This window comes from Spirosoma aerolatum, assembly GCF_002056795.1.
GTDB lineage: Bacteria > Bacteroidota > Bacteroidia > Cytophagales > Spirosomataceae > Spirosoma > Spirosoma aerolatum.
The window spans coordinates 4917780-5033122 of the sequence record NZ_CP020104.1 but is presented as its reverse complement, the minus strand read 5'-3'; the positions used below and the strand labels follow the sequence as shown (position 1 = coordinate 5033122).

Below are 115343 nucleotides of genomic sequence, written 5' to 3'. Positions count from 1 at the left end.
TCTCTAATGGTTTAACCGACTGAATGTGGAGTTCGATCTACCCCGACTCAACCTGAACCATATTCAGAATGTCGCCGGTCAGACGAAGCAAGCGGTCGGCGTTTTCTTCAACAGCGATTCGGCTTGCACTTTACTTCGTACTTCCGCGATGGCTTCGGCAACATCAGCGGAGAGAACCGTCACGAAAAGGAACTTGCCCAATGATATTGCCAGCAACACGGTGATACCGTAGGTAACAATAACCCCCATCCATTCGGTAGTCATTGTGTAGTTTGAGTTAGAATTTTTCGGGTTTAATCAGGACGTAGAGTATGTAGGCAAAAACCAGAAGTGCTACAATAAAGACGAGCGTAATCATGATAGTCCGGTGAACCGGTGTTTAGGTTAAATGTGTTCGAACCAGTCGATGGCTTTGTAGAAAAAGATAAAGCAAAGGATGGCAGTCACAATCAGCAGCAGGAGCGTTCCCATAAAAGACCTGTTTGGTTTCGGTATCAGATGGTCCAAACCTATGCCAAAGTTCCTGGTGTTAACAGGTGTTATTTAGTAAGTTGTTGATTTTTAGTCTATTGTGTTTCGGGCCGTTGGTTTTTGGGAAAAAGCAGGTATTAAAAAGCTTTCCATTTTGAAAGGCAACTTTTCTATTTTGGAAGAGTAAGTCAGACTGCATGTACCTGACGTTGGGCGACAGACCTTTGCCTAATTTGAGCAGTATATATGAATATAAATAAATCCGTATTGTATATATTTGACTAAGCCAAAACCATCTTGTCGGGCTATTGGCTGTAAGGGCTTAAACAGAGTTCGCTATGCTTAAGAAATTTTTACCGCTCGTTATTAGTGTACATGTATACGTTCCTGCTGCGTTAGGAGGGGCAATACCGTTTCAACCAGACATGCATACGTCTGTCGTACTGAGTTTTCACGAAACGGCTGAGTCCGGGCCTTTCTTGTTGATTGAGGGGCAGATTCGGCACGAAGAGCTACTGGATGCGAAAATGACGGCAGAAGAATACCTGAAAACAACGACACGCGATCCGTCGAGTCTGGAAATTATTCGGGAAGACGCTGATTTTGGCCGGGTCGATCCCAGACGCGCCTATATCATTGTCCGGGTGAAGTACAGAGCTAAAAATAATCTGGGTAGCTTAAGTATAAACGAAAAGGTGTTTGTGTTTGATAACAAACTGAATCTGAAGAGTGTACAGGCTATTTAAACACCCCATCCATAAACTGAACGAGCTATTTTCTCTCGGCTCAAAAAGTTGATTGGTCAAATGCCTCATCTTCCAGCCGCTGTCGATAGTCAATGGCCATCATCATGAACTGCAGTTCTGATTTAGTGCGAATGGCCGGGGCAAAATCATAAAAGAAAAAGGTACTGTCTTCCGCCAGCAATCGGCCTGCTACACCTTTATAGGTGTATCCCGATTTCCGATTCGGCAGTTTTACAAATCCCAGCGATAGGAGTAAATCGTGATTGATTTCCATTACTCATCCTGGCGTGACCAGGAATGTTATTGGTGAATTGGGCGAAAAGAGTAAGGGAAAATAGGCCGCTGCGAGCTTGGAAAGGGCAATCCCGATAAAGATTAACGTTTTAATGGGTTAAAATCCCGATTAAGATTACCTGATTTGGCTCTTTTGGGGGGCATTTTGTTTTTTGTCGGGTTGGATTTTGACCACTAAATGCCGACGTTTACCGCCGTTTCTTTTCCAAGTTTATTCTGCTCATGAACGATTCAAAACTGGCGGGGCTATTCCCGACCGACGATCAAATTCCAGCCGAGTATCGAATTGAACCCATCCATCAGCGTGAGTACCTGATCAACGGTGAAATGCGACAGTGGGACGGCCCAGTGTCGGAGGTATATTCGCCCATTTGCATTCCCGGAGCCGACGGCACCTTAGAACGAAAACTGGTCGGCAGCTTCCCCGTGACGGGTGAAAAAGAAGCCCTTGCGGCTCTGGATGCTGCCGTGGCCGCTTATGACAATGGCCGGGGCGAATGGCCACAAATGGGCGTAGCCGACCGGATTGCCTGCATGGAAACGTTTGTGGGCAAAATGCTGGAGCAGCGCAAGCTGGTTGTCAATCTGATTATGTGGGAAATTGGCAAAAATCTGGCCGACGCGACCAAAGAGTTCGATCGAACAGTAAAGTACATTTACGATACCATCGATACGCTCAAAAATATGGATCGCAACTCGTCGCGGTTTCGGATTGAGGAGGGTATTATTGGGCAGGTCCGTCGGTCGCCCCTGGGCGTTGTCCTGGCCATGGGACCGTTCAACTATCCCTTAAATGAGACGTATACAACGCTGATCCCGGCTATTTTGATGGGGAATACTATTCTGTTCAAAACGCCCAAGCATGGTTCACTACTGCATTATCCACTGCTTGAAGCGTTCCGTACCAGCTTCCCTAAAGGCGTGGTAAATTCATTGTATGGGCGTGGAGCCAATGTGGTGCCACCCGTAATGCAGTCCGGTAAAGTGAATGTGCTGACCCTGATCGGCTCCAGCCGCGTAGCCGACGAACTGCAACGGCAGCACCCTAAACTGAATCGGCTCCGGTCCATCATGAGTCTGGATGCCAAAAATGCAGCGATCATTCTACCGGATGCCGATCTGGATGTTGCGGTGAGTGAGTGTTTACTCGGAACGCTATCCTTCAACGGTCAACGGTGTACAGCTATCAAGATTATCTGGGCGCACGAGTCAATTGTCGACGAATTTCTGAAACGATTTAGCCCTGCCGTCAGTAAACTGAAACCAGGTATGCCCTGGACAGCCGGTACTCAGATAACACCATTACCCGAACCCAATAAGACCCAGTATCTGGCCGACATCATTGCCGATGCCCAGGCTGGTGGGGCTTCTATCGTTAATGAAGGTGGGGGCGAAACCGAAGCGTCGCTATTCCGACCTGCTGTGGTGTATCCTGTTCGCGAGGGGATGCGGCTATATCGGGAAGAACAGTTTGGCCCTGTCATTCCCGTTGTGGCTTACAGGGACGAAGAAGAATTTATCCAGTACCTCATCACCGACGATCACGGTATGCAGGCCAGTATTTTCGGAACCGATACCGACGCCATTGCCAAACTAATCGACCCGTTGGTGAATCTGGTAAGCCGGGTAAATATCAATGCCCAATGTCAGCGCGGGCCCGATACGTTCCCCTTTACAGGCCGAAAAGATTCGGCCGAGGGTACGCTCTCCGTTGAAGATGCGCTACGGTCGTTTTCCATTCGGTCGGCAGTGGCTACAAAAGATACTGGAACCAATAAGACTATTCTGAACGATATTGTGCGTGGACACAAATCCGAATTCTTAAGTACAAACTTTATTTTTTGATGTCCTATAGCCTGAGCGGCCACGTTCGGGGATGTCAAATCAGTTTTAACCCGGACGTGGCCGTCCGGGCTATATACAATTGCTCACTGCCACTAAACTTACGAAAACATACGCGGAGGTCGCTGCCGTCCGTCAGGTTTCGCTGACGCTGGAACCCGGTCGAATTATGGCACTGGTTGGTGCCAGTGGTTCAGGCAAAAGTACCCTGCTTAACCTATTAGCTGGCCTGTCGGACGCCGATGCGGGTGAAGTCTGGTTGAATGGACAACGAGTCGTGGGACCGTCGGAGAAGTTGGTAGCTGGGCACGACGATATCCGGCTGGTGCATCAGGAGTACCAGCTTATGCCGAATGTATCGGTTCGGGAAAATATTGCCTACGCCCTGCGCTTTTTCGAAAAAGCCTACCGCGATTTTCGCGTAGATCAGTTGCTAAAGCTTTGTCGCCTGATCGAGGTGCAGGACCGGATACCGCGTCAGGTGTCGGGTGGCGAAAAGCAACGTACAGCCATTGCCCGCGCTATTGCCGATAAACCCGCCGTTCTGCTGCTGGATGAGCCCTTTAGCCATCTCGATTTACCCAATCGGCTCATTGTTCGGGAACTGCTTTTCGATCTGGTTCGTCATGAACAGACGTCCTGTCTGTTTGTAACCCACGATGCGTCCGACGCGCTTTCTCTAGCCGATACGCTCGGTATTTTGCGCGATGGAAAGCTTGTTCAGTTAGGGACACCTAAAGTCGTATATCATCAACCCGCTACAGCCTATGCGGCACGTATGACGGGGTTAGCAAACATCTTCAAAGCAAAATATTTACCGGCATTTGGCCTGCCAGAGCCGCGACAGACAGAAGAGCTGATTTGCTTGCGCCCTGAGGAGGTTCGACTCGATGAACTGGGAACCCCTGGAACGATACGAGCCGTCTTTTTCAAGGGAAGTCATTACGAGCTGGATGTGCAGGTGGCGCGCTATCTGTCGCTTCGCCTGCTAACGAGCCGCGATGATCTACAGGTCAATCAGCAAATTAGGATCTCCTTTGATCCCAAGGCGATCTGGTGGCTCAAAAGCTAATTTTCAATAACTATTCTGATTAAGTGCGGTTATTAAACCAGGCCAGTAGCGGTGCCGGAGGTATTAATTAACTCGTATGTAGTATGAATCGTCAGGATAATTTGCAGGACCTTGATCAGGATATAAAAACCGGAACGAAAACCGTTCTGGTTGGCGAGAAGACTGAAGGCGTCGAACCGACAGGTGTCGACGATCAATCGACGGGTATGGGCGATGGAGACAGTGACTATTTAGGAAAAACGAACAAAAAGAACGAGGAAAACGACTAAGATAAAAAAGGGAAAAGGAAGACGTGCACGTCTTCCTTTTCCCTTTTTTATTCTCTACTGGTTATAACAGCCTTTTGATCAATTGCTCGACCGAGATGCCTTCGGCTTCAGCCTTGAAGTTCCGAACCACCCTGTGACGAAGAATTGGTAGGGCTACGGCTTTTACATCTTCAATATCGGGCGAGTATTTGCCATTGAGCAGGGCATTGCATTTAGAGGCCAGAATCAATGCCTGCGATGCCCGTGGGCCTGCGCCCCATTCAAGGTATTGGTTCGCATCGGAAGAGGCCATTTCGGTGTTCGGGCGCGTCTTGTGCACAAGCTTAACCGCATATTCAACCACATTATCGACAACGGGCACCCGACGTACAAGGTGCTGGAACTCCCGAATTTCTTCGCCGGTAATGACTCGTTTTACCTCATTCTGCCGATCAGAGGTCGTGTTTTTTACGATGTCCAGCTCCGATTGATAGGATGGGTAATCCAGGTAAATATTGAACATAAACCGGTCCAACTGCGCTTCAGGAAGCGGATAGGTTCCTTCCTGTTCAATTGGGTTCTGGGTAGCCAGTACGAAGAAGGGGCGACCCAGGTTATATTTTTGTCCGGCAATGGTAACCGCGTATTCCTGCATGGCTTCGAGCAGAGCCGACTGGGTTTTAGGCGGAGTCCGGTTGATCTCATCGGCCAGAATAATATTGGCAAAAACGGGGCCTTTGATGAATTTGAAGTTACGTTCCTGATCAAGCGTTTCCGAGCCCAGAATATCCGATGGCATGAGGTCAGGTGTAAACTGAATACGGTTAAAGTCAAGGTCGAGGGCGCTGGCGATGGTTTGGATCAACAGTGTTTTAGCCAGCCCCGGAACACCAACCAGCAAACAGTGTCCCTGACAAAAGATGGCCGTTAACAGCAGACGGACGGTTTCATCTTGCCCGATAACGACTTTGGAGATTTCACTTTTGAGCTTTTGATACGAGTTGGTAAGGGCTTCGGCAGCCGCAACGTCCGATGAGTAAGGCACAGGTATAAAAGTTAGTTTTGAATGATAGAATGATTGAATTGTTGCAGTAAGGTCATTAGTTAACAATTCAATCATTCAAAATTAATTTCCACCAGTACTGGCTGCACTATTTTGGGTTGTGCCGAAGATTCGACAGCCATGAAATTCCGGGTCGATCGTAATATACACGTCAGCAATCGATTTGCGGAACCAGTCGTCGATAGCCCGGTTTTTCTTATTTTGAAGCACAATGGTTTGTAGCTTTTCAAAATCTTTCGTGTAGTCGGCCGTATGGGGGGCAATCTTACTTTTATAATACAACAACCGTACCGCACTTTTGCCATCTTCGGTCCGATAAGGTAGCGGCTTCGAGATAGCTCCTACCTGCATGGTGTCGAGCATCTGGAATAGGGCATATTCCATAGTGCCGTCCATCGCCAAACGGCTGGCCCCTGATTGCGGATCGCGAAGCAGTCCACCTGCATCGGCTGTGGATTTATCTTCCGAAAAATCTTTAGCGGCCTTGTCGAATTTCAGTGAGTCGATCTGAATCAGGTTCCGCAGACTATCGAGGTAGTGGGTTGGGCCTGTCAGGTCAAGGCGGTTGTAATCGGGGCGGAGCAGGATGTGCCGAGCGTGGTATTCGGCACCACGAGTTTCGATTAATTGAATCAGGTGAAGACCAAATTCCGATTCAACCACATCCGACATTTCGTTGGGTTTCAGTTTGAGCGCAGCTCCTTCGAAAGGAGCCACCATCATCCCCCGCTTGGCAAACCCTAAATCCCCATTGCGTTCGGCTGAGCTTACGTCTTCGGAGTTTTCTTTGGCCAGTTTGCCAAAATCTTCCCCATTTTCAACTCGTTTTTTCAGATCAAGCAGCCGTTGGCGTAAGGCTTCTTTTTGCTCTTTTGTCGGTTTGGCAAATCGGACAATCTGGCCAACTTCCACTTCGGCAGGCATGTAAGGAAGGCTGTCTTTGGGAATGCTATCGAAAAATTTACGAACCTCGCGGGGAGTGATCTTTACATCGTTCGTAATTTTCTGCTGCATTTTCTGGACGACCTTCTGATCTTTCACCTGCTGGCGTAGCTCGCTTTTCAGCATTTCCAGGCTTTTACCGTAGGCTTCAACGATATTTTTCTCGGACCCGAACTGCTGCACCATGTATTGCATACGGGTATCGAGTTCGTTGTCCACAATTTTGTCATCTACCACAACCGAGTCGATCTCTGCTTTGGCCAGCATCATTTTATTGATCACCAGACTTTCGAGCAACTGGCATTTCTGCGGAGGGGTCTGATTTTGTCCGACATACGACTGGTAAGCCTCTTCGAGGTCGGAGCGCAGCACATAGTAATTATCGACTTTGGCGATTATTTTATTAAGGCTTAAGCCCTGTCCCTGCCCAAAGGATGGAGCTGTCAGGAAAAAGCCTGTCAAAATAAGAAGCACACTGTTGATTACTTTTTTCATAATCTCAAATATACGCACAGAACCGCTATAGGCCTGTGTTTTAAGAAAAATTAAGGGTGGCGAGCGTGGAGCCAGGAGCTTGGTGATTGAGGTAACTCCTTACTCCACGCTCCCGGCTCCACACTTATTTTACCAACCGCTGGATTTCCTGTTCGTTTACTTTAACGGGGTATGTTTGTTTGAGTTGTACAAGCCACTGTTTTTCAAGTTGAGCCTGGTACTCGTTGATTACCGTTCCGCGAGCTTCGGCAAACGTTTTGGCGCGGGCGGGTTCTATTCGGCTGATGATGACGGCAACAGCTTTATTGTCGCGATGTAAGGTGCTAGTCCCCACTTTCCACTGATTGATGGCGTCGAGGTAGGGATTCGACCCTTCGGCAAAAACACCGTCTATAAGCGTGATGGCTGGCTGGTTTCCTGTAGCTGTCGATCGGCTGTTGAACACACGCACGACATCCTCTTTCGAATTGCTGAAATACTGGAACGTTACGTTCCGCTGCGCATCACGAGCTACCCCTGGGCGGGCACCCTGATAATCTTTCTCCATAATCCGACTCAGGGCCACACCGTTCTTCTGAAGGTAATTGACTACATTCCGAATGCGACCGGCCGAGACGGTATCGGTTTCAGTAGGGTCGTGCGAACCGCTCACTTCAACGACATAATCGGGGTTGCGACTCATAACCACCAGTACATCGAACAGGGTTTCGCGTAGTTGCGGAGTTAGCGTTGTCTGATTTTTAGTGAACGATAAAGGTGCGGCCGACCGCTTAAGCTGATAGGGTGGGCGGTTGCCAAAAAGTGCTGTTGCCTGGGTTAACAGGCTGTCGTTCTGAGCGATTACGATGGTGGCAACAGCCCGTTCCGGAAAGCGATATTTCGCTTTATTCTGCTCGAAATAGAGCCGTTGACCTGTAGAGTCACTCATCGAACGATCCCACACATTCTGTTCCATCATTTGCGAAAGCAGGACCCCATCGCGGATTTCGTTCATCAACGACCGGAATTCAGGTGATTTTTTGTCCAGATTAGCTTCCTCGGTAGCGATCAACTGGTCACCTACAAAACGGTCGTACAGCCGACGCATCGCAACAATCGGAGAACCTGTAGCTGGTCGGTCGGCCTGGGTAGCCGGATTGGAAGCTAGGGCTGGATTTCGCTGGGGTTGCTGTCGCTGACGCACATAGGCAAAAAACTGGTTTACGGTATAAGGCTGCCGGGCTATGGTAATGAGCGTCTTTCCCTGAAGGATTGGGTCGAGTGGCTCGGTGTAGCGCCATTGACCGCGTAGTAAACTGCTGTCGGCTTTGGTAAGTGCAACATCGAGTAGCGACTTAACGTCTTCAACAGCATACTCTTTACGTAACCGTTGGACTGTAGCTTGCCGGAGCAATTCGGCCCGACTATCGGTCGTAACCCGCTGCCGCAGCGAAGGAGCCAGTGTGGTATAGGGGTCAATGGCCCGACGCTCGATGAGTTTGATGATGTGCCAGCCGTAATTGGTACGAACGGGTTTCGAATAGTCGCCCGGTTTGATGAGCGAGAAAGCGGCATCTTCAAACGCAGGAACCCAACGACCGGGTTCGAATATGGGCAAAATCCCGCCGTTGTTTTTGGAGGTAGCATCGTCGGAAACTTCGCGGCAAACCAGTTCGAACGAGTCGCCTTTTTGCAAACGGGCATAAGCGGCATCGATACGCTCCTGAGCGGCTTTCTGACCAGCCTCGTCGGCACTGGGACTAATGCGGACCAGAATATGCGCTACCCGCGCCCGGCCCCGACTGGGTCGACGGCTATTGACCTTGATCAAATGGTAGCCAAATCGGGTTCGAACGGGCTGCGAAATGCTCCCAACAGGTGTCGTGTAAATGGCTGTTTCGAGCGGATAGACCACGTCGAAGACAGGAACAAATCCCAAATTTCCACCCGTTTTAGCCGTTGCCACATCCTGCGAATGATCGCGGGCAAGCTGAGCAAAATCCGTTCCGGCCAGTGCTTGCTGACGTAGGGATACGATTTTCTGGTAAGCGGCCAGTGTATCGGCGGGGAGCGCATCCTCCGATACTGAAATCAGAATGTGCTGGGCATTCACATCCTGTTGCATACGCTGGTAGGCTTCAGCCGCCAGAGATTCGACCTGTAACTTATCGGTTAAATACGATTGAGCCAGTTGCTTCCGGTAGGTGGCCATCTCTTCCCGAAAGGCTTCGGTTGTGTCGTGCCCTTCGGCTTCGGCAGCCAGTACCTTTAGTTTCAAATTTGTGTATAAATCAAAATACTCTTTGATGTCGGTACGTTGGGCCGAATCTGCTGACAGTTGATTTTTAGTGAACGACTGAAAAAAGTCATCGGTCGTGAATGTCTTGTTGCCCAGGGTCAGAATGACTGGTTTTGGGGGTGTTTGCTGAACAACAGGTGTGGTTGTTTTGCAGGCTGAAACAAGTAAAGCCAGCAATAAACCTCCAGTTATATGGCGCATAGCGTCGATTTAAGTGATTGGGAACGTAGGGGTAAAACAGTTCTGATAACAAAAACATTCGTTCCCGTTAAAGGAACGATTGGGCAGGGAGGTTATTGGCGAACAGGCTGAATTTTAACGGTTTTAAGCAGCACGTCGTAGTCCAGTTGGTAGTCGAATGCATCCTGCATATGCTGACCTGTAAACTGAGCCGGTACACGCACCAGACGTTGGCCCGATTTTCGGAGATCGGCTTCACGAAGCTCTACACTACTTTGCCCCAGCAAATCATCTTCATCGAGTTTATCGATCAATTGTAAGCCGACTCCTGATGCCACCAGACCCGCCGATACATACTTGAGTGGGGTCAGCACTTCGGTTGCCGTAATGAGTAAGCCAACCGGAATAGCCACTACGTTATGGATTTTCTGGATTTTAGCCATTGTTTCCCGGGCGCGGGTGTAATCGTCCACTTCAATCAGCACCAGTGAGGCCACGATCCGCCCGTTACGCGGTAAGGTCAGGCTGATAGGCTTGGCCGGGCTGATCGATTCCGACCCACTCTTTTGCAGGTCAATCTGTTGATCTTTCTGAACCGGCACCACGCCCCAGCCGCCATTGACAACCCCAACCGCCTTATTCTGGGCATCGTAGCTCGTCAGCGAATAGGCCATCATCAGTTCATCGCGCCGGGTAAGGGTTTCTTCCAGATTGATTGCCTTCAACGAACGAGGAACCAACTGAGCCGTAAGAGCCGGTTGACGCACGCAGCCAAATATCTGAACCAGGATTAGCAGGAATAGGATAATTCGCATGATCTATGAATTTTGACTGAGTGAATGATAGAATAATTGAATAGGGGTTTGGTTAGTTAGTCAATCATTCAAAATTCACTCATTGTCAAATACTTGGTTCTTGCTGACTCAGGCAGTGAAAACTACCCAGGCCCCAGACGATGTCGGTTGAGTCGATTCCGACGATCTTTCGGTCGGGGAAACAGGTGCCGATGATGTCGAGGGCCTGCTGATCGTTGGTACACCGGAACGTAGGAACAATGACGGCGCCATTGGTAATCAGGAAATTGGCATACGAAGCGGGGAGCCGCAAGCCGTCGCTAACAACCGGATCGGGCATGGGCAGCTCAACAATGTTTAGTTGCTTGCCGTTCAGAAGCCGCATTTGCCTGAGTTCGTGATGGATTTCCTGCAAAAACGGATAGTTATCGTCCTGCTGGTTCGACTCATAGGCCGCTATAACCGTGTCTTCGTTGACGAAGCGGACCGTATCGTCGATATGGCCATCGGTATCATCGCCAACGATGCCTTCTTCAACCCAGAGAACCTGCTGAACACCGTAATAATCACATAGATATTGTTCAATCTGCGCCTGGGTCAGGTGGCTATTTCGGTTTTGGTTCAGCAAACATGCCCGGCTGGTCAGCACCGTACCTGCACCGTTAAATTCGACCGACCCACCTTCCATAATGATGCCCGGTGTTACATAGTCTAATCCCCGATAATGGGCGATTTCAACCGGAATCAGGTCGTCCCGATCATACGGAGGATATTTACCGCCCCAGGCATTATACCCCCAGTTGACAATCATTCGTTCTTTTTTGGCCGGGTTGATCAAAAATGCCGGGCCATGATCGCGGCACCAGGAATCGTTGGTCGGGTGGGGCAGGAGCGTAATCCGGCTCATATCGGCTCCGGCAGCCAGCAAGCGAAGTTTTGCCGCCTGGATAACGAGGTCATTATGGGCGTTGATACATACCTGTTCACTTTCGGCAATCGCTTTAATGAAGTCGATATAAGCCGGAAACATCAGTTCCTGACGATCTTTTGTCCAGGAAGCTTCGGTATGCGGCCAGCTAAGCCAGGTGGCTACGTGCGGATGCCATTCGGCAGGAAAGAAAAAGCCCTCACGGGCAGGAAGAAACGACATTTACGAACGATATAGGATGAATAATGAATACCATGCACGATAAGGTAGTGGCTAGCCTTATTCATTTCAGCGTATTCATCATACATTAATAATGTGGTTGATTCAATCAATGGCTGTATCTTCATGCAACCATTACAGCACACCGGCAAAAATACATAAAATATGCAGTTCAACAGGCAACTTTGTTGGCTTAAGGCGATTGCGCTACTCCTGATCTGGGCAACAAAAGGTATTGCTCAGCCTACGTTGAAGCCGGTATCGGTGCTTGATCGATTACCCTTCTGGCATCCTGTGTATAAGCCAGTCAATACGTATATGGCGTCTAGCTATTATCCCAAGCCAGATGCTTATAGCTTTGACAATCTCGATCAATTGCTTCAGCGGGCAAAAGCTGGTGAAAAAATAGAAGCCTTAAGCATCGATCAGTCTGTATGTCGGCAGGGAAATCTAGCTGTGTTGAGCCAGTTGACATCGGTGCGCGTTTTAAGCCTGAGCGGGTTGACAGTCGGGCAAACAGACTCGCTTTTTCAGGCTGTTCGGAACTGGCCATCGTTGGAGCGTCTGGTTATTTTGGGATATGCTCTCATCGAAAATAAACCAGAAACCACTCGTCTGTTTAAAACGGCACCCACTACGATTCCGCAGTTGCCAAAGCTGACGGATATTCGACTCAATGGCGATTACCGATTATGGAAGCCGATCATAGAAACGTTGCCTAACCTGAAAATTCTCCATCTCGATCAGAACAGCGTTCCGTCTACCGATCCTATAGTACTCGATTTGAGTAAGTTAGGGCAGCTTGAGCAGTTGAAAATTAGTGGCCAGAACTGGGTAATAAAACCGGAGCTATTCCGTAACTTAATACAATTGCGGGAGCTGTCATTGGCAATTGTCAAGGTCGATTCTACGACGTTTCAGCAAACAATCGATGGGCTTACCAATCTGAACATACTGACGCTGGATAACATCCGTTCATTGCGGGAGCTACGAGTAAATAAACTAACAAGTCTGAAAGAATTTTATGTAAACAACAACTCGGAGTTAGTGATCAATACCCGTGATTTTATTCACCTGACTGCTCTGGAACGGCTCAACATCCAGAGCGCGCACCCGTTTGATCTGTCAGGCATATGTTCGTTGACTCGCTTACAGTCGCTGAGACTTACCGGGCGAGGGACGTCGATGAAAATTCCTGATTGTCTGGGCCAACTGAATCAACTAACGGAATTATACATTGAGAATCTGAAACTGGATCGGCTACCCGTGTCCATCAGTTCGTTGCGTCAGTTGAAAAAATTGGGTGTAAGTTATTGCGGTCTGGATTCTCTCCCAGCTGACATTGGCCAGTTAACCACACTTGAAGACCTGAATCTGGCTGGAAATAAGCTGGCCCAACTACCCGATCTTAGCCGGATACGGTCGCTACGCCGACTGATGGCCAGTGGGAATCAACTGGTGACGTTACCGGATGCCCTGGGTCAGTTGACACAGTTGGCTACGCTTGACCTGTCTCGCAACAAACTGACGCAATTGCCTGGCTCCTTTGGGCGTTTATCTGTCTTGCGGACGTTGAATGTAGATAATAATCAGTTGGAACGATTGCCCGACGACCTGGGTAAACTGCGAAAGCTTCAGGGTCTTTCTCTGCAAAATAACCGGTTGAAGGAGTTGCCAGTCAGTATCGGTCAACTGGATTCGTTACAACAGTTAACGATTGGTAATAATCGGCTTAAAAGCCTGCCCGATAAGCTTGGTCAACTTCGCAATCTGATCGATTTGACTATTGGAGCCAATGAGTTGACTACCTTACCCGCCACGATAGGTGGCCTGACAAAGCTGACCCGGCTGGCCATTTATCCAAACCCGATCGCGGAGTTGCCCGCGTCCATTTGTGAACTGCGAAATCTGGAATCGCTTACGATTATGGGGACGCAGCTACGGCTCCTGCCCGATAATATCGGTGCTTTAACTAAACTTCAGCAATTGATGCTGAGTAATAACGAGTTAATTGCCTTGCCAACTAGCCTCGGGAACTGTCAGGAACTTACCAATCTGTCGCTGGAACGGAATAAGCTGGAAGGTTTACCTAACTCCATTGGCCGCTTATCCAAACTTCGCAATCTGAGAGTTACGGGTAAAGAAAAAGTTTTGGAAGGAGCTACGGGCGGCTTGCAGCAAGTACCCGATAGTTTGATCTATTGTACCAATTTGTGGGATGTAGCCATTGAACGCCAACCCCAGTTGGACATTGATGACGTGCTGCCAAAATTGGCCCGGTTGAAAAGCCTGTTTAACCTGAGTCTTACGGAATGTAATATCAGCCATCTCCCCGCCATTGCCTGGAAAGAGGTCAATTGGAGTATGCTCAATCTGTATCAGAATCGATTGACGGAAATACCTGTCGAACTTCTCGACGCTCCCAAACTAAACGTTGTTTCGTTGTGGGATAATCGGCTTCCTGATGCGCTTAACCAAGGCTTTCAGGATAAAGAGGCTTTGCGGGTAGGTTTTGTAGAGGCTGGATTAGTACCACTGGAAAGCTTGCGTAAACCGAATCGAAGAGTAACTGCCGCTTACCAGCATATGGCTAATCAGAAAGCCCGAACACGCGACTGGTCAGGCGCCATGACTGATCTTCAGAAAGCTATCGATTATGCGCCCGATACGATTCTATCCTTGCCGTATGCCCATCGAGCCAGTATGCACTTTTTTCGGAGAGAGTATACCAACGCCCTGGCCGATTATGATAAAGCCATTGAGTATGCTCCGCTAATCCGTAAGGATAGATTTACGGACCCAGCATCGGCCAATCGAAATCTGGCTACGTACTGGCAACAGAAAGCGGCTGTTTTGGGCGTGATAGGCCAGCCGGATGAAGCGTTTAAAGCCATAATACAGGCCGAACGGTTTTTGCCGACGAATGATCAAACGCCCTTGAGTGGGCATATTTATACAGAAAGTGGTCGGTATCTGGCTCAGAAAAATAAACTGGTCGAAGCCGATTCCAGTTTTTGCCGAGCCATTCGAGCCTATGAAAAACTGACATATCCCGACCCCGGTACCCGCCTGACGATTGTGGAACTGAGTTTACTAACTGGCCAGTACGACCGGGCGCAGCGAACGTTAAACAATTTGCCACCGGAACAGATACGGGATGGATATGAAATTCTGAAAGAATACCTGGCTAACTGCCTGAGCGTTCTGAAAAATGAACAGACTGGAACGCAGGCCCTGGAACGGTTAACGAAGTATTTTAGCCTGCATCCGGCCAACGTGTACGGGTGGAGCTTCGACTTATTTGATGGCTGGTTGAGTCGAACCAAACTGGCTTCGGAGAAATTGACTGCCCTTCGCCAGTTGACCGATATAACTAAAGAACGCTTGGTAAAGCCGCAATGAATAAGGCTGTAGTTTCTTGCAGATGAACAATCCCCCACGTTCTGTGGGGATATAGAATGTAGGGAATCAACCAATCAAGGTTTGTACCTGCTCCAGAGTCAGTTGGGAAAAATCGTCTATAATCAGGCTTGCTCCTTTATCGGCTAATTCGGAGCGGGTGTGCGTAGTTGCCAGGGCAATGACGCTCATACCGGCCCGAAGGCCAGCCTCGATACCCGCAAATGCATCTTCGAATACCACACAGCGACTGGGCTCTACGCCTACGCGCTGGGCGGCTGTGAGGTAAATCTCGGGGTCAGGCTTTCCCTTGTGAATCATGCTGGCATCCACAATGGCATCGAAGTAGGGGCGCAGCTGTGTTCCGTCGAGGGTAAAGCCCACATTGCTTTCAGGCGCCGAAGTGCCAACGGCCATAGGGACCCCCGCTCTTTTTAGCGTATCCAGAAACGTAATCAAACCCGGTGTAGGCCGAAGATGAGGACGGTACAACTCTCGATAAATCGCTTCTTTTTCTTCGGTCAGTATGATTACCTCAGCAGGTGTAACCGGACGTTGCAGAACATAGGCCAGTGAATCGGCAGAAATATGCCCGTTGATGTGGTCCATGTACTGATCGCGGGTGAGCGAAAGACCGTGATTTTGGGCAAACTGAAGCCATGCGTTCAGGTGAAAATCGGCATTGTCGATCAAAACACCGTCCATGTCAAACAGGGCGGCAAACGGAGCAGTGGGCATAATGGAATGAATTTCGGCAGCAAACAGCAGGAAAACGTACAGACTGATGATTGCTGCTTAACGTTGCTTAAACTGGGTTCTCTGGTGAGGTGCTTGGTAAAATATCTCCGGCCAGCACAGCGGCTTCGTGCAGTAACTCCGTAGCGACCAGCTCATCCGTAACCGTTTCGATATGGTCATCGAATGCCTGAACACGCTCCTCGTCCGTCGACGCAGCATTGTGCATTCCCAGCAGAAACCGCCCTACATAAAGCAGGCTTAAGGAAAAACGGAGTTCGGGTAATGTATGGCTGAAGCGAGTCTGCGGTTCGGTAGGTATCATAGTTGTCCAACAACAATATCCCCTGTCCCAGTTCGCTTTATATAACGAAGAGGATAGGTCTGTATAGCAGCCTCTACAACTTAGCTTTCGGCTACACGGATGGGCCGTCCAAGCTACAGGGCCTTGATTTTCAGGTTTCGGAAATAGATGGGAGCACCAGCATGTTTGCCCTGTAAGCCAATATAGCCATGCAGCGGCAGGTCGGCAGCGGGCTTGTTAAGCCATTCGGGTACGGGTGAGCCGTCAGGATTGGTTTTGGTCGACGTAAATTTGTTGAGATCGATGGTGTTCACCAGTTCGTTGTTCAGCACCACATAGATCATTTTGCCCTGGCAGGTGATGGTGTAGCGGTTCCACTCACCTGGTTGCTTCACCACTTTTTGCTTCGTAGCGGCCTGATGACCAAAGAAAGCCCCGCATTGCCAGGTTTTGGGCGAATCGGCCCATTGTTTGGCGTAATCGTCGGCAATCTGAATCTCTACTGAATTGGGAATCCAGTTGGTAGTATCGCTGGCATGAACCACTACACCACTGTTTGTGCCATCGGCGGTTTTGAAAAACAGGTCCAGAATAAAATCATCGTAAGGAATGGCGGTCCAGATGGTTTTATCGGCCGTAGCGGTCAAGGCACCTTCATCGTCCCGATACCAAACACCTTTCGGGAAAACGGCCTCCGACAGATCGGGGCCGAAGAGGTGCTTCCAGCCTGCACCACTTGGGTTAGGATGCCCTTTAGGGGGAACCGGAATGGATTGAGACTGGGCTGCCAATGAAAATAATATGCTAAAAATCAGTGAAGCCGTAAAGGTGAGTTTAGACATGACTTGATGGTTTTGCAGCACGAATATAAACATCCTGCTTCAAGGTAAAAATAAGTCTGGTTTAAACACAGAGACACGAAGAACCCAGAGGTAACTAATAAACTCTGCATTCTCCGTGACTCTGTGTTTAAACCAGATTTAAAGGGCATCCGACTGGCGGAAGCTTTTCATAATCCATCCACCGCCAACCACGTCGTCGCCTTCGTAAAAAACAGCGGCCTGACCAGGAGCAATGGCCGAAACTCCTTCGTGGAAAAGCACTTCGATTTTATCGCCCGACTGGGAAATGGTAGCGGGCGTGCCGGGGTCTTTATAACGTACTTTCGTGACGGTTTCGAGCGGCCCGGCAATATGATCGTACTTTTGCAGGTTCAATTTGCTGACACTCATGCCATCGCGCAGTAAGTCTTTATCAACACCCAGCACAACCTCGTTGGTGTCTTTCCGGATTTCGGTCACGAACATCGGTTGTCCAAATGCCATGCCCAACCCTTTTCGCTGCCCAATGGTATAAAACGGATAACCCTGGTGTTTACCCAGAACTTTGCCCGTTCCTTCCATCACAAAATTACCACCAGCTACTTCGGCTTCCAGACCTGGCATCCGTCGTTTCAGAAAACCCCGGTAATCATTGTCGGGAACGAAGCAGATTTCGTAGGATTCCGATTTGGTGACGAGTTCAATAAAACCCCGTTCTTTAGCCATCTCCCGAATTTCGGATTTGCGCAGATGCCCCAGCGGTAGCTTGGTGCGGCTCAGGCTTTCCTGGGATACGCCCCACAGCACATACGACTGATCTTTGAGGGTATCGACCCCTTTTGAAATCACGTATCGTTCATTTTCGTATCGGATATTCGCGTAGTGCCCGGTTGCAATAAACTCACAATCGAGTCGGTCGGCCCGGCGGAGCAGAGCGTCCCATTTGATGTGCGTGTTGCAAAGAACACAGGGGTTTGGGGTGCGACCTTCCAGGTATTCGCCCGTGAAATGGTCGATGACATAATCCCCAAATTCGTCGCGGATGTCGAGAATATAGTGAGGGAACCCCAGGCTGACGGCGATGTTGCGGGCGTCGTTAATACTGTCGAGGCTGCAGCATCCGGTTTCTTTTTTTGTTCCGCCCGACGAGGCATAATCCCAGGTTTTCATGGTCATGCCGATGACTTCATAGCCTTCTTCGTGCAGCAGAACCGATGCCAGTGAAGAATCAATGCCGCCACTCATGGCGACCAGAATACGTCCGTGTTTGCTCATTTGTGTATCTGCGAGGGGTCAAAGTCCTCCGATTTAACTTGCTGGAAAATTATCCAATAAGGGTTCAACACCGGATTCGTTGAAATTGGTTTCCAACGGGCTTTTTCTGACAGGATTTACGGATACAAAAGATATTTCTTCCGCATCTGTTTGTAAGCTGACAAACCGGGTTCCCAGCTTTTGCGGATTTCTTTTTCCGATACCCCGGCAATGATTTGTTTTTTCAGGTCTTCGTTGCCACTACGGAAGTTGAAATTGCCAATCTGGTTGCTATATTTTGTATCGAAGAACTGCTCTTTGTTAGGATACGCTTTGTATAACTCCATCAGCCATTGCAGGTTAAGCTGCCGGGTTTTTCGAAACGTATTTGTGTCGTAGTTCCGCAGGTCAATGCCATAACATTCGGTGTCCTGATGCAGAGGAGTTTCACTCATACCTTTGATACTGACGGGCTTAAACGAGAATGAGTAGATCCCTTTGAGCGCCGGAGCCCCCAATATCGTGAAAGGCATATACGTACCTCGCCCCTGGCTAATGATTGTGCCTTCGAACCAACAGGTGCTTGGGTAAAGCATAATCGACTGTTGCGTATTCAGGTTTGGCGACGGCATTACCGGCAACGTATAGGGCGTATCGTGCGTGTAGTTGGCAACCTTGATGATCTTGAGCTTACATAGATTTTTTCCGGGCAATCCACCCCAACCTTCGCCATTGATCATTTGCGCAAACTCACCGATGGTACAGCCGTGTGTAATCGGAATAGGGTGCATACCAATACCCGAGTACAGGTGCTTTTCCAGAATCGGCCCATCAATAATGAAGCCGTTCGGATTGGGGCGGTCCAGAATCATCAGCTCCTTCTTATGCTCGGCGCAGGCTTCCATCACATGGTTAAGCGTATTGATGTAGGTGTAAAACCGGCAACCCACATCCTGAATATCGAAAACCATCAGGTCAATGTCGGCTAGTTGCTCCTGCGAGGGTTTCTTGTTTTTGCCGTATAACGAGATAATGGGAATACCCGTTTTCGAATCGACCGCGTCATCTACTTTGGCACCGTTGCTGGCATTTCCGCGAAATCCGTGTTCTGGCCCAAAAATTCGGACAATGGTAACGCCCAGGCTCAGCAGACTATCGACACTCGGTTTGTTGCCGATGATCGACGTCTGGTTTACGACCATACCAATGCGTTTTCCTTTCAGATAAGGCAGATAGGCCGAAACCTGATCGGCACCTGTTATGAGTTTGGCGGCTTTAGGCGGAGTTGCTGTTAAGAAGTTGCTAGTTACTTCGGCAGGTTTATTTGGGAACAGAAACCCCAGGAGCAGTGGGGCCAAAAAGAGGGTGATTGTTTTCATGAACATCAGCAAATCGACAATAAAAAGGCAAGTTGCTGATAAAAACGGGGAGTACAAATAAGCAGCGTGTTTTGTTGAGCTTATGCTCTATTGAAGCGATGCGTTGCCGTCGGCGTATTTAAGGTTGTATGTCAACTGATTGATGCGCCAGCCATTCGGAGTGCGTTCGGCCTTGATGTCATAACTTCCGACAAACGTCCGGGTTTTACCGTGAATGGCAGCCGTGCGGTAATGGGTAGCCACCGCGTAACCGTACACATCGGCCTGATCGCCGTGTAGCGTGATGAGGTAATGCCCGCCCTGATGGTGAACGGCATCGATACCCTGGAAGCCTGTCTGCCAGCCGTCTGTTATCGACTGGGCCGTTACTATGCCCGGCGGTGCCCCACCGTTCGATTCCATATCGAGATAAACAGTTTCAGTGAAAATCTCATTGCGTAAACCCTGCCAGTTTCGGTCGTCGGTATACATAAACAGGCGATTGACCAGTTCAGTGATGGCAAGCTTGTCCTGTAGTTCGGCCAGACTCGTTTCGTTGCTATTCATGGTTCGTCAAGGAATGGTAGTTAAACAGCACCATAACCAATAAGGTCCGTCAATTGTTACCTTATTTCGGGGGTGATTCGGCGTGGCTTTGCCCCCTTAAAATTGCCAGACTATACTTGTCGTACACGCGTCGACAGTGCGGGTACACATTTACCGTCTATTTGAGAATTTGACTTGTTCAGTATCTTCGATGCACCTAGTTGATCATGATCGAATGCGTCGAGCCCTGCTTGGCTTTTTAGAATCTACGCTTCAGTTCATTCTGTTTAGCAATGGCTACATTGCGTTCTGCGCTGTTGTTATGTGCCAGACGACCGCATTGCTGTTTGATCTCAGGCTACCCCGTTCGCTTTTACTCTTCGTGTTTACGGGCACCTTGGGCAGTTATTCCCTACACTGGTATCTGACCGAAGTGCCGACCGATTTATCGACGGCAGGCGCTATTCGGCTTCGCTGGAATCAGCGAAACAAACCGTTGCTACTCGTGCTGTTTCTACTGGCGACCATTATTGGTTTACGCGAACTGTATACGCTCAAAACCTATCTGTACGACCTTTTTCCGGTTGTTGTGCTGGCGTTTTTGTATACGGCTCCCAAGCTCAATTTCTGGCCGTTTTTGGCACTGCGCCGGGTTGCCATTCTCAAAACGGCCTACCTGTCGATGGTCTGGACATACGTTATGGTTGGGCTTCCGCTGCTAATCAACGACACACCCCGGCATTTCAGCAGTATGCTCATAATTGCCTGGGCCTTAAACTGGTTTGTGTTCATCTACAGCATTGCCTTTTGGTTCGACTACCGCGACCGGAGCGACGATGGTAAATCAAAATGGTTAACCATTGTATCGATGCTCACAAACCAGCAGGCACTCCTGTTTTTTCGGGGGTTAGTGGTGGCTTATCTGGTTACGCTTACGGCCTTGTTTTTTGAGGGTGTCCCACCGAAAACTCTCCTATGTCTGGGCTTGCCGATGGTAATCCTGGTTTTGAGTGCTCGTCGGCTTCAGTCACCCCTGTCCGACTATGTATATTATGTGTGCTTGGATGGTCTTTTGATGATTCCCGGGCTTCTTCTAGCAATTAGTCAGTAAAGCCGGAAATCATCGGGATTAAGAACCTGTTGGTATTTTTTGTCATTGCGACGCAGGAACAATGACAAAAAATACTCTATTGGTACATCAATTTCGGTACCCAATTATTCCGAACGCAGTGATTTTACCGGATTCATCAGCGCGGCTTTGATGCTCTGGAAACTGACCGTTACCAGCGCGATTACGGCCATCAATATACCTGTCAGGGCAAATACCCACCAACTGATCTGAATTTTGAACTCGAAATTTTGCAGCCACTGACTCATGGCATACCAGGCAATGGGCGAGGCTATAAGCATGGCGATGGCCACCAGTTTCAGGAAATCTTTAGTCATGAGCGCAATGATGCTGGCGACCGATGCGCCCAGTACTTTCCGAACCCCGATTTCTTTCGTACGCTGTTCGGCCGAGAAGGTTGCCAGACCAAACAGGCCCAGGCAGGCGATCAATATGGCGATCAGGGTGGAGGTTTCGATCAGCTGTGAGGTTCGGGTTTCATTCTTGTAGGCCTGAGCCAGTGTTTTGTCCAGAAAATCGTACTCAAAAACCTGATTCGGAAACGTCGCTTTCCAGGCTTTTTCGATGGTGCCAAGGGCAACCTGTATGGATTCGGTTGTTGGCGTTTCGCTTTGTAGTTTGATACCTGCCTGATAAAAATTATTGGGCACCACCTGAATCACGGTCGGGTCGATTTTCTGGTGCAGCGAGTTGACGTGGAAGTTTTTGGTAACGCCAACGATCGTCGCAAACTCTTCTCCATCACCGTAATAGATGCGTTGGCCAATGGCTTCGGCTGGCTGACGGATACCCATTCGGTCGAGGAAGATCTCGTTGGCAATGATTTTAAACGCGGCTTTTGATGTATCGGTATCCTTAAGTTTTTCGCCTGCCAGCAGTTGAATACCGTAGGTATCCAGATAATGCGAATCGCCCATTTTCATCTGCGTCTTAATCTCAATCGGCGTCGCCCCTTTGCGGTACTGCATTCCCTGCATCCAGTTGCTTTCGGCGGAGGCACTGTTGAACGAGAAACTGACATCTTTGATCTGTGGCGATTCCATCAATTGTGCCCGGAGTGTCTGTAACTTTTCTGGCTTATTGTCGGGTAGGCCAACGGTAATTATGGCTGCTTTATTGAAGCCCAGATCGGCATTCTGGAAATAGGATAACTGCTTGTTGATCAGCAAGGCGCTGCTAATCAGAATCATGGAAACCGTAAACTGGACAACGACCAGTCCCTGGCGGAAGGTAGCACTTCGCTCGCCCTGCGGTAGCTTGTTGCTTTTTAATGCCCAGATGGGTGGCATTCCCGATAAACGATAAGCGGGGTATGTTCCGGCCAGAATGGTTGTTAGCCCGGCTAGTCCAGCCAGAAATACGACAATTTTCCAGGTAAACAGGTCCGAAGCCGTCAGTGGAAGTCCCATCATGGTGGCTATGTTCGGTAGCACCAGCCAGGCCAGTAGGATACTCAACAGCGTAGACAGGAAGGTGATCAGCCCCGCTTCGGTCAGAAATTGAAACATCAGCGATAACCGATTGCTGCCCACGGCTTTACGAATACCAATTTCTTTTGCCCGTTTGAGGGCTTGTGCGGTTGTCAGATTAATGAAATTGATACAGGCAATCAACAGCACAAAGGCCCCGATGAGGGAGAGCATATTAAGCAGTTTGCTACTGGCCTGCCGTCCGCTAAAGTTGAATGAATAATGAATTTTGGAAAGTGGGTTGAGTACGAAATGTTGATTTTCAATGGATTTTGGGTCTTTCTGATACTTTACCTGAATGTCATGAAACCGCTTCGTTAGTTGCTCTGGACGGAAGCCTGGTTTTAATAAGGTATAGATCTGAAAATTATCGCCAAAACCATTCCAGCCATGCGAGTCGATGTCAGGGTTTACGCGTTTGAGGGTCGGAAACGAAACCAGTACATCGAATGGAAAGTTGGTAGTTGCGGGATGATCCTTCAAAACGCCGGTTACACGGAGGTCTTCTTTGGTGTCGTAGCGAATGGTTTTGCCAATAATGTCGGTACTGCCAAAGAATTTCTTGGCATACGACTCCGTCAGCACCACCTGATCTGGTTGTGAAAGGGCTGTACGTGCATCGCCCGTTACCCATTGGTAATCAAGAAGCTGAAAGATGCCGGAGTTGGTAAATGCGACCCGCTCTTTAAAGAAATCGCCTGAAGCAGGATTGGCTAACCCCTTGCCCCATTCATGGTAAATGGGTACAATGACCTCAAATTCAGGAGCTTCTTTGGGCAGGACAATCGCCATTTCGGTGTAGGTTCCCGGATGTGGGTTTGGGTCGCTGTTGTTGGCCGTTTCGATCCGGTAGATGCGGTCCCCGTTTTTATGCTGCTTATCATAGCTGGTTTCATGAACGATAACCAGAAAGACCAGCAGGGCACAGGTCATTCCCAGGGTTAGCCCGAATCCGTTGATGCTGGAAAAGACTTTGGCGTGCGTCAGATTACGCCAGGCGATTTTTACATAATTACTTATCATAGCAGGACTTACTAAAATTGGTTGAGGGTATTCTTTAGCTGTTTTTGACTGGGCCAGTGGCCGTAAAAGTTTAAGAGCACTCAGGCTATATCGCCAGTTGGCTTTTCTCTTCCCCACCGTTTGTATCCAATGGTCATACAGTTCCAGCAGATCGCCCTGCACTTCTTCCGAGGTATCAGGATGGCCGAATGTGGTTAATAACCAGGTAGCAAAGCGGGGGGGGTAGTGCGCATGCTCTGTGCTATTCGGATCGAAGTGATTTTATGGGATTGATCAACGCGGCTTTGAGGCTCTGAAAACTCACTGTCAATAAGGCAATGCCAATGGCCAGAAAAGCAGCCAGAACAAATACCCACCACGAAATATCGATGCGGTAGGCAAAGTTGTCGAGCCATCGGCTCATGACGTACCAGGCAATGGGCGACGCGATCAGAATGGCGATGGTGACCCAGGCAATAAATTGTCGCGACAACAGAAACAGGATTTCGGCAATACTAGCCCCTAACACTTTCCGAATGCCAATTTCTTTGGTGCGTTGCTCGGTTATGAAAACGGCCAGACCAAACAAACCCAGGCAGGCAATAAAGATGGCCAGGGCCGAAAAGATTGTAGCGATGATACTCGTTTTTTGTTCCGATTCGTAAAGCCGGGCCAGCCGCTCATCTAAAAACGAATAGTGACATTGGTCCGTCTTTTCGAACCGTTGCCAGGTTTCTTCGATATAATCAATCGCATTTTTTGTGGCATTGGGCTGAATTCGGACGGTTAAAATACTGGTGGCTTGCCGGACGGGACTAAGGTGAAACACCAGCGGACGAACCTGGTGGTGAAGCGATTCATAATTGAAATCTTTAAGAACACCAATTATTTTATAGGTTTTGGATTCGTTTGCGACGATTTCGGTGACTTCCTGGTCTAACGGGTTGTTCGTATTAAACGCTCGCACTGCCGCTTCGTTGATGACCACGGCAGTGCTGTCGGCCAGCCGATCATTGGCAAAGAAGCGTCCGGCTTTAACTGGCACTGCAAACGTTTTTACGAAATCTGCATCGACGTCAAGGTACTGGCATAAAACGGGGTCGCTACCCGACCGTTTTCCGGCCAAATAAGCACTTCCTGGAATGCCGTTTGCAAATAATAGGGATGAATTGCTGACCGATAGTATGGCTGGATTTTTCAATAATTCGGCTTTAAAGGGTTTGAGTTTATCGCCCAGTGCTGCCCCATTGTTGATCGAGAGTAAGTGCTCTTTGTTGAATCCAAGGTCTTTATGCTGAAGATACCCTAATTGGTTTCGGATGATGATCATACCCAGAATGAGCGTAATGGATATCGAAAACTGGGTAATCACCAATAGGCTACGTAAGGAGGATTTTCGTTTTTGTACGACCGATTTTAAGACCTCAACCGGCCGAAAAGATGATAAAAAAAAGGCTGGGTAACTTCCCGCCAGCAGGCCCACAATTAGCGTAAAAACAACCAGTGTCGGAATAGTATACGCATTGGTAAAAAGTGGTAGTGCCAACTGTCGGCTTGTGATCTGGTTGAAGCCGGGAAGCATGAGTTGTACCAAAAACAAAGCCACAAGGACCGAAATAGCAGTCAGCAATAGCGATTCAGTCGTAAACTGCCCCATTAGTTTTAAGCGACTTGAGCCAATGGCTTTTCGGATGCCTACTTCTTTGGCGCGCTTCTCGGAACGGGCTGTCGATAGGTTGACGAAATTGATGACGGCAATCAGCAGAATAAATAAGGCCACTACCGAGAAAATAGACACATACACACTGTCGCCAATTCGGGCATTACCCCACTCGGTATTGGGGTCGATATTGTATTGCCGTTTTGCCTGCAGATAAATGGATAATAACGGTTGCATGCGATACTCAAATACATTGCCGTTGGCCAGAAATTGCTGCATAGAAATGCCCAATGCTTTTTCAATCTCAGGTCCTAAACGGTCGAGAATGACTTGCTGCATTTTGCGCTCGACCCGTGCCGGATCTACACCCTCTTTGAGAACAATGTAGGTCGAATAATTCCCTTGCAGCCAGTTTTGTTGATTGACTTCGGGATAGGTCGACATCGACAACAGGAAATCGCAACGGAAATGCGACTTATCGGGAAAGTCTTTCATGACACCCGTAATCTCATACGAGTTTGTTCCATCGACCAGAAACGATTTTCCCGTCGGGTTTTCCTGCCCGAAGTATTTGCGGGCCATGGTTTCGGTCAGGACTATGCTGTTCGGATTTTTGAGCGCAATTGCTGGATTGCCGTGAACGAAAGGCAGGGTAAATACATCGAAATAGGTGGAGTCGGCTGTGTAGATACTATTTTCTCTGAAAATCTTGTCTTTATACCGCAAATCGTGTACGCCAAAGTAGCCGATACGGGTTTGAGTGAGCACTTCAGGGAGCATCTGCACCAGGGTTGGGCCAGCCGGAGGTGCCGTCTTGGCATTGCTGGCTTCTTCGTTGTTAATCGAACTATGAACGTAAAGCCGGTACGTCTGTCTGGCTTTTTTATTGAAGGCGTCGAAGTTTAGCTCATCGAGAATGAATAGGCACAATACGATGGAACAGGCAATCCCCAACGCAAGTCCAGTGATGTTGATGGCCGAAAATCCTTTGTTGTTGAGTAAGTTGCGATAAGCTATTTTAAAATAATTCAGTAGCATAGCGGGACTCAGTAAAAAAGATGAAGTATACTGTTCTTTTTTCGCTCGTTTAGCCAAAGGCCGAAGTAACGTCAAGGCACTCAGCGTATAACGCCAGTCGGCTTTTCTCTTCCCCACCGTTTGCATCCAATGGTCGTACAGTTCCAGCAAGTCGCCCTGCACCTCTTCCGACGTGTCGGGATGACCAAAGTGTTCCAGAAGCCAGGTAACGAAGCGAGGAGGTTTCATAGGGTAGGATTTGTAGAGACGCAATCCCTTGCGTCTCCTATGCGTCAGCCATAAACCATCCGGTCATGAGACGCGAAGGCCGGGCCGCCGTTGCGGTCGCGTCTCTACATGTTTATTCCGACCGCAACGATTTTATCGGATTGGCCAGGGCCGCTTTGATGCTTTGGAAACTCACGGTAATCAGGGCAATGCCAATGGCCAGCAAACCCGCTAGTGCAAAAACCCACCAATCGATAGCAACCTTATATTCGTAGGCCTGCAAAAACTGACTCATCAGGTAGTAGGCAATGGGCGATGCAATGACTATGGCAATCAAGACCAACCTGAGGAAATCGCTGGATAGTAGGGTGAAAATGCTGGTGACAGTAGCACCCAGTACCTTGCGAACACCAATTTCCCTGGTCCGTTGCGTTACCACAAACGACACTAGCCCGAACAGCCCCAGACAGCCTATGAAGATGCCAAGAACCGCAAAAAGCGTCAGGAAGTTGGATAGTTTGCGCTCATCTTCATAAAAAGACCGTAAATCCTGCTCAAGGAAGCTTGGCGTAAAATAATAGTTGGGGAACAGCGCCTTCCAGTAACCCCCAATCAGCGCAATTGCCCTGGTCGACCGATCGGGATCAATACGAATGCTGGCCGTTTGAAAGTTCCAGTCGGCATACAGAAACACGTGCGGCACGATAGCGGACCGGAGGCTCTGCGAATGGTAGTCCTTTACAACGCCCATGATGGTAAACGGTGTATTGTTATTTAGGTTGATACGTTCGCCTACAGCACGCTCCGGCGACTGGAACCCCAGGCTACGGGCCGCTTTTTCGTTAATGATCGCCACGGCATTCGTATCGGCGTGCGTCCATGACCGCCCGGCAATCAGAGGAATTTTAAAGAAGTTGAAGTAATTGGTATCGACGTACTGAAAGCGGAAGGTGTATTCTCCATTGGGCAGGTTGGGATGACGTACCGGGTTCCACCACCACTGACGATTGCTGGAAGGCGTTGTAAGTCCGAATGCAACGTCCTTGATTTCTGGATGTTGCAACAGTTGCTGCCGGAAGCGTTCGCGCACGACAGCATTACCCCGGTCGGGCATATTTACCGTCACGATGGCCTTCTTGTCAAATCCCAGATCCTGCTGGTAGAAATAACGAATCTGTTTGACGCCAATGATTGTGCAGATGACCAATATCTGGGCAATGACAAATTGACCTACTACCAACGATTGCCGCAGCGATAGACCTACGCCACCAAGGCCGCGAAACGGCAGAAACCACGGCCCTCTTAAGGCTCGAACTGGCTGGAAACCAGACACGATTAGCGCCGGATAAACACCCGCCAGCAGTGTAGTTACGACACCCAGCACGAGTAGAAAGACGACACTGCTACCATCCCAAACCGCCGACTGAGCCACTTGTGTGTTTAGTAATTGGTCGGCATATCGAATCAATTGATTAGCCAGCAAACCACCTAAGCCGATACCCAAAAAAACGACCAGGGCTGTTTCGCCGAAAAACTGGCTGATGAGCTGCGCCCGACTGCTACCCAGCGCTTTGCGGATTCCAATCTCCCGGCTGCGTTGCGTAGCCTGCACCGTAGCCAGATTAATAAAGTTAATGCAGGCAATCAGGATCAGAAAAAGACCAATGCCGACCAGCGTGTAGAGTATCCACTGAGGTAATACATAGTGATAGGAATCGGCATCACTCTGTGTATCACGATGTACATCCACGAGGGGGAGTAACGTAAAGCTCGTGTAATGATAGTGATGTTGCGCCGAATGTTGAGCCAGCATTTTCGCTAGCGTAGCTTCAATAGCTGACGGCGCTGTACCAGGCTTGAGAAGCACATAACCGTGGTGCATCGAATCGCCCCCGCTCCAGTAGTTTTCATTTTGGTATTCGGGCATGATTCGTTTCAGGGTTTCGCGAGAGGCCAGCATCTGGAATTGAAACTCTGAGTTGACGGGCACTTTTCGGATGATACCGGATACCGTTAAGACCACATCGTTGCGAATACGGAGCGTTTTTCCCAGGGCATTACTGCTGCCAAAAAAGCGCTGGGCGGTGGGTTCGTCGAGGACAACCTGATAGGGCTTGCTGAGCGACTGTTTGGGCGAGCCGCTCAGCCAGTCTACATCGATCATGTCCAGAAACTGAGGTGGACTGAAAAAAATATATTTTACGTTGAACAGCGTTTGTCCAACCTTCACCCCATCCGATTCAATGGCGTATACATTGGCGGCAGCCTCTATGCCTGAGATCTGATTGGCTAAGGCTTTTATGACACCCTGGGGTACGTGCGAACCTTTTTCGCCGTACTGAGTCTGGTTGATAATCCGGTAAAGCCGGTCGGCATGATGATGGTAACGATCAAAGCTATATTCGAACCGAACAATCCAGAACAATACAATGCCTATGCCTAGCGCTAACGTTAGACCGACCATATTAATCAATGTGTAGCTCCGGTTTCGGATCATGCTGCGCCAGGCAATTTTTCCATAACTGCGTATCATAGTAGGACTTAAGGGAAATGGTGATGTATACTGTTCGTTTCTTTTTCGCTTAGCCAGTGGCCGTAGCAGTTTTAAGGTATTCAGACTATATCGCCAATTGGCTTTTCTCCTCCCCACCGTTTGCGTCCAATGGGCATACAGTTCCAGCAGATCACCCTGCACTTCTTCCGAGACATCAGGATGGCCGAACGTTTTTAATAGCCAGGTGGCGAAGCGAGGTGGAGTCATGGAATTAGGATTATGTAGGAATCGGTCCGCCGGTGGGGCAATACCTTTCGTCTCTGCAGAACGGGTTATTCGCTACGTAACGATTTTATGGGGTTGGCTAAGGCGGCTTTGATGCTCTGAAAACTGACCGTCAGTAGCGCAATGCCAACTGACAGCAAACCCGCCAGCACGAAGACCCACCAGGGGATAGTGATGCGATACGCGAAATCCTGTAACCATCGATTCATTGCGTACCAAGCTACCGGCGATGCAATCAGAATACCAAGCAGAACTGGTTTCATAAAGTCTTTAGACAGCAGTGCAACAACGCTGGTGACCGATGCGCCCAGTACTTTCCGAACGCCAATTTCTTTGGTGCGTTGCTGGGCTGTAAACATGGCCAGTCCGAACAGGCCCAGGCAGGAGATGATCACCGTAAGCCCCGCGAAAATGCTGAACAACTCTCCGACACGTTGCTCCGACTGATAAATCCGGTTAAAACGCTCGTTTAGGAACGAATAAGCAAAGGGCGTATCGCTTTGGGCTTTCCAGGTTTTCTCTACTGTTTTCAGCAAGCCAGGAATATCGTCGGTATGGATACGCAGGGCCATCTGGTAATTATCCTTGCCGTAAAACATCACCAATGGAGCAATGTGCTGGTGCATCGACTCGAAGTGAAAATCCTTTACGACCCCAACAACCGTGTACAACCGATGGCTTTCGGGGCTGCCGTTGCCTACCGTCCAGAGCCGCTGGCCGACAGGATTTTTCCAGCCAAATCGTTTCACTGCGGCCTCATTGACCAGAATAGCGACGCTATCGGAGGGGAACGCTTTCGAGAAATTGCGGCCCTGAGCTAGTTTAATACCCAGCGTTGAGAGGTAATTTTCGTCGATGTAATAGCTCTTTTCCCGGTAGGGTGTCGATTGGGGGTCGCCATTGTCGGGCTGAAATCCATCGGTTCCTCCGTTGGATACGCCTGCTGGTAAATAGCCCGCCAACGTAACGTTCTGTACCTGTGCTAGTTTCCGTAATTCAGCTTTGAAGGCATCAGCTTTATTTCCCAGTGTATACGTATCGTGCAGAATCAGTACCTGATCTTTATCAAAGCCAACTTTTTTATGCTGAATGAAGTGGAGTTGTTGATAAACGACCATGGTGCCGATAATCATCCCAATCGATACCATAAACTGAATGGTTACGAGTGTATTTCGGAGCCAGCCACTTTTTGCACCACCCTGTAACCGCCCTTTCAGGACACTCACCGGTTTGAATGCCGACAGAAAAAAGGCAGGGTAGCTACCCGCCAGTAACCCGATCAGTAAACAGCCGATAGCAATGCCAGGTAACATCCAGCCATTTGTCAGCGCGCTAAGGTCAAATTGCTTACCGGACAACAGGTTGAAACTGGGTAATACAGCGACGACAATGCCCAGTGAAACGATCAACGCCATGAACGTGACCAGCACCGCTTCGCTTAAAAACTGACCAATCAGTTGACGTTGTATCGAGCCTAGTACTTTCCGAATACCCACTTCTTTGGCCCTCCCTGCTGATCCTGCCGTACTAAGATTCATGAAGTTAATGCAGGCCACCAGTAGAATAAATACGGCAATGACTGAGAAGATATAGATGTACTTAACGTCGCTATTGGGTTCGATTTCCGCTTCAAGGTTTGAGTGAAGATGAATATCCGTAATCGGCTGAAGCTGAAAACCAAAGGCATTCCCCTTCTGGATGAACTCCGTCATATTCATCCCCAGAAGTTGTTGGATTTCGGCACCTGCGTACTTCTTTACCATCTCTGGAATTTTTGCCTGAATGGCATCGGCGGAGTAACCTGGTTGAAGCACAACATACGTTACGAGCCCACTCGTAAACCAGGTTTCGCGCAGTTGAATGGAGCGCATCGAGCCAAAAATGTCGTAGTGAAAGTGAGTATTTGAGGGGACATCCGCACATACGCCTGTCACACGAAAAAGCCCTCGCGACCCCAGGGTCAGCGTTTGGCCGATAGGGTCCTGGGTGCCGAAATACTTCCGGGCGATGGTTTCAGTAACAACAACTGTATTGGGGTCAGTCAGAACCGTTTTGCTATTGCCTTTCAGCAGCGGTATGGAAAAGATGTCGAAAAAATTGGAGTCGGCAAAAGCGACATGTTCTTCCTTGAAACTTTCATGGTCGTGTTTGACGATGAACGTACCTTCCTGATTCAGTCGCGTAACAGCTTCCACACCGGCATAGTCGTGTGCCAAAGCGGGGCCTGCTGGCACACTCGACATGGCCGTAGAGATTTCCTTGCCACCAATCTTCCCGTGAATAATCATCCGGTAGATGCGGTCGGCTTTGGCGTTATAGCGGTCATAACTTAACTCGTGTTTCACATACAGCACAATCAACAGGCAGGTGGCCAGCCCAACGGCCAACCCAACCACGTTGATGACCGCGAAGGCTTTATGGAGCATGAGATTTCGCCAGGCGATTTTCAGATAATTGCGTAGCATAACAGGACTTAGTGAAAAGGGTGGTCTATACTGTTCGTTATAACGGGATTGAGCCAGCGGACGCATTAGTTTCAGCGTACTCACTATGTATCGCCAGTTGGCCTTACGTGCGCCTATCGTTTGCACCCAATGATCATAGAGTTCCAGCAAGTCGCCCTGCACCTCTTCCGAGGTGTCAGGATGACCGAAGGTTTTCAGTAACCGGGTAGCGAAGCGGGGTGGTTTCGTCGCGGTTTTCATCCTCCCATCAGTTGAAGCGTTTGCGGAGGTAACGCATTCCAGAGTTCCTCACGAACCTGTTTGACTTCGGCCAGTGCTTTCCGACCAGCCGCCGTGACCGTAAAAAAACGCTTCCGGCGACCTCCACGCTCGGCCGTAGCGCCACCCATACGCGAGGACAGATAACCCTTTTCTTCGAGTCGCTGTAAGGTCGTATGAACGGTACTGAATCCGACCGCACGTCCGGTTTTCTGTTCAATTTCCTGCGTTACCGTTACGCCGTAGGCTTCTTCGTCAAGAATCGCTACGGTCAGTAAAACCACTTCTTCAAACTCTCCCAGAAAGGCCCTTTTCATGGTTTGTTATTTTATACGATAATGCCGATCAAATGGGGTGCCAACTCCTAAAAAACCCACTGATTGCTTTTTATGGCTATTTTTGGTCAACATGTCCTCAAACAACTGTCCGATTCTGGACACGCCCTGTCCGCAAACCGGACAGGGCCAGACAACTTAACAAATACAATGAATAGCCGAAACGTAGTGTTATGCGTGGCCGTCAGTCTGGATGGCTACATCGAAGGCCCTAACGGCGAATATGACTGGTGCTTTACCGATCAGGATTACGGGATGACCGCTTTCCTCGACCGTATCGATTCGATATTGATCGGCCGAAAAAGCTATGAGTTGATGATGAATCCGAATGAAGCGGCTAGTGAATACTCTTTTCCTGAATTTAAGAAATACGTATTCTCTACGACACTGACAAGCGTGGGAGAAGGGGCTGAGCTGGTTTGTGGTGATGTGAAAACACAGATCGATCTACTAAAAAATCAGCCGGGAAAAGATTTCTGGTTATTTGGGGGAGCCGACCTGACTCGTTCATTCATAGAAGAAGGGCTGATCGACGAACTCATTCTGGCGGTTCATCCAATCCTGCTGGGTGCTGGTAAACCGTTGTTTAGTCAGTTAAACGAGCGGATTAAGTTCAACCTGCTGGATTCAAAAACGTACTCCACAGGATTGGTATCGCTTACTTACCAGTTAGCGTAGAATTTACGGAAAAAAGTCTTATAAACTGGTATATTCCCGGCGTTTTTAGCGGACTAATTATGCAAGCCATCGACAAACGCATCCGGGCCGGACTGATACTTTTCTGGGCGCTTTATTTCTCCATCGTTTGGTTGAGCAATACCGCTGATGCCCTCAAAACCTTGTCGATTCTGCCAACGAACTGGCCATTCGTATCGGGAAATTATACCCTTATCGTTCGGGTGCTGGCTATCTATCAGTCACCAGCCTGGTTGGCAGGAGTATTTTTTGGTGGAGTGATTCTATGGGAAGCACTTGGGGCTATATACTTCTGGAAAGCCTTCAGTGCCGTTACCCGTCAGACGCTCACACAGTCGGCTAGTATTCATCAGGCTTTTGGCATCACAATCGGTTTGTGGGCCGCCTTTATTTTAGCGGATGAAGTCTTTCTAGCGTACATGCTAGGCAGTTTATCGACTACCCACTATCTGCTACTGCTTTCGGAACTGGCCTCGTTTATTCTTATCCGGCAGCTAGATTAAGGTATAAATTCTTTTGTTTTCATATCTCGCATGTATTGTGTCATGGCTGAAAGAACAATACTTTTGGAGCGATTTTTCGTTACATCACTTCCTCACCCTTATGAAACAGGCTGTTTTCTGTTGTAACTGGCCTCGGCTGATCAGAAAAGGCTGGCTTACGCTGTCGATGGTTGGGGCGCTGGCAGGTATTGGTAGCTTACAAGCCCTGGCGCAATCGATCACGACCTTACCGCTAGCCGTAACCGCCGTTTGTGCGGGTGTTCAACTTGATGTCACAGGACGAATAACCGGCGTGGTGAATAATCTCAGGGTTGTTATATCGGCAGATGGCATAACGTATTCGGCCATTACATCGGTACCCGTGGCTACTACGGCAAGCGGTGAGGTAACTTACCGCGCCACCATTCCGGCCACTGTGCAGGCAGGGAATGCCTATCAGGTGCGCCTGGTTTCGGCCGATTCAACAATAATTGGTACACCAAGCACCAGCCTGTTACGTATAAAAGTCAAACCAGAGCCTCCCAAAGTCCCTGCTTTAGTGACCACCTGCGAACGGGCTAATGGGTCTAATAGTGCATTTATAGGTATTTCGGTAACGGTGACTTCGCCTATGACCGTATCCAAATTATATAACCCGGATGGCAGTATTCCCTATAATGATAGCAGTACACCCAACTATTTTGTCGTTGTTAAAGGCGCGGCTGGCACTCAGTATTTTTATGCGACACAACTACTGGATGGGTGTGAAAGCGACAAGAAGGAAATAAAACTAGTGGTCAGCCCCAGGGCACCATCTCCAGTTCCTGTTAATATCTGGAGTACTGGTGGAGAGATCTGGGGTGAAATTACCTACAAACAGGGCGATAAAGCTGTCTCGATAAGAGAATATGGGCTGCAGCCCCTGCCCGATAATGTTCAGATTTCCTACGTCCGGGAATCTGGCGATTTGCCCATCAGCGGCCTGCCCGATTATCCGAACGCCAATAACTCTTTGGGCGACATTTCACCTGGTATACCCAACACGAGCAAACCCGGTAGAGCGGTCGTAAAATTCAGAACCTATTTAAACGGATGTGTCAATACAATATTCCCAAACGAACATCTTGTAATAACGGTTTTGCCGACGGCACTTGTTGAGAATCCTGTGCTGGCCGATGCCATAGTCGTGTATCCTATTCCTGCAACGACCGAAGTGAATGTACGTATCCAGGGATTTTTGCCACCGCTGACTGGTTGGGTGGAGCTATTGGATCGGCGGGGGAATATACTGTACAGGGCTCAAATCTGGCAGGGAGAGTTTGCTGTTGGACTTCAGAATTATCCACAGGGAGATTATTGGCTGCGCATCCATGTCGGTGACCAGCAAATCACCAAACAAATCATCAAACAATAGCGGTAGCAGTGCTTTGGGCCAGATTGAGGTAAACAGCTTGTATAAACGGATGAGAACACGAGTACGCAGCCTTCAATATCTGTTGATAATTAGTATAGGGTATGGATTCGTCGTCTGCCTGAATATGGGTTGTGCCCCAAAGGATACCCCACCGCAGACTGATTCTACCCAGGTGAAGCCCTGTTTTATTAGTAGTAAAACAGTTCAATCAGGCAGTAGTAAAACCACTGAGTATTGGAATTATGGGCCTGATGGGAAACTTCAGCGGCACTGGTCGCCAGGAGGTTGGCAGGACGATTATGCGTATGATAATGACGGATTCCTGTTGTCTATAAAAAGAACAGGGGAGAATGGCCAACCGGCGAGTACATTGACCTGTCAATACGCGAATGAGCGTCTGATTACACTGACCAATCTATCGGCTTCGGGGACGACACTATTTACCCAGACGTTTGCTTATGACAGTACTGGTTTATTGAAAAAGTCGACTTTATCGGTTAGTGGAATTGGGTCCACATCTCTTTTCCTGGCCGGCCTTCAGACGGATTATTCGTATAGTACCAGTGGGAATAAATATGACCATGCCTATGAATTTGAAAAGGGGCGGATCAGGCGCAGCCGATTGGCAGGTAGTAAAGAGTTTAGCGACTATGAATATGATAGTACGGGTTTGCTCAGGCGGATAAGTACCTATCAGTTATCAGGGGTAAGCCTTGCCTATGTGAGTTATGATTATCAGGCTGGTAAGGCAGCATTAACGTCCTTTGTAACGCCCAAAGGATGGCCTGATGCAGTGAAGTACAACTACAATCCAGACAAGGGCTATTACGAGTTTAATTCGACAAATCAGTCGTTGGGGTTGGTGACCAATGTGTCAAGTTACTCAGGCACCATGGTTAATTCGGTAACGAAGTTCAGTGAGCAGAAAATTAGTTATTCGCTCAGTAAACAGGGCTTGCCTTTAGAACAGAACTGGTCTGTAACGAACACGAATGGTACAACCACCAGCCGTATTACCTATGGGTATATTGGTTGTCAATAGGTAAGCGTAGAGACCGGCGTACCGGCCTCTACAAAGATTATTCAGACCGCAAACTCTTCACCGGATTCATCAGCGCGGCTTTAATGCTCTGGAAACTGACGGTCAACAACGCAATGGTTATAGCGACTCCACCGGCCAGGGCGAAGATCCACCAGGCCATGTCGATCTTGTAGGCAAAGCGCTGAAGCCATTGGTTCATGATCCACCAGGCTATGGGTGAAGCGATCAACATAGCCAGCAAAACCAGTTTCAGGAAATCTTTCGAGAGCAAAACCACAATGCCCGTTACCGACGCACCCAGCACTTTTCGAACGCCAATTTCTTTGGTCCGTACTTCGACCGAAAAGGTCATCAGTCCCAGCAAACCCAGGCAGGCCACCAGCAATGTCAGCGCCGTAAACCCGTTGAACAGTCGCATCAACCGTTCTTCTTTTGCGTAGAGTTTGTTATAGGCATCATCCAGAAAATAATAGTCGAACGGAACGGTTGGGTGGGCCTGATCGTAAATCTGTTTAAGCTGGTCGAGGGCGTTGGGGACGTCCGTATGTGAATTTAGCCGAACCAGCAGATAACCGCCATTGGCCAGTATCGACCGGCTGGTATCACTCACCACGGTAAGCATCATCGGCGAAACAGTACCGTGCAGGCTGTTGATATGGAAATCGGCGACAACACCATCGGCTGATCGACCGATTGACACGGCCTGTTGTTGCAGAGGATTTCCCTTGATGCCCGATTCGTTGACAAGTGTCTGATTATAAATGGTCAAATCACGTGTAATTGCTCCTTTTTCCCAGACCAGAGGACGGTTTTTCCACTGTATGCCCATCATGTCAAAGAACGGTTTATCAACCTCAATGGCATTCACCATCAGTTCCTTCTTCGTTTTTTCACTCTTCGTGAACATGGTCATGATGTTATTGGTAAACAACTGTGTATTGGTCGTCGCCACATTTCCCTCACCTGCCCATTGCCGAACGGCATTTCGCAGGCCCGTAAACTGGGTGATCATTTCGTTGTCGATCTGAAGTGCCACCACCTGCGACCGATTCAAGCCAAGATTTTTGGTACGCAGAAACCGCATCTGGGTATAAAGCACCAGGCTACAGATCAAGAGCCCGATGGAGGCTGTAAACTGAACCGTTGTAAACACCCGCCGAACGCCAGCACCACTCTGCCGCCAGTTGGTTGATCCTTTCAGTACAAGCGCCGGACGGAAACCGGACAGCAACAATGCCGGATAGCCACCCGCCAGCAGCGAACAAATCAGCCATAGCCCAATCATTAGGCCCCAGTATGGCCCCTGTGCCAGCACCCGATTATCCATTTGCAGATCCAGCGTATGATTAGCCCATGGAAACAACGCCTGAAGCAACGCTAGCGATAGCGCAAACGCCAGCGTAGTGGTCAAAAATGATTCCAGAAAAAACTGCCCAATCAACTCACTGCGCTGCCCGCCCACGGCCTTACGGATACCAACTTCCCGCGACCGTTTGGTGGCGCGGGCCGTGGTCAGGCTGATATAATTAATGACAGCCAGCGTCAGAATAACCAGCGCCACCGTTAGCAGAATATACAGCGATTGCCGGGAGTCGCCCGGTGCACCCCGCCCGTCCAGATGCAGCGTAGGCAAGGCTTCCAGAAAATAATTGGCCGACATATCGATGAACTTGAGACCGGCTTTTACCGTCACGAGTTTCTTCTCTATATCATGGACTCGGGCATCGGGCCGTAAGACCAGATAGGTGTTCAAAAAGCCTGCATTTTCATAAATACCACGCTGACGATCCCCGAGTTTAGGCATCGATGAGAGCGATACCAGCCCCTTGAATTGAATAACCGAATTGGTCGGTAAGTCGTCCAGTACGCCCGACACCGTAAGCGGAAAATGTTTATCGAAAACCAGCGATTTGCCAACGGGATGCTGGTTGCCAAAATACTTCTCAGCCAGTTGACGGGTTAAAATAATCCGGCCGGGTTCGCCAAGGGCGGTTTTCGGATCGCCATAGAGAAATTTAAGTCCTATTACCGGTATGATCGATGCGTCGGCATACCCAATATTAGTTTCCTTGAACCGATGATTCTGATCCGATTGGAGGATAACGTCGCCAAAGCCATTGGAAAACCGGACAAGCTCTTCGACTTCTGGAATCTGTCGTTTTGCCTCGCTGCCAAACGAGTGATGCAATTGAGGAAACGATACTTCGTTTTCGCCATATTTCGATGCCGATACAATTCGGTACGTTCGGTTGGCAAACGGCTCAAAGCGGTCGTAGTGGAACTCATGCCAGACGTAGAGCGCAATAAACGTACTGACCGCCAGCCCAACGGTTAGCCCTACAATGTTCAGGCTGCTAAACAGCGGGTTTTTCCACAACTGACGAAAGGCAATGGAGAAATAGTTTCGTAGCATAATCGGGTTTGGGAAAGTAGTTACTGAATGATTGGCAAAACGTCGGTAGTTCTGAGTATCGTTTACCTGTCTACGCTTGATGGCAAAGGGTTTTATGAAGCCCAGCACATCGTACCAGTATCGCCAGCGGGCCCGTCGTTCACCCACTCGACTAACCTGCCAGCGGTATTCTTCATGCAAATCGCCCAGCACCTCTTCCCGCCGATCATCGGACAGAAAAAAGCGGAGCAGTCGGTCGGCGAGTTGGGGCGGTGTATTGAGCATGGGGTGTAGGGGCTGTGTCGGTGAAGAGGTAGTAATTGCTTGAACTACGCTGCTTTTTTACGTTTTATTGAGTGCCATAACTATCTGGTATTTGTTCTCTTTGAGAAAACTAATGTATATGGAGACTCAAAAGCTAAGCGCGCTCCAACTCGATTTGCTGAAAATCTATTCGTTTCAGCCTAGTGAAGAAGACCTGCTAGCCGTGCGAAAAATGCTGGGCACTTATTTTTCGGATAAGCTTGCCGGGAAAATCCAGCAGGCAATTGATCAACAAGGAATCACGGAATTGGATCTTGATCAGTGGCTGAATGAATAACCTGCGGTTCGTGCTAGATACGAATGTATTCATGGTTTCGCTGGCTCCCCAGTATAAATATCAGTGGATTTATGAATCTCTATTAAAGGGGAAATTTGAGCTGCCTTATCGAATGAGATATTGACTGAATATCATGAACAGGTGGTTCTTCGCTATGGAATCGAACGGACAGATGCTCAACTGGATTATCTTCTCCTTTTACCTAACGTATTGCTCATAAATCCATCGTTCCATTGGCAATTAGTTGAAAATGAACCTGTTTAAACTTTTACGGATGTAGCCAAATAGGGGCATTTTTGTCATGCTGACGAAGGAAGCATCTTCAGTAGCTACTAATGGCTTCACTACCGAAGATGCTTCCTTCGTCAGCATGACAAAAACATCCATTTTTGACAAAATTTGACAATATAAGCATCTGCACCAGTTAAAAACCGTTGATTTTCCTTCGATTTCAATTCTTCGCTATGAAGAGTTTGAGTCACTTTATAAGACCCCTTATTCATTTCGTAAACTCTCAGCCTGATTTGCTGTTGAGATGGCGAGGGCAGTACGGAGCACTTCCCACTACACCCCGCCATCCATGCACACCTTGCCATTTATTCCGACCGCAAACTCTTAACCGGATTCATCAGGGCGGCTTTGATACTTTGGAAACTGACCGTCAGCAAGGCAATAGCCAGCGCCAGTATACCCGCTATGGCGAAGACCCACCATTGCACATTGATTCGGTACGCGAAATCCTGTAGCCACAGGCTCATGGTATACCAGGCAATGGGTGTAGCCAGCAAAATGGCGATGAACACCAGTTTCACGAAGTCTTTGGCCAGCAACTGAATGATTCCCGATACGCTGGCTCCCAGCACTTTCCGTACGCCAATCTCACGGGTGCGTACCTGCGCCGTATAGGTAGCCAGACCGAACAGTCCCAGGCAGGAAATCAGGATGGCGATACCCGCAAAAATGTTAAACAGCATCCCCGTTTTTTGTTCCGAAAGGTAGAGCCGGTTGAAGACATCGTCCAGAAACGCGTAGTCGAAAGGATAGTCGGGATTGTATTGTTTCCAGGCTTTCTGGGCAGAAGCGACAGCGCTTTCGGCATCTTCGCCGGTCGTTTTAATGTACATCGCATTCAGGTTCGTCGGTTCGTAATAGAAGATGGCCGGTTCGATCTTCTGACGCATCGATGCAAAATGGAAGTCCTTGACGACACCAATGATAGTGCCTTTGTGTTTCCAGAGCCGAAACTTCTTGCCAATCGGATTTTTCAGCCGGGCCGTTTTAACGGCGGTTTCGTTCAGAATAAAATGGGTCGAGTCGGCTACGGCTCCCGTAAAGTTTGCCCCCTCAGCCAACTTCATTTTAAAGAACGGGATAAAATCGTTGTCGATAGCCATAGGGCGCATAAACATCGTTTCGCCCTGCTCTTTACCATCCCATTCATTGTCGCCCGTTTGCGAATTGAGCCGGACAATATTGGCGCTGGAACGTGTAATGCTCGCTACGCCCGGCTGCTGCACTAGTTCAGCTTTAACAGCGTCGTAGTGCTCGCCCATGTCGCGCATAAAGAAGGCAAACACATGGGTTTTGTCGTAACCAAGTTCTTTGGACCGAATGAAGCTCAACTGGTTGCGGATAATCAGTGTACTGGCAATCAGAATAACCGTTACGGCAAACTGCGCCACCACCAGCACTTTTCGGAACGTTGCTTCACTGAACCGGGCCGACACGCGACCTTTCAGCGCTTTGAGTGGTTCGAAGGAGGAAAGTAGCAGAGCCGGGTAAATACTCGACGCAATCAGAGTTCCGACAATGGTTAGCGCCATCACTTGCCAGATGCGATAATTCGTCACATCAAGTGTCAGTTCTTTTTCAGTCAGTTGATTGTAGGCCGGTAAAAGCAGGTAAATCAAGCCGAGGGCGACAACAGCAGCCAGCGAGAACAGAAGCGCGGTTTCGATCACAAACTGTAAAAACAACTGCCCTTTTGCCGCTCCGACGATCTTCCGCATACTAACCTCCTTCGACCGCAGCAACGACCGGGCCGTCGAGAGATTTACATAGTTGATGCAGGCAATGACCAGAATGAGCAGCGCTATCACCGAAAACATCCGCACCGTTTCGATACCTCCTGGGCTACCATCGGCTCTATACAGATGCATATCGGCCAACGGCTGTAGCAGGTAGGTAAGGTCGGTGTCGTCGGGTTTGTTACGGAGGTGAATCGTCCGTAGTTTATCGGTCAGCTTACCAAGATCGGTTCCCGGTTGTAGTAGCAGATAGGTTTCGTAATCGAACTGCGAAAAATCGTTGTCTTTGTTTTTTCCATCGGTTCGTGTCCGGTACATCTCATCGAACAGCAGCGAGATAGGCAGTATCATATCGGCCTGAATGCTCGAATTCTTCGGAAAATCCCGAACCACACCGCTGACCCGAAATGAGCTATTGTTGTTGCTGGCCAGGGTTTTACCGATTGGGTTTTCATGGCCAAAATAGCGTTTGGCCGTACTTTCAGTCAGCACAATCGACTGATTGTCGGGAAACGGATTGGCCGAATTGCCCTGAATGAGCGGAAAGTCGAACACAGAAAACAGGCTCGGGTCGGCAAAGTGCGTACCCGTTTCGTTAACGGTTTTATCCTGGTATTTGAACAGCGTATAAGTGCCATTGTACGAAATACGAACCCCGTCTTTGATTTCAGGTAGTTCTTTTCTGCCTAATACGGCAATCGGTGCTACCGTAGATGTCCAGATTTGTCGACTGTCGCCGGTACCGGCCCAGTTTTCGAGTCGGTAGATGGCATCGGCTTTCTGATGAAATCGGTCGAAACTCAGTTCATCCTGTACCCAAAGCAGAATCAGAATACCCACGGCCAGACCAGCCGTTAGGCCCGTCATGTTGATAAGCGAATAGAATCGGTTTTTGACCAGATTGCGCCAGGCTGTTCGGAAATAGTTGCGAAACATAGCAGGATTGAAGTAAGACGTTGTTGAATAGGGATCGAATCGTTGATAGCGGGTAGGGCTAGCTGTTGCTGGTGGTTCTACCACTTTTCGTTTAGCCGCCCACGGTTTCAAAAAGCCAAGCGCATCGATCCAGTATCGGCAGCGAGCCCGTCGCTCGCCCACGCGGTTGACCTGCCAACGGTATTCTTCGTGCAGATCACCCAGCACCTCTTCCCGCCGGTCATCGGACAGAAAAAAGTGGAGTAGTTTATCGGCGAGTTGGGGAGGTGTATTGGGCATGGGGCACAGGGGGTGAGTAGAGACAAGGCAGGCCTTGTCTCTACGGGCAACAGATTTATTCGGACCGCAACGATTTTACAGGGTTGATCAGCGCGGCTTTGATGCTTTGAAAACTGACGGTGAAAAGGGCAATGATGACTGATAGCATACCGGCCACGACAAACATCCACCACTCGATATTGATCTTGTACGCAAAGCCCTGTAGCCACTGATTCATGGCCCACCAGGCTATGGGCGATGCCAGCACAATAGCAATTAACACCAGTTTCAGAAAATCTTTCGAGAGCAAACCGATGATGTTGCCTACCGATGCGCCCAATACTTTCCGAACGCCAATCTCTTTTACCCGCTGCTCAGCCGTGAAGGTGGCCAGACCGAACAGTCCCAGACAGGAGATGAAGATACCCAGAAACGCAAAGTAGCTAGCCAGTTTACTCACAACCTGCTCGCTCTGATATTGACGGGCATAAGCCTGGTCGGTGAAGTTGTAGACAAACGGAAAGGTGGGATTCAGTTTTTTGCAAATCGTCTCGATCTGGGCTAGTGCTTCTTTCGTTTTACCGGCTTTTATTCGAACGATGGCGTTTGCATTCCCCGGCAGTCGTTGCGTTCGCAGATAGGCAATCAACGGGCGAATGGTTGTATGGAGTGATTGGAAGTGAAAATCTTTCAACACGCCGACAATGGTTCCTTTCTGCTTACCCCAGGTAATGGTTTTGCCAATCGGCTGTTTGAAACCCATCACTTTCAGGGCTGCTTCGTTGATCAGAAAACCACTGGAATCGGTTGGAAAATCGTTCGAGAAATCGCGGCCCTCATGTAGGTTAATCTGCATGGCTTTGGCAAAATCATACCCCACACCTACCGGCGTAAACCGAATTTTTTCGTTTGGATCACTGCCGGGCCAGCTAATGCCTTCGGTGCCAGAACCGTTAGACGATGGGTCGGCCGTCAGGTACGATACGTCTGCAACACCCGGCAACTGGCTAAGTTGGCTTTTCAGCACATCGTACTGGTTGCCCAGATTACCTTCTAGCGGAAAATAGATGAGGTTTTCACGGTTATATCCCAGATTTTTGGTCTGCACATAGTCGACTTGTCGGTAAATGATAATCATGCCAACGATCAGAATTATAGAAAGGGTAAACTGAAATACCACCAATCCTTGCCGGAGCCAGGTTGCTGTTGCATCGAATTTCATTACGCCTTTTAATACCCGGATCGGGCTTAGCGACGACAGGAAGAAAGCTGGATAACTCCCCGCAACAAAACCAGTTAGTAGGGTTAGTCCAACTAAGCCCCCCCAAAACGAAGGTTCCAGAATGGGCAAAACAATCTGTTTGCCAGTGAGTGTGTTAAATGCAGGCAGTACTAAGCTAACCAGCAATACAGCCAGACTAATCGAGAAAACAGTCAGCAACATAGCCTCGCCCAAAAACTGCCCGACCAGTAACGACCGCATAGCACCGACTACTTTTCTGACACCCACTTCTTTAGCCCGCTTGCCCGACCGGGCCGTAGCCAGATTCATGAAATTGACGCAGGCAATCAACAGAATAAACACGGCCACAATCGTAAACAGCCGTACGTATTCAATGCGACCCCCATCGATCTGTGCGTCGTTGAAATTGCTGTTCAAATAATACTCGTGGAAGGGTTGCATGGCCAGCTCAGTGTGGGTCGGTTTGCCTTCGTCGCGGTTGAATTTGTCGAGCATGTGCTGGATTTTAGCTTCCACCTTGGCCGGATCAGCATCTGGGCGAATCATAAAAAAGGTGAGTGGGTCGGTGCTTCCCCAGCCTTTAGCCCAATCGTTCCCATCGTCCACATAGGCATCCCAATTGCGCAGGCAATCGAACTGGAGTGTACTGTTTTTCGGCAGATTGTCGAAGACAGCCGAAACCTGCATATCCTTCCGGTTATCGAACCGAATGGTTTTGCCAATGGCCGCTTCGGGGCTACCAAAAAATAGGTTGGCCATATCGTGCGAAATAGCCAGCCCGTTTCGATCCTTCAACGCGGCTTCAGGTGTTCCCTGTAGCAGTTTAAAGCTGAACATCTTGAAAAAATCAGCCCCAACGGCATTGAGCGATTGTTTCTGCACTTTATTACCAACCGAAAACGTTTGCTGCCCCGGCCATTCATACGCCGTTGCATACTCGATTTCGGGAATTTCTTTTTTCAATTCAGCCGCCAGCGGTCCCGGTGTCCAGATAACGCCCTGCATTTTTCCGCTGAAATATTCGCGCATGTAGATCCGGTATAACTGGTTTTTGTGCGCATGAAATGCGTCGACGCTCCGCTCGTCCTGTACCCAGAGCAGAATAAGCAGGCTACACGCCATACCCAGGGCCAGGCCAAGTGTATTGATGACGGAAAAGGTCTTGTTTTTGGCCAGGTTCCGAAAAGCGATTTTTAAGTAGTTGCGTAACATAGTGGGGTTCATTAGATAGGTTGTTGAATAATCATCAAAACGGTTATTTACGGGTTTACGCTTAACGGCGAATGGCTTTATAAATCCCAGCACATCCCACCAGTATCGCCAGCGTGCCCGTCGCTCACCCACGCGGTTGACCTGCCAACGGTATTCTTCGTGCAGATCACCCAGCACCTCTTCCCGCCGGTCATCGGACAGGAAAAAGTGGAGTAGTTTATCGGCGAGTTGAGGAGGTGTATTGGGCATGGGGCACAGGGGGTGAGTAGAGACAAGGCCTGCCTTGTCTCTACGGGCAACAGATTTATTCGGACCGCAACGATTTTACAGGGTTGATCAGCGCGGCTTTGATGCTTTGAAAACTGACGGTCAGTAAGGTGATCGCTAAAGCACCCAGACTGGCAACTCCGAAAATCCACCACGACAATTCGGTTCGGTATTCGTAGTTATCCAGCCAATTCGTTAGCAAATACCAGGTGATGGGGGTTGATAAAAGGCAGGAGATAAGAACCAGCGTGACAAAATCCTTGGATAATAGCCCCCACAAATTAAAGACCGATGCGCCCAGTACTTTCCGAACGCCAATTTCTTTGGTTCGTTGCTCGGCTACGAACGAAGCCAGTCCGAAAAGGCCCAGACAGCTAATCAGGATAGCTAAAGCGGCAAAGAAGCTGGCCAGTTGACCAATACGTTGCTCAGCCGCGAATTTTTTGGCGTATTCTTCATCGGCAAACTTGTACTCGAAGGGTGAGGCCGGATTGAATTTTTTGAAAACAGGTTCCAGCTTGCTTAGCGCATCATGCGCACTTAGAACCGGATTCAGTTTGATATGAATGACATTCAGGCTTCGTTCGTTGGTGTTCATCATAAACACGGTAGGCGTTACGGGCTCAAACGGCGAGGTCATAACCATGTCCTTCACTATCCCAATCAGCTTCCAGTCTTTACCGTGCCAGCGGATGGTTTCACCTACGGGTGGTCCGCCGTTGCGGTTTTTTAGCCCCGTTAATTTAACAGCCGCTTCATTGAACAGAAAAGCCAGCGAATCACTCGAAAACTGTCGGGAGAACGAACGCCCTTCTTTCACTTTCCACTGCACCACATTTCCGAATTCGGGGGTGATCGCAATAGTACCGAAAGCTGCGGGGCGATTGGGGTCTTTACCCCGCCATTCGAGATTATTGGCTGATGACCAGATATTTGTGATCGGGCTCGACGATTCAGCCATATCGGAAACGGCACCCGTAGCCAGCAGTTCGTTCCGAAGAGCATCGTAACGGCCCTGAATTTCAGGCGTATTCATGGTAATGTTGATGAGTCCATTTCGACTGTAACCGACTGGACGATTTTGCGCGAACTGAATCTGGCGGAAAACGACGATAGTGCCGATGATGAGCGTTACTGAGACCGTGAACTGAACGACGACCAGTACCTTACGGGGTAACGAAGCGAAACGACCCACCCGAAACGCACCGCCTTTCAAAACCTTGATGGGCTGGAAAGAGGATAGATAAAATGCCGGGTAACTGCCTGCCAGAAAGCCAGTCAGTAGACTGAAACTGAGGCAGGCGACCCAGAAAATCGGATTTGTCCAAAGTATAATCAGTTGTTTATCGGCGACCTCATTGAACGTCGGCAAAACGAGTTGAACCAGTACTACCGACAAGGCGAAAGCGGTAGCGACGAACAAAAAAGATTCGCTAAAAAACTGACCGATCAACTGGCTACGCATAGACCCAATTGCCTTACGAATACCTACTTCCTTGGCTCGTTTTTCGGAACGTGCGGTGCTCAAATTCATGAAGTTGATACACGCCAGCAGAAGCACGAACAGTCCAATACAGCCGAAAAGCCACACAAACTGAATCCGCCCACCTGCATAGGCTCCATTTTTAAACTCCGAGTACAGGTGCCAGTCGGCCATCGGATACAGAAAAAGTGACGACTGGGCTTTGTCCTGAGTGTGCTTACGAAAAACGTCTTTAATCTTCTGGGAGACATGACCAAAATCACTGCCTGGATTTAGCTGGGTAAAAATGGCAAACGAGCTACTGCGCCAGTTATCCATGTCTTCGCTCGACTCAAAAAGCAGTTTGATGGGAGCAATAAACGTGACGTTTTTAAAGCTTGTGTTGTGAGGCAGATCGTCAAAGACACCGGCTACCTGTAAGGTATATCTGTTGCCAACCTTAACGAGTTTATGCAACGGGTTGCTGTTGCCAAAGAGCGCCAGAGCCGTCGACTTCGCCAGTAAAACAGAGCCCGGATCGCGTAGGGCTTGCCGGTTCCCACTAAGCATGCGGAGGGTTAGTATCTCTGGATAGTCGGCTTCGGCAAAGTTGCCGAAACGAGTAAACTTTTTATCCTGATAAGTGATAATCTGCTCGAATTCGGTAGTAGCGGCAACAGCTTTGAAGTCGCTGGCGTATTGGGTTCGTAACTCCTGACTAAGAGGTAGGGGCAACGCTCCATAGGTTTGAATGCCCTGTTCCAGCGTCTGATTTTCCATCACCTGCGCAATGCGGTCGTAGTGCTGATGGGATTTATTGAACGACAGCTCGTCGTAAATCCACAGACCGATCAGCATCGCAACGCCCATGCCAACCGACAGGCCGACGATATTGATCGTTGAGTATCCTTTTTCGCGAATCAGATTTCGCCAGGCAATTTTCAGATAGTTTCGGAGCATCGTCGTATTTGTTGGGGTTGGGTATTTGTTGATCGTTCGTTTTAGGGTCCACGGTTTCAGAAAGCCAATTGCATCCCACCAGTATCGCCAGCGTGCCCGTCGCTCGCCCACACGGTTGACTTGCCAGCGATAGTCTTCATGCAAATCGCCCAACACCTCCTCAAGCCGGTCATCGGCCAGGAAAAAGCGGAGGAGTTTGTCAGCGAGTTCGGGTGGCATGGGGCGGGGCGCCTGGTGCATGAGACAGAGGGTTTAGGGTATGGGATAGGATGTATTGCGAGTTGCCCTTTAGCCCAGTGCTCCAAACCCTAAGCTATTCAACGGATTCAGCAATCGACTCCAGAAACTCACTCTGACTTCCTGAATTTCCTGCAAGGTCCGCCGACCGTAGGCCGTTACGGTAAAGAGCCGTTTACGTCGGCCACCCCGTTCGGCAGTAGGTTCGCCCATTTCCGACTTCACCATACCTTTATCCTCAAGTCGGTCGAGGGCCGCGTGGATTTGATTTAGCCGTACCGAGCGACCCGTTTGCTCAATGATCTCGTGCGTAATGGCCACTCCGTAGGCTTGTCCTTGTAGTTCCAGGACGGCAGCCGTCAACAGAACGATCTCTTCAAACTCACCTAAGTAGCTTCGTTTCATCGGTTTTTGTTAGTTCTATTTTTGCTGAGCAAATCAATGGCCAAAACGAAGAAAGGCCTTTAAGGTCATCAGAATGGCGTTTTTAGCTGAATTACGAAAACAGCCAATGTCCGAAAGCGGACATTGGCTGTACGGTTTGGGACATAGCTTGTCTGGTCGACAGGATAAAAATCGCAGATAAATTAGCCAACTAACCACTTCGGACGAGCGTCCACTATGGTTTTATACACGCCACAGTCGGGAGCGTGGGCACCGGGCAGATAGCCGATGCTCATCAGAAATTCATTGACGATCTCACCGCCCGTAAAGCGAAACGTTTTTTTGAACAGTTTTACCCATTCCGCCTTTGTTTTGGGATGATGCAATTCCAGCCAGTTCTCAAACGAACCCTGTTCAGCCTGTAATTGTAGAATCGTCTTTGCGTTGTCGATAGCTGCGTTGATCTTCAGACGATTGCGGATGATGCCCGGATCGGCCAGTAAGCGTTCGCGGTCAGCATCAGTATAACTGGCCACGGTTTTCAGGTCGAAATTGTCGTAGGCTTTTCGGAACGTCGCTTCTTTTTTCAGAATGGTTTCCCAGCTCAGACCCGCCTGATTGATTTCCAGTACCAGCCGACAGAACAGTTCGTTATCGTCGTGAATGGGGAAGCCATACAGATGGTCGTGATAGGCTTTGTGGAGGGCTTTCCGTTCCCCGGTCATGGTGTCGATGGCGTGGCAATAAGACATACGGTTACGTAATCAGGTAGATTGGAATAGGGGGTGTTGGCCCGAAAGTTACTGAATGGTTGTTAATTCCAGTCGTTGTCCATCTCCATCCGAACACTTGACGATCAAATTCACCCGTCTGTCATATAGACGTTGCTTTTGTAGCGGTTGTCGCCTAGCTTGTTTCGTTAATCAATCCAGCCATTATTGTTGCCCCTGTCTGTTATGCTGAAAAATATCCTTTTTGCGTTTGCGACCGCTCTGGAAAACATCCGTACCCGCTTTTTTCACACGGTACTGTCCATTCTGGGTATTGTGATTGGGGTAGCAGCGCTAGTGGCTATTCTGTCGCTGATCGATGGGATGGAGCAGTATGCGCAGGAACAGATTACCAAAACGACCGACCTGAAAGCGATTCTTATTCAGACCAATCCGTACAAGTCGGTCAATGAGGTTCGGGTATTGAAGAATGAGTACGCCTATTTTACCAATCCGTCGTTTCAGAAACTACGTTCGTCACTGACCAAACCCGCAAAGGGGTATCTGTACTGGCGACAGAACGGGGAGGTGATGACAAACACCAATAACCGGGCAATGGGTACGCTCATCACCGGGGCCTCCTTCCCAATCCATCCCGATTTGACGCTGATTCAGGGCCGGGCATTTACAGACGCTGAACTACAGACTCGTCAGCCCGTTGCGTTTATCAACCAGCATCTGGCAAAGCAACTGGTTGGAAACCAGCCAGAGAAAATGGCCATTGGGCAACAGGTGGTTTACAAAAACAAGCCGTTGAAAATCATCGGTATTGCCGCCAATAAAGATGCGAAAACGGGGCAACTGCTCATGCCTATTACACTGGTGTCGGACAGTGCGCTGAAAGCCAGCCCGCCGATGGGAGTGGTGGTCGCTGAACAGATCGAAGACGTTCCCGTGTTAAAAACGCAGATCGAAAACTGGCTGAAAACCAACACCAAATCCGGTAAGGATGACTTTGCTGTTATGACCAATGAACTGCGGGTTAGTCAGGCAGCTAAAGGGTTCCTGCTGTTTCGGCTGGTGATGGGCGCCATTGTTGGCATTTCAGTCATTGTAGGGGGCATCGGGGTGATGAATGTTCTGCTGATTTCGGTAACCGAACGTACCGTTGAGATAGGTGTCCGAAAGGCACTTGGCGCTAAAAAACGGGATATTCTGTGGCAATTTCTCTCCGAGTCGATTACCATTTCAACCTTTGGTAGCCTGATGGGGCTAGGTTTAGGTATCATCAGTTCGATGGCCTTTATTCCGATTATAAAAGCGCTGGTCGACGTACCGTTTCAGGTTGCCTATACCTGGAATACGTTTATGGTCATCATAGTGATTGCCATGCTGATCGGGATTATTTTCGGTACGTACCCAGCCATGCGGGCGGCCCGGCTCAATCCTGTGGATGCCATTCGACGCGAGTAGTTTTGGGGTGTTCCGGGAAAGAGCAGGGCATACATTGGGTAAACCGCCTTGGTTCGGAGCTTTTAGCCAAAACTAATTCCGGTATCTATGAATTATCTGACAAAATTCCTGCTCTGTGGGCTGCTTCTTTCGGTAGCCAGCGCTCCGTTGCTGGCTCAAAAAAATCCTGAAGACAAAGCGGGCTGGAAACTCGGCTCGCAGGCGTATTCCTTCCGACTTTTTTCTTTTGCTGAGGCCCTGCGCAAAATAGATAGCTGCGGGCTGAAATATGTTGAAGCGTTTCCAGGGCAGACCATTGGCGGTGGTGTCGATGGCAAGATGGACTTTACGATGGATGCCAGTACCCGGCAGAAAGTCAAAAAACTGATTAAAGATCGTGGTTTGACGGTGGTGGCTTATGGTGTCGTAAACCCGAAAACGGATGATGAATGGAAATCCCTGTTTGAGTTTGCTAAAGACATGGGCGTTCTGAACATCAATTCGGAACCCACACCCCAGCAAATGCCGCTGGTTCGGAAACTGGCTGAACAATATAAAATCAATGTGGCGCTGCACAACCACCCAAAACCGTCGCGCTACTGGCATCCCGACACCGTTCTGGCGGCCATTGGTGGCAGCAAATATGTGGGTTCCTGCTCCGATATTGGTCACTGGGTGCGTTCAGGCCTCGATCCGGTCGAATGCCTGAAGAAACTGAATGGGCATGTACTGGGCATGCACTTTAAGGATGTGAAGAAAGATACACCGGATGGTAAATATCACGACGTGGTCTGGGGGACAGGCGACTGCAAAATCGAACAGGTCATCGCCGAAATGAAGCGGCAGCACTTCAAAGGTCCCATCTCGGTCGAGTACGAATACCATTGGGAAAACAACGGCCCCGAAATTGCCGAAAGCGTTAAAAACTTCCGCCAGATGTATAACCGGGTGAAAGTGCAGTAAACGCAAGGAGCATGGAGCAAGGGGCGGGGAGAAGGGTTGGCACGTATAAAACAAGCCCTACTCCCCGCCCCTTGCTCCATGCTTTTTTATTTTGCCGAATTATCCATATCGGCCGCAATAAGCCAGCGCCCATCTTTTCCCTTGCGTAAAGCCAGGATAAACTTGCCAATGTCGGGGGTATTGGCTGCACTTCGGTAAGCACCAATAATGTAGCCTACGGTGCCGTCCTGCGCAAAGGAAAGTGCTCTCAGAAACAAGGGGGCTCCGCCCTGGTTCTGGTAGGCTTTCTTTAGTTTTTCCTGCCCTTGAATAGCTGGTCGGCGGGGTTGCAGAACGAATCCATCAGGTGTAAACAAAGCCGCTAGCTTTTCGGTATTACCAGCCCCCCACTCACGTTCGTAATCACGAAGCACCCGGTCGATGTCGGGAGGCAGCTTAACTGAGGGCAATAAATCTGTTGCCGGAAAAGTAGAACTGGGTTGCTGAGCAAATAGAAGCTTATTGACGCACACAAAGAGCAGCAATAGTATAGTCCGAGTTTTCATAGGATGGTTGGTTTTATAGAGACGCCAGGGAGGGCGTCTCTTTACGTTTATTCTGATCGCAGTGATTTCACCGGATTAACTAATGCCGCTTTAATACTTTGAAAACTAACGGTAAACAGGGCTATGCCCACCGATAACAGACCCGCCAGGGCGAAGATCCACCAGTCAATGTCGATCTTGTAGGCAAAATCGTTCAGCCATTGGTTCATGGCCCACCAGGCAATGGGCGAGGCAATGACCAGCGCAATGACTACCAGCTTCAGAAAATCCGTTGATAACAACGCTACAATGCTGGCGACCGATGCCCCCAGTACCTTCCGAACCCCGATTTCTTTGGTCCGTTGTTCGGCCGTAAACATCGCCAGCCCGAATAGTCCCATACATGAAATCAGGATCGCAATTCCTGTGGCTGTATGAACCAATTGACTTGTTTTCTGCTCTTTTTCGTAGAGCTGGGCAATGGAATCGTCCAGAAAAGTGTACTCGAATCGGTTATCTGGATAAACCGCTTTCCATTCGTTTTCGATGCTGGCCAGTGTGGTTTTTAACTCACTCATCTGCTTACCTTTTGTCGAAAGCTTAATGCCTAGGTTTCGGGCATGGGGCATATAGCCCATAAAGACAGGCCCCATTTTTTCGTGGAATGATTGTTCATGAAAATCGGCTACTACACCCACAATGGGGTATTTTTTGCCATCGAACTCAATGAGTTTATTGAGAGCGTCGTTGACTTGCCGGAAACCCAGGGCTTTGGCGTAGTGAGCGTTGATAACAATCTCGCGCAGGGAATCACTTTTTACGTAATTACGTCCGGCCAGCAAATGAAGCTGATAGAGCGGAATAAAATTTTCATCGCCAATCTTGGCCGACACATCCATTTCAACAGCCTGTTTCTTACCCTGATATTTGAGTTTGGTCACCATAAACGCCTGACCCATGGGCGGAAACCACTCCATCGCAACACGCTCAACACCCGAAAGCGATCGGATTCGCTGAGCTAAAACTTTGCCTTTCTCGCCCCAGGGCGGGCGGATGGAAACTATGGCGTCAGAATTAAATCCGAGTTCTTTGTTACGCATATAACTAAGCTGACGTTCCACGATCAATGTGCCGATGATAAATACCAGCGATATAGTAAATTGAAAGACAATCAGGGTTTTGCGAAGGGTGGCTTTCCGGCCGACGGCTAGGCCAGCCTGTCCTTTAAGGGTTAGCGCAGGAACATACGACGACAGAATAAAAGACGGGTAAAGGCCCGATAATAAGGACGTGACCACTATAACGGCCAGGAGAAAGAAACCCGTTTGCGCACTAAAAAGTGTGAAAGTCAGTCCTTTGGGAGTCAATGATTGAAACGTGGAAAGAATCGGATGGACCAGCAGTAGAGAAATGAGTACAGCAACCAGGGTCAGGAAAGCCGTTTCGCTCAAAAACTGGGCAATCAGACTCGCCCGACTGCTGCCCATTACTTTCCGAATGCCTGTTTCTTTCGCTCGCTGTGCCGATTGAGCGGTCGATAAATTGATGAAGTTGATAGCCGCAATCAGCAGGATGAACACCGCAACACCCATCAGTCCATAGAGCGTAGGCAGGTGCGCTTTTCGGGTGTAATTATCCTGATAATCTTCGTCGAAATGCAGGTCTGCCAGCGGTTGCAAAGCGGGTGCAAACTTGAACTCATTCGGGTAATGGGCCTTGCCAAACCGCTGAAATTGGGCTGTAAACTGCTTGGGCGTAGCCCCGGCAGGCAACTTGACAAACGCCTGCGATGCCGACCAGTTGTCGTCCCATTGGTCGAGGTTAATTCCCTTCTTTAGCTGACTGGCCCGAACGGTGGCTAATGAAATAAAATCGGTGAAGGTCAAATCGGTGGGTTGAGTCCAGTCCTGCACAATGCCCGCCACATGGACATGGACCGAATCCTGGTAAATCAGTTCTTTACCCATAATTTGCTCAATGGGTAAATTGCCAAAGTACTTACGGGCTTTTCGCTCCGACAGCACCAGTTTGAAAGGGTCATTTAGGGCCGTTTTGGGATTGCCAGCCAGCCATTTGTAGGTGAAAATGTCGAAATACGTTGGGTCAACCACCACGATCTCGGCATTATCGACCCCGTGTCGGCGGTGCTCAAATTTGGTTGGTTTTTCGCTGCCGTTCGGAATCAATACCTCCGACTCGATATTGTGAAAAGCGGCTACTGTGCCAATGCCGGTAATTTCCTTACGAATAGCGGCTGGTACGGCATTGGGGATGAACCCGACCGGATGTTTTTCGGCAGTCTTATTGAACTGTGATTCGCCCACCAGCCGGTAAATACGGTCACTATCGGGATGGAAGGTATCGTAACTTAATTCGTAATGGGTAATGAGATAGATCACCAAACAGGCGGTCACCCCAAGAGTAAGACCGAAGAGGTTAATCAGCGTGCTGGCTTTGTATTTAACCAGATTGCGCAGGCTGGTTTTGGCGTAGTTTCGAATCATAATAGGGCTTATCAGAAATGGAGTAGGGTAGTCAGATGGATTTCGTTTAAGGGCGAACGGCCGAAAGAAACGTAGCACATTGCGTATATAATTTCGGTTGGCCTGCGCTTCGCCGACGAGACGCAAATCCCGTTGGTAACGCTCGTATAAATCGCCCTGCACTTCCTCCAGCAGGTGCGGAGTGCAAAACCATTCGAGCAGCCAATCAGCGAAGCGGGGCGGATCAGCTCGATGTGTCGGTTTCATAGGCTGATGGCAGGTAGGGCGTTCGGAGCAATAGAATTCCATAACTGGTCGCGCATGGACCGAATGTCGTGCAGGGTGCGGCTACCCAGGGTAGTTACCGTAAACAGCCGTTTACGTCGCCCTCCCCGTTCCGCGGTTGCATCGCCCATATGTGAAGTGAGCATCCCTTTTTCTTCGAGCCGATGCAAGGCTGCGTGAACCGCGCTGATGCTCACCGAGCGCCCGGTCTGCCGGTCCAGCTCATCTGTAATGGCAACGCCATAAGCACGTTCATGCAAGACCGCAACAGTTAGTAAAACCACTTCTTCAAACTCACCCAGATACGTCCGTTTCATATCCTGATCAATAAATTCAACTTTTGTAGAACAAATGCTTTGCCAACTTATAAAAAGGGCATTTACGGGTAAATGGAGAGGATTCGTAAGATAAGCCGTTGTCCGAAATCGTACAGTTATTGTCCGAAGCTGAACAACTCCGGCATAAAAAAAGACTGATCAGGGTCAAGGTAGTTTGCTGTTTTTTTGTATCTTGGGTAGTACACAAGACCCAATGGAGGAGCCGATAATTCGAAAGATTATTCACATCGATATGGATGCTTTTTATGCATCTGTGGAGCAGCGCGATAACCCGGAACTGCAGGGCAAACCCGTTGCGGTTGGCGGTTCCCGGCAACGGGGCGTTGTGGCGGCCGCCAGCTATGAAGCACGTCAGTTTGGAGTTCGATCGGCTATGGCCTCGTCTATTGCTGTCCGCAAATGCCCCGACCTGATTTTTGTAAAGCCCCGTTTTGAGGTCTATAAATCCGTTTCGGGGCAGATTCGGGCTATTTTCGCTCAGTTTACGCCACTCATTGAGCCGCTCTCGCTGGACGAAGCCTATCTGGACGTCACGGATAGACTGGAATCTGGGATGACAGCCACGCAAATTGCCCAGGCCATTAAAGATCAGATCAGGCAGACAACCAGCCTGACGGCGTCGGCCGGCGTATCATACAATAAATTTCTGGCAAAGCTGGCGTCGGATTACCAAAAACCGGACGGATTGTTTGTGATAAAGCCCCATCAGGGTCTGGCCTTTGTTGAGCAACTAAACGTAGGTCAGTTTCATGGCATTGGCCGGGTTACGGCCTCCCGGATGAATCAATTGGGTATCTATACCGGGCTGGATCTGCGCCAGCAAAGCGAAACATTCCTGACCCAGCATTTTGGTAAAGTCGGTCATCATTATTTCAACATCGCCCGAGCTATCGATCCACGGCCTGTCACGCCCGACCGCGAACGGAAATCCGTCGGTTCGGAAACAACCTTCGACCAGGACCTGACCGAGCATGCTGATCTGCTGGCCGAACTGGACCCATTGATCAATAGTGTATGGTCGTATTGCGAGCGCACAGGTATTCTGGGTCGAACGGTGACGCTGAAAGTGAAATATGCCGATTTTCAGCAGATTACCCGTAGCCGAACAGCCGCCAGTTTTATCGCTAGTCAGCCAACGCTCAGGCAGCTAAGTCACGAATTATTAGCGGCTTTACTGCCTCTTCCTAAAGGGGTTCGTCTGCTAGGAGTTTCGTTGTCGAGTTTTAAGGCCGAGCCAGCAACCACAGCCGGACAGTTGACGCTCGATTTATAATTGCTCAACAAGGCGTAGATGACTATCGCATCACAATCTCCTGGTTGTTGGGCCCTACCGACAGCACGATCTCATCGTCACTCGATTAGCTAGTCGATGAAAATAGATGCCTATATGGAGAAATAAGTAATTTTTGAGGAAATCGGATTTTAACAGATACGTAATTACTTCGTCCTATATGTTCAGGAAACGTTGGATTCTGCCTGTTCTAATTGGCCTCTCTAGCCTGAGTTTTACCCACTATTCGTTAACAGATTCGCAAGTTCACCAGCACATGGCCCGTACTGTTTTGCCCAAACCCGTTGCTCCCGACAAAAAAGCCCAACGGGCCGAACTCTATCGATTGTTGGGGAAATTGCCTGATCGCCATCGACCCATTACAGTGAAGTTGATCGAAACCCGGCAAACGGATGAGTTGATCATTGAGAAGTTGTTGCTCGATCTGAACGGTATTGAGCAGGTGCCCGCCTATTTTACCCGACCGAAAGCCGCAACGGGCAAGCTTCCGGTTGTGCTGTTTAACCACTCACACTTTGGGCAGTACGACGTCGGAAAGGAAGAGTTTGTTCGTGGACGGTCCGAAATGCAGCAGCCTGCTTATGCGCTGGCGCTGGCGCGGGAGGGCTACGCGGGCTTATGCATCGATAGCTGGTGTTTCGGTGAGCGACGGGCACGGGGTGAACAGGATACGTTTAAAGAAATGCTCTGGCACGGGCAGGTGCTGTGGGGGATGATGGTATACGACAACCTTCGGGCACTCGACTATCTGCAAACCCGGCCTGAAATCGATCCAAAACGAATTGCGACGATGGGTATGTCGATGGGAAGTACGATGGCCTGGTGGCTGGCTGCCCTCGACGAACGGATAAAGGTATGCGTCGATCTCTGTTGCCTGACGGATTATCAGTCGCTTATAGCGGCCAAAGGGCTGGGCCTGCATGGAATTTATTACTACGTGCCCGATTTATTGAATCATTTTACAACTTCTTCCATCAATGGCCTGATTTCGCCACGGCCGCACCTGGGGTTGGCCGGTCGCTTCGATAAGCTTACCCCTGTTGATGGGCTCGAAAAAATCGATAAAAACCTCAAGGCGATTTATCGGCAGGAGGGAGCCCCAGCAGCCTGGCAGCTACGGATTTATGATGTGGGCCATCAGGAAACGGCCGAGATGCGGGCCGATATTCTGGCCTTTTACAAAAAATGGTTGTGAAGTCAGAAATAAGGAAGTAGGCCGCATTAAAGTAAACCGCGAAGACGCTATAGACGCAAAGAGAAATGATGATGCTTTGCGTCTATAGCGTCTTCGCGGTTTAGCAAAAGGAATTCTTACAACACAATCGTTTTTCCGCCCTGGTAGGGGGCAAGTTGTGGCGAATCGGCTGGGAGTTCGGTGATGAGGTAATCGACCTGCTCCAGATCGGCAATTTTCATCCGCATCACACTGTTCATTTTCTCGGATATACACAGCACGGCTACTTTCTGAGCTGCCCGGATCATCGCTTTTTTGGCCTGTACGGTTTCCCAGTCAGAGTCGGAAAGGCCTTCTTTGGCGTCGATGGCATTGGTGCCCATAATGCACAAATCGACCCGCAGTTCGGACAGGCGCTGATACACTTCGCCACCGACGCTCATCTGGCTATACCGCGAGATTTGTCCGCCAATCATGATGATTTCCAGATTAGGCTTATCCAGTAGCTCAACAGCTGTCAGCGGGTTGACAGTAATAAACGTAGCCCGTAAATCTGCGGGAATTAGCTTAATAAACTCCCGAATGGTAGTTCCGCCCCCCATCAGGATCAGCATGCCATCTCGCAGTAACGTCGCCGTTTTTTCGGCAATGATCTTTTTGTTGGTGTGCGCGTAAGTTTCCTGAATCTGTGACGAATGGTGATAGGCTTTCGACATAGCCCCCCCGCGAATTTTTATCAATTTTCCTTCATCTGAAAGGTCGTTGATGTCGCGCCGGATGGTATCCTCCGAGACATTCAACGCATTCGCTAAGTCGGTCAGATTAACACGTGTGTGGAGGTTTATCTGTTTGATAATTAGCTGTTTGCGCTCGTCTTTTAAAAAGGCTATAGACATACTGTTTTAACAAATTCCTGGTAATTAGAACGTAAAAGGGAAAAATAAACTAACTCTAACCTATTACGGTATACGGCATTCAATGTACGGTAGGCTTTTCCGTGGCCTATATCCTCATAAGTCACCTTTACAGAAGCATGATTATAACAACTGTATAAGTAACCTATACGGGGCCCACCTGAAGATGCCTCGTCAGTCTCTTGCAGCTTACTGTATACTATAAACTGTCAAAGGCTCCATTCTATTCTCTTTTGTGAAATTTGTATAGTATTTAGTTTTCTTATAGAAATAGGTATAAAAACGCATTTTTTGCATATAATCTACGTGTATAGTTGCAGAAAAAGCGAATAAAAATTGCTTTAAGGTTTTTTTAATGCGTATACTTGTGCAAATATTGCAAATAATGTTGCAGTATTTGCAAATAGTCGCCTTTCCAAGTATTAACCTAACTAATCACATTAACCACGTGTATGCTTATGAAATGTATACTACGACATTGGCTTACCCGACGAGGTACGCTCCTGATGACACTTTGGTTGGTAAGTGTTGCCACCTTTGCGCAGACGATTTCCGGGAAGGTGATCAATGCGGGTGATGGACAACCGCTTCCGGGCGTAACCATCCTGGAAAAAGGTTCGGCCAAAGGAACCGTAACAGACAGTGAGGGTAAGTACACCCTTAATCTGACCAGCGCGCAGGCTACAGTTATCTTTTCCTACATTGGCTTTACTGCGCAGGAAATTGATGTATCTGGCCGATCGGTAATCGACGTGAGCCTGAAAGAAGGGGCCACTAGCCTGGGTGAGGTGGTTGTAACGGCTCTTGGGATTTCGAAAGAGAAAAAGGCATTGGCTTACGCCGTTTCCGAAGTTAAGGGTAGTGAGTTTACGCAGGCGCGTGAGAATAACGTAGCGAATGCGCTGACGGGCAAAATTGCCGGAGTCAACGCAACGGGTATGGCTACAGGGCCGGGTGGTTCGAGCCGGATCGTCATTCGGGGTAATGGGTCGCTCAACGGAAATAACCAGCCGTTGTATGTGATCAATGGGATGCCGATGGACAACAGTATTCCCGGTGGAGGTACTACCTCCGACGGAAACGGTATGAATGTAGACCGGGGCGATGGTATAGGTGGGATTAACCCTGATGATATTGAGTCGATTAGTGTGTTGAAAGGTGGTCCGGCGGCTGCCTTATATGGTGCTCGCGCATCGAATGGGGTCATTCTGATTACGACGAAAAAAGGCCGTGGTCAGAAAGGCGTAGGAGTAGAGATCAACAGCAACACCACCTTCGAAAGTATTGCTGTGATTCCAAACTGGCAGTATGAGTTTGGGCAGGGACTTGACGGGAAAAAGCCAACGACTGTTACTGAAGCCAAGAGCACAGGACGTCTGTCGTATGGGGCTCGGATGGACGGTCAGCCAACGATTCAGGTCGATGGGCAACTGCATCCCTATTCACCTCAGAAAGATAACCTGAAAAACTTCTATCGGACGGGTAGCAACTACATTAACTCGGTAGCCTTTACGGGTGGGAATGAGTCGGTTAACTTCCGGCTAGGTCTGAACAATACCCAGTCGAACAGCATTGTACCGAATTCGTCCTTTGCCCGGCGTATTGCCAACCTGAACCTGAATGCGTTTCTGGGTAAAAAGCTGAGTATCGAAACGGTTTTCCAGTACAATTACGAAGAAGCGACCAATCGGCCCAAAGTAGGCTATGCCGATATGAACCCGCACTGGGCGACGTACCTGGTGGCCAACGTGGTCGATATCCGCAGCCTGGCACCGGGATATGATCCGGTAACCGGGAAAGAAATGGAATGGAACCCGGTTCCGGCAGCGCCAAACCCGTATTTCGTGGTCAATAAGTTCAAAAACGACGATACCAAAAATCGGTTTATCAGCCAGGGAAGCATCCGGTACGACATTCTGAATAACCTGTTCCTGAAAGGGAGTGTCAGCCAGGATTTCTACAGCTTTCAGTCGGAATACGTACAGCCAACCAACAATGCCTATCAGCCTTTGGGAACCTATGAAGCCCGGAAGACCAGCGCTTCGGAAACCAACGGTATGCTGACCTTGAACTACAATACAAACCTGATGCCGGACCTGAGTTTTTCGGCATTGTTGGGAGCGAATGCCCAACGATCTATCTACGACCAGACACTGATTGCGGGTAGTGAGTTTACGGTACCGTATTTCTACAGCTATACGAACCTGGCTACGTCGACGACTACCCCAACATATATGAAAAGCGCCATCAACTCGGTGTTTGGCTCGGTCGATTTTGGGTATAAGAACCTGGCGTTTCTGACACTATCGGGTCGGCAGGATTGGTTTTCGGTACTGAATCCGAAGAGCAACAGCATTTTCTATCCGTCGGTAGGGGGCTCGTTCATTCTGTCAGACGCCCTGCGGTTACCCAAGGCGGTTAGCTTTGCCAAGTTACGGGCGTCGTATGCACAGGTGGGTGGCGCTACGGTTAATGCCTACCAGATTTACCAGTACTATTCGATGCAGCAGGGGGGGCACAATGGCCGTCCGGTACAGGTACTCTCGTCATCGCAGGTGCCAAATCCCGATCTGAAACCGCTGACCTCAACGACCTACGAAGGCGGTATCGAGGCCAAATTCCTGAATAATCGGCTGGGTTTTGATCTGACGTTATACAACCGAAAGACCACCAACGACATCGTTACCTCAAACATCGCCCTTTCATCGGGTTACACCTCGGCCTTGCTGAACGTGGGTGAACTGAGTAACAAAGGGGTTGAGCTCCTGCTAACCGGAACGCCGATTCGGAAGCCTGATTTTAGCTGGGATGTGAGCTACAACATGGCTTATAACAAAAGCAAAATTGAGCGGCTGGCCGATGGACTGACGGGGATCGATGTGGGTACTGGTGTTGGTGGAGGCTTAGTTCGTAACGTGCTGGGTCGGCCTTATGGAACGGTGTGGGGGTATCGGAAAAAGACCGACGCCAATGGCAATGTGGTGTTCAACACGGCCAGCGGCTACGCCGTTCGGGGCGACCTGGAAGAAATCGGGCAGGGCACCCCGCCACTGACGATGGGGATTACCAACAATTTCCGTTACAAAAACTTCTCGCTCAATATTCTGGTCGATGGTAAGTTTGGCAGCATCGTGTATTCGAACCTGTACCAGTATGCCTATCGCTTCGGTCTGCCGCAGGAAACCCTGCCCGGTCGCGAAACGGGGATTACCGTTACGGGTGTAACGCCGGAAGGAGCACCATTCACCAAAACCTGGGCGAAGGAAGATGTCGACACCTATTACGACAACGACAAGAATTACACGGCCATGTTCATGTTCAACAACGATTTCGTGAAGCTCCGTCAGATCATCTTCAGCTATAACCTTCCGGTCAGTAAACTGTCGTTCCTGAAGCTGCAATCGGCATCGATCTCGTTTGTGGCCCGAAACCTGGCTATTCTGTACAAGGATAAGAAGAATCAGTATTTCGACCCGGAGTCGGGCTACACCAGCACGAATGCGCAGGGCCTGGAAGCCTTTGGCGTACCCAGAACCCGCAGCCTTGGTGTAAGCTTACAAGTGAAATTCTAACCTGATAATATTCTGACCATGAAGAGTCTGATCAAAAAAATAGGTTTCGTGGCTCCGTTGTTTCTGCTTCTGACAGCCTGCGATAAAGGTTTCGAGGAAATGAACGTAGACCCCAACAAATATGCTGAGGTTGTTCCGGAGTATCTGTTCACCCGCGCGCTGCTGGACGGGGTGAGTACCAACTTTACGGGAGCCGCTTATCTGACCATCGGCCAGTCGATGCAGCACTTTGCTACTTACAAGGAAGTACCGGCAGCCGGGGATAAATATTTCAATTACAGCTATTCGACGGGCAACTGGAATGCCTACGCCGGAACCACCGCCGGACAAGGCGCTATCATCTCCATTCGGCAGGTGATCGATGCCGTTTCGGGCAATGCACTTACTGTAAACAAACTGTCGGCAGCCCGTATCTGGAAAGCGTATATATTCCATCGGTTGACCGACGTCTACGGCGATATACCCTATTTCGATGCGGGGAAAGCCCTGTCGGATAAGAACTACAGCCCCAAATACGACACGCAGCAGACCATCTACGCTGATTTGCTCAAGGAGCTTGACGAGTCGATTGCTGCCTTCGATGCCTCGAAAGGAACGTTCGGAAATGCCGATCTGATGTTTGGGGGAGATGTGACCAAGTGGAAGAAATTCGCGTATTCGCTGATGCTTCGCCTGGGTATGCGCCTGACCGAAGTGGATCCGGCAATGGCTAAAACCTGGGTACAGAAAGCGATTGCCGGTGGGGTAATTCTAGATGATGCTGACCGGGCTACCATTGCCTATGTAGATGGCTCGCAAACCGCCAGCCGGAACTTCATTGCCAGTGGCCTGCTCAGCACCGATTACATAACGCCCGGTGGCGATAATGTAGAAGGAGGGAAGTTTGCCAAAACCCTGATCGATTATCTGAAGAATACCAAAGATCCACGGCTGAACGTGATTTCGATAGTATGGACGACCACAGACAATAAAACGTTTACGGCCGATACCACTACCGCCCTGCAAAGTGGTATGCCAAATGCAGCCTACAACAGCCTGCCTGCGAACTTCAACTCGTTTTCGGAACCCAATCCAAACACACTGCTGAAATACAGTGCTCCGTTGCTTGTAATGACCAATGCCGAAATGTATCTGTTGCTGGCCGAAGCGGCTGTTCGGGGTTGGTATACAGGGAGTTCGGCGGAAGCAGCCTACACCAATGCAGTAAAAGCCGGTATGCGGCAGTGGTCACTTTTTGGTACGGGGGGCGCTATTTCCGATGCGAAGATCAACGCGTATCTGGCCGCCAATCCGTATAAAACAAGTGGGACGGTAGCCCAGCAGATGGAACAAATTGGTACCCAAAAATGGGTATCGCTTTTTCTGGAAGATGAATACGAGATTTTTTCAAACTGGCGCCGTACCGGGTATCCCGTGTTGACGCCGACCAATTATCCGGGTAATCTGACGGGGGGTAAGATTCCAACCCGCTTCGTGATCCCTGATTCGGAAGAGACGTATAACAAAACCAATTTTATCGAAGCGCGTACACGTCAGGGCGGTACCAATACCCTGTCGAGCGTGGTTTGGTGGGATAAGTAAGGAACCTGGTATATGATAGTACAACGGCGTTCGCTTTTTAAACGACTTTTTTCGTCAGTCGCCAGCCTGACGGGACTGACATCCATGAAGTCTGCCGACCATCAGGTGACGGATGGAGGTGTCCATCAGGACCTTCCCTTATATTCGAGTGCGAAGAAGCTGGATAATCTGGTTTTTATCTTCGGAATAGGCGCTCATTTTGAGGGTGATATCAAAGCGCATACCGATCATGTGCTCAACGAAATGGCGAAAGAGCTGACCAAAGCGGGTTCATCGATGGAGAAGGTATTGAAGGTGAATGTCTATCTCCATGATCTGATGGATTACAAGCCGATGAACGAGGTGTTCAAAGGTCGTTTTGGTCCCAAACCGCCCGTTCGGACAACTGTAGCCCCACGTGCAGGTGTACCGGGTAACTCACTGGTGGAAATGGACTGCATTGCGTAAGTCTATTGAAGCGTCAATACTCCACCTCCTATGAGCTACATTAATCAGGTCATTATTCCTTTAACAATACAGACATAAACCAATCATGCTCAGCAGACGAACATTAATCAAACACTTATCGGCTATGCCGCTGGTTGGCGGTTTTTTCGGAGAGGGTGCATCCGTTGCCTCGACCCTGGTGGCTCCGGCCCTGGCTCCCCGCAATCTGGTGAAAGAATTAGGTATCCGAACCTTTATCAATGCGGCTGGCACGTATACAGCCATGACGGGGTCGCTCATGGATGACGACGTTGTCAGCACCATCCTGGCATCGTCGAAAGAGTTTATGATGCTGGATGACGTGCAGACCAAAGTGGGCGAAAAAATTGCCGCCCTGACCCATGCTGAGTCGGCTGTGGTAACGGCCGGTTGTTTTTCGGCAATGACCCTGGGCCTCGCTGGTGTGTTGACGGGTATGGACCAGAAAAAAGTGGAGCAACTTCCGCACCTCGACGGTACCGACATCAAATCGGAAGTAATTGTGCAGAAGGGCCACAACGTCGGGTACTCCCATGCCCTGACCAACACAGGGTGTAAAATTGTATTCGTGGAAACGGTTGACGAGCTTGAAAAGGCAATCAATCCGAAAACCGCCATGCTCTGGTTTTTGAATATTCAGTCCGACAAAGGTAAGATCATGCACCAGCAGTGGGTTGATCTGGGTAAAAAGCATACTATTCCAACTATGATCGACATTGCCGCCGATGTGCCCCCCGTCGAAAACCTGTGGAAATTCAACGATATGGGCTTCGACCTGGTCTGTGTATCAGGTGGAAAAGCCATGCGCGGCCCACAAAGTGCAGGTTTACTGATGGGCAAAAAAAAGTATGTCGATGCAGCCCGGCTTAGCATGCCGCCACGCGGATCGACCATCGGGCGGGGTATGAAAGTAAACAAGGAAGAAATTCTGGGCATGTATGTAGCCCTTGAAAAGTTCATTGCCCGCGATCAGGCCAAAGACTGGAAAATGCTGGAAGAACGTGCCACCCACATTACCGAAGCAGCCAAAAGTGTGAAGGGAGTAAGCGTCGAAACGTTCGCACCTGAGCTGGGAAACCATACCCCAACCCTGCGTATAAGCTGGGATACCGCCAACGTGAATCTGACCGCCAAAGCCTTGCAGGAAGGTTTGCGAAACGGAACTCCTTCCATTGAGATCGTCAGCGATGGAAAAACCATTGGTATGACAACCTGGATGCTGAAGCCCGGCGAAGAAAAAATCGTAGCTACCCGCTTAAAAGAAGAACTGGCAAAGGGTTCGGTATAAAGTCCAAATCTGGTTTACAGTAAACCTTACGTAGCGTATGCAAAAGCTTATACTATTCCTTACCCTTATCTATATGTCAGGCTATACGGCTGATGCTCAGTTGTATAGTATTCTTATTAAAGGTGGGCGCCTGATCGATCCGAAGAATAGCATTGATGCCCTGATGGATGTAGCGATTAGAGACGGTAAAATCGTGCAGGTAGCCAAGTCTATTGACGCCAGTCAGGCCAGACAGGTGGTTAATGCGAAAGGTATGTACGTAACTCCCGGCCTGATTGATTTGCATGGGCATGTATTTTACGGAACCGAACCCAACCATTACCTGAGCAATGGCGCTACGGCCGTAGCGCCCGATGGCTTCACCTTTCGTACGGGTGTTACGACCATTGTTGATGCTGGGGGGGCAGGCTGGAAATCCTTTGAAACCTTCAAGCAGAACATCATCCTAACGGCCAAAACGCGGGTATTGTCGTTCCTCAATATTGTAGGCGAGGGCATGCGGGGGGGCAAATTCGAGCAGGACACTACCGACATGGACCCGAAACAGGCGGCTCGGGTGGCCATGGAGAATAAGAACGATGTGGTTGGTTTTAAAGTGGCTCATTTTCAGGGTGCAAGCTGGGCGCCTGTCGATCATGCGGTGGAGGCTGGCACGCTGGCAGGCATGCCGGTCATGGTCGATTTCGGTGGCAGTCAACCCCCATTGCCTCTCGAAGACCTGTTTCTGAAGCACCTGCGTCCGGGCGATATTTTTACGCACACCTATACGTTATTGCCCAACAATGTCCGGGAAACAATTGTGGATGAAGACACCAAAACCGTAAAACCGTTTGTTTGGGAGGCCCGCAAACGAGGTATTGTGTTTGATGTGGGCTATGGTGGAGCTAGTTTTAATTTCTCGCAGGCGATTCCGGCTATCAAAAGCAAGTTTTATCCAACCACCATCAGTACCGACTTGCATACAGGCAGTATGAATGGCTCCATGAAAGACATGCTTAGTATCATGTCGAAATTCGTAGCGATGGGAGAGGATATTCCTGGTGTGATCCGGGCCAGCACCTGGACTCCGGCGCAGGTCATCAAACGCGAAAACCTGGGGCATCTCTCGGTCGGAGCCATTGCCGATGTGGCTATTCTGAGTATGCGACAGGGTAATTTTGGCCTGTATGATAAAACAGGCTATAAACTAATGGCTAAACAAAAGTTTGAATGCGAAATGACCATCAAAGGCGGAAAGATCGTCTATGACCTGAATGGGATCGTCAGCCCGATGGGCTTAAACTGATGACAAACCGCTAGGACGCGAAGACGCAAGGTTCTATAAGCAATTGCGTAAATTTAAATTGAACGAAATTTTGTGTGATTGCTTAAGTCGATAATTGGCTCTTTGCGCCTTTGCGTCCTCGCGGTTTAAATGAAACAGAAACCCCATCCTGCAACCATCTGATAAACATAAAAAACATTTTTAAATCGTATGAAAACCGAACGCCGTTCCATCTTAAAACGCCTTTTCGCATCAGCCGCCGGAGCGATTGGGCTGGGCGCTACTACGAAAGCCGTGGCCGCTGAAGCTGCACCTGAAAAAGAAGTGTTTAATGTAGAGCATCACCAGGATGTGCCTCTCTTTTCGGGGTCTACCAAGCTGGGTAATCTTGTATTTGTGGCCGGAAAGGGCTATCACAAAGAGGGTGATATTAAAGTACACACCGACGAAGTACTGAAAGAACTGGAAAAAGAGTTGATCAAGGCCGGGTCATCGATGGAAAAGGTATTGAAAGTCAATGTGTTCCTACATGATCTGAACGACTATAAAGCCATGAACGAAGTGTACAAAGGCCGTTTTGGTAGCAAACCTCCTGTTCGTACAACGGTAGCCGTGTATGGTGGTGTTCCCGGCGATTCACTGGTCGAAATGGACTGCATCGCCTATATCTAATTTCTAGCCTGCTTTGCATCCCTCTCCTAAAACAGGAGAGGGGTTGGAGGAGGGTATACGACCTATTAATTCGACGTGGCTACGAACCGAACATCGAACGCGCCGGAGGCCCGTTTCCCTTTAATTGTCACGCTGTATTCAGCTCCTTTCTGATTGACCAGGTGCAATGTATTGGCTTCGGATGCGCCGATTCTCTTATGGAAAACGGTAGCCGAAGGTGATTTTACGGAAGCCGACATTTCTCCATCGCTTTCAATAAACTGATAGGCCAGATAAATATCGTTTTCGGGCACATGAAGCGTGAATGTCTGTCGGCCAGTTAGTTCCTTGAAAGTGGCTTTGGTTTGTTGGGCGTTTGAGGTGCCCTGCCACTGTCTGGTAAATGAACATGAACTGATAGACACAAGCAGGCAAATGGATAAGAGAGAACGGGTCATTCGTAAAACGAGTTAACGGGTTTAAGCTGTTTTATAGCGTAGATGTTAATCGTTTGGGCGGGGTTGCATCTGCCAGAAAGACTTTTTGTGAACCAGCTATTACCATTCACTCGGATATAGGGTGTAAGAGGCTTTCACTGGCTAGGCCAGATGTGTTTATTGGCGAAAATTCGATAGATTGGCCGCGCTATATCAACGATTATGAGATAGCTTTCATTTGTTCCTCAAAACCAACCAATCGATGAGAAAAACACTCGTTATCGCCTGTATGAGTCTGATTGCCTGCTCTACGATCACTCAGGCACAAACCATTCATTTAAAACCTGTTTGGGAAACCGATACTACGCTCCGAACCCCTGAATGCGTGCTGGTAGATCCTGCCAAAAAAGTGCTGTACGTAGCCTGCATCAATGGAAACCCAACCCTGCAAAACAAAGGTAGCTACCTCGCCAAAGTGGGCATGGATGGCAAGGTGATTAAGTTAAAATTCACCGAAGGTCTCAACTCCACCAAAGGGATGGGTATTCTGGGCGACAAACTGTACGTTACCGAGATGAATCAGGTGGCTGAAGTGTCGCTGGCAACAGGTAAAATACTCAATCGGTATCCGGTAGCAGGGGCTAAGTTCCTGAATGATATTGCCATCGATACCCAGAAAGGCATTGTGTATGTATCGGATTCAGATGACAGCAAGGTTTGGGCCATTACGGGTGGCAAACCAAGTCTGGTGTTGGCAGGCGCTCCGCTTAAGGGGCCGAACGGCCTTCTGTTTGAAAACAATCAACTGCTGATTGGTAATGGCGACGGCTCGTTATTGTCAATGAATCCGGCTACCAAACAACTGACAACGCTGGCTAAGGGTATGGGCGGAATCGATGGGATCGTTGCCCTGGGTAACAAAAAATACGTCGTCACGGAATGGGCGGGGAAGATTTGGTACGTACAGCCCGATGGCAAAACGGAGTTAAAACTCGATACGTCGAAAGAGAAAATCAATTCGGCCGACATTGGTTATAGCTCCAGTAACCAGATGCTTTATGTGCCAACTTTTTTTCACAATACAGTAAAAGCGTATTCGCTTAAATAGCGCTACTAAAACCAGAGTAAACACCCCGAACGGTTATGAGCCATTCGGGGTGTTTTTATTTGTATTCCTCGTTAAGGTGGATCAGTAGCTATTGAGTCATTGAGCATAGGGTTTCTGACAAACGAATTCATTAGCTTTGCTCTGTACATAAATACACTGCCGGTGCCTACCATGGCCTGAGAACCCTACGCGGGTTCATCGTTTATCTTCCTTCAGTTGAGCCGATTCGGATTGACCAGTTAACCGTCAACCGTTCGATTGGCTCCGATTTGCCTTGATACGTATAGCCAGATTTAGCTGGGTATTTCCTGGACAGCTTTGCTATGGCTGGCTTCTGTATGCTTGCAGATAAGACTAGACCAATGACCAGCCCACGCGGCTTGCTCAGGTCTAGTCCGTTGATTTCAATTAAACTAACTACTAATGGGCTAAGGCCCTGTTAATAAAGACAATGACAACAATTAAAAATAATTGGTACGAAGATTTTTTTGCAGGCCTGAACTGCGAAATGTGGGAAAGAGCCATGACGCCAGAATGGACACAGCGTGAAGTTGATTTCCTTGTCAAAGAACTGGAAATCGCCCCCGGTGCTAACGTACTGGATATTCCCTGCGGATTTGGCCGGCATGCAGTCGAACTAGTCAAACGAGGATTTAACCTGACAGGTGTGGATATTTCCGCTGAGTTTATGCAAGCTCTTCGCAATCAACTGGCAGCTGAACAACTGTCGATGAACCTGATTCTGGGTGATATTCTGACAATAGAGTTGCCTTTGGGTTTTGATGGGGCATACTGTTTAGGAAATAGCTTTGGGTACGTAGCGCACGAGGGCATGCAGGTGTTTGTCAGTAAAGTGGCTGAGGCTCTAAAGCCGGGATCGCGATTAGTAATTAATTCGGGCCTGCTCGCCGAAAGCATTTTGCCTAATTTTCCGCGTACGAAGCAGTACGTTCTGGGCGACCTGCTAATGGATATTCACAATGGATATAACATCGACGAGAGTTGCCTGACTACAGAACTTACCTATACTAGAGCAGGAAAGGTGGAAACCCACTACTTCAAACACTATGTGTATACGCTTGCTGAGATGAAACGGCTGCTGGCAAACTTCGGCTTACAAACAATAGCGGTCTATAACTCAACCGACGGGATCGTCTACCAAATGGGTGATCCACAAGTATATCTTGTTGCCGAGAAAATGTAGGCTATATGGGTTGATCAAAACAGAGCAGGCGGTACCGACCTATCAGTACCGCCTGCTCTGTTTTGATCGAGGGGGTAAGCTATGGATCAAGTAGGTGATTTTTTGTTGTGAAATATAGATAAGTAGTAACTATCTGTATTGATATGTAAGTGATTGGTAAATTGTTTTAGGTCATTTCATCCGGCAAAAGGGTCATTTCACGCATGAACGGATGATGGTCAGTAGACTTTTATGAGGGTGTATACTAGGTTAGCCTTATCGGATGATTCGTTAGTCAACCATTCGATAGGGCATAACTGTGTGTATTGCCCATTAGCGCAGACTACATGTTCACCGTAACTACTTTCGTGACCTACCATATGAATGCATTCCACAAACCACTGATTTATCTGGTTGATAATGACCAGGATGAGCATTTTCTGGCGCAATCCATTTCTGACGAACAAACTGAGTCGTATGCTATCCGCTGTTTTAGCGATGGCGCAGATCTGATTACACAGCTTACCCATCGTTTGGATTCCCGGTTTCCCGATCTGATTTTACTGGATCTGTCTATGCCTATCCTGTCTGGATATGATGTATTACGTCTGCTAAAAGGCGATCCTGACTGGAAAGGAATACCTGTTATCGTTTACAGTGCTTCGACTGACAGGCTCGCCCGAAAGCGTTGCCTGGAATTAGGCTGCTCCGTATTCCTTGATAAATCTAGTTTTTACCAGAATGATGAAGACGTATTGACATCGTTAATGATCTTGCCACTAACCACCCATGAAAACTAAATTAATCTCTATATTGCTTTATGCATTTGTCTGTAGCTTACTGAGTTGCTCGCAGAATACAACTGAAAAAGAGCAGGAAGTTAGCCCAAAAGTAAACGTTACCCGTCCTGAAGAAGCATTCCCTCTTCAACAGGGGCTACCAGAAACAGGTATGCTGAATGGGGAGGAAATTGCGTATTCCCTCATCAACGGTCAGGCAGTTTTTCAGAGCGATATCCTGATAAAGCCAGACTCGATTAATGGGGCAGCCGATCTGCATACAGAGGGAACCGGCCGCTCGAAAGTATCTTCTCGCTGGCCCAACAAAATCGTTTATTACGCTATTGATCCAGCACTCCCCAATCAGGCTCGGGTAACCGACGCGATTGCTCACTGGGAAGCTAATACTCCAATTCGGTTTGTGCTCCGTACCACCCAGCGAGGGTATGTCTTATTTCGACCTGGTCCAGGTTGCTCGTCCAACGTGGGATATATCGGCAGTGTCCAATACATAAACCTGTCGAGTATGTGCACCACCGGTAATACGATTCATGAGATTGGTCACACCATTGGGTTGTGGCACGAACAGAGCCGGGCAGACCGGGATGTGTACGTTACCATAAATACAGCTAATATACTGCCTGGTTATGAGTCCGATTTCCAGACGTACGTTCAACGAGGAATGGATGGGTTCGATTACGCAGGGGAGCTGGATTTAAGCTCAATCATGATGTACGGTTCCTATGACTTTTCGAGAAATGGTTTACCGACGATGACAAGAAAAGATGGATCGACGTTTATAAGTCAGCGTCAGGGTTTGTCGGCACTAGATATCAATACGGTAAAATCCATGTACCCTTAGAGTAGGTTCCCAGGCGTTAGTAGTGGAAGCTTTTATGTACATATATTGAGTACGTAAGGACAGGGTATGACTACCTAATAGTTATCAGTTAATACGTATTTTACATATAGAGAAACAAATCTAGAATATGGTAAATATGAATATATGTATTTTCTGTTAGTGGTATTTTTATTTTACTTACCAATTAGTAGGATTACTTGTATTTTTTTTATTGAAAATTATGTAAATATATTTGCTTAATGGATTGTTCGTAAACGTGAGACCATCCCCTTAATTAATGGACCTCATCAATCAGCGATCAATGTCTTTTCTTTTCTGCAGACATAGTAAGTAAGCCTCTCAGGCTGCCTGACATAGAGTATTCTCCGGGCGCTGGCAACTCAACAAACATAATTGGGTTTAGTCAATGCATTCAGTGGCTGATAGCTAGCGAATGCGTAGTTCGCGTTGTATCTTATCTACACATGTTGAAGCAAATACTCATAATTGACGATGTTGCACAAATCCGGGAGAATGTAGCTGAGCAATTGGCATTGAATGGATATGACGTACGTACCGCTGAAGATGGCATAACGGGTTTGAAGCAAGCCCGTCAATGGCTTCCCAACCTGATTCTGTGCGATATAATGATGGGCAGCGTAAGCGGTTATCAGGTATTGGAGAGTATCCGCACCTGCCCGGATACGGCTCATATTCCATTTATTTTTTTAACTGCCAAAGCAGATATGGCAAATTTGCGACAAGGGATGGGGCTGGGAGCCGATGATTACCTGACAAAGCCCTTTCTGCTCCGCGATTTGCTGAATGCAATAGAGAGTCGATTGAAGAGGAATTATGAGCAGCGAAGGGATACTGGTGCTGTAAGTCCGTACTTAAAAACGATTCGGGGACGCGATGAGAAAGGGTACATGATTCTACGCATCGACGAATGTAGTTATTTCTGCACCCATAAACGGGAGTACTTTGTCCATCATCCATTAGGTGCGTTCCAGATCGATACAAGCCTCGACACATTGACTGCCAAGCTAGACCCTGCCCAGTTTTTTCGGGTAAATCGGCATATTATTTTGCACCGGAAAAGCATCCTGAACTATACGTATTGGGACAAAGGTAAGCACTGCTTATTAATAGAAGCAGGGGGCAAACATCAGGAAGTGATTTTGCCGAAAGCACGGTTTCGTTACTTTAAAAACTGGTTATCTGCTTAAAATCAGACTACTGCATGAATACTAGTATGTGCTAATGGAAACGGATCTGGCGCTTTGGTTTAATACTTCGTCGCAGGGAGTTGCTTTCGTAGAGCCGGTGCAGAATGCGCAGGGATTACTCATTGACTTTCGCTATAAGCTGGTTAATAAGGCGTTTGCCCACATGGTCTGGCAAACCCAGGAAGCGCTTACAGGCCAGATGATCAGTATAAATACGCTGGGAGAGGAGTTCATTCGATCGCTGGAAACTAGTTTCCAGACGGGTGAGCCACAGCATATGGGTAAGCGGCAGGAGCAAGCTGGTGAAAGCCTGTGGCAGGATATTACGTTAACTCCAATGGGTGGCCAGATCATAGTGACTATTCAGGATGTCAGTGAACAGAAACGATATGAACATAGTCTGCAGCGACGTTTGGCTATGGAGTCAATCATCTCGACCATTTCCAGCCGGTTCATTACCCTAAAAACCGATCAGGCTGATCGGTATATTAGTAAAGCCCTGCAAGAGATTGGCGAGTATATTGATGCTGAACGGGCATCGGTATTTATGTACTCCGACGATTATCAGGAAGGCTACTGCATGCACGAATGGTGTACACCTGGGCATTCGTTAAGGAAAGCTAAAATTCAGAACCGACCCCAGGAGTGCTTCGACTGGATGCGGCCAAAGCTGGAAAATGGCGAATTTATCCGCTTACAGATTAACGAACTTACGCCGGATCAGATTCAGGAAAAGGCCTTCTTTGATTTCATTTCGGTGTATTCAATGATTGCCGTTCCCTTGATTCAGAAGCGAAAAACGCAGGGGTTTATCGGGTTTTATACAATCAGTAAACCGCATAGCTGGGACCAAAACGATATATCGCTGTTAGAGACATTCAGTACGTTAATTGCTAATGTACTCCTGCGATTGCAACAGGAAGCAGCCATACAACGTGTAAACTATCGGCTGGAAGGCCTGCATGCTATTGATCAGGCCTTGCTCAATTCCCGAATAAATGATCAGCCACCGCTGTCCATTGCCATGCAATATATGTATTCCATGGTGCCCTGTAATCGGATTTCGGTATTTCAAATCAATAGGGAGACAGGGCTGGCGGAAGCTCAATGCCGGGTAATTGAGGGGGAATTGGAAACTAACCCCACCCTGGCGGTGCCAGCCCGTTACTTTGATGAGCGATTCCTGCAAAACCAGATACCCACTCAACTGATCTATTACCCGGATGTACAGACCGACACAACCGGTATACCTCCTGATTTATTACCTAGCCTGAACGGTTTTCGTTCACAGGTCACCATTCCATTATACAGCCAGAAAGACTGTATTGGGGCCTTTACGTTGATGTCGGTAACCCCTCATTTCTTTAAGGAGGAGTACCTTCAGATTGCGCAGGAAGTAGGACGCCTGTTAGCCATTGGCCTACGCCAGCAGCAACTGGATAAACAGCTAAAGGGCTATACAGAACTGCTTGAATGGCGGGTAGAAGAGCGAACTCAGGAAATCCGACGTTTGTCAACCCTCCATCAGGCTATATTAAAACATGCCGGGCAAGCGATCGTATCGACCGATATGAATGGGGTTATCCAGACTGCCAACCAGGCTTGTGAATATTTACTAGGCTATCGGCCTGATGAATTAATTGGTCGTCAGACTTACCTCGAACCCGGTACAACTGAACACCCCTTACCCGTCGTTGTCTATCGATCGGTTACTCAGGATGCCCGTCCGGCTACCCGGTTTGCGGAGATACTGGCTGCCGAAGGCTTTTTCTATTGTGAATGTGTCGCCAGTGCCAAATCTGGCCGTCTGGTACCTATTCTGTTAGCCGTTAGCGTTTTGCAGGACGATAGTGGGGCTTTCATTGGCTATGTGGGTATATCTACTGACATATCGGCCCTGAAAAAAGCCGAACTAAAGCTTCAGCAAACGAATCAGGAACTGAACACCTTTTTTGAAGGGTCGCTGGATATGCACTGTATTGCCGATAGCCGAGGGAATATATGGGCAGCTAATCAGGCCTTTCAGGCTACGCTGGGGTATTCGGCTACCGAACTCATGCGTATTCCTTTTTTGCAGCTCATTCATCCTGATGAGCAGAAATTTGTTTATAAAAATTTGTTAGAAACGATTCTGGAACAGCCGATTCGTAATCAGATCAATCGAATGCGACGAAAAGATGGCTCCTACCGGATCATTGAATGGAATGCGGTCGGAATCAATCAGGTAGTATACGGATCGGCTCGGGATATTACCGAGCGGCAGGAAGCCGAAAGTCAGCTACGTAGCCTGAATCAGCGGCTACAATTAGCCACTCAGGCGGCTGGACAGGGCCTATGGGAAAAAGATTTAATAACAGACTCTTTATTCTGGGATGATCAGATGTGGCAGATTTTCGGTGAGGAATATCGTCAGCCTGATTGGCGCTTCGAGAAGTTCCTGGCTATAATTCACCCCGATGATGTGTCTACCTTTCAGGAGCTTACGTTTTCCAGAGCGCAAAATAGCAAGCAATCCATCGTATCCAGGATTATCCGGCCCGATGGCAATGTGCGCTACATTGAAGCAAATGGTTTAGTAATCCAGGATGAAAAAGGAAAACCCATACGGGCGATTGGCGTTGCCTGGGATGTAACCAAACGAAAGCTGGCTGAAGCGGCTTTGTTGGAAAGTGAGCAACGTTTTCGAGATATTGCCGATAATGTAGATGAGGTCTTCTGGATTCATGCAACAGACCCATTTCGGTTGCTATATGTCAATTCGGCCTATGAACGCATCTGGAACCGGAGCTGTCAGAGCTTATACGAAAACCCCTTTTCGTTTCTCGATACCATTTACGAAGAGGATAGACCGGCTGTTGCGAAAGCGATTAGTCTGTATGAAGTAGGGGAGGAAGTTAGTATCCAGTGCCGGGGAGTCAGGCCGGATAGTACCTTATTTTGGATGTCGGTTCGTACATTTATTATTCGCGACGAGACAGGTACCGTCACACGGCAGATTGGCATTGCCAACGACATCACGAGCCAGAAGGAAAAAGAACTGGTTTTACAACAATCACTCCGGCAGGAACAGGAGCTGAACCAACTGAAGTCGCAGTTTGTAGCTACGGCCTCGCATGAGTTTCGAACCCCTTTGGCCACTATTCAGTCGAGTGTGGACTTAATCAAATTATACCTGGATCTGCCCATTCCCAATGCCAGGGCATCTATTGAAAAACACCTCTCCGTTATTGAAAAAGAGATCGAGCAATTCAGTGCATTGCTTACTGATATATTGACAATCGGCCGGATTGAGTCCAAAAAGGTGAGCTTTTCTCCCCGATCTGTCGATGCGGTGCTGCTATGTGAAGAAATAATTGCTACTCATTTTAGCCATCGGAACGATAACCGGGCTGTCGATTTCAGCGTAGTAGGCGTTCCGCATGCGGTGTATGTCGACGATAAACTGATTAGCCATGTCATCGTCAATGTATTGTCTAATGCCTTCAAATTTTCGAAAAGCAATCCTACGCTGCGCCTTATTTTCGACGAGCAACATCTTGTTTTCGAGGTAGTTGATCAAGGAATTGGGATTCCTGAAAAAGAACTATCTGCCTTGTTTCAAGCCTTCTTTCGGGCTAGCAACACAAGTGGCATTCCAGGTACAGGGTTGGGCCTGGTCATTGCCCGGCAGTTTATCGAACTGCATGGGGGGCATTTTGCTATTCAGAGCCAGGAAAAGCAGGGAACGACTTGTACGATTTCGCTACCCGTCAACGCGACCGAATCGATTTTGATCAGGTCTTAATGGGCTGAATTTTAATTCATTAACAAATTGCCAAACTAGATTGAATACATGGCTACACAAATCCTACTCATTGAAGACGACGTTCAGATGCGCGAAAATGTAGAAGAGCTGTTGACGTTGCAGGGATTCCAGGTAGAAACCGCTACCAATGGCCGGGAGGGAATAACTCAGGCTATGCTACACGCTCCAGACCTGATCCTTTGCGATATTATGATGCCGGAATTGAGTGGCTACCAGGTGCTTGAGGTGATCCGTACCAATCGCCTGATTGCCAATGTGCCGTTTATATTCCTTACCGCCAAATCGGATACCTCCGATATGCGACGAGGTATGGACCTGGGGGCCGATGATTACCTGACAAAGCCGTTCACCTTTCAGAATCTGCTGCGTACAATTGAAAGTCGGTTGAAGCGGGAGGATTTACGGAAAGCAGAGCTTAAAACGCAGATCGATACGTTTCGCCACAAACTAGCCTCCGTAACTGCGCATGAGTACAATACGGCTCTAGCTGGTATTATCAGTATATCATCCCTGGTCCTGGATGATTATCAGCAGTTATCCGATGAGGAAACGGTCGAAATGATGGGTATGGTCAAAGTAAGTGGCCTGCGGTTGAAACGGTCCCTGGATAACATTCAGCTTATGGATACATTACAGCAAATCGATGCATCTCGTACCAACGCCTACGCTTACTTTTCGAAAGGTAGTTGCTGTATTACAGCTAAGCAGGTCGAGGGCATCGTTCAGGCTGTGTTGTATAGACTCGACCGGACACTTAGCTACCAACTCAGTATCCAATCTGTATCGCTTCGAATTTCGGAGGATAGCCTTCGCCTATGTCTGGAAGAGTTGATTGATAACGCGTTTAAGTTCTCGGACTGCACACAAAAAGTGCGTTTGACCGGCGCATGCGATGGCGACCAGTATCGACTTGTGTTTATCAATAAAGGGCAACCCTTTAAGGCATGTTACTACGACCAGATCGCGCCCTACACCCAGTTTGATCGTCAGCAATACGAGCAGCAAGGATTCGGGCTGGGCCTGGCGATTGTCAAACGGATTTTAGAATTGAATCAGGGCCGACTGTGTATTGCCAGCAAATCGGACGATGAGACGACTGTGTCAATATGGTTGCAACTGGATAAGCAGGCCACTATAGTCTGAAATAAAGCCAGCAAGACGCTTACGTAAAACGCAATCTGGATGCCCGAAGGGCTGGTAAGCCGACACCGCTTGCATCGAAGCCTCCATCGACGGCAATCATCTGGCCGGTGATAAAAGAGGCCTTTGTCGAGCAAAGAAAGACGACCATTTCGGCAATATCCTGTTCGGTTGCTGAGCGATTTAGCGGAATACCATCATAATAGGCTTTGATAATTTCGGGTGAATGAACAGCTTCGGCCAGCTTTGTTTTAACCGGACCTGGTGAAACACAATTTACCCGAACGCCATAATCCCCCAATTCAATCGCCAATTGCTTGGTCAGGTGAACCACCGCGGCTTTTGAGGTGCCATAAGCTACTCGTAACGTACTCGCCCGAAGTGCCGAAATGGAGGCAATATTGACAATAGAACCCTGGCTTTCTTTCAAAGCCGGTATAACGGCTTGCGAACAAAGGAAGACACCATCCAGGTTAGTTGCCATAATGGTGCGCCAGCTGTCGAAGTCTGTTTTTTCGAGTGGTTCGAAAACAGCTACCCCGGCATTATTGATCAGGGCATCAATGCGCCCAAACGTAACCAGTACTTTCGACACCATATCCTGAACCCTTTCGGGAATAGAAACATCGCACACGATGGGCAGCGTACCGGCTAGATGCTCCGAAGTTAGCTGGAGTGCGGCTTCGTCGCGGTCGATCATCGCGACTCGCCAGTTATTTTCCAGGAATAACTTTGTAGTAGCCAGACCTATACCCCTGGCGGCACCGGTTACGATGGCAATTTTGTTTAACATGTTTTTAGGCCGCTTTGGGTCAGGCTAAGGATAGGTCTGGCCGTTTCTACGTTTGTAGGGCGTGCAATGTAGTCAAAAGTGTTTCTGTTTTTGCGTAAATATTTTCCAAAAGCCCAACTTGAAGGAGGGGAATGTTGAGCTATCTTCCATCAATCTATCGACTCCGTCCGGTTTATCTGCCAATGTAGGCAACGTTACCAAACGTCTGCTTAACTGCCGGGCCAGCTGTTAGCGTTTTTTGCGAAGCTGCCTTTCGAGTGCTTTTATTCGCTTATCCTGCTCGATGCTATAGAGCGTCAACTCCTCAATCTTCTGAAGTAGTAGGGTATTCAGCTTAACCAGATCAACGCCTTTGCTGGTTACCTCTTCTGCGGAAGGTATATCGGGCAAATGTCCATTTTGGTGTATGTACGCTTCAACGGTCGGCAGCGATTTAAGGGAATAGGCGGGGCTAAATACATGATCGCTCCATTGAGAAGGCTCCTGAATGTGTAGCACATACCGAGCCTTCACGATTTCGCCCTTCTCATCGACCGTTAAAAACTGATCAGTAGACTGGCTGGGGTTGCTCTGACTGGTTAAGTGGCTTAGTGTTAGTCCGCTTGTATTGGGGAGTTCACTAACAATCTGCAGACGGTTCGTTGGGGCAGAAGTACCAATACCAACGTTTACGCCACTACCCAGAATTAGCGCGTTGCTGGCCGCTACCAAGCTATTAGCTCCTATAGCAATGGCATTTTGCAAACCGTCTTCTGCCTGACTATTGTAGCCCATCAATACATTGTCATTTCCTGTGATAATGTTCGTTCCGGCATTCTGGCCAATAATGATGTTGTTATCTCCCTGTAAGGTATTTATCCCTGCATTGTGCCCCAGGAACGTGTTTTTACTTCCTGCGATACTTGACGATCCTGCCTTAAAGCCTACATACAGATTTTGAATATCCAGCGAATTGTTAGCTCCTGAATAGGCTCCCAGAAAAGTATTCTCCAGGCCTGTCGTATTACTTTGGCCGGATAGATGACCTACGAAGGTATTATAGTTGGCTAAGTTCCCGCCACCTGTTCTTGTACCTAAAAAAGTATTATAGCTGCCAGTTGAACTCCCTCCGCCTGCATTGTAACCAAAAAATGCATTCTCCACACCTGTAGAGTTAGAAGCTCCTGAAAAATGCCCCAGGAACGTGTTGAATGAACCACTGGTATTACTGAAGCCTGATTCGACACCTCCAAATACATTCCAGAAGCCATCTTTATTTTTATGACCAGAGTTATAGCCTATAAAGACATTGTAAGAGCCAGTCGTATTGGCTTCACCTGCAGAATGCCCTATGAATGTGTTGTTGTCGCCAGTTGTGTTCGTATAACCGGCCCATGCCCCCTGAAACGTATTGAATGAGCCTGTAGTCGTTGACAAGCCAGTATTAACGCCCGTAAACACATTATAGGATCCTGAGGAGAGGACCGTACCTACTCCATAGCCTACGAGCGTATTGTAAATACCTGGTGTAGTCGAAAGTGGTGAAGTGGCTATATAGTTTGTCTGAGCCCAAACTGGAACAGACAACAATACGCATAAAAAAATAGAGGTGAGTTTCATAGAGGAAGAGTTGAGGTGGCTATCTAGCAAAGAAATGTAATTCAGGAATCTAACACGTTTGTACGCTTAAATAACCGCAAAAGAAAAAGCACTTACTGCTTTTACGCGGCAAGTGCTTTTTCTTTTGCGGTCCGGACGGGGCTCGAACCCGCGACCCCCTGCGTGACAGGCAGGTATTCTAACCAACTGAACTACCGAACCAACTTTTTGATTTATTTGACGCTGCCGTCTTCCTAAATCGTGGCACAAAAGTAGGCGTTTAGGGTATTCTGTGCAAGCGGTTCGTTGAAAAAAAATGGCGAAACAACAAACTTCTGTGTCTATTCGTTGGGAATCAAGTGGTTCACCGTCGTAATTTTTTTGAAAATTTTTGAAGAACGCCTGATTATTTCCCCGTTGCCTGCCTGATCGCAGCGACTTCGGCTGCATCGACCGGGGTGCCATCCTGTTTAAATACTTCGTGGAACCAGATTGAGGGCTCGCGACCATTTACATAAGGTTTCTGCCAACTATCCCAGGGCAGGAATGTCTGCGTTTTACCTGCTACAAAGCCCCAGTTGATCATGCCGACTTTCGCTTTTTTTGCAATGGGCAGGTGCGTTTGGAATTTGCTATCGACACCCCGCGCCATGTATTCAGTACAGATTACCGGACGGCCGAGCGAGGCCAGCGCTGGAATAACTTTCTCCAGATCGGCTGGTTTCGAGTATTGGTGGAATGTTATGATGTCTGAATTTTCGAACTGTACCTTTTCCATCGGCGACCATTTAGCCGCATTTTGCCAGTCTTCGGGGCTCCGGTAAATCCATACGCCAGACGTAAGGGGTTGAGTAGCTCCGGCTGCTCGTGCCCACTGGAATACGTGAGGCAGTAATCGGGTAACGATGGCGATTTTACGGGCTTTAGGTAATTCGGTTTTGATGGTGTGATTTTGGCCATAACTATTGTCGTTGCCATTATCTGGCTCATTCCAGATATCCCAGGCCAGTATCCGATTGTCGTTTTTAAACGCACCTACAACGCCTTTGACGTACGCTTCCAGCCGGGGATACTGCGACACGTCGGAAAGGGCTTCTGCACCCGGACTTTGCACCCAGCCTGAATTATGGATGCCAGGCGTTGGCTCATGCTGTTTGCCAAGCTTGGGCAGTGGGTCCCAGCACGAATCAAAAAGAACCAGCATCGGCCGGATTTTATGTTTGGCACAGATACTCAAAAACTGGTCGAGTCGTTTGGTAAAACCAGCCGCATCCTGCCAAAGTAAATCATGCAGAAATACCCGCATTGTGTTCATGCCGATGCTTTGTGCCATAGCTAATTCTTTGTCAATCGTAGCTGGGTCGAAGCTTTCGGCCTGAAACATCTCGAGTTCATTGATGGCATTGGCTGGAATATAGTTGGAACCGACCAGAAAGGGCTCTTTTGCATACCAGGTGTTGGCTTTGGCAGCTGACCATCGGGCAATTGGTGCGGTGGGTTGCGCAAGTGCGAGGGTGGAGATAAGGAAAAGGACTACAAATGAAAATCGCTTCATGATGTACTAATTAGGGTTGTTTCAGAGAGTTTATAAATGGATAATGGATAATGAAAAGGCTACCGTTATGCATTATCCATTATCCTGCTGGTACAGGCATGGGCGTTTTAGGAGCAGGTTTGCCAAAATTAGGTGATCCGTCGGTATTCCAGGTAAATGGCTGGATATGGGGAGCGCGTTTGTTGCCACAGCCATCCGTTGCTGATGGGTTAGCATGGTAAATCATCCAGTCCTGTTTGCCATCGGCCGAGCGGAAAAAACCACCATGCCCTGGCGCCCAGACATCATTTTCAGGAGCTTGCTGAAAAACTGGAGTGGGACTTTTAGCCCAGTTTTTGGGGTTGAGCAGATCGCCTTTACCGCTATAGGTTAACAGACCCATACAATAGTCGAGCCAGCAGGCATTGGCTGAATACACAATAAATAGCTTGCCGTTATGCCGTAGAAATTCAGGGCCTTCATTGACGTAAATTTTAGGCACTTCTCCATTTTTCTGCCACGCCTGCGGCACATCGCCGTGCTGTTCCCAGGGGAGATCTGGTTGAGACAGCTTAACCCGGTCGCCATCAATAGTCCAGGGGTTTTTCAGTCGGGCAATGTAAATATCCTGTCGGCCATTCGTTGAACCTTCCCAGCCTGACCAGGCCGCATAAAGCTGCCCGTTAAAATCAATGACCGACATATCGATGGCCCAGTGGTTCTCTTTATCGCCAATTTTTCCTTTCATGGTCCACTCGCCTTGCATCGGATCAGCCGATTGGTTTTCGATAACCCATACTCGGTGGGATAAATTATTGAGCGAATCGGCAGAAAAATAGATATACCAGCGGCCGTTCAGAAAATGGATTTCGGGTGCCCAGAGTTCACGGGAATAGGGCTTGTCCGCAGGTGGAGTGTAGACTACTTTACTCTCGGCTGTAGCAAGGTCGGCTATGTTCCGGGTCTTCCAGAGTGTCAGGTTGCGACCGGTCGTATTCATATAGTAATACCAGCCGTCTTTTTGGAGCACCCAGGGATCGGGGCCTGAATTTTTGATGGGGTTGGTAAAGGTCCGCTGAGCCACCAGGGGATGGGTGAGCGTTAGCAGGAGCAGTAAACGTAACAGACGAGTAAGGTGCCCGCCAATAGAATAGGCAGTCATGAGCATGTAGGAAGAGGTTTCTATCCATAAAGAGTAAAATTGGTCCTTTTACCCCTTCCCCTTTCCGAATTAATCTTCTTTAGCGACGTTGGCAAGCCGAGCTTCACAGGCTTCGTCGGTACATTGGCCGTAAAAAACCAATGAATGGGACACAACCTGAAATTGAAGGGCCTTTCCGACATTTGTTTTGATAAGGTGCAGACGCGGATCGCAAAACTCTTTTACCCGATGGCAGAGCGTGCACACCAGATGAGCATGTTGTTGGCGACCCAGCGATTTTTCGTAGCGATATTTTGCATTGTCATCATCGCCAAACTGATGCCTGATGATCAAACCACACTCAATCAATACATCCAGGGTATTATAGACGGTTGCCCGACTTACACGATACGATTTTTCCTGCATAGCCTTAAACAAATCTTCGGCATCGAAATGATCATCGCGGGAATATACTTCATCCAGAATGGCAAATCGTTCGCCCGATCGACGTAACCCTTTAGCCAGAAGCCAGTCTTCGAATTTAATACGAGCAGTGGCAAGCAGTGTAGAAGAAGTTTGCATACATCAGAATAGTTTAAAGAAAGGAACCGGACAATGACCAGTTCCTTTACTATCGCTTTTAACCTATGAAACGTAGTTATCCATGTTACATTTATTGCCAGTACGAACGGCTGTTCATACTAGATTCAGGACCATCAGTTTGATTGAAGGCGTAGAAGTTGATGCAGATTCATGCGTCGAAGTGCCTGTTGCAATCCAGCCCGAAAACTATTGTATTCGACTTTTGATAAACTAAGCTGTATATCTGGATGACCGGTTTTAATGATCAGATAAGGCTGTCCATCGGGAAGGAGAACGCTGCTCTGGTCAAAGTTTACCGAGTCGAGAGTTTGACAGAGTCCAATAAACTCTTCATGCTTGAACCCCAATACCAGATTGTTATAAATCAGGCCAATACGCTGGCAGTGCTGGCACTGAGTAATATAGAAAGCCGTTTCTTCAAGCAGTATGAGTGGTTTGCAGGTAGTCATCGCTAGTTGATTTAATTGGAAATAGTGCCTGTGTCCGGCAATGGATTGAGTCGCGCGTCTCAAGACTGAAACATAACCGGTACACAGGGCTTAAGCTCGTTCGGTGTTTAATAAGTTTAATTACTTATTTAGACTAATTTTAAACAAACTTAAATCGACAGACGATTTCCCGCAAGGATTTGCCCCGGAATTTCTCAGGAAATTTTATGCAGATTATTCTGGAGGTACTATTCAGAGCTGTTGGTCAGACAGTTGCAGTGTTGTGCCTGGCCCTTTTTAGTGCTGTAATCCAATAGGGATTAGAGTTCCTGTCGCCTTTTACCTAAAAGGCTGGCACCCGGTAGGGGCGTAGTCGTCGGCAGCGATTCATTAGCTGAGGCTGGTGGAACTAGTCCTGGCGTTGTGCGCTTGCTGCCGAATATGTGATTGAAAGACCGAGTATACAATAAGCTGATACCCCCCCCCGTCGTAATGGTACTGGTCAGGTTGTACTGACTTAATATACTTTGCTGATTCCGGTTATATACTTTAGCACGCAGATGCCCATCAGGAGTAATAAAGTATTCCAGCGTCCATTCGCCGAGCAGACTGGCCGCGTTATACTGGCTCTGGCCGTAGGTAAAGCCACCATCGCGGCTGATCCGCAGCCGATCGTTGAGCAGTCGATACGAAAACCGCAACTGCAGGTTGTTGAGTAGATTATCGTTTTGGGTACTGGTGCTGGTAAATCCACCAAACGATACGCCTATGTCAAGGTTTTCGTTCAGATTCGAGGCCAGTCGGCTAATCTGATTTGAAATCAGTTCACTTACACTATTGGCAACCCCTGAGTTTACCTGCCCCTGATCGAACAGGCTGGTGCCTTCCGGTAATAACTGGTTGAATAACAGAACGCTACTTACCTGCCGGGTTAGCTCCTGATCGTTACTCTGTAGTCGTGATTCAAAAGCGGTAACTGCCTGCCGATAGGTTGACGACGAAGGGTATTCCTTAATGTCGAGATCGTAACCGATGGAGGGAGAGCCCAGTTCACCATTGAGTTTAATGACCAGATCGACCGGATACCGCCGGGTTTGTTCGGCCGATGTGGTTGTGGCTGACTGGTTGACAAGCAGGGGGGCCAGCGATGTATATTGGGTATAGGCTGCTGTTACATCCAGCAACGCCCCATACGGATCGCCAGTCCAGGTGATGCGGCTATTTGGACGGATCTCAAACCGCTTGTTAATGATGTTCTGGAAGGTGAAGGTGTAATCACCTTTGAGAATTTCATAATTGCCCGTCATGGTGAAGTCACCTTTCGTGTCGACTTTCATTGCTACCCGCCCCTGGCCATAAGCCTTGATAATATCGCCCGTCTGACGGTCTAACTGAATTTCACAATAGGCATCGGGAGTAATATCGAAGTTGAAATCCATCTGGATGCGCGACAGGTCGATTTCATTTTCTGATTCGGTGGCGGTTTGGCTGGTGGGTTTACCCGGCGTTTTACTACTCAGGTTGACAAACCGAATCTGGTCATCGGCATCGACCGACGTTGCCCCATCGAGAGGAATATAAATTCTGGTTCCTTTATTACTGGTTGCCGTAGACCTAATCGTCAGGTTGTCGGTTGGCCCATAGAGTTCGGCACGACCCGTCACGATGGCTTGTCCGTAAAAGGCATCATTGTCTTTAGCTGTGGTGTTCATGATGCGGAAATTCTTCAGATCCGCATCGAACCCAAGCGTAAAGTAGCGAAAGTAGTCATGATACACTCCTCCGCGCAGTGTAGCGGTATTGCCCTGCGGATCATGCAGCACCAACTGCCGGGTAATAATCTCATTTTCGCCGAAATAGATTTTATCATCGAACGCAAAATCTGCTTTCAGGTAATCGAATCGGCCGTGCCCACCCTGAATCGCTACCTCGCCTTTTAGAACGGGGGCGGCTGGTTTACCCGTTACGGCAATTGTTCCGCTGGCAATGCCACCCAGGTTCGAGAAAAGCCCGGTTGTGAAAGGTTCCAGCAAAACCAGATCGGCATTATTGACACTCGCTTTAACTGCCAGCGGGTCCGTTTTAAGCTGTGGATTATACGTTCCGATCAGGGTGACTACGTTGGCTCCGTTCCGGTTGATACTGGCCGTTACATCCACCCGCTGGGTCTGTGGGTCCCAGTCACCCTGGCCGCGAACATCGCCAATCAGGGCATTGTCGTATGAAAATGCTCGTACCGATAGGGCGCTTTCGATAATGGGCGTTTGGTAGATATTCCGTATCGCCATCGACCCATTCAGACTGCCACCTAATTTTGTGTTTAGAACGGAGTTTAAGGATGCCAGTAGAAAATTCTGGGCTTCGATGGCCAGGTGCTCAACTGAATCAGTCGAAATTTTGCCCGATGCCTGAACCAGTTGGGCCTCATTGACCAGCGACAGGTTACGAATGGTGTATTCATTCCCCACTTTTCGAATCAGACTTTCCGGGTTCAATACCCAGTTGCCGTTTAGTACGCGAAGTTTCGACTGGCGGAAGGTCAGGTCAATGGCGTCGCCTTTAAAGCGAAGCTCACCGTTTAAATCAGCATGATTGGTATAGGAGCCACTGCTGTCGGCTTGGTCAATATCACTCGTGAAGTCGATGTGGTCTACATCCCACGAGGCTTCAACCTGTAGGTTTTGAGTGGGCAGCAGCGAACTGAAGACTTGCCGTTTTGACGAAATAACGGCCGATGCCAGTACTTCTTCGTTGAGCTTAAATTTTGATGTCGTCAGGTCCAGATCGCTTGGCCCAAAGCTAATGCTACCAAAGTGCAGCGAATCGGTTTTGACGGTGGCTGTCAGAAAGGAGGTATTGTCTTCGGTAAAGCGGCCTTCCAGTCGTGTTGACGGGGCAATGTAGACGGGTGATCCCAGAAAGGTCAGTAAAGGCGTACTGTTTTTGGTAATCAACTGATAATCGACTCCATAGCGGGTTGGCGTATCAGCAGAACGACGACTGGCCAGCCGGGCTGCCGCTTCGCGTTTCTGAGCATAATATGTCTTCATGCCAGCCGCATCGCCTGCAAAATGAAGCGTATATTCACGTACGAGACGCTTCAGATCATCAATCGTACGCTGCGGTTCGAAATTCCCCTGAAGGCGTGTGGTCAGAAAATCGGAGTCGAGGTCGAAATAGCGCTGGCTGCCTATTGAATCGACGGTTACTCTGGCACGTTGTTCAATCGACGAGGTTAGATTCAGTTTCTCGATAGCCAGATTTCGCCCATTTCGACTGAGCATCGTATTGTTAAAAATAGCACTGCCAACAATGTCATCCAGTTTACTACCTTCCAGTTGTACGTCTACATTACTCTGAACAACCAGTGAATCGTTCAGATACCCCAAAGCTCGTAAATCGGCATGTTGGATATCCCCTTGAAAGTTGAAATGATTTCGTGGGCCGCTGAGATTAAATTCACCATCAAGGTCGAAGGATAAATTAGGATCGTGAATGTGCAACTGACCCTGAAATAAGGCTTTTTGCAGATTGCCACGGGCAGCTACTTGCTGGTAGGCGTACTGTTGCCAGCCAAATTGACTAAACTTGCCGTCGAAATCGATGGTTGCCCGCTTGAAATCAGTACCCCGTCCGGTAATGCGTCCTTCGCCCGTAATAGTACCGAACTCATCGGGTTGATCAATCAATTGTCCCAGATCGAGATTTTCGCTACGCAGGTTAGCCGTGTAGGTCGTCAGATCAGATTTATCGGCTAGTTTGAGGGCCAGGTCGCCTGTTACCGAGCCAATAGCCGTGCGGAATGTACCTTTGGTCCTGAAGTTATTAAAAGTGCCAACAAACGTAGCGTCGAAAGAAGCTGTGCCGAGTTTTTGAATGGTATGATTGAAGGACGTATCCGGGTAATACTGCCGAATGTCGGCCATGTTGACTACCGATGGCGTAAAGGCAAAATTGACCGTTGTATGATCGATGTCGGGCAGGCCTTTCCAGGCGATGTCTCCTGCCAGCCTACTTCGGCCATTTGGGCCAAAGCGAAGATCCGTTTTCTGCAACTGAAAGTCATTGACAGTGCCCGTAAAGTTGCCCGTCAGATACCAAGTTTCCTTCAGGCCACGCAGGTAGTCGGAGAAAAATCCCAAATCGGCCGACTGAACTTTGCTATCCCGAAAACGGGCCTGCATCAGTACCCGGCTATTGAAATCGCCAAACGCCGATGGTCTGTCGTATAAAAAAGTTAATTCATTACGAATGATGGAGTTACCAATGTGCGCATACAAGTCAGCAAGCTCCATTTTGGTATTGCAATACAGAAAGCGCGTGTCGAGTCGGCGGATTTTGATGCGCGAGTCACGATCAATACCGGACAAACTTTTGGCATCAAAGGCAATGGTATCGCCCAGCACTAAAAAATCACTGACTTCCGCATTAAGCTTCTGGAGTGTGAAGTGGTTATAATCGAAGCTATTCCGGTTGTGCATGAATGGCTCACGGGGATCTTCGAGGGTATATTTGCCATCGACCAGATGAATATGGCTGACAGTGAAGGGGACATTCTGGTTGGGTATACTTGGCTTGGTTGGGTCAGAGGTCAGCTCTTCGATTCGAGCAATAAAATCGTCAAGGTTCGTGTCGCCATTGGTTTTGTTCTTGATCATCCGTACATCGGGACGATACAGGACAATTTCATCCAGATGGATATTATGGGCGGATGAGTCGATCAGATTTCGGAGATTGTAGTCGGCATCGAGTCGGCCTATAACGATCATGGGGCGACCCTGACGATCCTGAATAGTGAGGTGTTCGAGGGTTAATGAATCAAACCATTTGATCGAAACCCCATCGATAGTAACCGGAAAAAGCAATTTTTTGGAAAGCCACTCGGCCCCTTCTTTAGCCAGGCGTGTCTGTACCGCCGGAATTTGCAGGCCCAGTAATATTCCCAACGCCAAAACTACTACCGTAACAAACAGGTAGAGCAGTGTTTTCAGGAATATAGAAAAAAATTGACGCATCCGGCGCTGGAAAGCCTAAGATAGAAAGAAAATTAAACAGTGTTTGGTTTGTAGTTTACGATTTACCGGCGCATATAAAGAACCACTAATGCGTCAGTCAGTTGTACACTAAAGCCGTAAACCAATAATTCAACCCTAATTTGATACCTTTTTGATGGAACGGTTTAACGACAACTTCCATTGTTTATTCTGGGAGAAATCATTATCCATTAGTTTTGTACGGTGAACATTTTAGCTATTGAGTCTTCCTGCGACGAAACATCGGCCTCTGTTTTGGTCAACGGTCATATTCGGTCGAACGTAATTGCCACGCAGTTAATTCACGAGCAATACGGCGGAGTAGTGCCTGAATTGGCTTCCCGAGCGCATCAGCAGCACATTCTGCCCGTAGTGAAACGGGCCTTGGCCGATGCAAATTTATCGAAAAATGCCTTATCTGCCGTCGCTTTTACACGCGGGCCGGGTTTATTAGGTTCGTTGCTGGTGGGCGCTTCGTTTGCCAAGGCGCTTGCCCTGGGGCTGAACATCCCGCTTATTGAAGTAAACCATATGCAGGCTCATGTGTTGGCGCATTTTATTGAAAACCCTAAACCGGCTTTTCCATTCCTATGCCTGACGGTGAGTGGAGGTCATACTCAGATCGTTCGGGTCGATGGACCGCTCAATATGACCGTGATCGGGCAGACGATGGACGATGCTGTAGGAGAGGCCTTTGATAAGTCGGCTAAGCTACTTGGGCTGCCGTATCCGGGTGGTCCGTTGGTTGATAAATACGCGAAAGCGGGGAATCCTCTGGCGTTTCGGTTTCCAATGAGCGAAATGCCCAACCTGGATTTTTCATTTAGTGGTATTAAAACGGCTATTCTCTATTTTCTTCGCGATCACACAAAGACCAATCCCGGATTTATTGAGGAGAACATGGCGGATATTTGCGCCAGCATTCAGCATACACTGGTGCAGATGTTACTCACTAAACTGAAGCGGGCTGCCCGCGAAACAGGTATTCGGGAAGTTGCGATTGCGGGTGGCGTATCGGCGAATAGCGGCCTCCGAACTGCGTTGACTCAACTGGGTGAATCACTGGGCTGGAAGGTCTACATTCCCCGATTTGAGTATTGTACCGACAATGCCGCCATGATTGCCATTGCCGCACAATTTAAGTATGAGCAGGGTGATTTTACGGCTCAAACCGTTAGCCCGATGCCGAGGATGGAATTGTAAAAGATTACCGTAAACTACTATGACTATTTCTGAACTCTACATCTATCCAATAAAATCACTCGGTGGCATTGCAGTAAACGAGGTGGTGGTTGAAGAAAAAGGGCTTCGGTATGACCGACGATTTATGCTGGTTACGCCATCCGGTGAGTTTTTAACCCAGCGGACTAATCCACAGATGGCCCTGATTGATGTAGCCATTGAGGGTGACGAACTACGGATTTGGCATCGTCAGCGACCAACTGATGTGCTGATACTCCCCCTTACGGTATCTGATTCAACGGAGTCTATGCTGGTTACTATCTGGGATAGTAAAGATGTTCCGGCTGTAACGGTGAGCCCAGAAGCCGATACCTGGTTCACCAACGTTCTGGGCCAGCCCTGCCGATTGGTATTTATGCCTGAAACGACCCGCCGGGCCGTCGATATGCAGTATGCCCTTAATGACGATGCGGTTAGTTTTGCCGATGGATACCCGTACTTACTCATTGGTCAGTGGTCGCTCGATTACTTAAATACCCGGCTTGCTACGCCTATGTCAATGCGCCGGTTTCGGCCTAACTTTATTGTGAACGGTAGTTTGCCGAACGAAGAAGATGGCTGGGGCGAGTTTCGCATCGGCGATCTGAATTTTTATGGGGTGAAGCCCTGTGCCCGTTGCGTATTGACGACTATCGATCCAGAAACGGGTGAGCAAGGTAAAGAACCATTGCGAACGTTGGCCACCTATCGACAATGGAAGCATAAGATCCTATTTGGTCAGAATATGCTGGTTAAATCGACCGGGGCGCCTATTGTCGGAACCGTTCGGGTAGGGCAACAGGTGGAGGTTATTCGGTATCAGGAACCCTGGCTGGCTCCGCCTATCGATCAGACGTTGCTGTAATTGTGGACAATTAAAATAAAATAAAGTAAACTTTCCTTTGCTAACCTATATCCGCAACATTTACTACATGAGCTTTCCGGTGGTCATCGGGGCTGTGCTGTCGAACCGAATGGCAGCCCGGTTATCGGATGTCGAACCAATTCACTGGGCTACTCCCGTTGTGCTGGCCTTAGTAGTCTTTATTATTTATACGGCAGATCGGTTGCTGGATGTGCGAAAATACGAGTTAGGGGCCTCCAGGTTACCCTTATCAGCCCGGCATCAGTTTCACCGGCACTATGCTACTCTGTTAGGGTGGGCCGTAATTGGGGCTGCTGTGCTAGTGATTATTCTGGCTTTTTTTCTGCCCGTCAGTGTCGTTAAGTTTGGTATTGTGCTCGGGGCTGTTTGTGTAGCGTATGTTGGTGCCGTATTTCGGCTACCGTCAAAGCATACGGCTTTATTGTTGAAAGAACCCCTTGTGGCAACGCTATATACCGCTGGCGTTTGGGGAAGCGTCTGGGTTCAACGGCCCGTGATTAGCTCGATCGACATAGCCGAATGCCTGATGTTTTTGGGGATTGCCTTTCAGAATCTGTTGCTATTTGCGATTATGGAACAGGAGGAGTCGCCCAGCCAGCCGATGTTTTCACTGGCAACTGAATGGGGAATTGACCGATGCGACATTATTCTTCGCTGGTTAACGTTTGGGATTATCGCCACCGGATTAATCCTGTGTTTCCTGACAAAAGATCGGTTTGCGCAGCGGTCGGCCATTATGCTCGCACTAATGAGTTTGACTTTATACGGTATTCAGCGGTATCCCGACTATTTTTTGAAGCATGAGCGCTATCGATGGCTCGGCGATGGTGTATTCTGGATGCCTGCCCTGGTGCTGTAAACGTAAAAAGTGAAGAATAACTGGATGAGTCTACTTTTTACGTTTCATTGCTCACTCTTCACTTTAACTTATGCATATTGAACACGTAGCTATGTGGGTTCGTAATCTGGAAACGATGCGGACCTTTTATGAAACCTATTTTGGCGCAACAGCCAACGATAAATATAGCAATCTCCGTAAAGGGTTTTCATCCTATTTTTTGACATTCCCCGGTGGGTGCGCTCGGCTCGAACTGATGCTCATGCCTGGAATAATCGATCTGGCATCGGATGGCTTGAGTCAATACCTGGGCCTGACACACCTGGCGATGTCGGTAGGTAGTCAAGAAACGGTTGATACATTAACCGAGCGACTTCGACGGGATGGCTATACCATTGCAGGAGAGCCTCGCCTAACAGGGGATGGCTATTACGAAAGCATTGTGCTGGACCCGGAAAATAACCGAATCGAAATAACGGTTTGATAGGTGTAGTTTGGCTTAATTACTTCAACGCCATTGACTTCACATGGCCTGTTTCTTTAACAACCCGTCTGTTCAGGATATCGAGGATGATCTGAGTCATGTACTCGCGTTTGTTGAATACGATATCGTGCCGATTTTCGGGAAGTAAAAACTGCTTCACCTTAGCATTGACCAAATGCTGCTGAGCAAACGATATATTGGTCGGATACACCAGTTCGTCGAGTTGGCCATGAAGCATGGTTATACTGGCTCGAATTTTAGGCCAGTCAGGCAGAATTGCTTCCAGGGCTTTCCGGTGAGCCAGTTTCTCATCGTTGGCCAATCGGAGCAGTGGTGGCACCCCCCAACGGACGAGAGGGCTGTTGGCAAAGTAACTAATAGGATACGTTCGCTCAAGACCTGGTCCCAGTGCCGACGAAACGAATACGACATGATCGACTCGGTCGGGATTGTTCATCGCGAGCCGCGCTGAAACCGAACCCCCATACGATGAGCCGACAACCATTAGATAGGGAGCCTTTTTGTAGCGGTCAATTAGTGGCTGAAGGTATTCGGCCTGCCGGATAATTGACGTTTCAACGCGTCCAAAATCAGAAAACCCATAGCCTGGTCTGTCAACGGCTACAAGCTGAGCCCGATTCAACAGCGTGGTGTCTTTAAAGAAATCCGTGAAAAACGAGAGCGAGCTAGGGGCGCCATGCACAAACAGAACTACCGGCAACGCAGAATCGCCGGGTTGGATCGGAGTCTCAATAAAGCGAATCGTCCGGGGAGGCTCCTCGGAGCCATCCGGATTTTTTAGACCAGCAACCTGATACGAATGAACAACCGGACGAATGCGCTGGCCCTTAAATTCAGCCACTATTTCCTGATCCGTAAGTCGGGATTCAAAAAACCAGGCACCTACAACGACACAAGCGGCCAAAACGAATAGCGTTAATAAACTCCAGCAAAGTATTCGTATGAACCGTTTCATAACCTGAATTGTGTGAATAGTACTCCTGCAAATTTTTAGCCAGCCGAATCCTGGATGGCTAAAAATTTGAGTAAATGGTTGAGCTACCGATTGCCGCCTGTGGTATCGGGTGGCGTGGTCGGCTCTACCTCCGATGGGGTTTGGAGTAAGAGCGAATCGCCTGATGCCCCTGACGTATCGGTCGAGTCAGATTCCTCGCTACTAGCTTCATCATCGGAAGGCCCACAGTTTAAATAGTTTTTAGTAATACCGTCTGCTTTCGGGAAAGGGCCCTGTAAGTTTTTAAAGTTCGGATCGGCATACACTTTTTCCAGAAACCGCCCGACCAGCGGTAACGCGGTTTTGGCGCCTTCGCCCAAATCCGTCGAGCGGAAATGGATACTCCGGTCATCGCCACCAACCCAGGCCCCAACCACCAGATTGTTTGATACACCAACAAACCAACCATCCGAGTTGTTCGACGTGGTGCCGGTTTTGCCCCCCATTTCATTGTGATTTTTAAATAAATCGAACGACCACAGGTTTTGTGATGTACCTCCCGACTCCTGCAAACCGCCCTGTAGCATATACCGCATCAGGAAAGCTGTTTCAGAACTGATGGCCCGTTTGTGCTGGCTCGTGAATGTTTCAATGACATTTCCATCCCGATCTTCGATGCGCTGAACAATCACCGGCTCTGTCGTTTCCCCATCATTGACGAATGTGCAATAGGCACTAACCAGCTCGTACAACGATACATCCGACGACCCCAGACCAATGGACGGTACGGCCTGTAGACGACTTTTGATGCCCATCCGGTGGGCGTACTCGGCAACCCGTTCCGGGCCAACCTGATCGGTTAACTGGGCGGTGATTGAGTTTACCGACCGGGCCAGTGCCCGGCGCAACGTCATGTTTGAATAGGTGTAATATCCGGTCGAATTGCGTGGTTCCCAGATTTTGTCTTCGCCATTCTCCCGATACTCCTTGCGGAAAGGTCGGTCCTGAACCCGGTCGCAGGGGCTCAGGTTAATCAAGGTATCGTCGATAGCAGTCGTATAGACGAACGGCTTGAATGTCGACCCAGGCTGCCGTTTGGCCTGTTTTACATGGTCGTATTTGAAGTAGTCATAATCCAGACCGCCTACCCAGGCCCGGATATACCCCGTGCGGGGGTCCATAGCGACCATACCGGCCTGCAAAAAATGCTTATAGTAGGCAATGGAGTCATAAGGCGTCATTTCGGTTGAATCGTAGCCCCGTTTATTGGTCCAACTGAAGACCCGCATTTTGTACTTCACATTTTTCATGTAGTACATGATCGAGTCGGGATAGAGAGGAAGAAAACGGCGGCTGAGTGATTTGTAGCGCTCGGTACGTCGGGCAACAGAGTCGATAAAACCGGGAAGTTCATTACCATCTTCATCCGTCCAGGGATTGCGACCACGCCAGTGATTGTCGAAGGTACGCTGCAACTGCTTCATTTTCTCGCTGGTTGCTTCTTCAGCATACTTCTGCATCCGCGAATCGACGGTTGTTATGATGCGTAAGCCATCGGTATACAGATCGTACCCATTCTCTTCCCCCCACTTTTTAACGAAATCCTGAACGGCATTCTTAAGGTAGCTGGCTGGGCCCGAATACGGATTCTCGGGCGTAAAATCGGTTTCCAGGGGTAGAGCACTGATGGAGTCGGCCTGGTGTTTGGTAAGAAATTTATACTTCGCCATCTGCGCCAGTACCACATTCCGCCGTTCACGCGAGCGGTCGGGGTGTCGTAGTGGGTTATAGCTGGTTGTTGCTTTCTGTAAGCCGACCAATACAGCCCCTTCCTGAACATTGAGGCTGTCGGGGACTTTGTTGAAAAACGTTCGGGCGGCCGTTTTCAAACCAAATGCATTACTGCCGAAATCAACTGTATTAAAATAGTAGGTAATGATTTCCTCTTTCGTAAAATTTCGTTCCAGTTTCAGCGCCATCAGCCATTCTTTCGACTTATAAATGACTTTGCGAATCAGTGGAATCCGGGTTAGTAGCCCTGTTTCCGTTTTTCGCCGGGTTTTAAACAGGTTTTTGGCTAACTGCTGCGTAATGGTAGACCCGCCCCCTTCGCGGCCCAGGCTAATGACTGCCCGGCCGATAGCGCGTGGGTCAATACCACCATGTTCGTAGAACCGGGCATCTTCAGTTGCGACCAGCGCATTGATGAGCGATTTGGGAATGTTCTCGTAATTGATCGGAGTTCGGTTTTCAGCATAAAATTTACCGATCATCACCCCATCCTGGGAGTAAATTTCCGACGATTGATTAAGTTTCGGATTCTTCAGTTCTTCAACACTGGGCATGGAGCCCGTGAGGTAGAGGAAGTTATAGTTCAGGATGAACACATAAATACCCAGGGCCAGAAATGCCCAGAGAAACCCTTTAATGCTGCCTTTGAGGTAAGGATAATACCAGGAGTCAGGATCAATGTATTGATGAATGAAGGCGCGTAAGCGATTTCGATATCCCTGATATGTGTTTACCCACGAGCTGACTCGTTCTTCACCGGCTATTCTGACGATTTGTCGGCCTACTCCGCGTCTGACGCTGCCCAGCTTACTCTGGCGTTGTCGAATCCGTTGTCGAAATGCACCAAAAGCGTGCCGAACGGCGCGGAATCGCTCCCTATATTGACTCATGCGTTGTATTGAAGAAAACTCTCTATGACTAGTATTTACAGCCAGACGCCAATTGGCCTGTTGCTGACAGCAAAAAACGGTCGATGTAAACCCTCACGGCACTATCCAGACCGAACCCCAAAGATAACGTATTTTCGGCCGATGTGATATACAAAAACCGGGCTGTATAAACAACCCGGTTCCTTTTTAGCCTGTTGATGTTTTAAGACCGGTTGGCCTTTCTGGCTTTGCGTTATTTTTTCTCAAATGTCATGGCTACGCCGTTCATACAGTAACGTAGGCCGGTAGGTTTAGGACCATCGTTGAAAACGTGCCCTAAATGGCCACCACATACGGCGCAGGTTACTTCGGTACGCACCATGCCATAACTTCTATCGACCGATTCCTTTACCGCATTTTTCGAGATCGGAGCGTAGAAGCTTGGCCAGCCTGTACCCGATTCAAACTTGGTGTCGGATGAGAAAAGCGGACTATGACAGCCAGCGCAGTAAAAGACACCATGTCGATGTTCCTCTACCAGTGGACTTGTTCCGGCTCGTTCGGTGCCGTGTTCACGCAGAACGGCATACTGATCAGGCGTCAGGATTTTCTTCCATTCGGCATCGGTCTTGACCACTTTCTTTGGCGGTTCTTCTTTCTGGAAAATCGGTCGATTATAGTGAATTGCCGAAACAAAAAATGCGGATAATACGAATAACAAAAGCGTTTTCATGAATTTTTTCCGATTAAGCGTTATGCTCAGATATACGTTTCTGGTGAAGTTTAGGATTTTACCGGATGGCCTATCCCCCGAGAAATCAGGCTTACCAGACGACTACAGAAACAGGTTGCTGCCCAACGGGTTTTGGGATACTAATTCCCCTACACCACAACGCGTTGGTCTGTCGCTATAAAACAATAAAATACCAGGACTCGTTCAGGCGTTCACCGGCGACAAGGCCAGTAGGGTTGAAGTTGTAGGGATAGGGCTGCCTCCCCGTTTTTCGACCGTAACGGCAAAGGCGTCGGCTCTGGCAACAGTACGATTGAGTCGTTGAAGTAACTCTGTACCGTTTGTTGCGTCGAATACACCAGCGTCAACGGGTTTTCCATCAACCATCGACCACAATTGATACTGTTTGTCGGCAGGCAGATTGGGTAAGGACCGAACATCAACCGCAACCTGATGGGTTTGCGTATTCCAGAAAACAATCATATCACCCTGAGGGGCTTTTTCATTGCCGCGCAATTCTATCGTTCGTAAACCGGGCTGGCGTAGTAGCGCCAAGGTCTGTTCTGTACGGGATTGATTGTCACGTATTTGGCGCATTTCAAGCTGTAGCGCATCGTTTGCTGTGCGGGTAGCAGCCAGCGTTTTCTGATTGGTACGCAATTCGGACAGCAGATAAAAGGAGAACAGCAGCAGAAGTAACCCCATTGAAGCGGCTACGATCCAGGTGACCCGGTACGTTGGGCCATTGGTAGGCAACTCACGAATGATAGGTTCATGTTCAACTTCTTTCGGTTGTCCAAATTCCAGTTCTTTCAGTAATTTATCTTTTACCGAGGCCGGGGGCTCTACGCTATGCAGCAGGGCATAATTTTCCAATGCTTCGGCTAGTTGATCGATTTCTTGACGAATCTCAGGATAGATAGACGAAAGGCACTCCACCTCGCGTCGTTCCTGGTCGCTTACCGCGCCCATTACGTACGATTCCAGGATGCCCGACGCTATATATTCCGTTATGTTCATGATCTAGTTACGTTCATTATTTAAATAGTTGTTTCAGCTCCTGTAAAGCCGCGCGTATTCGCGTTTTTACAGTTCCTAAAGGCAGGTTTAATTTTTCCGCAGCTTCTTCGTGCGTATAACCCGAAAAATAAACCAGGTCAATCAGTTGCTTCCGCTCAGGCCGTAACTGATTGACAACCTCCTGAACACCTATGAATTCTGGGTTGGGTTGCTCGGTATTATACTGCCTGTCAACTATATGTACGTTTTCTTCATCCGTTCGGATTGCTGCTGAAGGCTGAGTTTTGCGTGCTCGCAGGGAATCAATAGCGCTGTTGCGGGCAATGTTCAGCATCCAGGTGAACAAACGCCCTTTGCTGGCATCATAGGCATCCAGGTTTTTCCAGATTTTAACGAAGATATCCTGAAGAAGATCGGCAGCTTGTTCGTCGTCGCGGACAATACGCAGCACCACGCCATACAGGGCGGGGGAATACTGATCGTAAAGCCACTGAAAAGCCTGCTGATCGCGTTGAGTGAGTTTCTCGATCAGGACGCTTTCTGACACTAAAGAGGACGGGCGTTTCACGCAGAGTGTATTAATTGGGTCAAATATATAAGAATTTTAAAAAATGAACGGACATATAAACGTCAATATCATTCAATTAACGGCATGAATAAGCTTGTTGTTTACTGAAAATGGAAAAAATGAGCCCAAAACGGGACGATAAGAAGCAAGGTAAACCAGTATCGCTAGCTTCATTACTCCCACCGTCCCGTTTCGGCTACTCCTCCGTCTTATCTAAAAGACGATGCCCCCGTTTTGGACATGAGTACGTTATCGATACCATAAACCATCCCATTTGCCTGTCTGTTGCCACTACCCTCGACATGAACGGTATTGCCTTGTTCGTCGGTCAGCGATAGTTTACCGTTGGCGCCCATGGCAGCCGTGAGCGTTCCACCCGATAATGTTTTCAATTGAGCCTTGCCATTACCCGCTTTAATTTGTTGGCCTAAATCATCCGAATTGAGGGCGCCACTAACGATATGGTAAGACAGCAGTTGTTTCAGCGCATCCCGATGACTGCCATCCAGTAAGCCTGCCTGAACGTTGGCGGGCAGTTTCTTAAATGCACTGTTAGTCGGTGCAAAAAGCGTGTAAGGCCCACTACCTTTAAGCATCTCATAGAGATCTGACGACTGAAGGGCATTTTGCAGCGTTATGTAATTGGGTGAGGAGCCAATAAAATCCCCCACGCTTGAATTGCGAACGGTACTCCCTGCTTTTACGGCTGGTGTTTCGGTGGTTCGAGCGCCTTTTACTGCTTCCACTGTTCCTGCATTTGAATCCGTTGGGTTCATGCTGCTGCGGTTGCTATTGGTAGGGGCTGATGTTGTCGTATTCCCCGAATTTGTCATCGTATTGGGGTTGCTACCGGCACCTGTAGGGGCATTGGTAACGTTGTTGCTGTTATAATTGGTGGTGTTGCTGTTGTTGATAGCCGTACCGTCGCTAGTAGAACTCTGCCGATACTGTGCGTCCTGGGCGGTGGTGTTGCCCGTGCCGTTTGTACTGTTCTGATTCATTGATCGGCGAGCCTGGCGCATAGCCCGTTTCTGATTACGGGCAGCCGCTTTAGCGGGTGCCGAGTCGGGTGCAACGGCTCCCTGCGGTATGGAGCTTGACGAGACGGTTCCGGTGGGCGTTGTTTGTGCCCAGGTTGTAGTAGAAGCCAGTGCGATGCCGATCGCCATCAGGCTCAACGTTCCATTGATTTTCATAACGTTAGTTGTTTGGCCCAGATGTTCTTTAGATCCCACTAGGTTTAGGATCGGTTCGTCAGGAATCCCTGAAGTCCCAAAATCTTAAGAAGCATATGAAGGCTAATTGGTCATATCATTTGTTCAGGTTTAACTCGATCGCTTCCAAAAAGTTTGTTGTGAAATAGGCATTGTTTGCCTAAAGGCGGGTAGATTTGCCTACCTGTCAACAAACCACAATTCGAACGTATATGCAGTCTATTCTTCCCCTACCCACCCAGCCCGTCAAGCCAGGAACCAGTACAGGGCAGCATTTCTGGCATTCCGCAACGGACCGAAGCGAAAAGACGATTGACTCGTACTCGCCTGCTGATGGCCAGCTCATTGCCCGTGTACATCTATCTACCCGTACGGATTACGATAAAGTAGTCGAAACGGCTCAGGCTGCGTTTACGCAGTGGCGCCTGGTTCCGGCACCGCGTCGGGGCGAAATTGTCCGGCAGATGGGTGAACAGTTTCGGCGGTACAAGCGCGAACTCGGTACGCTTGTGAGCTATGAAATGGGTAAATCGTTGCAGGAAGGCCTGGGAGAGGTCCAGGAAATTATTGACATCTGCGATTTTGCCGTGGGGCAGTCGCGTCAGTTATATGGTCTGTCGATGCATTCCGAACGGCCAGCCCACCGGATGATGGAGCAATGGCATCCGCTGGGTATTGTAGGCATCATTTCAGCCTTTAATTTCCCTGTAGCCGTTTGGTCGTGGAATGCCATGATTGCCTGGGTATGCGGAGATGTATGCATCTGGAAACCTTCCGAAAAAACACCGCTGACGGCGCTGGCCTGCCAACAGATTATTGGGGATGTGCTACGGAATAATGACGTACCCGAAGGTGTATCGTGCCTTATTACGGGTAGCCGCGATGCAGGAGAATGGCTGGCCCGCGACCCGCGCGTAGCCCTGGTATCGGCTACAGGCAGCACACGGATGGGGAAAGCGGTTGCCGAAGCGGTCGCCGGACGGATGGGCCGGACCCTGCTCGAACTGGGTGGTAATAATGCCATTATTGTGTCGGAGCATGCCGATCTGGAGTTGGCCATTCCAGCCATTGTGTTTGGGGCTGTTGGTACTGCCGGACAACGCTGTACCACTACGCGCCGGGTCATTGTTCAGGAAAGCATCTACGACGATGTGAAGAATCGGCTGAAAAATGCCTACGCCCAACTTCGAATCGGCAGTCCGCTCGATGAGTCATTCCACGTTGGCCCGTTAATCGACCAGTTAGCGGTGAAAAATTATCGGACAGCCGTGACTGAAATACAGCAGGCAGGTGGGCGATTTGTGGTGGAACCGGGGGTACTGGATGGATTAGGGTTTGAATCGGGCTGTTATGTAAAACCGTGCATTGCCGAAGCTGAAAATAGCTGGCCCATTGTGCAGCGCGAAACCTTCGTGCCTATTCTGTATCTGCTTAAATACAGCACACTGGATGATGCCATCGCCCAGCAAAACGCTGTTCCACAGGGGTTATCATCAGCTATTTTCACCCTGAACCTCCGTGAAGCCGAACGATTCTTATCGGTTGCGGGGTCAGACTGTGGCATTGCCAACGTAAACATTGGAACCTCCGGTGCTGAAATTGGCGGAGCTTTTGGGGGTGAAAAAGAAACGGGTGGTGGCCGCGAATCGGGTTCCGACGCCTGGAAAGCCTACATGCGCCGACAAACCAACACCATTAATTACGGAACCACTATGCCCCTGGCACAGGGAATTACTTTTGAATTGTAGTAAGTTTCTCTGACAGGATTAACAAGATGAACAGGATTGTTTATTGCAAGAAATCCTGTTCATCTTGTTAATCCTGTCAGAGAAACTTTTTAACAATCGGAAAGTCTTATCGTACATGATTACAATTTGTATTGACGATAAAGACTCCGCTCTACTGTCCGTTTCATTTCCTGAAGACCCCATTGGTAATGACCTAATCCGGCAGATTCCAGGCCGACGCTGGAGCTACTCCCGACGGTGTTGGGTTGTTCCAAACACGCGTGAATCGGTCGTTAAAATCGGACAACTTTTTGGCAGAGCCTATTGTCGCTTCGATGAAGCGGTTGTGAGGCTTTACAAACCAACCGCTACAACTGATGAGGTTAATCTGGCTTCAAATCCCGTCTGGCCTCCTGTAGGTAAGTCACAGTCCTTTCGGAAACCATTTCGGTATGCTCCATCCTTACATAAATACGACAGTCACCCGGTTATTGTAGCCGTCAGTAAGGTGCTGCGGGTTCAGAGCTATAGCCCTAAGACGATAAGAAATTACAAACAGGCGCTGATTGCCCTCATTCGTTACATGGGCAACAAACCGCTGGAGGAACTAACCAATAGTCAGTACCAAACCTATCTGCTATTTCTACAGGAAAAGAAACGACTAAGCCCGGCCACGCTGAACGTACACATCAACGGATGGAAGTTCTATCAGGAAAAAGTATTGGGCCGCAACAAACAACACTACGACATCCCTTATCCGCGACAAGCCCACAAACTGCCGACTGTTTATAGTGTGGAGGAAGTGAAAGCAATCTTTCGGGCGACAACCAGTCTGAAATACCGAACGCTGTTTCAGCTCGTGTATGCAACGGGTATGCGCGTAAGCGAGGTTGCCACCCTGCGTCTAACCGACCTTGATCCCGTTCGTCGGCTGATTACAATCCGGGGTGGGAAAGGCAAAAAAGATCGCATCGTGATGTTTTCGGAGAAACTCACCGTCATTATAAATGACTATTTGGCCCGCTATCAGCCTAAAACGTATCTCTTTGACGATACCGAAACGGCCGAGCCATTAACAACGAGAGCCATTCAACTGGTATATAGCGATACTGTGCTTCACGCCCGCATCCAAAAAAGGGGAGGGATTCACTCGTTACGGCACAGTTTCGCTACGCACCTACTTGAATCAGGTATTGACATCCGCTATATCCAGCAACTGCTGGGCCATGAGAGTATCCTGACTACCATGCGTTACACGCATGTCACGGCTGATAAAATAAGTACCCTTAAAAGCCCGCTGGACGACCTGTAAGGTCATGCCGACGGAGTAGCAAACGAAGTTGTTTTAGGCTGTAGAATGTACTTTTGAGTACATAACCCTGGGTATACCGTTTCATACTTCGCCGAATTCGTTTGAGTTCACCTCGTTTAGTGATTCGGTACAGCTCATGATCATCGCCAAAAAAGTAGGTTGGGTATCCTTCTATATCCCATAGCCGTTGCACTGGCACCCAGTGAATATACCGTTTAATCACTTCGCAAAATCCAATTTGTTATTCCAATGTGCAAGTTATTTATTTGTTGAGGAACCTAATCATGTACATTGGTTGCAAAAAAATAGCGGAACTAAAAGTAGCTAACACTTAGGTTGTTAGCTACTTTTAGTTCCGCAGTTCTGCGTACAATACTATGTTGGGTGATGCCAACAGACTGAAAAAGAACGCAGTGGTCGGCTCGCGTGCGACAGTAAGCTCATCCCGAGGGCGGGCTGTTTTGCTTGCGGTCGACAACATAAACGCCTGCGTTGGGCGGTTTTTAGGTTGCGGTCGACACGAGAAACGCCCCAGTTAGGAGGCTGAAAATGGGCCACCGTGGCGCGGTCGCGTCCGACACGAGAGACGGAGTGACATGGCAACTCTGACACGTAGCGTGTGGCTTCGCGCGGGTCTGAAAATCGGAACGTGCGTTTTGCCCGCTTCGCGTAGGGTCGCTGTCGGGTGACAGGAAGCACGTCCCGAGGGAAAGCGGGCAGCCCAACCAAACGAGGGTGTAAAGGTTGTGACTTGTTTGTGTTCAGTTATCTTGCTCGCTCATCCATCAGCCCTCGCGGTCGTTGGGTGGTGCAAACGGAAGACTTGAGTGCCAGCGTCTCGGCGACAGGCCGCACGTCCCGACAGGGCAGACTGTTTAGTTCATTCGGCGGCTTCGGTCGACAGGATAAACGCCAGAGTTAGGCAGTTTTTTGGTTGCCTTCGACAAAGGAAACGTCCTAAAAGATAAGACTCGGAATAATACACAACACAAGGAGCATGTTCTTAATTGAAGGTGCGGCAATCGGCGAGTTGTGTGTAAGCAATATAATATCATAAAAGTTTACGAAACACAAAATGAATTGCTATATATCGGCATCAGCTAATTTTGACTTGACTAAAGTCGAGGCATTACTCGAAAACCAAAATATCAAGCATCATAGTTTTTATGACTTTTCAATAGGTACGACTTTTTCTGATTTAATCAGAAGAAAAATCCGAGATTCTGATTTTGTAATAGCAATTTTAGAATTCGATAATTCAAATGTACTTTTTGAATTAGGTGTTGCTGAAGGTTTAAGAAAGCCAACATTTATTCTTGTCGATAAAAACTTAAAAGTACCATTTTTCTTAGATACAAAATTCTATTATCAGACTAATTTTAAAGATTTTTCGCTAATTGAACTTGCACTGAAAAATTTCATCCAGGATATTGGAAGCAAGAAAAAATATAATATACGTAAAGAAGAAAATGATACTCTTTCAGTAGATGAAACTACAAACACATTAGTAAGAATATCAAATCTGCGTAAAAACCCTGATGAGGGAAAAATATTCGATCTGATAAAGGAGACCTTTTCCAAAATTGATGTTCAGAATGTTTCTATAAGCGAATCTATAGCTGATAAAGGGGTTGACTTTATAATTAGAAGTAAAAATTTAACTCCTTATTTTGGTAATCCAATATTTGTCGAAGTCAAGACTGGAAACTTGAGTGCCCAACGGATTCTACAAGCTGAAGAACAGTTATTAAAATATATGCAAACGTCAGAGGCAAAAGGTGCTATTGTTCTCTATCTTGATCGTAATAATAAGCGTTTTGATAATCTAGGAACCGGTTACAATTCTATACTTTTTTTTGACCTAGAAGATTTTATTAACGGTATCGCATCCCAAGGCTTTGAGAAGATGCTTATTGAAAAACGAAACAGAGCTGTTCACGGAAATTCCTAAGCCATGCCAAATTATAATAAAGCAAGGATTCAAGATTTTCTGGATAGATCAGATGCAGCTCCTAATCCAGATGCTAAAGGAAAAATATTTGAAGATCTATCAATATATTTACTAGAGAAATTTCAAGGAGTGAGAGTGGCTGACAGGAATGTATTAGACAATACTGGAGCCCAAGAGCTTGATGTTGTTTTTTGGAATAACCGTGTAAGATCTCCATTTGACTTTTTAGATCCAATACTAATATCTGAATGCAAAAATGAAGCAAACCCATTAAGTAGTGCCAAGTGTAGAGAATTTATTGCAAAATTGAGAAGCCGTGGTGCGAATACAGGTTTATTGATTTCTTCCAGTGGAATTGCCGGACAACTGAATGGATATAGATATGCAAACTCAGTGATTATGGACGCATTAACAGCTGATAAAATCAAAGTTATTGTGATTGATAGGGCGGAAATCTTAGCAATTACCAATACAGATGATTTAATCAATCTGATAACTGACAAATACCTCAACCTAACACTTAGACGAACTTTGAACTAGAGAGTTTGGCTTGTCGCTCGGATTTAAGCGGATTGCGTGCGTAGTTGTCCGCTTCGCGCCTGTCACCCTTCGGGCGACAGGATGCCCGTCCCGGGGGAAAGTCAGCAGCCCAACCAAACGAGGGTGTAAAGGTTGAAACGGTGTTTGCTTAGTCTATTTTGCTCGTTCACCATCAGCCCTCGTGGTCGTTGGGTGCGCCAGACAGGTATAAAAATGAGTGTAGTCCATCGCTCCGGCGACAGGGCGCACGTCTCGGACAGGCAAGCTTTTGGGCTTTCATTTTCAGCTTTCGGCTGAAAGGGTAAACCCTTGTTTGGGGGCTGATAGATTTGGCAGGTTGCGTGTGACACAGGGAACGCCCCAGTTAGGCTGGTCTTAGTTTCCAGTTCGGGGTTTCGGCTGACAAATAGTACTTTAAGAATGGTAAAGTCTTTTTTTGTATTTCTCCTCATGGCTGTTTTCTCATGTCAACCTCAGCAAAAGTTTGACAAAGAGAAATGGAATGAAGTTGGCGATTTGATGACTTTTCCCAACCGAAAGTACATGATTGATGACCTTACTCAGCATTATAACCTGAAAGGCAAAACCTACAAAGAGGTGATTGACCTTCTCAATCAGCCGCAAGACGGGCTTGATAGTACAGGTCAGATTGCTTACAATATCGACATTGATTACGGCGTGGAAGACCCTGTTTACTCAAAAAGGCTTATCGTCCACTTCTCAAAGGACTCCGTAGCTACTGGCTACCGTATCCATGAGTGGCGAAAGTAAAATGCTCCGCATGTGTCACCTGTCTTGCGACAGGTTGCACGTCCCGAGGGAAGGCTGGCAGCCCAACCAAACAGGGGTGTAAAGGTTCAAGTGCGGTTGTTTGTATTAACTTGTGCGCCCACCATCAGCCCCTGTTGGCGTTGGGTGCCCCGTCCAGGAATTACTTCAAATTCGGGCTTTCGTGCAACAATTTGACCGCCCCGTTAGGCAAGTCTTAAGGTTCATTTTCAGCGTTCCGGTGACAGGGAGCGCGTTCTAGAGGTCAGGCTTTTGCTTGTTCGTCTAGCTGCGGATGACAGTATGACCTTTTATATTAGGCAAATTGAAAGATGCTACATCATAAAGGATACATTAAAGATGAGGCCTGTTTCAAAACCTTATTTGAAAACACAGTAATGGTACTCGGCCATTGTTTTGAAAATGCGTACCTGTTCAATAAGCTCACCAAAGAAGAATTAGGTATCTTCCAGTTCTACGGTGATCCAACCTGTGGCTTAGTGGGAAAGAACAATGATTGGTGCTTGGTAGGTGGCGAGGTGCTTGTAATAAAAGGGCTACTTAATCACACACTTTGGGTCGTTGATGACTTGAAAGACATTTATGGTCTGAAAATGATTGACGAATACAAGACGTTAGTCCTTACAGACCCTTGGACTGAAGGCAGTGCTATTTGGTTATTGACAATAGATTTTTCTTCTTTGTCCAAACCGTTAGGTGTGTCAAAAGTGCGTGATTTCAAAGACTACTTCAACCAGCCGTTCAGCGAGGTAGTAATTTGGTAGTCCATTCGCCCCGCGTGGGGTCGTTCTCTGGTGACAGGAAGCACGTCCCGTAGGAAAGTTTGCAGCCCAACCAAACAGGGGTGTAAAGATTGACGCCACGTTCGTTGTCTGAAGTGGTTTCCTCATCCATCAACCCCTGTGGTCGTTGGGTGGACAGTAAAAGCAGTTGCTTGTAAGTCAGCATCTCGGCGACAGACCGCACAGCTCGACAGATGAACTGTTTGGCTCGTTTTTCGGCTTCGGTCGACACGAGAAGCGCCCCGGTTGGGTATGAAAAAAGTGGGTTTTTGACGTAGCGTGTGACAGGATAAGCGCCCGACAGACAATTTAATGGAATTCACGCTTCATAAAATCACTTTTATAGTAGAATGGGGCTTATAACATACAAGATACAGTTTGACTCAGACATACCACCGTTTTCTGAAATTGAACACCAATTTGACACTCAGACAGGACTCAAACTATGGATAACTGCCGACATCAATCTGCCTTTATTGCTGAGTATAAAAGATGTGAACGATGCCTTGAGGAATGATTCTGAGCAGGTCAGAACCTTGTTACAGGAGCGAATTGATTTTAGAGCAAAATACCCTGAGTCTACTTTTGATGACTACGAAAAGCTGGCCGGCAAGCGCGATGACATCAATAAAAAACTCACTCCTTTTGTGTATGTTCGGTCTCTATTCTTCAATCTGCCTTTCTATGAAATTTCTTTTAAAGTAGAAGGCAATTGTATACTGTTTGAGGTTGAAATAAATCAATTTTATGGCGTTCAATCGCTATTAAAAACATTGATTACTCTTGGAGGGACGTTTGTGGACGAGCAAAACTCAGTTAACTATCAAAAGCGTTGGAAGAAGTTGAAGCCTTGGAATGATTACAAGTGGTTTAACAGACCAAAAAAATAATATGCTCCGCGTGGGGTGGCTTCCCGTCGACAGGACGCACGTCCCGAGGGAGAGCGGGTCAGCCCAACCAAACAGGGATGTAAAGGTTGCAAGTTGTAGTCGTTCAGTTATCTTGTGTACTCATCCATCAGCCCCTGTTGGCGTTGGGTGTTTCGGACATAAAGTACGTGAGTGCCACCGCTCCGGTGACAGGATGCCCGCCCCGAGGGAGAGTTTGCAGCCTAACCAAACGAGGGTGTAAAGGTGTAAGTACGTGTGTTCAGTTGAGTTTCGTGTCCACTATCAACACCCGTTGGCGTTGGGTGCATCGGCTAAAAGGTAGTGCTCGTTTGCGGGCTCGCGTGCGACAGTCAGCACGTCCCAACGTCAAGCAGTTTGGCTCGTTGGGCAGCTTCCGGTCGACAAAATAAACGCCGGAGTTAGGCCGCTTTTTTGGGTCGTCTGCGACACGAGAACCTTCCCGGTTTGGATACTTAGAACGTAACGTGCGACACGAGAACCGCTCCATAAGAAGCTTTTTTTTGTGGCTCAGTAAACAGATTCAAATCAATCCTTTATGCAGAGTTTTCTATTAAAATTTATCCGAGTGATTATTGTATTGATGTTGCTTATCTCAACGGGGGCTACACTCAGTAAAATTGAATACATCCAGTGGCCCAATTTAGCTAATACATCACTGACGCTAATCGCCAACTTGGTCTTTTTGTATTTCAGCTCCCTCATTTTGTTTACGAATAGAGATTATAGCTCAAACAAGCTTATTATAGCTATTCTGGGTGTTTGCACGTTGGTAATACTGAGCCAGCTTTTTAACATTGTCGTTACCTTGGTGCCAACACTGATAGCAATGGGTGAGGAAATAGTTTTTCTACTTATGGGTTATTTATATATTGGCTATGTTTTCCTAGTTGTGTATTACATAACTAGAACTTGGCTTAAGTTCAACCAGTTACGGGTCAGTCAAGTATAGTTTTAGTCCTACAAGGATAGCTTTCCTGTGACAGGGAGCACGTCCCGTCGGAGAGTCGGCAACCCAACCAAACAGGGGTGCAAAGGTTGAGGCCTCGGTTATTGTCTTGGGTGGTTTCATCATCCATCAACCCCTGTGGTCGTTGGGTGCGCCAGACAGGTATAAAAAGGTTCGTGTATGCCATCGCTCCGGCGACAGGGCGCACGTCCCGACAGGCCACCTTTGGGCTCTTTAGGCGGGTTGCGGTCGACAAGCCAACTGCCCCAAATGTCAGGCTTCAGCTTGTTGGGCAGGTCGCTGGCAACTGGGTAAATGTCCCGCAACGGTGGCCTGACAAAATTTGATTCGTAAAAATGGAAACTCTAAAAGACGTTCTTAAGGCTCTGTTTAGTTGGACACTTGTCCTTAGCATGATGCTTTTAGAAGGATTGTTTGGGCCGTTTAGCAAGCCCAAGAGTCGGAGGTTTTAAGCGGTTATTGTGCGTTTTGCTCGCTCCGCATGGGTGGGCTTCCGCTGACAAGACGCACGTCCCGAAGGAGGGTTTCATCCCAACCAAACAGGGGTGTAAAGGTTGAAAGTCTTGTTGCTCAGGGATGTAGCTTTCCCATCCATCAACCCCTGTGGGTGTTGGATGGGTTGTGTGCGACAAGCCACACTCCTCGACAGGCCAGCGTTGGGGTTCGTTAGGCGGCTCCCGTTGACAAGCCAAACGCCCCAAGTTCGGGCTTGTAGAGTTTGGGCGGGTTGGGTTCGACAGAACAAACGATTAATCTGTTTAGCTTTAGTGTTGATGTAAATTTTACTTATGAAGACAAAAAACTACTTAATCCTATTCTTGATCTTAGTTTCATTTTCCTGTAAAAAATCCGATGATACTCCCCCAAGTCCTTTGGTTGGATTACTTACACATGTTTGGAAAGTTGATAAAGTAGAATTTGTTGGTAGTAATAAAACCGAGCTTATTTACCGTAAAGAAGGGCTTCCATATCCTACTTTTATAGGAGGCTACGAAAATTATAAATGGGATTTCAAAAAAGATGGCACATTTACAGCTGCGCCCGATTTTAATGGAAAGTGGACATTGAAGGACCAAACCCTAAATGTGGTATTAACCAATGGGAGTAAGTATAGTTATTCAATTCAGCAACTAGACGATACACATTTAAATATGTCACGTAGTATCCCTGCATCGACACTAAGTAAAGATCTTATACTTACCTTTAAATGGTCGTTTGATCTGGATATTGCGAATGGATTTGTAGAATCGTGGCAACTATTTCGGTGATTTTTATAGAAGTCGAAAAATTAGATAGACTTCGGCCGCTAGGCGGTACATCCCGTATCACATTAGTCGAGAATTGATTTTCCGAATAAACCTATTACTTACTTAAAAATATTACCCAAAATTCAATGAAGAGTTTATCTTTATTTATGTTTTTTTTAATAAATTTTTTACTGACTAGTTGTAAAGAAAAAGAAGCCGATGTTCAACCATTAGGCTGTTTACTTACTACATATTTAATACCCGTTCCAAATTCAAATTCCATAATATTAGAATATCTGTATGATTCTGGGGGTAAACTAACGAAAGTAGCAACTAGCGAAGGCGCATTTTACACGCTTAGAGCCTGTTTAAAAACGGCTTTTAACTGTTGAACACATCATGGAGATGTTCATTGTTTGGGTTATTTAGCAAAAGCCGACTCCCATCAGACGCAATGTATGTAAGCTCAAGAGCCCCTTTGCTTTCGCCATCTTCAATGGCAGTGACTCCATCAAGAACACATAGAAAGGAAAAAGTTGTTTGTGCAGTTGCTTCTTTGATAATCTTGTTCACGTTATCTTTCTCTATATCGCCTAAAGAGTTATACCATTGAGATAGAGCCAATTTAGTGCCGTCAGGCTTACGGCCTGGAACTACTAATAAAGAGCCAATTGTAGCTTGAGCGCATTGCTCAGTGACAACTTTAATTACTTCTACGAATTCTTCGGTGTTCATGGTAAACTCCTGTCGAAAGAATCTTTTGGGTAATCAATTTGTATGCTAATCCAACAACAGATGTATCCCACAGATCTGACAGATTCTGCCTGGCAAGTTATTGAAGAAATACTGGCCGACAAACGTAAACGCAAGTATTCCCTTCGTACTATTCTAAATGCCTTATTATATGTAACAAAAGCTGGATGCCAATGGCGACTTTTACCCAACGATCTGCCACCCTGGCCCTTATGCTACTATTACTTTTGGAAGTGGCGCAATAATGGTATGTGGGAAAGACTCAATAAAGAGTTGGTCGAACGTCGACGAAAGAAAGCCGGGAGGGAGGGCTCACCCAGCGTGGGTGTCATTGATTCACAGAGTGTTAAGTGTAGTGAATGGGGCGTCGTTCCCAAAGGCTATGATGGGCATAAGAAAATCAACGGACGCAAACGGCATATTGTCGTTGATACATTGGGCTTAGTTTTAGTAGTGGTGGTCCATGCTGCCAATCAGCATGATAGTCCGGCAGCACGAGCAGTGTTAAGTCGTTTAGCGGATCAAGGATATAAGCGAATGAGTAAGATTTTAGCTGACAGTGCCTATGGCAAAAAGTTAGCCCGCTGGCTTAAAAAGTCCCTTGGGTTAATTTTAGATGTGGTGAGAGTAAAAGAGTTGGCCGGTTTCCAGGTGGTGCCTATGCGCTGGAAGGTAGAGCGAACCTTTGCTTGGATGAACTGGTCGCGACGGCTCAGCAAGGACTATGAATGTGGAGTTGCTTCCCATGAATCGTTTGTGTATTTATCCAACATCAACCGAATTCTTAAGCATTTTTAAACAGGCTCTTAATTATACTAGTAATCAAGTTGAAATTATCTATACTTCTTCAACCGGAGTAACAGATAGTAATCCAATCTCTACCTTAATACTTGATGATAACAAGTATATTACTAAGGTTTCCTACAAGGATGCATCAGGTAATAGTCAATCAGCTAGCTTACAGTATAATAGTAGTGGTTACTTAATTAGTAAATCTTCCAGCGAATATCAAGTAAAAGTCACTTATCAATACGCGAATGGGGCTGACAATCCTACTTCCTACACAATAGTATCTTATTCTGATGGTGTGCGTGGTGTAGTTACTAACGAATATAATTTAGATCAGAAAAATACTATGCCCTTTAATTTCCCCCCTTATGATTTAGTTGAACCAAAAGGCGGTATTACACCAGTATACTATGGAATTCAGGTTGGGGATTTGTTACCAGGAATGAGCGGTAAAGCTCCAACTAATTTGATTAAAAAATCAACAGTTTATTTAGCATTAGCACCAACCATAGCGGTTAAAACCTCGCAATACAACTACAAGTACGATAGCGATGGGAAAGTAAATCATATTAGAATTGACGACGTGTATGGGTCGACAACATTTTCAAGAGCAGTTTCGTTAGGCTACACTTGTCAATAAGTTTGTAAAAAACCAAAATAATTTTGTGTGAGCAGCTACCCACTTTTCCAATAGGTAACTTCTTATAGTAGCAAGGGTTTAGCTCGTTGGCTGAATACTGGTTGACACCACAAACGCCCAAATTAGGCAGGCTGGACAAAAAGCGGTTAAGTGCTTGATTGAGCTTCGCGCTGGTCTATTCAAAGCGGACTGTGCGTTTTGCTCGCTCCGCGCGGGCAGGCTTTCGCTGACAGGGAGCACGTCCTGGAGGAGAGTTTGCAGCCCAACCAGCAAGGGGTGTAAAGGTTGACGCTCTGTTTGTTGTCTGGAGTGGTCTCATTATCCATCAACCCCTTGGGTCGTTGGGTGAATAGTCAAGCTGAAAAACAACGTAGCGGTCGGGTCTCGGTCGACATCGGCAACGCCCCGGTTTGGCAGGCTGACAAAAGCGCGGTTGGCACCTAACGGTCGACAGGGCAATCGCTCCGCGGCAACGTAGTAAAAGAGCTTCGCTCTCGGTTTTAAGCGGTTGCGTGCGTGGTTGATCCGCTCCGCGTGGGTTGGCCTCGTGCGACAGGCAGCACGCCCCCGAAGGAAAGTTTGCAGCCCAACCAAATGAGGGTGTAAAGGTGCAAGTCGCTCGCGTTCAGTATAGTTTTGCGCTCATCCATCAACCCTCATGGTCGTTGGGTGATGCCAAACAGCGAATGACTTAGCGGTGGGCTCGTGTGCGACAGGAGGCACGCCCCGTAGCCGGGCGGTTTTGGCTCGTTAGGCGGCTCCTGTGGACAAGAGAATCGCCCCAGTTAGGAGAGCATTGGCGGTTTGGTTGGTTCCGGTTGACACTAGAAACGCCTAGTTGGGAGAACTTAAAAGTGAATAGGACACTCTATTAGACAACGGTAAGTATTCCAATAGAATGCGATTTTATGAACAAAACGCTTTACCTTCTTACTTTTTGTTTCTTTATACTAGCTTGTAACAGGCGCATTGTCCTAGAGTCGATTCACTCGGATGAGCGTAACCAGCAGTCCATCATTGATGTGTGTGACTTGGCTAATCATAAACATCAAGAGGTAATTACAAAAGGGATTTATTCAGGCATAGATGAATATTGGGACTTCTCTTCATTTGATAAACGATGTGTTCCGCCAACCAAAATTGACTTGAATGTCGATACTTTACATTTGACTTCTGAGCAGGAAAAGATGTTTCGTAAAGTGTTAGAAGTATATTGGAAAAGGTCTTTAGTCATCACCGCGAAGGGCATTTACAGCGATGACCAAAAGGCTTATGGTCATCTAGGGTCAAATCAAGCCGAGTTTGTCACGACTCGGATATTAGCAATGGAGTTAGTAGAAAACACGAAAGGCAATTACCGTAAGAAGAATATTTTTAGTCGACTTTTTCACTAGTGAAAGTGCTATAACTCGTTGTGGGGCAGGTTCTCGGCGACAGGCAGCACGTCCCGGAGGAAAGCGGGGCAGCCCAACCAAACAAGGGTGAAAAGGTGGGAGCCACGTAGTGAAATGAGCTAACTTGCGCGCCATCAACCCTTGTTGGCGTTGGGTGGCCCGGCCAAAATGTGAGTCATGGGCGGGTTCCGGGCGACAGGTTGCACGTCTCATTAGGTAGGTTTGGGGCTAGTTAGTCGGGTTTCGGTTGACAGGCCAATCGCTCCGGCCAGGAGACTTTATCTAATTCATAAACAGATGAAACTTGTCGTGTTTAGCAGAGTAATTGTAATTTGTGTGTTTTGTGTTACACTTCAGACGCTTAATGCACAATCCATTTCGATTGATACGCTATACATCAGCAGAAAAAAGCCACCTGTTCCATCTATTTTAAGTAAGGTTTTACTTGATTTAAATAAGGAAATGAAAATCTATAGGGCGACATGGGGCTATTTCTACCGTGACGACATGGGCAAAGAAATGGCTGACTATTACAGAAGGGTCTTGTTCAGAACCATGAACAAAGCTTATAAAACTAATGTATTTTCAAGTGTAGCCACCGTCTATTCAACTAATATTGGCACTATACCTGACAGCACGGATATTTTGGTTGAAGAATGGGTATTGCCAAATGAAAAAAGTGCAAAATTGATTGTTGGTTTCTTTAAAAAAAGGCATCTCCGCGATGTACTAAAAAGGTTGGATGACGTTTGGTCTAAAAATTATAGATGGGGTCGCACTGGTAACAGGGTATTTTATTTAGAATTTGGAGTGGCTTTTGAAGATATACCTGTATTTGAGCAGTCAGACAAAATTCTCAAGGTTGTAGAAAAACAGAATAGTTTGATTAAGTAAGATAGAGATTTTGTACAAGGTTGCTTTCCGGTGACAGGCAGCACGCCCCGCAGGAAAGTTGGCAGCCCAACCCGCTGAGTGTGTAAAGGCAGCGGGTACGTGCATTTTTTCAAGTAGCTTATTAGGCCATCAGCACTCAGGGGTGTTGGGTGCGGGTCCAAAATGGGAGTTAAAGGCAGGTCACCGGCGACAGGGCGCACGTCTCAAAGGGTCAGCTTTTAGCTCGTTGGTCGGGGTTCCGGTTGACAGGACGAATGCCTGAAAAAGCCAATAGTTAATCAAAAAAGCCTATGCAACACAAATACAAACAGTTGATACCCGTTTTAGTACTCATTGTGTGCTGTCTATGGACAATTAGCATTGCCTTACAAGGCGGGGTTGACCTTTCTGGTAACCAGTATGGAGCCTTTGTCGTGCTTACTATTACGGTAATTTGTTTTTTTATTGCTCGTCCACTTTATAAATATCTACTAGTGTTGACTTTAGGACTGGGCTTATTTAACCTTATAAACTTCATCCCTGCCGAAGTAACGACTGGGTTTGGTATTGGTAGTTTGATGGTTTACTTTTCTCCGGTTGTCTTCGTGGTTGTCTTGCTCACGTATTTTCTTAATCGCAATCAAGCTAATAAAGTCTTAATTGCTTTAATTGGCCCCTCTCCAGAGCGGGTTGAGAAAAACCGAAAAGCCCAACAAGCAGAAGAAATTAGCAAGTTCAAAACTCGTTACGCGAAGTACACTGACAGTGAACTTGAGACTATTCTACAGGAAAAAAAGTATGTACCAGAAGCATTGCAAGCAGCGCGGGAGATTTTGACAAATCGGAATACAGTTCAAAAGTAATACGCTCCGCGCAGGCAGGCTTCCGCTGACAAGATGCACGTCCCGCAGGAAGCTGACAGCCCAACATGATGAGTGTGTAAAGGTTTGGGTACGTTTGTTCAGTTGAGTTTCGAGATCACCATCAACACTCATGGTTGTTGGGTGAACCAGCCATAAAGTGCTTACGTAGTGGATTCCGGGCGACAGGTTGCAGGCCGCAGTGGGCAGGTTTTTACTCGTTCGGCGGGTTGCGTGTGACAAAGTGAATGCCCCGGCAAGTGCAGTCTGACACTAACTAGGCAGGTTTCGGCTGACAGGGCAAACGCCGGAGTTTGTTAAGCTTTGCAAAAACGGTTCTAATGAGCGTAATTAAATCGTACAAAATCAGCGGTTCTAACCTTGAGTTGGAAGAATATTTACACTGGGGCTTCCAGCCAAACCAACCTGATGCTGTTCAGGTTTGGATTCTGACAAATGTTGATGCGTCTGACCTTGATGTTAGCAAGCTCGAAAAGTTAGTTGCTTTTCAAGAAGATGCAGATTATGAGCAGCAATCAGTAGGTAACAGGAGCAAACTGACAATATCAACATATCTGGACGATGCCGTTTACACTTTTACTTGTGACAAAATCGCAACGCAAAAGCGGCCGTACAATTCAGAGGAACTAACTACGTTCCTGATGCGGCATATTGAGTCCTACCAGAAACAAGAAGAA

91 protein-coding genes, 1 tRNA gene and 1 pseudogene (1 of these 93 only partly in view) are annotated in these 115343 nt (G+C 48.2%); 46 read left to right on the top strand and 47 right to left on the bottom strand.

Annotated features, from left to right (window positions below):
- Positions 1 to 78: 78 nt before the first annotated feature.
- Positions 79 to 264, bottom strand: coding sequence for a hypothetical protein (locus B5M13_RS20885; protein ID WP_080057500.1), 186 nt, complete (start codon positions 262 to 264; stop codon positions 79 to 81).
- A gap of 13 nt (positions 265 to 277) precedes the next feature.
- Positions 278 to 358: a potassium-transporting ATPase subunit F gene (locus B5M13_RS20880; RefSeq protein ID WP_080057499.1), complete on the bottom strand. Its 81-nt coding sequence runs from the start codon at positions 356 to 358 to the stop codon at positions 278 to 280.
- Between the two features lie 451 nt (positions 359 to 809).
- Here B5M13_RS20880 and B5M13_RS20875 point away from each other — a divergent pair, with 451 nt between their 5' ends.
- Positions 810 to 1217 carry a hypothetical protein gene (locus B5M13_RS20875; protein ID WP_080057498.1) on the top strand — a complete coding sequence of 136 codons (408 nt, stop codon included), beginning with the start codon at positions 810 to 812 and terminating at the stop codon, positions 1215 to 1217.
- A gap of 40 nt (positions 1218 to 1257) precedes the next feature.
- On the opposite strand, the gene B5M13_RS20870 is transcribed toward B5M13_RS20875, so the two are convergent.
- The gene (locus tag B5M13_RS20870; RefSeq protein WP_080057497.1) at positions 1258 to 1491 is read right to left on the bottom strand and encodes a hypothetical protein; all 234 of its coding nucleotides are present in this window, start codon (positions 1489 to 1491) and stop codon (positions 1258 to 1260) included.
- 242 nt (positions 1492 to 1733) lie between these two features.
- Here B5M13_RS20870 and B5M13_RS20865 point away from each other — a divergent pair, with 242 nt between their 5' ends.
- The 3 genes from B5M13_RS20865 (at position 1734) to B5M13_RS20855 (ending at position 4694) form a co-directional block, all read left to right on the top strand.
- Positions 1734 to 3356 carry an NADP-dependent glyceraldehyde-3-phosphate dehydrogenase gene (locus tag B5M13_RS20865; protein WP_080057496.1) on the top strand — a complete coding sequence of 541 codons (1623 nt, stop codon included), beginning with the start codon at positions 1734 to 1736 and terminating at the stop codon, positions 3354 to 3356.
- A gap of 79 nt (positions 3357 to 3435) precedes the next feature.
- Positions 3436 to 4425: an ABC transporter ATP-binding protein gene (locus tag B5M13_RS20860; RefSeq protein WP_080057495.1), complete on the top strand. Its 990-nt coding sequence runs from the start codon at positions 3436 to 3438 to the stop codon at positions 4423 to 4425.
- Positions 4426 to 4508: 83 nt separating this feature from the next.
- Positions 4509 to 4694, top strand: coding sequence for a hypothetical protein (locus tag B5M13_RS20855; protein ID WP_080057494.1), 186 nt, complete (start codon positions 4509 to 4511; stop codon positions 4692 to 4694).
- 61 nt (positions 4695 to 4755) lie between these two features.
- Here the strand turns inward: B5M13_RS20855 and B5M13_RS20850 are convergent, their stop codons facing one another.
- From B5M13_RS20850 to B5M13_RS20830, 5 genes are all read right to left on the bottom strand, one after another.
- Positions 4756 to 5718: an AAA family ATPase gene (locus B5M13_RS20850; RefSeq protein WP_080060016.1), complete on the bottom strand. Its 963-nt coding sequence runs from the start codon at positions 5716 to 5718 to the stop codon at positions 4756 to 4758.
- An 81-nt stretch (positions 5719 to 5799) separates the two neighbouring features.
- A complete protein-coding gene (locus B5M13_RS20845) occupies positions 5800 to 7173 on the bottom strand; it encodes a peptidylprolyl isomerase (protein ID WP_080057493.1) in 1374 nt (457 codons plus the stop codon).
- 124 nt (positions 7174 to 7297) lie between these two features.
- Entirely contained in the window at positions 7298 to 9652 is a 2355-nt protein-coding gene (locus B5M13_RS20840; protein ID WP_080057492.1) for a peptidylprolyl isomerase, read from the bottom strand.
- Between the two features lie 92 nt (positions 9653 to 9744).
- Positions 9745 to 10446 (bottom strand): hypothetical protein, encoded by a 702-nt coding sequence (locus B5M13_RS20835; protein WP_080057491.1) that lies wholly within the window; start codon positions 10444 to 10446, stop codon positions 9745 to 9747.
- A gap of 85 nt (positions 10447 to 10531) precedes the next feature.
- Positions 10532 to 11575, bottom strand: a complete 1044-nt coding sequence (locus tag B5M13_RS20830; protein WP_080057490.1) for an agmatine deiminase family protein — start codon at positions 11573 to 11575, stop codon at positions 10532 to 10534.
- Positions 11576 to 11737: 162 nt separating this feature from the next.
- Here B5M13_RS20830 and B5M13_RS20825 point away from each other — a divergent pair, with 162 nt between their 5' ends.
- Complete coding sequence (locus tag B5M13_RS20825; RefSeq protein WP_080057489.1) at positions 11738 to 14974, top strand: leucine-rich repeat domain-containing protein; 3237 nt, start codon at positions 11738 to 11740, stop codon at positions 14972 to 14974.
- Positions 14975 to 15040: 66 nt separating this feature from the next.
- Here B5M13_RS20825 and B5M13_RS20820 read toward each other — a convergent pair whose 3' ends face one another.
- From B5M13_RS20820 to B5M13_RS20795, 6 genes are all read right to left on the bottom strand, one after another.
- Positions 15041 to 15709 (bottom strand): HAD family hydrolase, encoded by a 669-nt coding sequence (locus tag B5M13_RS20820; RefSeq protein WP_080057488.1) that lies wholly within the window; start codon positions 15707 to 15709, stop codon positions 15041 to 15043.
- 67 nt (positions 15710 to 15776) lie between these two features.
- On the bottom strand, positions 15777 to 16031 hold the full coding sequence (locus tag B5M13_RS20815) for a hypothetical protein (RefSeq protein ID WP_080057487.1): 255 nt from the start codon (positions 16029 to 16031) through the stop codon (positions 15777 to 15779).
- Between the two features lie 113 nt (positions 16032 to 16144).
- Positions 16145 to 16852, bottom strand: a complete 708-nt coding sequence (locus B5M13_RS20810; RefSeq protein ID WP_080060015.1) for a 3-keto-disaccharide hydrolase — start codon at positions 16850 to 16852, stop codon at positions 16145 to 16147.
- Between the two features lie 138 nt (positions 16853 to 16990).
- The gene (gene mnmA / locus B5M13_RS20805) at positions 16991 to 18106 is read right to left on the bottom strand and encodes a tRNA 2-thiouridine(34) synthase MnmA (RefSeq protein ID WP_080057486.1); all 1116 of its coding nucleotides are present in this window, start codon (positions 18104 to 18106) and stop codon (positions 16991 to 16993) included.
- Between the two features lie 116 nt (positions 18107 to 18222).
- A complete protein-coding gene (locus B5M13_RS20800; protein WP_170061167.1) occupies positions 18223 to 19464 on the bottom strand; it encodes an exo-beta-N-acetylmuramidase NamZ family protein in 1242 nt (413 codons plus the stop codon).
- Positions 19465 to 19551: 87 nt separating this feature from the next.
- Positions 19552 to 20010 (bottom strand): nuclear transport factor 2 family protein, encoded by a 459-nt coding sequence (locus tag B5M13_RS20795; RefSeq protein ID WP_080057484.1) that lies wholly within the window; start codon positions 20008 to 20010, stop codon positions 19552 to 19554.
- Positions 20011 to 20200: 190 nt separating this feature from the next.
- On the opposite strand from B5M13_RS20795, the gene B5M13_RS20790 reads away from it, so the two are divergent.
- Entirely contained in the window at positions 20201 to 21100 is a 900-nt protein-coding gene (locus B5M13_RS20790) for a UbiA prenyltransferase family protein (RefSeq protein ID WP_245859413.1), read from the top strand.
- Positions 21101 to 21204: 104 nt separating this feature from the next.
- On the opposite strand, the pseudogene B5M13_RS20785 reads toward B5M13_RS20790, so the two are convergent.
- From B5M13_RS20785 to B5M13_RS20765, 5 genes and pseudogenes are all read right to left on the bottom strand, one after another.
- Positions 21205 to 23832, bottom strand: a pseudogene (locus tag B5M13_RS20785) (FtsX-like permease family protein); the annotation flags it as partial.
- Positions 23833 to 23851: 19 nt separating this feature from the next.
- Positions 23852 to 26515, bottom strand: coding sequence for an ABC transporter permease (locus B5M13_RS20780; protein WP_080057482.1), 2664 nt, complete (start codon positions 26513 to 26515; stop codon positions 23852 to 23854).
- A 112-nt stretch (positions 26516 to 26627) separates the two neighbouring features.
- A complete protein-coding gene (locus tag B5M13_RS20775) occupies positions 26628 to 29255 on the bottom strand; it encodes an ABC transporter permease (RefSeq protein WP_218919455.1) in 2628 nt (875 codons plus the stop codon).
- A 65-nt stretch (positions 29256 to 29320) separates the two neighbouring features.
- Positions 29321 to 31978 carry an ABC transporter permease gene (locus B5M13_RS20770; RefSeq protein WP_080057481.1) on the bottom strand — a complete coding sequence of 886 codons (2658 nt, stop codon included), beginning with the start codon at positions 31976 to 31978 and terminating at the stop codon, positions 29321 to 29323.
- On the bottom strand, positions 31975 to 32313 hold the full coding sequence (locus tag B5M13_RS20765) for a PadR family transcriptional regulator (RefSeq protein WP_080057480.1): 339 nt from the start codon (positions 32311 to 32313) through the stop codon (positions 31975 to 31977). Before B5M13_RS20765 ends, B5M13_RS20770 begins: the two co-directional genes overlap by 4 nt.
- Before the next feature lie 168 nt (positions 32314 to 32481).
- On the opposite strand from B5M13_RS20765, the gene B5M13_RS20760 reads away from it, so the two are divergent.
- The 4 genes from B5M13_RS20760 to B5M13_RS20745 all read left to right on the top strand — a co-directional run bounded on the left by B5M13_RS20760 (position 32482) and on the right by B5M13_RS20745 (position 35965).
- Positions 32482 to 33009, top strand: coding sequence for a dihydrofolate reductase family protein (locus tag B5M13_RS20760; protein WP_080060012.1), 528 nt, complete (start codon positions 32482 to 32484; stop codon positions 33007 to 33009).
- 59 nt (positions 33010 to 33068) lie between these two features.
- Positions 33069 to 33530 carry a hypothetical protein gene (locus B5M13_RS20755; RefSeq protein ID WP_080057479.1) on the top strand — a complete coding sequence of 154 codons (462 nt, stop codon included), beginning with the start codon at positions 33069 to 33071 and terminating at the stop codon, positions 33528 to 33530.
- Between the two features lie 100 nt (positions 33531 to 33630).
- Positions 33631 to 34923: a T9SS type A sorting domain-containing protein gene (locus B5M13_RS20750; RefSeq protein ID WP_080057478.1), complete on the top strand. Its 1293-nt coding sequence runs from the start codon at positions 33631 to 33633 to the stop codon at positions 34921 to 34923.
- Positions 34924 to 34972: 49 nt separating this feature from the next.
- Entirely contained in the window at positions 34973 to 35965 is a 993-nt protein-coding gene (locus tag B5M13_RS20745) for a hypothetical protein (RefSeq protein ID WP_155297309.1), read from the top strand.
- A gap of 37 nt (positions 35966 to 36002) precedes the next feature.
- Here B5M13_RS20745 and B5M13_RS20740 read toward each other — a convergent pair whose 3' ends face one another.
- Complete coding sequence (locus B5M13_RS20740; RefSeq protein WP_080057476.1) at positions 36003 to 38642, bottom strand: permease prefix domain 2-containing transporter; 2640 nt, start codon at positions 38640 to 38642, stop codon at positions 36003 to 36005.
- 118 nt (positions 38643 to 38760) lie between these two features.
- Here B5M13_RS20740 and B5M13_RS20735 point away from each other — a divergent pair, with 118 nt between their 5' ends.
- Positions 38761 to 38958 carry a hypothetical protein gene (locus B5M13_RS20735; protein WP_080060011.1) on the top strand — a complete coding sequence of 66 codons (198 nt, stop codon included), beginning with the start codon at positions 38761 to 38763 and terminating at the stop codon, positions 38956 to 38958.
- A gap of 596 nt (positions 38959 to 39554) precedes the next feature.
- Here the strand turns inward: B5M13_RS20735 and B5M13_RS20730 are convergent.
- From B5M13_RS20730 to B5M13_RS20710, 5 genes are all read right to left on the bottom strand, one after another.
- On the bottom strand, positions 39555 to 42200 hold the full coding sequence (locus B5M13_RS20730) for an ABC transporter permease (RefSeq protein WP_218919453.1): 2646 nt from the start codon (positions 42198 to 42200) through the stop codon (positions 39555 to 39557).
- A 55-nt stretch (positions 42201 to 42255) separates the two neighbouring features.
- Positions 42256 to 44883: an ABC transporter permease gene (locus tag B5M13_RS20725; RefSeq protein WP_218919452.1), complete on the bottom strand. Its 2628-nt coding sequence runs from the start codon at positions 44881 to 44883 to the stop codon at positions 42256 to 42258.
- A 55-nt stretch (positions 44884 to 44938) separates the two neighbouring features.
- A complete protein-coding gene (locus tag B5M13_RS20720) occupies positions 44939 to 47563 on the bottom strand; it encodes an ABC transporter permease (protein WP_080057475.1) in 2625 nt (874 codons plus the stop codon).
- A 48-nt stretch (positions 47564 to 47611) separates the two neighbouring features.
- Entirely contained in the window at positions 47612 to 47965 is a 354-nt protein-coding gene (locus B5M13_RS20715; RefSeq protein WP_080057474.1) for a PadR family transcriptional regulator, read from the bottom strand.
- 182 nt (positions 47966 to 48147) lie between these two features.
- Positions 48148 to 48696 (bottom strand): DNA-3-methyladenine glycosylase I, encoded by a 549-nt coding sequence (locus B5M13_RS20710; protein ID WP_080057473.1) that lies wholly within the window; start codon positions 48694 to 48696, stop codon positions 48148 to 48150.
- Positions 48697 to 48900: 204 nt separating this feature from the next.
- Here B5M13_RS20710 and B5M13_RS20705 point away from each other — a divergent pair, with 204 nt between their 5' ends.
- Positions 48901 to 50127, top strand: a complete 1227-nt coding sequence (locus B5M13_RS20705; protein WP_080057472.1) for an ABC transporter permease — start codon at positions 48901 to 48903, stop codon at positions 50125 to 50127.
- Between the two features lie 87 nt (positions 50128 to 50214).
- Complete coding sequence (locus B5M13_RS20700; protein ID WP_080057471.1) at positions 50215 to 51069, top strand: sugar phosphate isomerase/epimerase family protein; 855 nt, start codon at positions 50215 to 50217, stop codon at positions 51067 to 51069.
- Positions 51070 to 51155: 86 nt separating this feature from the next.
- Here the strand turns inward: B5M13_RS20700 and B5M13_RS20695 are convergent, their stop codons facing one another.
- Genes B5M13_RS20695 through B5M13_RS20685 form a run of 3 tightly spaced genes read right to left on the bottom strand, consistent with a single transcriptional unit; the run spans position 51156 to position 54678 of the window.
- Positions 51156 to 51614: a YybH family protein gene (locus tag B5M13_RS20695; protein WP_080057470.1), complete on the bottom strand. Its 459-nt coding sequence runs from the start codon at positions 51612 to 51614 to the stop codon at positions 51156 to 51158.
- Positions 51615 to 51661: 47 nt separating this feature from the next.
- Entirely contained in the window at positions 51662 to 54343 is a 2682-nt protein-coding gene (locus B5M13_RS20690) for a permease prefix domain 2-containing transporter (protein WP_080057469.1), read from the bottom strand.
- Positions 54340 to 54678 (bottom strand): PadR family transcriptional regulator, encoded by a 339-nt coding sequence (locus tag B5M13_RS20685; RefSeq protein ID WP_080057468.1) that lies wholly within the window; start codon positions 54676 to 54678, stop codon positions 54340 to 54342. Before B5M13_RS20685 ends, B5M13_RS20690 begins: the two co-directional genes overlap by 4 nt.
- A gap of 214 nt (positions 54679 to 54892) precedes the next feature.
- Between B5M13_RS20685 and dinB the strand changes: the two genes are divergently transcribed.
- On the top strand, positions 54893 to 55972 hold the full coding sequence (dinB, locus tag B5M13_RS20680; RefSeq protein ID WP_080057467.1) for a DNA polymerase IV: 1080 nt from the start codon (positions 54893 to 54895) through the stop codon (positions 55970 to 55972).
- Positions 55973 to 56150: 178 nt separating this feature from the next.
- Positions 56151 to 57185, top strand: a complete 1035-nt coding sequence (locus tag B5M13_RS20675) for a dienelactone hydrolase family protein (RefSeq protein WP_155297308.1) — start codon at positions 56151 to 56153, stop codon at positions 57183 to 57185.
- Positions 57186 to 57301: 116 nt separating this feature from the next.
- Here the strand turns inward: B5M13_RS20675 and B5M13_RS20670 are convergent, their stop codons facing one another.
- Positions 57302 to 58060, bottom strand: a complete 759-nt coding sequence (locus tag B5M13_RS20670) for a DeoR/GlpR family DNA-binding transcription regulator (protein ID WP_080057466.1) — start codon at positions 58058 to 58060, stop codon at positions 57302 to 57304.
- Between the two features lie 476 nt (positions 58061 to 58536).
- On the opposite strand from B5M13_RS20670, the gene B5M13_RS20665 reads away from it, so the two are divergent.
- From B5M13_RS20665 to B5M13_RS20640, 6 genes are all read left to right on the top strand, one after another.
- A complete protein-coding gene (locus B5M13_RS20665) occupies positions 58537 to 61650 on the top strand; it encodes a SusC/RagA family TonB-linked outer membrane protein (protein WP_245859410.1) in 3114 nt (1037 codons plus the stop codon).
- Between the two features lie 18 nt (positions 61651 to 61668).
- Positions 61669 to 63231 (top strand): SusD/RagB family nutrient-binding outer membrane lipoprotein, encoded by a 1563-nt coding sequence (locus B5M13_RS20660; protein ID WP_080057465.1) that lies wholly within the window; start codon positions 61669 to 61671, stop codon positions 63229 to 63231.
- A 12-nt stretch (positions 63232 to 63243) separates the two neighbouring features.
- Positions 63244 to 63678 (top strand): RidA family protein, encoded by a 435-nt coding sequence (locus tag B5M13_RS20655; protein WP_080057464.1) that lies wholly within the window; start codon positions 63244 to 63246, stop codon positions 63676 to 63678.
- Positions 63679 to 63763: 85 nt separating this feature from the next.
- Positions 63764 to 64984 carry an aminotransferase class V-fold PLP-dependent enzyme gene (locus tag B5M13_RS20650; RefSeq protein ID WP_080057463.1) on the top strand — a complete coding sequence of 407 codons (1221 nt, stop codon included), beginning with the start codon at positions 63764 to 63766 and terminating at the stop codon, positions 64982 to 64984.
- 37 nt (positions 64985 to 65021) lie between these two features.
- The gene (locus B5M13_RS20645; RefSeq protein WP_080057462.1) at positions 65022 to 66269 is read left to right on the top strand and encodes an amidohydrolase/deacetylase family metallohydrolase; all 1248 of its coding nucleotides are present in this window, start codon (positions 65022 to 65024) and stop codon (positions 66267 to 66269) included.
- 189 nt (positions 66270 to 66458) lie between these two features.
- Complete coding sequence (locus B5M13_RS20640) at positions 66459 to 66920, top strand: RidA family protein (protein ID WP_080057461.1); 462 nt, start codon at positions 66459 to 66461, stop codon at positions 66918 to 66920.
- Between the two features lie 65 nt (positions 66921 to 66985).
- Here the strand turns inward: B5M13_RS20640 and B5M13_RS20635 are convergent, their stop codons facing one another.
- Positions 66986 to 67357 (bottom strand): hypothetical protein, encoded by a 372-nt coding sequence (locus B5M13_RS20635; protein WP_080057460.1) that lies wholly within the window; start codon positions 67355 to 67357, stop codon positions 66986 to 66988.
- A gap of 241 nt (positions 67358 to 67598) precedes the next feature.
- On the opposite strand from B5M13_RS20635, the gene B5M13_RS20630 reads away from it, so the two are divergent.
- From B5M13_RS20630 to B5M13_RS20600, 7 genes are all read left to right on the top strand, one after another.
- Positions 67599 to 68444 carry an SMP-30/gluconolactonase/LRE family protein gene (locus B5M13_RS20630; protein WP_080057459.1) on the top strand — a complete coding sequence of 282 codons (846 nt, stop codon included), beginning with the start codon at positions 67599 to 67601 and terminating at the stop codon, positions 68442 to 68444.
- A 451-nt stretch (positions 68445 to 68895) separates the two neighbouring features.
- Positions 68896 to 69648 carry an SAM-dependent methyltransferase gene (locus B5M13_RS20625; protein WP_080057458.1) on the top strand — a complete coding sequence of 251 codons (753 nt, stop codon included), beginning with the start codon at positions 68896 to 68898 and terminating at the stop codon, positions 69646 to 69648.
- A gap of 359 nt (positions 69649 to 70007) precedes the next feature.
- Positions 70008 to 70427 carry a response regulator gene (locus tag B5M13_RS20620; protein WP_170061166.1) on the top strand — a complete coding sequence of 140 codons (420 nt, stop codon included), beginning with the start codon at positions 70008 to 70010 and terminating at the stop codon, positions 70425 to 70427.
- The gene (locus B5M13_RS20615; protein WP_080057456.1) at positions 70417 to 71268 is read left to right on the top strand and encodes a M12 family metallopeptidase; all 852 of its coding nucleotides are present in this window, start codon (positions 70417 to 70419) and stop codon (positions 71266 to 71268) included. Before B5M13_RS20620 ends, B5M13_RS20615 begins: the two co-directional genes overlap by 11 nt.
- A gap of 464 nt (positions 71269 to 71732) precedes the next feature.
- The gene (locus B5M13_RS20610; protein ID WP_080057455.1) at positions 71733 to 72476 is read left to right on the top strand and encodes a response regulator; all 744 of its coding nucleotides are present in this window, start codon (positions 71733 to 71735) and stop codon (positions 72474 to 72476) included.
- Positions 72477 to 72510: 34 nt separating this feature from the next.
- On the top strand, positions 72511 to 76260 hold the full coding sequence (locus B5M13_RS20605; RefSeq protein WP_080057454.1) for a PAS domain S-box protein: 3750 nt from the start codon (positions 72511 to 72513) through the stop codon (positions 76258 to 76260).
- Positions 76261 to 76308: 48 nt separating this feature from the next.
- Positions 76309 to 77424 carry a hybrid sensor histidine kinase/response regulator gene (locus B5M13_RS20600; protein WP_080057453.1) on the top strand — a complete coding sequence of 372 codons (1116 nt, stop codon included), beginning with the start codon at positions 76309 to 76311 and terminating at the stop codon, positions 77422 to 77424.
- A gap of 19 nt (positions 77425 to 77443) precedes the next feature.
- Here the strand turns inward: B5M13_RS20600 and B5M13_RS20595 are convergent, their stop codons facing one another.
- From B5M13_RS20595 to B5M13_RS20560, 8 genes are all read right to left on the bottom strand, one after another.
- Entirely contained in the window at positions 77444 to 78214 is a 771-nt protein-coding gene (locus tag B5M13_RS20595) for an SDR family NAD(P)-dependent oxidoreductase (protein ID WP_080057452.1), read from the bottom strand.
- A 228-nt stretch (positions 78215 to 78442) separates the two neighbouring features.
- Entirely contained in the window at positions 78443 to 79813 is a 1371-nt protein-coding gene (locus tag B5M13_RS20590) for a hypothetical protein (RefSeq protein ID WP_080057451.1), read from the bottom strand.
- A gap of 127 nt (positions 79814 to 79940) precedes the next feature.
- Positions 79941 to 80014, bottom strand: a tRNA-Asp gene (locus tag B5M13_RS20585).
- 184 nt (positions 80015 to 80198) lie between these two features.
- A complete protein-coding gene (locus B5M13_RS20580; RefSeq protein WP_080057450.1) occupies positions 80199 to 81347 on the bottom strand; it encodes a cellulase family glycosylhydrolase in 1149 nt (382 codons plus the stop codon).
- Between the two features lie 79 nt (positions 81348 to 81426).
- Positions 81427 to 82494: a glycoside hydrolase family 43 protein gene (locus B5M13_RS20575; protein WP_080057449.1), complete on the bottom strand. Its 1068-nt coding sequence runs from the start codon at positions 82492 to 82494 to the stop codon at positions 81427 to 81429.
- A gap of 63 nt (positions 82495 to 82557) precedes the next feature.
- Complete coding sequence (locus tag B5M13_RS20570; protein WP_080057448.1) at positions 82558 to 83049, bottom strand: Fur family transcriptional regulator; 492 nt, start codon at positions 83047 to 83049, stop codon at positions 82558 to 82560.
- Between the two features lie 134 nt (positions 83050 to 83183).
- A complete protein-coding gene (locus B5M13_RS20565) occupies positions 83184 to 83519 on the bottom strand; it encodes a DUF6686 family protein (RefSeq protein ID WP_080057447.1) in 336 nt (111 codons plus the stop codon).
- 299 nt (positions 83520 to 83818) lie between these two features.
- Positions 83819 to 88513, bottom strand: coding sequence for a translocation/assembly module TamB domain-containing protein (locus B5M13_RS20560; protein ID WP_080057446.1), 4695 nt, complete (start codon positions 88511 to 88513; stop codon positions 83819 to 83821).
- A gap of 222 nt (positions 88514 to 88735) precedes the next feature.
- Between B5M13_RS20560 and tsaD the strand changes: the two genes are divergently transcribed.
- The 4 genes from tsaD to B5M13_RS20540 all read left to right on the top strand — a co-directional run bounded on the left by tsaD (position 88736) and on the right by B5M13_RS20540 (position 91960).
- Positions 88736 to 89734 (top strand): tRNA (adenosine(37)-N6)-threonylcarbamoyltransferase complex transferase subunit TsaD, encoded by a 999-nt coding sequence (gene tsaD, locus B5M13_RS20555; RefSeq protein WP_080057445.1) that lies wholly within the window; start codon positions 88736 to 88738, stop codon positions 89732 to 89734.
- A gap of 19 nt (positions 89735 to 89753) precedes the next feature.
- A complete protein-coding gene (locus B5M13_RS20550; RefSeq protein WP_080057444.1) occupies positions 89754 to 90617 on the top strand; it encodes an MOSC domain-containing protein in 864 nt (287 codons plus the stop codon).
- 37 nt (positions 90618 to 90654) lie between these two features.
- Positions 90655 to 91497, top strand: coding sequence for a UbiA prenyltransferase family protein (locus B5M13_RS20545; protein ID WP_080057443.1), 843 nt, complete (start codon positions 90655 to 90657; stop codon positions 91495 to 91497).
- Positions 91498 to 91567: 70 nt separating this feature from the next.
- A complete protein-coding gene (locus B5M13_RS20540) occupies positions 91568 to 91960 on the top strand; it encodes a VOC family protein (protein WP_080057442.1) in 393 nt (130 codons plus the stop codon).
- Between the two features lie 19 nt (positions 91961 to 91979).
- On the opposite strand, the gene B5M13_RS20535 is transcribed toward B5M13_RS20540, so the two are convergent.
- From B5M13_RS20535 to B5M13_RS20510, 6 genes are all read right to left on the bottom strand, one after another.
- Positions 91980 to 92936, bottom strand: a complete 957-nt coding sequence (locus tag B5M13_RS20535; protein WP_080057441.1) for an alpha/beta fold hydrolase — start codon at positions 92934 to 92936, stop codon at positions 91980 to 91982.
- A gap of 83 nt (positions 92937 to 93019) precedes the next feature.
- Positions 93020 to 95596 (bottom strand): penicillin-binding protein 1A, encoded by a 2577-nt coding sequence (locus B5M13_RS20530; RefSeq protein ID WP_080057440.1) that lies wholly within the window; start codon positions 95594 to 95596, stop codon positions 93020 to 93022.
- A 232-nt stretch (positions 95597 to 95828) separates the two neighbouring features.
- Positions 95829 to 96308: a peptide-methionine (R)-S-oxide reductase MsrB gene (gene msrB / locus B5M13_RS20525; protein WP_080057439.1), complete on the bottom strand. Its 480-nt coding sequence runs from the start codon at positions 96306 to 96308 to the stop codon at positions 95829 to 95831.
- A 204-nt stretch (positions 96309 to 96512) separates the two neighbouring features.
- Positions 96513 to 97328, bottom strand: a complete 816-nt coding sequence (locus B5M13_RS20520) for an anti-sigma factor (protein WP_080057438.1) — start codon at positions 97326 to 97328, stop codon at positions 96513 to 96515.
- Positions 97329 to 97344: 16 nt separating this feature from the next.
- Positions 97345 to 97896 carry an RNA polymerase sigma factor gene (locus B5M13_RS20515; protein ID WP_080057437.1) on the bottom strand — a complete coding sequence of 184 codons (552 nt, stop codon included), beginning with the start codon at positions 97894 to 97896 and terminating at the stop codon, positions 97345 to 97347.
- A 209-nt stretch (positions 97897 to 98105) separates the two neighbouring features.
- Positions 98106 to 99092, bottom strand: coding sequence for a fasciclin domain-containing protein (locus B5M13_RS20510; protein ID WP_080057436.1), 987 nt, complete (start codon positions 99090 to 99092; stop codon positions 98106 to 98108).
- Between the two features lie 230 nt (positions 99093 to 99322).
- Here B5M13_RS20510 and amaB point away from each other — a divergent pair, with 230 nt between their 5' ends.
- A complete protein-coding gene (amaB, locus tag B5M13_RS20505; RefSeq protein WP_080057435.1) occupies positions 99323 to 100858 on the top strand; it encodes an L-piperidine-6-carboxylate dehydrogenase in 1536 nt (511 codons plus the stop codon).
- Between the two features lie 115 nt (positions 100859 to 100973).
- Positions 100974 to 102149, top strand: a complete 1176-nt coding sequence (locus B5M13_RS20500) for a tyrosine-type recombinase/integrase (RefSeq protein ID WP_080057434.1) — start codon at positions 100974 to 100976, stop codon at positions 102147 to 102149.
- Here the strand turns inward: B5M13_RS20500 and B5M13_RS20495 are convergent.
- Positions 102124 to 102372 (bottom strand): hypothetical protein, encoded by a 249-nt coding sequence (locus B5M13_RS20495; RefSeq protein WP_080057433.1) that lies wholly within the window; start codon positions 102370 to 102372, stop codon positions 102124 to 102126. The two genes, B5M13_RS20500 and B5M13_RS20495, sit on opposite strands and share 26 nt — an antisense overlap.
- An 888-nt stretch (positions 102373 to 103260) precedes the next feature.
- On the opposite strand from B5M13_RS20495, the gene B5M13_RS20490 reads away from it, so the two are divergent.
- The 5 genes from B5M13_RS20490 to B5M13_RS20470 all read left to right on the top strand — a co-directional run bounded on the left by B5M13_RS20490 (position 103261) and on the right by B5M13_RS20470 (position 107101).
- Positions 103261 to 104100, top strand: a complete 840-nt coding sequence (locus B5M13_RS20490; RefSeq protein ID WP_155297307.1) for a TIR domain-containing protein — start codon at positions 103261 to 103263, stop codon at positions 104098 to 104100.
- Between the two features lie 3 nt (positions 104101 to 104103).
- The gene (locus B5M13_RS20485; protein WP_080057431.1) at positions 104104 to 104640 is read left to right on the top strand and encodes a restriction endonuclease; all 537 of its coding nucleotides are present in this window, start codon (positions 104104 to 104106) and stop codon (positions 104638 to 104640) included.
- Positions 104641 to 105090: 450 nt separating this feature from the next.
- Positions 105091 to 105411: a hypothetical protein gene (locus B5M13_RS20480; protein WP_155297306.1), complete on the top strand. Its 321-nt coding sequence runs from the start codon at positions 105091 to 105093 to the stop codon at positions 105409 to 105411.
- A gap of 329 nt (positions 105412 to 105740) precedes the next feature.
- Positions 105741 to 106193 (top strand): hypothetical protein, encoded by a 453-nt coding sequence (locus B5M13_RS20475; protein ID WP_080057429.1) that lies wholly within the window; start codon positions 105741 to 105743, stop codon positions 106191 to 106193.
- A 368-nt stretch (positions 106194 to 106561) separates the two neighbouring features.
- Entirely contained in the window at positions 106562 to 107101 is a 540-nt protein-coding gene (locus B5M13_RS20470; protein WP_080057428.1) for a hypothetical protein, read from the top strand.
- Between the two features lie 1089 nt (positions 107102 to 108190).
- Here the strand turns inward: B5M13_RS20470 and B5M13_RS20460 are convergent.
- The gene (locus B5M13_RS20460; RefSeq protein ID WP_080057426.1) at positions 108191 to 108394 is read right to left on the bottom strand and encodes a hypothetical protein; all 204 of its coding nucleotides are present in this window, start codon (positions 108392 to 108394) and stop codon (positions 108191 to 108193) included.
- Between the two features lie 483 nt (positions 108395 to 108877).
- Between B5M13_RS20460 and B5M13_RS20455 the strand changes: the two genes are divergently transcribed.
- On the top strand, positions 108878 to 109357 hold the full coding sequence (locus tag B5M13_RS20455; protein ID WP_080057425.1) for a lipocalin-like domain-containing protein: 480 nt from the start codon (positions 108878 to 108880) through the stop codon (positions 109355 to 109357).
- Positions 109358 to 109717: 360 nt separating this feature from the next.
- On the opposite strand, the gene B5M13_RS20450 is transcribed toward B5M13_RS20455, so the two are convergent.
- A complete protein-coding gene (locus B5M13_RS20450) occupies positions 109718 to 110071 on the bottom strand; it encodes a hypothetical protein (RefSeq protein ID WP_080055084.1) in 354 nt (117 codons plus the stop codon).
- A 42-nt stretch (positions 110072 to 110113) separates the two neighbouring features.
- Here B5M13_RS20450 and B5M13_RS20445 point away from each other — a divergent pair, with 42 nt between their 5' ends.
- The 6 genes from B5M13_RS20445 to B5M13_RS20420 all read left to right on the top strand — a co-directional run.
- Positions 110114 to 110887 carry an IS5 family transposase gene (locus B5M13_RS20445; RefSeq protein ID WP_245859408.1) on the top strand — a complete coding sequence of 258 codons (774 nt, stop codon included), beginning with the start codon at positions 110114 to 110116 and terminating at the stop codon, positions 110885 to 110887.
- Positions 110835 to 111518 carry a DUF4595 domain-containing protein gene (locus B5M13_RS20440; RefSeq protein ID WP_170061165.1) on the top strand — a complete coding sequence of 228 codons (684 nt, stop codon included), beginning with the start codon at positions 110835 to 110837 and terminating at the stop codon, positions 111516 to 111518. Before B5M13_RS20445 ends, B5M13_RS20440 begins: the two co-directional genes overlap by 53 nt.
- A gap of 908 nt (positions 111519 to 112426) precedes the next feature.
- On the top strand, positions 112427 to 112912 hold the full coding sequence (locus B5M13_RS20435) for a hypothetical protein (protein ID WP_080057423.1): 486 nt from the start codon (positions 112427 to 112429) through the stop codon (positions 112910 to 112912).
- A gap of 297 nt (positions 112913 to 113209) precedes the next feature.
- On the top strand, positions 113210 to 113806 hold the full coding sequence (locus B5M13_RS20430) for a hypothetical protein (protein ID WP_080057422.1): 597 nt from the start codon (positions 113210 to 113212) through the stop codon (positions 113804 to 113806).
- 290 nt (positions 113807 to 114096) lie between these two features.
- A complete protein-coding gene (locus B5M13_RS20425) occupies positions 114097 to 114648 on the top strand; it encodes a hypothetical protein (protein WP_080057421.1) in 552 nt (183 codons plus the stop codon).
- 338 nt (positions 114649 to 114986) lie between these two features.
- Positions 114987 to 115343, top strand: partial view of a hypothetical protein gene (locus B5M13_RS20420; protein ID WP_080057420.1) — the 5' portion only. It continues 186 nt past the right edge of the window; only the first 357 of its 543 coding nucleotides appear in the window; it begins with the start codon at positions 114987 to 114989; the stop codon falls past the right edge of the window.

What these genes read in the sequence shown, in the direction of transcription:
- B5M13_RS20885 (WP_080057500.1), bottom strand. Translation starts at nt 264, where the DNA reads ATGACTACCGAATGGATGGGGGTTATTGTTACCTACGGTATCACCGTG.
- B5M13_RS20880 (WP_080057499.1), bottom strand. Translation starts at nt 358, where the DNA reads ATGATTACGCTCGTCTTTATTGTAGCACTTCTGGTTTTTGCCTACATA.
- B5M13_RS20875 (WP_080057498.1), top strand. Translation starts at nt 810, where the DNA reads ATGCTTAAGAAATTTTTACCGCTCGTTATTAGTGTACATGTATACGTT.
- B5M13_RS20870 (WP_080057497.1), bottom strand. Translation starts at nt 1,491, where the DNA reads ATGGAAATCAATCACGATTTACTCCTATCGCTGGGATTTGTAAAACTG.
- B5M13_RS20865 (WP_080057496.1), top strand. Translation starts at nt 1,734, where the DNA reads ATGAACGATTCAAAACTGGCGGGGCTATTCCCGACCGACGATCAAATT.
- B5M13_RS20855 (WP_080057494.1), top strand. Translation starts at nt 4,509, where the DNA reads ATGAATCGTCAGGATAATTTGCAGGACCTTGATCAGGATATAAAAACC.
- B5M13_RS20845 (WP_080057493.1), bottom strand. Translation starts at nt 7,173, where the DNA reads ATGAAAAAAGTAATCAACAGTGTGCTTCTTATTTTGACAGGCTTTTTC.
- B5M13_RS20840 (WP_080057492.1), bottom strand. Translation starts at nt 9,652, where the DNA reads ATGCGCCATATAACTGGAGGTTTATTGCTGGCTTTACTTGTTTCAGCC.
- B5M13_RS20835 (WP_080057491.1), bottom strand. Translation starts at nt 10,446, where the DNA reads ATGCGAATTATCCTATTCCTGCTAATCCTGGTTCAGATATTTGGCTGC.
- B5M13_RS20830 (WP_080057490.1), bottom strand. Translation starts at nt 11,575, where the DNA reads ATGTCGTTTCTTCCTGCCCGTGAGGGCTTTTTCTTTCCTGCCGAATGG.
- B5M13_RS20825 (WP_080057489.1), top strand. Translation starts at nt 11,738, where the DNA reads ATGCAGTTCAACAGGCAACTTTGTTGGCTTAAGGCGATTGCGCTACTC.
- B5M13_RS20820 (WP_080057488.1), bottom strand. Translation starts at nt 15,709, where the DNA reads ATGCCCACTGCTCCGTTTGCCGCCCTGTTTGACATGGACGGTGTTTTG.
- B5M13_RS20815 (WP_080057487.1), bottom strand. Translation starts at nt 16,031, where the DNA reads ATGATACCTACCGAACCGCAGACTCGCTTCAGCCATACATTACCCGAA.
- B5M13_RS20810 (WP_080060015.1), bottom strand. Translation starts at nt 16,852, where the DNA reads ATGTCTAAACTCACCTTTACGGCTTCACTGATTTTTAGCATATTATTT.
- mnmA (WP_080057486.1), bottom strand. Translation starts at nt 18,106, where the DNA reads ATGAGCAAACACGGACGTATTCTGGTCGCCATGAGTGGCGGCATTGAT.
- B5M13_RS20800 (WP_170061167.1), bottom strand. Translation starts at nt 19,464, where the DNA reads ATGAAAACAATCACCCTCTTTTTGGCCCCACTGCTCCTGGGGTTTCTG.
- B5M13_RS20795 (WP_080057484.1), bottom strand. Translation starts at nt 20,010, where the DNA reads ATGAATAGCAACGAAACGAGTCTGGCCGAACTACAGGACAAGCTTGCC.
- B5M13_RS20790 (WP_245859413.1), top strand. Translation starts at nt 20,201, where the DNA reads ATGCACCTAGTTGATCATGATCGAATGCGTCGAGCCCTGCTTGGCTTT.
- B5M13_RS20780 (WP_080057482.1), bottom strand. Translation starts at nt 26,515, where the DNA reads ATGAAACCTCCTCGCTTCGTTACCTGGCTTCTGGAACACTTTGGTCAT.
- B5M13_RS20775 (WP_218919455.1), bottom strand. Translation starts at nt 29,255, where the DNA reads ATGACTCCACCTCGCTTCGCCACCTGGCTATTAAAAACGTTCGGCCAT.
- B5M13_RS20770 (WP_080057481.1), bottom strand. Translation starts at nt 31,978, where the DNA reads ATGAAAACCGCGACGAAACCACCCCGCTTCGCTACCCGGTTACTGAAA.
- B5M13_RS20765 (WP_080057480.1), bottom strand. Translation starts at nt 32,313, where the DNA reads ATGAAAAGGGCCTTTCTGGGAGAGTTTGAAGAAGTGGTTTTACTGACC.
- B5M13_RS20760 (WP_080060012.1), top strand. Translation starts at nt 32,482, where the DNA reads ATGAATAGCCGAAACGTAGTGTTATGCGTGGCCGTCAGTCTGGATGGC.
- B5M13_RS20755 (WP_080057479.1), top strand. Translation starts at nt 33,069, where the DNA reads ATGCAAGCCATCGACAAACGCATCCGGGCCGGACTGATACTTTTCTGG.
- B5M13_RS20750 (WP_080057478.1), top strand. Translation starts at nt 33,631, where the DNA reads ATGAAACAGGCTGTTTTCTGTTGTAACTGGCCTCGGCTGATCAGAAAA.
- B5M13_RS20745 (WP_155297309.1), top strand. Translation starts at nt 34,973, where the DNA reads ATGAGAACACGAGTACGCAGCCTTCAATATCTGTTGATAATTAGTATA.
- B5M13_RS20740 (WP_080057476.1), bottom strand. Translation starts at nt 38,642, where the DNA reads ATGCTCAATACACCGCCCCAACTCGCCGACCGACTGCTCCGCTTTTTT.
- B5M13_RS20735 (WP_080060011.1), top strand. Translation starts at nt 38,761, where the DNA reads ATGGAGACTCAAAAGCTAAGCGCGCTCCAACTCGATTTGCTGAAAATC.
- B5M13_RS20730 (WP_218919453.1), bottom strand. Translation starts at nt 42,200, where the DNA reads ATGCCCAATACACCTCCCCAACTCGCCGATAAACTACTCCACTTTTTT.
- B5M13_RS20725 (WP_218919452.1), bottom strand. Translation starts at nt 44,883, where the DNA reads ATGCCCAATACACCTCCTCAACTCGCCGATAAACTACTCCACTTTTTC.
- B5M13_RS20720 (WP_080057475.1), bottom strand. Translation starts at nt 47,563, where the DNA reads ATGCACCAGGCGCCCCGCCCCATGCCACCCGAACTCGCTGACAAACTC.
- B5M13_RS20715 (WP_080057474.1), bottom strand. Translation starts at nt 47,965, where the DNA reads ATGAAACGAAGCTACTTAGGTGAGTTTGAAGAGATCGTTCTGTTGACG.
- B5M13_RS20710 (WP_080057473.1), bottom strand. Translation starts at nt 48,696, where the DNA reads ATGTCTTATTGCCACGCCATCGACACCATGACCGGGGAACGGAAAGCC.
- B5M13_RS20705 (WP_080057472.1), top strand. Translation starts at nt 48,901, where the DNA reads ATGCTGAAAAATATCCTTTTTGCGTTTGCGACCGCTCTGGAAAACATC.
- B5M13_RS20700 (WP_080057471.1), top strand. Translation starts at nt 50,215, where the DNA reads ATGAATTATCTGACAAAATTCCTGCTCTGTGGGCTGCTTCTTTCGGTA.
- B5M13_RS20695 (WP_080057470.1), bottom strand. Translation starts at nt 51,614, where the DNA reads ATGAAAACTCGGACTATACTATTGCTGCTCTTTGTGTGCGTCAATAAG.
- B5M13_RS20690 (WP_080057469.1), bottom strand. Translation starts at nt 54,343, where the DNA reads ATGAAACCGACACATCGAGCTGATCCGCCCCGCTTCGCTGATTGGCTG.
- B5M13_RS20685 (WP_080057468.1), bottom strand. Translation starts at nt 54,678, where the DNA reads ATGAAACGGACGTATCTGGGTGAGTTTGAAGAAGTGGTTTTACTAACT.
- dinB (WP_080057467.1), top strand. Translation starts at nt 54,893, where the DNA reads ATGGAGGAGCCGATAATTCGAAAGATTATTCACATCGATATGGATGCT.
- B5M13_RS20675 (WP_155297308.1), top strand. Translation starts at nt 56,151, where the DNA reads ATGTTCAGGAAACGTTGGATTCTGCCTGTTCTAATTGGCCTCTCTAGC.
- B5M13_RS20670 (WP_080057466.1), bottom strand. Translation starts at nt 58,060, where the DNA reads ATGTCTATAGCCTTTTTAAAAGACGAGCGCAAACAGCTAATTATCAAA.
- B5M13_RS20665 (WP_245859410.1), top strand. Translation starts at nt 58,537, where the DNA reads ATGAAATGTATACTACGACATTGGCTTACCCGACGAGGTACGCTCCTG.
- B5M13_RS20660 (WP_080057465.1), top strand. Translation starts at nt 61,669, where the DNA reads ATGAAGAGTCTGATCAAAAAAATAGGTTTCGTGGCTCCGTTGTTTCTG.
- B5M13_RS20655 (WP_080057464.1), top strand. Translation starts at nt 63,244, where the DNA reads ATGATAGTACAACGGCGTTCGCTTTTTAAACGACTTTTTTCGTCAGTC.
- B5M13_RS20650 (WP_080057463.1), top strand. Translation starts at nt 63,764, where the DNA reads ATGCTCAGCAGACGAACATTAATCAAACACTTATCGGCTATGCCGCTG.
- B5M13_RS20645 (WP_080057462.1), top strand. Translation starts at nt 65,022, where the DNA reads ATGCAAAAGCTTATACTATTCCTTACCCTTATCTATATGTCAGGCTAT.
- B5M13_RS20640 (WP_080057461.1), top strand. Translation starts at nt 66,459, where the DNA reads ATGAAAACCGAACGCCGTTCCATCTTAAAACGCCTTTTCGCATCAGCC.
- B5M13_RS20635 (WP_080057460.1), bottom strand. Translation starts at nt 67,357, where the DNA reads ATGACCCGTTCTCTCTTATCCATTTGCCTGCTTGTGTCTATCAGTTCA.
- B5M13_RS20630 (WP_080057459.1), top strand. Translation starts at nt 67,599, where the DNA reads ATGAGAAAAACACTCGTTATCGCCTGTATGAGTCTGATTGCCTGCTCT.
- B5M13_RS20625 (WP_080057458.1), top strand. Translation starts at nt 68,896, where the DNA reads ATGACAACAATTAAAAATAATTGGTACGAAGATTTTTTTGCAGGCCTG.
- B5M13_RS20620 (WP_170061166.1), top strand. Translation starts at nt 70,008, where the DNA reads ATGAATGCATTCCACAAACCACTGATTTATCTGGTTGATAATGACCAG.
- B5M13_RS20615 (WP_080057456.1), top strand. Translation starts at nt 70,417, where the DNA reads ATGAAAACTAAATTAATCTCTATATTGCTTTATGCATTTGTCTGTAGC.
- B5M13_RS20610 (WP_080057455.1), top strand. Translation starts at nt 71,733, where the DNA reads ATGTTGAAGCAAATACTCATAATTGACGATGTTGCACAAATCCGGGAG.
- B5M13_RS20605 (WP_080057454.1), top strand. Translation starts at nt 72,511, where the DNA reads ATGGAAACGGATCTGGCGCTTTGGTTTAATACTTCGTCGCAGGGAGTT.
- B5M13_RS20600 (WP_080057453.1), top strand. Translation starts at nt 76,309, where the DNA reads ATGGCTACACAAATCCTACTCATTGAAGACGACGTTCAGATGCGCGAA.
- B5M13_RS20595 (WP_080057452.1), bottom strand. Translation starts at nt 78,214, where the DNA reads ATGTTAAACAAAATTGCCATCGTAACCGGTGCCGCCAGGGGTATAGGT.
- B5M13_RS20590 (WP_080057451.1), bottom strand. Translation starts at nt 79,813, where the DNA reads ATGAAACTCACCTCTATTTTTTTATGCGTATTGTTGTCTGTTCCAGTT.
- B5M13_RS20580 (WP_080057450.1), bottom strand. Translation starts at nt 81,347, where the DNA reads ATGAAGCGATTTTCATTTGTAGTCCTTTTCCTTATCTCCACCCTCGCA.
- B5M13_RS20575 (WP_080057449.1), bottom strand. Translation starts at nt 82,494, where the DNA reads ATGCTCATGACTGCCTATTCTATTGGCGGGCACCTTACTCGTCTGTTA.
- B5M13_RS20570 (WP_080057448.1), bottom strand. Translation starts at nt 83,049, where the DNA reads ATGCAAACTTCTTCTACACTGCTTGCCACTGCTCGTATTAAATTCGAA.
- B5M13_RS20565 (WP_080057447.1), bottom strand. Translation starts at nt 83,519, where the DNA reads ATGACTACCTGCAAACCACTCATACTGCTTGAAGAAACGGCTTTCTAT.
- B5M13_RS20560 (WP_080057446.1), bottom strand. Translation starts at nt 88,513, where the DNA reads ATGCGTCAATTTTTTTCTATATTCCTGAAAACACTGCTCTACCTGTTT.
- B5M13_RS20550 (WP_080057444.1), top strand. Translation starts at nt 89,754, where the DNA reads ATGACTATTTCTGAACTCTACATCTATCCAATAAAATCACTCGGTGGC.
- B5M13_RS20540 (WP_080057442.1), top strand. Translation starts at nt 91,568, where the DNA reads ATGCATATTGAACACGTAGCTATGTGGGTTCGTAATCTGGAAACGATG.
- B5M13_RS20535 (WP_080057441.1), bottom strand. Translation starts at nt 92,936, where the DNA reads ATGAAACGGTTCATACGAATACTTTGCTGGAGTTTATTAACGCTATTC.
- B5M13_RS20530 (WP_080057440.1), bottom strand. Translation starts at nt 95,596, where the DNA reads ATGAGTCAATATAGGGAGCGATTCCGCGCCGTTCGGCACGCTTTTGGT.
- msrB (WP_080057439.1), bottom strand. Translation starts at nt 96,308, where the DNA reads ATGAAAACGCTTTTGTTATTCGTATTATCCGCATTTTTTGTTTCGGCA.
- B5M13_RS20520 (WP_080057438.1), bottom strand. Translation starts at nt 97,328, where the DNA reads ATGAACATAACGGAATATATAGCGTCGGGCATCCTGGAATCGTACGTA.
- B5M13_RS20510 (WP_080057436.1), bottom strand. Translation starts at nt 99,092, where the DNA reads ATGAAAATCAATGGAACGTTGAGCCTGATGGCGATCGGCATCGCACTG.
- amaB (WP_080057435.1), top strand. Translation starts at nt 99,323, where the DNA reads ATGCAGTCTATTCTTCCCCTACCCACCCAGCCCGTCAAGCCAGGAACC.
- B5M13_RS20500 (WP_080057434.1), top strand. Translation starts at nt 100,974, where the DNA reads ATGATTACAATTTGTATTGACGATAAAGACTCCGCTCTACTGTCCGTT.
- B5M13_RS20485 (WP_080057431.1), top strand. Translation starts at nt 104,104, where the DNA reads ATGCCAAATTATAATAAAGCAAGGATTCAAGATTTTCTGGATAGATCA.
- B5M13_RS20480 (WP_155297306.1), top strand. Translation starts at nt 105,091, where the DNA reads ATGGCTGTTTTCTCATGTCAACCTCAGCAAAAGTTTGACAAAGAGAAA.
- B5M13_RS20475 (WP_080057429.1), top strand. Translation starts at nt 105,741, where the DNA reads ATGCTACATCATAAAGGATACATTAAAGATGAGGCCTGTTTCAAAACC.
- B5M13_RS20470 (WP_080057428.1), top strand. Translation starts at nt 106,562, where the DNA reads ATGGGGCTTATAACATACAAGATACAGTTTGACTCAGACATACCACCG.
- B5M13_RS20455 (WP_080057425.1), top strand. Translation starts at nt 108,878, where the DNA reads ATGAAGACAAAAAACTACTTAATCCTATTCTTGATCTTAGTTTCATTT.
- B5M13_RS20450 (WP_080055084.1), bottom strand. Translation starts at nt 110,071, where the DNA reads ATGAACACCGAAGAATTCGTAGAAGTAATTAAAGTTGTCACTGAGCAA.
- B5M13_RS20445 (WP_245859408.1), top strand. Translation starts at nt 110,114, where the DNA reads ATGCTAATCCAACAACAGATGTATCCCACAGATCTGACAGATTCTGCC.
- B5M13_RS20440 (WP_170061165.1), top strand. Translation starts at nt 110,835, where the DNA reads ATGAATCGTTTGTGTATTTATCCAACATCAACCGAATTCTTAAGCATT.
- B5M13_RS20435 (WP_080057423.1), top strand. Translation starts at nt 112,427, where the DNA reads ATGAACAAAACGCTTTACCTTCTTACTTTTTGTTTCTTTATACTAGCT.
- B5M13_RS20430 (WP_080057422.1), top strand. Translation starts at nt 113,210, where the DNA reads ATGAAACTTGTCGTGTTTAGCAGAGTAATTGTAATTTGTGTGTTTTGT.
- B5M13_RS20425 (WP_080057421.1), top strand. Translation starts at nt 114,097, where the DNA reads ATGCAACACAAATACAAACAGTTGATACCCGTTTTAGTACTCATTGTG.